Raw genomic sequence first — 102,150 nt, forward strand, 5'->3', positions numbered from 1 at the left:
GAGCCTCCGAATATCAAGGCAACCAACTTGTGCCATTGGCGAGAAGACTCATGAATATCGAGACCGATTCAATGAGAAAACTTGAAGCCAAATATTTATTGCTCAGTGCTTACGAATATTCTAATAAAGTGGATTCAGCATTGATGCTGACAGATGAACTCATCGGATATGCCAAATCCCATAAGTGGGGTGACAAGCATTTCCAATTCATGCTGGAACAGTCCCAACTTCTTACAGAATTGGGACGCGAGGGTGAGAGTCAACAGACGATTGATTATATTTTCAGCCACGCGGGACCAGATAATGGCGCCGCCGACTATCTGCACCTACAGACGGCGATAAATGCTCTTAACAGAGGTAATCTTGCCACAGCATCTCGCGAACTTGCCGTTGCCGACAGTCTTGCCGTCAAGATGCGCAGTGCAGACGACGTATACTATCACAGCTACAGCAACCTGCTTCATGCAATGATTGATTTCAAGCTGTCGGGACGCGTGAAACTGTCGCACGTCAATGGCTTGAACAATCGCCAGCAGGAGCGGTTCAACCGTATGAAGGCATCGCAATGGGAATCGGAGCGTGGTGCGTTGCAGCAACAGACTCGTGCTTTGTCGCTGAAAGCTGAAAGTGAGCATAAGACAGTTGTGATTCTGGTCATCATCTTATTTGCAGTAGTTGCAATTGGTGTGGCATTATGGATAATCAGGCATCGCCGACAACGCGAACGGGAGAATGAGGAACGGGCTGAGGCGTTGCAGAAGATGGTCGATGAATTGAAATCCGCCAGGCTTGCTCCGGTGCCCGTCGATGTTAAGACTCCGGCGGCATTGCGCCGCGCCATGCTGCAACAGCTCGGCATCATAAAGATGGTGGCTGAGACTCCCACGGAGCAGAACCGTGAGATGTTGCGTAAGATTTCTTCAATTGAGAGCGACACTAATGGTGAACTCGTGAATTGGCATAATGTGTATGAATTGATAGATAATCTCTATTCCGGATTTTATTCAAAACTTAAATCGGAGTTTGCCGACTCTCTTTCCGACAAGGAAACGCAGATTATCGTGCTCATGATTGCCGGATTCTCCACAAAGGAGATCAGCGTGATCACGTCGCAGACAGCTTCAACGATATATGTGCGTAAATCGTCGGTCAGGAAGAAGATCGGCGTGCCGGAGAAGGAGGATATTGTAGCCTTCCTTCGGGAAAAATTTGCCGAATAGGTATCCTGTTAGGATCTGTTTAGGTCCGTATACATTCCATTAAGACTTTTAAGAAATGCAATCTTTGATTATCAGATGATTGCATTTCTTGTATTAAGACTTTTAGATTTGCCGTTAAGATACGTTTAGACATAATTTTGCAGTACGAAAACAATAAAAACGTACTGGATATGAAAAGACAATTTTCAACATTCGCCATCGCAATTATGATGGCAGCGACAGCGCCTGCCGTGGCTTTGGGGCGAGATATCAAGGGTGTGGTCCTTGGCGAGAACAATACTCCGCTTGACTTTGTGAACGTAGTTCTTTACTGCGACTCCACGTATGTGGCAGGTGGCATAACTGATGCGACAGGTTCATTCATTGTCAGCACTGATGCAACCTGCGACCTCTCCGCAAAAATCTCATTCGTAGGCTACCAAAATTATATGGTAGACGTACCCTCTGACGGTAATATGGGGGTGATTACCCTTTTGCCTTCTGCCGTGCAGCTTGGCGAGGTCGTGGTGAAGTCCTCCCGACCAGCCACCATTATGAAAGGGAACGCGCTTGTAACTAACGTCGATGGCAGTTCACTCGCTCTTGCCGGAACTGCGAATGACGTGCTTGTGCGCATACCGATGGTGGTTGACAATGGCGGCACGCTGGAGGTGTTCGGTAAAGGTGCCCCGGCAATATACGTCAACGGTCGTAAAGTAAACGACCTTCAGGAACTGTCGCAGCTAAATTCCCGCGACATAAAGAATGTGGAGGTGATCACTAATCCCGGTGCGGCGTATGCGGCAGATGTCAAGTCAGTGATACGCATACGTACAAAACCGCCGAAAGGGGATGGATGGAGCGGCACTTTGCGTACTGACAACGGTTTCCAGCACTATTTCCGCACCGGTAACTCCCTTGATCTAAAATATCGTACGCGTGGTCTTGAAATATTTGCCAACTATGGATGGTGGTATGGCGACAATCGCTTTGATCGTCTTAACGATATGACAACTACTGCGGCAACAGGTAGATATAACCAGTCGGTACGCACTATAGGTAATGAGTCATATAATGACATGACGGGCAAACTCGGTTTCTCATGGTTGATTAACGACCGTCATAGTGTAGGCGCATACTATCAGAATAGCCGGAACTGTCATACGACAGACGGATCCATACCGAGTGAGGTTTGGCATAATGAATCACTACTTGATAGCTACACTTCTGACGTTCATAATAAATCTACCGCGCTACCCCGGCATTATGCCAATTTCTATTACAACGGCTCTGTGGGAAAACTCGGCATTGACTTCAACGCTGACTATCTATGGTATAAAAGTAGGGAGTTAACTTTTAATGCCGAAACAGCTGTGCATGGCGACGATCGCGATGTGACAACTCAGACAGTAAATCGTAACCGTATGTTTGCCGAGAAATTGGTTTTCAGCTATCCGTTGTGGCATGGAGGGATTGAAGTGGGGGAGGAATATACTGACTCCCGCAACACGAACCTGTTCATAACTAATCTTTCGGGGATCGGTGATGCCGACAACCGTGTTGACGAGAGCAACATGGCGGCATTCGTGGAAATCGGTCAGCAAATAGGGCGTTTCAGTATCGGTGTCGGTCTTCGTTATGAGCATGTGAAATTTGATTATTATGAATCCGGTCAACATCGCGATGAACAAAGCAAGACTTACGACAATCTGTTCCCCTCATTAAATGTAGCCACACAGGTTGGGTCGGTACGGATGGGACTTAACTATTCCGGCAAGACCATTCGCCCCGGCTACGGACAGCTTGACGGCACAGTCAGCTACATCAACCGTCTTACATACGAGACGGGTAATCCTTATCTGAAACCGACAAAGATGCAGACTGTGGAATATATGGCGCAATGGAGGCGTTTCTTCGCCCAGCTCTCTTACTCTTACTTCAAGGATGGGGTGTATCATGAAACGGAACCTTACGGATCTGACGGTAATGCCACGCTTATTAAGACTGCAAACCTGCCGCATCGTCATTATTTCCAGGCATTCATAGGCGGTAATTTCCAATTGGGCGTATGGCAACCGAAAGTCAATGCCGGAATGATGAAGCAGTGGCTTACTCTTCCCGTTAATGGTGAGCCTACACGGATGAACACTCCCATATTCATGTTGCAATGGCAGAATGCAATCCATCTGCCGCTTGATATCTGGCTGAACGTGGACGCACAGTTTATGACGCGCGGATGGGACAATAATACTTGGATGTCAAACACCCCTTGGTATGTCAATGCAAAGTTATACAAAGGTTTTTTTAAGGACGCTTTCAGCGTCACGCTTGAAGCAAAAGATCTTTTTGACTCTGCAAAGAGGGATTTCAATCTGTATAGCGATGCAGTGCAGATCATGCAGAAGAATTATTCTCCCGGTCGCTCGGTTATGCTCACTTTGCAATACCGTTTCAACGCCACACGTGACCGCTATCGAGGCACTGGCGCCGGCAACACCGAAAAATCACGCTTCTAACAACTTCATCTACCCTTACCCCTGAATCAATTTTTACGATGCAAGGGTAAGGGGCAATCTTTTTATGGGATAAACAATATAAATGCAACGATAAAGTTGCATTTATAGATAAAAGATATTACCTTTGCAATATGATAACAAAAGAAGATGTTGAAAAATTCCTTGCAGATTTCAGTGTGAAGATTAAGATTTTTGGAATTCGCTTTCGTGATGATAGAGCCAAGAACCAAAATTCCCTATTCGAATTGGGAATTACTCCGAATGAAAGGCTTAATGTCATCATGCAACTGAATTGCTATGATTATTCAGAGGGACCGATTGTTGATATGCTGAATAATCAGGGGGAAATGTGGGTGTTTGGTAAAGATGTGAAAGGAAACGAAGTTTATATTAAAATCACAATGGGTAAGCCTAATGCCCATACGATTTGTATTTCATTCCATAAAGCGGAGCATCCGATGTCGTATCCTTTAAAAAATAGAGAAGATGGAAAATAATGGTTTGTCACAAGGTGAAAGATTCTTTCAAGAAATAAGAACAGCTACATTCCGCAAGGAGGAGTACCAATATATTCACACCGGAATTATAGATGAAACCGGTGATACATGGACTACGACCGAACTTGATGAGGCTAATGTATTTCAGGTATATAATCAGTACAGGACAAGACATGGCATTCCTTTTCCGGATGAGATTGCCGGCTTGAGAAAGCATTATGGATTATCATCGGCAAAAATGTCTCAGATTCTTGGATTTGGAATCAATCAATACAGAATGTATGAGGATGGGGAAGTGCCAAGTATCTCTAATGCCCGTACTATTATTGCTGCCAAAGAAAAAGTGATTTTTATGGCTTTTGTTGAGGCGTCAAAGGCAGATCTGACTGAATCTGAATATATTCGTATTAAGAATAAGGTTGAAAGTGCGGATGGTGATTTTGTGCTACACGGTCGTCCATCTGAACTTACCGGCTATAGATCTTTATCCTACGTCAAAATTGAGTCGATTGTGCAAAAGATTGTGCAGTCGATGGGTGCAACGTTCGTCACTAAAATGAACAAACTTATGTTCTATATCGATTTCATCAGTTATAAGAGACACGGTTATGGTATAACCGGATTGTCGTATCGTGCGTTGCAATTCGGTCCTGTTCCGGTGGATTGGGCAAAAATATACAGTTCTCTTCCATGCGTGGAGATGGAAGAATTTGTGTATACCAGCGGTCAGAGCGGTATTCAATTGAAGTCATCAGCAGATTGTAAAGAAAATGACCTTGATGACCGAGAGTCTTCCATTGTGGAGTATGTATGTGGTTTGTTCAAAGATATGAATGCCGGGGAAATTTCAAAAATAAGCCACAGCGAAAAGGCATGGTTGGATAATCAGGCATCACATGCTGAAATTTCTTATCAGAATGCTTTTTCTTTAAACTTTTAATAATAAGTAATTTAAAATATGATATGCGCTGAGACTGAACGTTTGATTTTGAGATCGTGGAAGCCGGAAGACCTGTCGGCATTTTTTGATATGAACCGGGATAAGGTTGTGATGAGGTATTTCCCGATGCTGTTGAACTATTCGCAGACGGACGCATTCTATAACCGTATTCAGAGTGAGTTTGATAGAAAAGGGTGGGGGCTTTATGCCGTCGAACTGAAATCGACCGGAGCTTTCATTGGTTATGTCGGACTGCATGAAATCGGTTTTGATGCAGATTTTGCGTTAGGCAGTGTTGAGATCGGTTGGCGGTTGGCTGCTGATTACCATAATCAGGGATATGCCACAGAGGCTGCTCTGAAGGTATTGGAATTGGCAAGAGAGCATGGACTGACCACAATATATTCATTCACTGCCGTGGTCAACAAACCGTCAGAACGGGTGATGCAGAAAATCGGGATGAGCAAGACAGGGGAGTTTGACCATCCAAATCTTGCAGAGGGCTCCCCGCTTCGTCGTCACGTCCTCTATCGGATGGAATTCAGACCGGAAAAAGTCTGATTCTAAACTCTATTGGCTATGAGAAAGTTTAACACATGGATATGGCATATCAAGCCGAAGTATTGGCGAAAACGGACTGGGGTAGTATCTTCACTGTTTGCGATAATATCATTATGTCTGTTTGTATCATGTGGAGATGGTTCCGATAATGTGAAAAGAGATCTATCGGAGGCAAAGACTATTGCTTACAGTGGTGATTATGACGGCGCACAAAAGGTTCTGATTGAATTAAGACAGAGGATAGATGATGCTACGCCTACAGAGGAAAAAGAGTCTTTTGAAAATCTACAGGGACAAATTTATTACAAGTTAAACGCTAAAGATAAGGCTAAGGAATCGTGGAGACGTGCTCTGGAATATGCCAAGGTCATGCGTGATACTTCACTGATTCTTCAAAACACCTTTAATCTCGGTCTGTGCGAAACTGACTACGCAAAGGGGGTGGAGATTTATAAATATGCAGTCAGGGTGTCGGAAAATAGAGAACCTCTCATGTATCCACAGGCACTTGAAAAATTGGCACAGGTATACATTCAAGGAGAAGAATATGAAAAAGCCGGGGATTGTCTTGACATGGCTTATAAAGTCTCGGTTGCATCCAATTATGATGTGGCGTTGCAGCAGATTGCATTTACAAAATGTGAGCTTTGGCAAGCGCAGGATAGTCTTGACTTGGCTCTTGCCGGATTCAAATCCATTCCGGCGGATTCCTGTTCTTTGGATGGCAAACTTATCCGTGCTAATTCTATATATTCCATTCTGTACCAACGTGGAGATTACATACAGGCGATAGAGTATCTTGATTCGGTCCATCAATTTTCTGACTCCATAAAAAGTATCGACGGGATAGGGCGGATTGAAAAAATCGAGAATGAATACAATCAGAAATATGTGGCACAGCAAAACAGATACAGGATTTTGCTCATATCAGTCATTGCCGTTGCAGTTGTGGTCATGACTGCATTCTTCTTTATATTAAAGAATATGCGATTGAAACGGAAACAGTTGGATCTCATGAATCAGATTGCAGAATTGAATGTGAAAATAGAGCAGATCAAATGTGGTGATGAGGAGGAATCCGAATCGGCAAGTAATGGCAATGCGACTGCCACGCACGAACAGATTATCCCTCTATTGATGGAGAAGTTCCGATTGTCAAAAGAGATATTCCTGACTTCGCAGGAATATGCAACTCTAAAGAAACTTAATTTGATACGTGACCTTGGAGCAGATGACAAGATTGAGATTAAGGCTGTCGGAGATGCGATTATAGGACGTTTCTCAGATTGCTGCTTGAATCTTCGGCAGTCATATCCGGCTATGACAAACGATGATTGCTTGCTTTGTGCAATAGTATATTGCGGCTGTGGAAAGGAGGTGCAATCCTCAATCATGGCAGCATCTGATGAGGCATTGCGCCGTAGAAAAAGCCGGATCAAGCAGAAACTTCCGGAGAATCTTTTCATGTTTTTCTTCAGATGAGATGTTGATTTTGTGACAAAATCGTGACAATTCCAGTGTGTCACGGTATTGTCACGCCTGATATTCGGTCAATTAGGAATGGCTGTGTAATTTTGCGGCATCAAAATTTCGTAATCAAAAAATCAATCGGATATGAAAAGATTTATCAAGCCATTCCTTATGATAATGCTCTTGGCAACGTTCACTGTCGAAGCTCAATCACGAATTGTGAAAGCACGGGTGCTTTCCTCGGTAGACTCTATTCCAATAGAGTTTGCAACTGTCAGATTATTGGATGCTGATTCCATATCGGTAGCATCTGCACTTACAGACAAAACCGGCACTTTCGTCATGGAATCCGGTGTGGATTCCGGACGCATGCTTGACATATCATCCGTCGGATGTAGAAGCCGGATCGTATCTCTTCCTTGCGACTCGGTATTGTATCTGGAAACCTCAAATGAACTTGCCGAGGTAGAGATAAGAAGTAGCAAAAGATATGTCAAAGTTACGCCGAGAGGTCTGATCATATCAATGCAAGGGAATCCCATAGCCAAACTCGGAGCTGCATCCGAGGCATTGAAGCAGCTCCCGATGATTGATGGCTCAACAGGCAATATCAATGTGCTTGGTCATGGCTCACCATTGATATACATCAACAATCGTCTTGTCCGCTCATCATCAGAACTTTCAATGTTGCCGGCTGAAAGCATATCAAATGTTGAGATCATCACGAATCCATCCTCTAAATACGGGACAGACATATCATCCGTCGTTATAATCCGCACGAAGAAAGTCAATGAAGGATTTCACTCCGTTGTCAATGGGAATGTATCTGTGGGGGAGGCTGTGTCTGCCTCGGGCAATATCAACGCAAATTATCATACAGAGAACGGTATCACCATCTTTGGGGATTTCTCTTACAATACATCCGGATTTAAACAGAGAAGGTATTATGGCGAGCATTTTTACCGACCTGAAAATCCGGCACAGATTTTATTCACAGAAACCAATGGGAATGCAAAGGGTAGAACTCGGTCGCTTACTACAGATGCCGGTATTAACTATGACTTCGGCAAAAATTCTATCGGCGGTAAGTATTCATTTCTTCGTACTCCTGCAAGTCGTTTTACGGATAATGCTTTGACTTCAACGGATGCGATTAAAGAGTTGATGAGCATTTCTTCTCAAAGTGGAGTATATTCCCAGAGTTCAATGCATCATGTCAACATATTCGGTGATTTCTATATTCCTGCCAATATCGGTCTGCGAGTGGATGCGGATTATCTTTATTCAGCAAAAAATTCCACATCAACCGTATACGAAACCGAGAGAGCCACCAATATTGAGAATGGGAATGATACTCATAGTTCGTTATGGACTACTAAAGTTGTTTTGTCGCGGAATGTAAAAAATACTGACCTTGAAATAGGTGCCGACCTTTCAAAGACGTCAAACGACCAGATCTTTACTTCCGAATCATCCGACAATTCTGATTTCCTTGTCCCCGGCAGAGATAAGGTTGTGCAAGATCTTTATGCCGGTTTTGCAAGTTTTGATTGGACACCAAATTCTATATGGAATGTCTATGGTGGCGTGAGGTGGGAATCTACTCAAACCGATTATCGTCAAAATGGGTTGAAACGGGTTGATTTATCCCGTAATTATGGCAACTTGTTACCGAATTTAGGGGTTAGCTTCAATTCAAAGGCAAGAATGACATTATACTACCGTGCATCAGTCTATCGTCCAAGTTATCAATCTCTTGATAATAATTACATATACGTGACGCCCACTTTATGGGAAACCGGAAATCCTGAATTGAAGTCAGCACGGGTTCACAAAATTGGATTGAATCTCAATTTTAGGAAATTTATGCTTCAGTGTTCATTCTATGTTAATAAAGATAATGTCGGAGTGGTATATTATTGGGATGTAGAGAAAAGAATAAACGTGACCAGACCTGTTAATCTGCCTGATTATAATTCATTCCAAATGGTGGCGGTGCAGCAACTTGACTTCGGATTTTGGCATCCTACATTGCAAGGGGTATTTTATTTGCAGAATCTTGAATATGGCACTCCTGTCAGGAAATACGATAGACCGATGTACACACTCTCCCTCAACAACAGATTTGATATCCCCGGTGGTGTATATGCCTATCTTAACATATTCGGGCTGGGCACAGGAAATCAAGGAGTGATATATTCGCATGGCACATGGCAGGCGTCGGTGACACTTAATAAAACTTGGAAAAACTGGACGTTTACGCTTTCTTCCAACGATATTTTAGGCACATGGCGTCAACCTTTTGATACGAACACCAATTCGATTGATTACTCGTCGATGAGAAAGGGTGGTTCGCAATATGTCTCGTTAAGCGTCAGATACACTTTAAATTCAGCTAAGGGACGCTACAAAGGAAAGACATCAAGACAAGATGAAATTGACAGACTCTAATATTACAGACAATATGATTGAAGATTACTGAATGAAGTCATAAGTTTAAATGACTTCATTCAGCTAAATTGACAGACATGCAACTGATACCAAGTTTATTCTCTATTTCATATACGCTCTTGAAAGAGAAGTTGACTTTGCCTGAAAGTATTTTACTGACATATTGCGGTGTCACGCCAAGTTCTTCTGCGAGACCTGTGCGCGAAAGATTATGTGACTGCATGTAGTCAATTAGCGAGAGGGCTATATTTCTTGACCAACGTAACCAACCATCATTTTCCTTTCGCCATGTGGCCATTTCTACAAAACGAGAAGGGCTTTGGCTTTCATGCTCTTTTAAAAAATCCAATGTTTTGCTCATAATGCTATTCGTTAATGAGTTCAACAAAACTATCTATATCAAAAACACCGTGGCTTTTCAAATAGTTTTTACAACTGTTGAGTTTATCAAGTTCACGGTTAGTGTGTTCTCGCTCCTGCATAGTTCGAATGAGTTTAATAGCACCGCCTGTCACGATATAAATATTTGGTTCAATCCGAATTGCATATACTCTCAACCAACTTGTATGCCGATTGCGATTCCAATTCCTAGCTTTATTTCGAGATAGACTAGCTTCATTAGCATCAGTTATATCCAAAGGATGAAAAATATTATCCAGATTTTCAGTATAAGGAAATTCGAGAATTAATTGTTCCAAAGCATCTGCATCTTCAAAGGTTTCTGCAATCGCTTCAGAGATTCTCTCAATATGAAAATATGATTTCAAATCATTGAAATTTTTCATAAAGAAATTAAGTAGATACTCGGCATTATTCCATCGATTAAATATATCGGTAAGCTCATCATCCTCCTTATCTGGTTGTTTGACAGCCCACAGATGGTCATAATCTTTGAGTATTCTTACAAATTCCATAATCTGAAAATTTAATTTATGCAAAGATAAGCCTAAATTTTTTATTGTGCAACTTATAAGTTTATATTGTTGGGATATTGGTGGTTTTATTACTAAAGTGTAATCCTTACATATTGGTAATATTGAGACCGGGCATTTCATTCTAATTTTATGACTAAATAAAAAATATCGTATATCTCAATAATTCAGTAATTTATAATTGGATATTAATTTTATTACTAAAATATTTTGATTATCACTACATCTTTAGTGGTATAACTTAAAAATTAGTATTATCTTTGCGGTGTAATTAAATTTGACACCATTATGAAGAAACTATCTGAACGTGAAGAAGAGATAATGAGTATCCTTTGGAACAAGGGTCCTCTTTTCGTGCGCGAAATTGTGGAATCGATGCCTGAGCCTCGTCCTCATTTCAATACTGTAGCAACCTTCTTGAAAGGATTGGAAACCAAGGGGTGGGTAAAAAAAGAGTTTCTCGGAAACGCCAACCGCTATCATCCCATTAAGGAGCTTGAGCCTTACCGACAGCAATCCCTGAAAAGCATTATCAGTCGATTTTTCGGTGGCTCGTCGTTCAATCTCGTTTCCACCTTGACACGTGATGATTCAATCACAGCTGATGAACTGCGCGAAATTATTGAGATTATAGAAAAGAAAAAATAAAGTCTATGGGAGCAATCACCCAATATGCACTACAAGTGGCTTTGTTGCTATGCGTGGTGTATCTACTATATAAATGGACTCTGGCGAGTTGTACTTTCAGTCGATTTAACCGAGTCGTCTTGCTTTGTATGTATGTAATAGTACTAATTGCAATACCTGCTTACACTTTGTATTCATCTGCATATACAGAACCTGATGCGGAGTCACCGGAGCTGCAAATCAAAGAGGAAGTTACTGCTCTTTCCGATAGACCTGCTCCAATGTGGCCCAAGATAGTGAGTATAATCTATATGGCAGGAGCGATTGTGGCTATCGTCGTGACATCCCATTCTATACTGCATATAATGCAAATCATCAGGCATGGAGTAAAAGAGAAACGAGATAAATTCACTCTTGTTTTTTCAGACAACAAAAAAATATCTCCATTTAGCTGGGGAAAATACATCGTAGTCCCGTATGAGGAGACACCAAATGATGATCTTGATATGATCATTGCTCACGAACGTGTTCACATTAATCTGTGCCATTGGATTGACCTTGCCATTGGTCAGGCTATTATTATTATCAATTGGTTTAATCCGGCTGCATATCTTATGATGAGAGAGTTGCAGAATGTACACGAATTTGAAGTTGACAATTTCATGATTAAGTCCGGTATAGACCGACGGCAATATCAGATGTTGCTTATCAGAAATGCCTCTGGCTCATTATTTCCATCTATAGCCGACAGCCTATGTCATGGTCAACTGAAAACGCGCATCAAATTGATGATGTCACCACGTAGCAACCCTCTGCGCAAGGTCTTGGCATCACTTTTCGTGCCGATAGTCGCCATGACTATATTTGGAATTAATACTCCGGTTCTTGCTTCGCAGCTATCTGAGATTGCCGGAACTTACATATTCACATCTGATTACAATCAGCTAATATATGAAGTATATGGCGTCAACCATTTAGTCTATTATACCCGGGATGGTCAGCTTGTAAGTATCAGTATGGATTTGCCGGAGGGAGAGACTCCAAAGTTTTATATAAACAAGCATCTTGCTTCGCAGAGTGAGTTATCCCATATAAAATCAGATGATGTATTGTTTATAATGGGAGACAGTAACAATCACAGGTTTATCATAAAGACTAAATAATATAATAAATTAATAATCAATAAACTGACTTCTTGATTTCTCAAGAAGCAGCCCGTTTTATACCTTAAAAACAAAGTTAACGAATATGAAACAGTCAACTTTAACCTTATTTTTTGCATGCATGCCAGCAATTGCATCCGCACAAACTACTACCGACTCAATTGCCGATGAATGGGAGCGGCAACTTGAACTCAACGAAGTAGTGGTGGTGGCTCGACGCCCCGTAGTGAAGCAACAGGAAGGCAAACTGATCTATCTTGTCAAGAACGATCCCTATGCAAAAGGACTTGATGGTATGACACTTCTTGACCGTATCCCCCGCGTTTCTGTCAATAATGGGTCAGTGAGCGTTGCGGGAAAAGGGAATATCCGTTATATAATTGATGGGGTTCTTATGGAACTCGATGCATCGGCAATGAAAATGCGGTTGCAAAATCTCCTTGCTGAAAACATTGAAAAAATAGAGTTGCTCACAACGCCTCCTTCGCGCTATACAGTTGAAGCCAATGCTGTCTATATCTCCATCACAACACGCAACGAGAGCTTAGGAACACGGGGCAGTGTTTACGGATCTCTTAATCAGGGGAACAAACTTCGTGAGTATTTCAGTGGAAGCATAAGCCACACTACGCGTCGGGTGGAAATAGCATTTGATGTAAACCTTCAGAACTACCATAATGAAAACGACAACGAGATGCAGTATATTTTTGCCGATTATACGCGAAAATCCTCCACTTCTAATAAGTCACATGACTTCTCCACAGGGCTTAACGCATTGTTACGATATAAATTCACCCCATCCATGAATATGGGAATAATCGCCAACTATAAATATGGCAACACATCGGTAAATGGTTCTAATTTCACTGATTATAGGAATTATACGTCATCCACACTCACCACATCCAAATCATGTCCGAATAATGCGTTGACATTAACAGGGTTCTATGATTGGTCTTTTGGGAATAAGGGGGAACGAATGGAATTGACATATAATTACTTTAATCGGCATAGCCCGGAGTCTGCCATTATCAGCACAACATATAACAATGATTTTGGCGAAAACGGAATTGATGAAACCGGAGACAATGACTATCGTTTTCATATTGGCAAGGCTGACTTTAAACTTCCATATTCTTGGGGTCAACTTGAGACAGGCATTTCATATACGGATATTCTCAACTCTTCAGATAATTACACTCAATATTTTGAAGCAGGCGGTGCCGCCGAACATTTGACTGTAAATCTGTTTGACTACAAAGAGCGAATAGCTGCCGCCTATTTCTCAGCGTCACGCTCATTTGGAAATGGCTTGTGGGGCAAAGTCGGTCTCAGATATGAATACACTTGGACTAAAGGGGTACAGCGTACAACCTCTGAAATCAATAGAAATAATTATGGTCAGTTGTTTCCTACTGCCAATCTTTCATGGAGTAAAAACAATATCGGGTCTTTTAATCTAGGCTATTCCATTGGGATGGGACGTCCAAATCTATGGGAACTAAACCCATTCAGGTATTATTCTACAACAGATGAATATTCCGGTGGAAATCCGGAGTTAAAACCTACAATCTATAACAATGCGGAAATAAACTACTACGGGTTGGGGGGACTTTACGCTGTGCTATATACATCTTTTGCATCTGATGCAATCACCCACATTCGCCGCTTTGATAAGGATGGGATTATGAGCACAATACCTTACAACTGCTTGGCAACTAATAAAACAGGCTTATATGCTTCATATAAGCGTAATATCTTTGATTGGTGGGAAATGCAAGTGGGAGGAGAAGCGTTCCATACTTATTCACGCTGCAACTTATCCGATTTTCAGGTAAATAACATAGAGGATTGGTCGGGAAAAATAGAAGTGTCGGCTAATTGGATGCTCAACAGGCAGAAGACATTGAAATTCAATGCTCGGTTTACTCATTTCTTCCCGTGGCAGCAAAATATGGTAAACTATGAATCATTCCAGATTCTCAACTTTACCATCAGATATGCATTGCTCAACAACCGACTGAACTTAAGTCTGACAGCTAATGATATATTCGGATGGAACAAAACGAAATCAAAGGAACATTATGCGGACTACACAATTCGACACACATTCAACCCTAATAGTGCTTATGTCATCTTTGGTATCAGCTACACATTCGGTCGCGAGAAGGTTGTCGGCGTGTTCCGCAATTCCAAGGAAGATCAATCCGGGCGAACTAAATAACGAAACTTCATACAGAGATTTCATGTTGTCCCATACCGGAATTATTCTTATTTTTGTAGTCTCGGTTATCACATTGGTTTGTTAACCTTTAGGAATAACTTCATTTTGAGATAAGTAAGAGTTAAAAGATTTGTATATTTCCATAAACCATAAACAACTGAAGTACAGCTTGCGACACTTCAGTAAAAAAGGTGTTAACAATTATTAACTATAAAATATAGTTGCAACTATAAATTATAGTTTATATTTGCACCATAAATTCTTTAGTATGGAAAAACTGACGGCAAAAGAAGAAGAAGTACTCGGTTTCTTTTGGAAACACGGAGCATTGCATGTTAAGGATATTGTTGACATGTATGATGACCCCAAACCACATTTCAACACTATATCAACTATTGTGCGTGCGTTGGAAGATAAAGGATATGTTGGACACACCCAACAAGGTAAGACTTACCTCTATCACGCAGCAATAGCCGAACAGGAAATGGGCAAGAAATCCATCGGAAATTTAGTGAGCAGGTATTTCAAAAATTCATATCTCAAGGTTGTTTCTTCATTTGTAGAAGACGGCAATCTGCCGATTGAAGATTTACGAAAGTTACTCAACGAGGTTGAGCAATCTCATAAAACCGAACAGTAATGAACACTATATTTTCACACTCTCTTTCGGCATCTCTTATGATGGTGATGCTATATCCGGTTTTCTGGATTATGGTAAAACGGTGTTGCTCGTTCCGGTTTAACCGAATGTTGATGCTATCAGGAATTGCCATTATGGTTTTAGTCCCAATCGCATTGACATATAAGCCAATTGCAGATGCAATGCCAACAGATCCTTCACTACAGACAAATATCATCCGACCTTTGGAAATCACTGCATTTAATGTGGTGCAACCAGAAGTTGTAACATCACACTTTGAACTTCTGCCGTTTATACTTGGTCTATATTGGATCGGCGTTTTTGTACTTGCCGTTCGGCTATTTATTTCATATTTCCAATTATGGAGGATTATCTCTAAGTCAGAGAAACAGCGGATTGACGGTTATGTGCTATGCCGTCATGAAAATAATGGGATTACTCCGTTCAGTTGGGGGCAATTTATAGTCCTTCCATATTCGGAAAATGAGCAATCGATACTGATACATGAAGAAGCTCATACATTTAAGAAACATTGGATTGATGTTGCCATTGCTGATTTTTTCTGCATATTCATGTGGTATAACCCATTTGCATGGATGCTCAAGAATCTCATCAAACTTAATCATGAATATGAGGCTGATGCTAAAGTGATTGATTCCAATATTGACGTGTTGAGTTACCAACGGCTACTTATAGCTAAAGCTGTAGGTCATCGTACATTGCATATCGCAAACAATTTTGCCATGAGCAAAAAGGATTTTCGTCGGCGAGTCCTAACTATGAATCAAAATGACTCGCCAAAAGGTATCAAATGGATTGCCTTAACTATACTTCCGATGCTTGCATTGGCAGTATACGCAGATACAGCGCCGTGGTCAGTGGTCATACACGATACAATCTTGAATAATAAATTTCCTTCAATAACTCAACCACCAACTGAAATAGTTGCAGAATATTCCGTTGAAAAAAATACACCTAAAGAATTACCTGCGACATTAGTCACTATGAGGCTTCCTTCTCCATTGACTGATCCGGAGCCGCTATTAAAGCAATTTGAAATGTCGATGGAGTTGGCGTATAAAGATTTAATTCCGGATAAGATACTTGTCAGAATACAGACTGATGAAGATGGCAATATCGTGAGTGCGACTACTGATCATGACGACAATCCCGAAGTGCGTGTGGTGGTTGAACGTGCTACCAATCAGATAGTATTCGAGGTTGTGAAAGATGGAGATCGGAAGATAAGCACGCGATTTGCTCTGCCTATACGAAAAGTATCCTTGCCAATGTAAATCAGATATTTATAATAATTTAGTTAGGTTGCCGCATAGCGGTGACGGGCTAATCTCATACCTATGCCAAAGAATAATATCATAAATATCATTACTGTAACAGCTATGTTAATGTCTGCTTTGCAAGGCATTGCACAGGTTGAAATTTGTGGGGTTGTAAAAACCGCACAGGGGAGAGGTGTGGATTTTATCAATGTAATTATCGCTCCTGCCAATTCTCCCAAACAAATCCTGTCATCGGCTTTTACAGATGAGAATGGCATATTCACCATACCTGTAAATAACGACTGCGATAGCTTGTTTCTAAAAGTATCAAGTCTTGAGATTGTACCGATGACTATCAAAATACCTAATCGTTCGGGAACATACGACATCGTCGTGGAGAATAAATCAATCGAACTGAAAGAGGTTGTGGTGAAATCCAAGAAGATATATTCGCAAGGCGACACTATAAACTACAATGTCGCGAATTTCCTTTCGCAGAATGATCAAGCCCTTGCCGATGTGCTGAAGAAAATGCCGGGTATCACAGTGTCGGATGCCGGGCAGGTATCATATCAGGGCAAGCCGATAAAGAATTTCTATATCGAGGGGTTGGATCTGATGAAGGGTCATTACGGCATAGCGACGAACAACATCGACCCCAACAACATCTCGACTGTGCAGGTGCTTGAAAACCATCAGGACATAAAGGCTCTCAAAGGTCTGCGCCCCGAAGAGCAGGCATCAATCAATATAAAGCTTAAAGAGGGAGTGAAAGGTGTGTTCAATCTCATAGCCACCCTCGGAGGTGGATATGGCGATGAGGTGCTTTGGGATAACTCTGCCATCGCCACATATTTCAAGCGCAACAGCCAGTTCCTTGCCACATACAAGGGGAACAATACTGGAGAATATTTGTCGCAGGAGCTGTATTCCTTTGACAACGACTATTCGCGAACATCAAACATCGCCGATATTTCCATGCCTTCAGCTCCGGGGATTGACAAACGGCTTTATTTCTTCAACCGTTCGCATAGTGCCACTTTCAACAACGTGTATCGCGTAGGCAAATCCGGCGAACTTGGCATAAATGCTGCATACCTTAACGATCGAGATTCCGGAGAGAACTATTCAAGTACGTCGAATACCCTTCCCGACGGCTCACAGAATATAGTCGATGAGTTGATGAATGGCAGGTCCCGCACCAATAAGGCTTACGGAGACCTGACATATATGCTCAATGGTGACGAAACCTATTTGAAAGAACAGTTGAAATTTGATTGGAGTGTCACTGATGCTGACAGCCGCATATTGGCAGGAGATGAAGATATATCCCAGACAGGCAAGACGGACACGTACCGGCTGCTCAACAAATTTCATCTCACTGACCGCAGTTCGGAATATCGTGGTTATGAGATATATTCGCTCGTCAATCTTGAGAGGCGTCCACATAGCTTGGCTGTCTCGCCCAATCTTTTCCCTGAAATGATTAACGGCGATAATCTCCGCCAGGATGTAGATTACCGGAATATCTCTATCGAAAACCGCGCGGGATTACTCTCGGCATGGAAAGCGGGCAATGTTACCTTTCATCCGTCGCTGTTTGTCAATTTTCATCACAACAGTCTGACAAGCGCACTTGTTAAGTCGCATAATGATATGTATCTAAACAATATGCAAACAGGTGTCGCCACTGAAATAGCGTGGAATACGCGCAAATTCAATGCTTCGCTCTATATCCCCATCGGTTACCGTTACTTTGGGTTGAAGAACAGAGCGGATGAAAACACTTCAGATAGAAATCTGCTACGTGTTGAGCCTCAGTTCGATTTCTCCTACAAGATAAACGGCAACCATAATCTGAAACTCAGATCGGCATTCAATTATTCTGTACCGGAGATACAAAACCTGTACTCCAATTATATTTTGACCTCATACCGCACATTGTCGGCATACGATGTCGCCGGATTATTCGAGGGTCGCAACCTTTATAACTCATTCTCCTACGATTTCAAGAATATTCTCTCGATGAGTTTTGCCGGAATTGACCTGTCGTGGAATCGTCGGAAGCCCGACGTGCTCTATGGATCATATTACGATGGATTGGTGTCAAGAGTAATAAGCCGGCGCACGAATGAAACCTCCGATATGCTATCAGCCCGCATAAGAGGCAGTCAGGGCTTCGACTGGCGAAGACTCAAAATAGGACTTTCGGCAGGATACAGCTATTTTGAAAGTCCGCTGCTGGTGCAGGACGAGGTGCTACGTTATTGCGGAAACTCCATAAGCGTTGAGGGGGATGTCAGTCTGTCTCCGTGGAGATGGCTCTCCGTATCTTACGAAGGTAAATACTATCAGTCGGCATCCCGTCAGCAAGGTTTTGAACGTATGCCGTGGCTGAAGACAATGACAAACAAAGGGACTCTTAACTTCAACATCCCGGGCGGTGTAAGTCTGCGCACTTCGGTATATCATTACTACAACAATTTCAATGACGGTGACAAGTCGTTTCTGTTGCTGAATGTCGAAGTCCGGTACACGATCAAGCGTTTTGCGTTCACCCTGTGCTGCGACAATCTGCTGAACCGCAAAAATTATATCTACTCCAGTCAATCAGCGCTGACCGAGGCGATGTCGATATACAATATCCGCCCTCGCAGCATATTACTCAAAATCAGATTCAGAATACTCTAAAATTTACGATATGAAACAGTTACTTTCCCTTTCGGCAATGATTGTAGCGTTGACAGCAAATGCCCAGATTGGCGTGTTTTCGCAGGTGCTTGACAAGGCTACCCCTGTCGATACCGCCCGCTATGCCGTGACCTATACACTTGATTACACATGCCATCCGAAAGCGGATGTTAGATTTAATGATGTGCGCACGCTTCTGATTGGACGGCATAATGTCAAGGATTACAGTGATATAATTCACCATTACGATTCTCTCGCAACAGAGCAATCTAAGCGGGGGGCGAATACTTTCTCGAATCCTCCAGGTTCCCCTTGGCAGTATGAAATAATGCTTTCCGACAGAGGTCGTCAGGCTGATATGAAATATAGGTTGCCGATTGGAATAGGGGTGTTGCATTATTCAGAACCGGTTCCGGTTATGCAGTGGGAATTTGCCGCTGACAGCACACGGACCATTCTCGGTTTTGAATGTCAAATGGCAACCGTTGAATTTGCCGGACGAAAATATTCCGCGTGGTTCACAACAGAACTGCCATTGCCATACGGACCATACAAATTCGGTGGACTTCCGGGGTTGATCTTGAAAATTGAAGATGCAGAAAAACAGTTTTTATGGGAAGCAACCGCATTCGAGAAGTCCGGATTGCCAATTGAAATCTATCAATACAACGATGAGAAAACTTGCTCACCGGAGGAAGCTGCCAAGACAATAGAACGATGCTACAAGACACCGAATGCATTTCTATTAGGTGTGATAGGCGGAAAAGGACGGATATACATCACAGGCAAAGACGGTAAAACCCGCGATGCGTCAGAGATTGAAGATACACCTATACCTTATAAATCTCTTGAAATAAAATGAAGACGCTTATATCCCTTACATTGCTTCTGATGTTGGTCGGCTGTTCGGCAAACGCACAGCCAACATCATCGGTTCAGACACTTGAATTTACAGGCGACAGCCTGCCGGCATTACGCCATATTACCGATATGAAAATATCCGGTGACACTCTATATTTCGTATATGAAACCGAAGATGGATTCGGACAGCGGTTCCTCCGTAGTGCCGTCATTGACTATGAAAATGCAAAATTGAGTATCAGACCGGAAATAGGTAAACGCGAAGACGGCTATTATGTATCATATATGCCATATCCTTTCTTTGATGCTTCTGGAAATGTACATATTGTTAGTCAGGACGATGGCGAGATCTATGATTTATCAGACGGTAATGCTTTGACGCGTACAAAGAAATATCTTGTAAGTGGCAACAGTACAGTTCCATTTCCTATGTCGCACTATTTACAGGATGTTTCAATGGTTTCACAGGATAACTATGTCTTTATTGGTCGGGAACCTAATGATGGCTTACAATATGCAATGGCTGCTAACACGGCAAGTGAGAATGTGGATACAATTCGCAAGATTGCAATATCACCTGAATTGCAATCTTGGATGCCTAATGCCGGGAAGCTGACATACTCCGGCAAGCATAATCGTCTTGCATTTGCTTATCGTCTACATCCTGTAATTGAAATATTCGGTATGGATGGAGAACTTGTGAAGCGAGTACAAATTGCAGCGGATACATTTGATCCCAAACTACTTGAAGAAGCTGATTTTGAAGATCTGACGCCATTGCATTTTGTAGATATTTCCGCCTCGTCTGATTATATCTATGCACTTTATTGGGGTTGCATGTACTCTGAAAGGGAAACAACCGTTCCTTGCATCTATAAAATAGATTGGACCGGTAATGTCATAGCTAAAAGAGATCTAACAACATCTCCCATATATAAAATAGCAGTCACAGACGAGGACGGAATAATCGTTTGGAACGGAAAATATTATATCAATGTAGAACTATAATACAGCTAATCATACCAAACCCTGCGGCTCCCGATGTGAAAATGTCGGGAGCTGTTGTAAATAAACTAAATCCTTGCAGCCCTTATAAATCAAACATGCAGATGATGTGGGATTCCCGATAGATTCCCTTAAGATTGAGTGGCGCAACAATACCGATTCGCGTGTTTTTTTCGGAGAATGGTTTGAGATCCAGCGTAAAGAAAACGGGCTATGGAAAGAACTTTCGATAGATACAAAATACATGAATGACGGTCGTTGTGAGATTGTGTTCAATATGATTGCATATATTCTCGAAGCATCCTCTACCTGCAATGATGTAGTTAAGCCGTGGTTTTATGGAAAGAATTTAGGACCAGGCATATATCGGTTGGCAAAGACATTCAGTTTTGATAATAAGGAGGAGCAAGACACCGCATATATCGAATTTGAAATAAGATAAAGCTCCATATATACGATAATTATGAAAATGGTGTGGAGTATGTTGTCGGTATGCAGTCTGACGGTGAGTTTATCGCTGATTTTCCGTGGTCGTTATATGGGCAAAAAGCGAGAGTGGCAATCGTGGCTGTGAAGCCATGTGATATTTACTGTTTGCCAATAAGTACCTTAAAGATGAAGATGGAGACCGAGCCGGAATGGAAAGAGCGTATAATGCGCACGACCGAGGCTATCTTCGGGTTTCTATATTTCCTTCAAAATCTTAGCCATTTTATTGTATAGTTTTAATATGGTTGGTTACTTGAGAAATAGTAATTTATTTCGATGACGAAGAATTTTTTGATACATCTGATGCAGCCTTTCAGGAATTTCGGCATCAAATATAATATGTCAGAATCAATGAATACAGCGCAGCTCGTGAAACGCTGCCAAGCAGGAGATAGAGATGCCTTTGGGCAACTCTACAGCCTCTATGCGCCTAATATGTTGAAGGTGATAGAGGCTATTGTTCATAATAACGACACGGCACAAGACGTTTTACAAGACGGATTCATTATAGCATACTCTTCCATTGCAAGTCTCAACAAATCGGAGCGGTTTGAATCATGGCTGACTACTATAATGAGAAACCTGTCATTGCAATTATTGAGAGATGAGGCAAATCATATCTCAGTGCCAATGTCCGACACATCCTTTAACGACCTTTCCGAGAACGATGCAGCCGATGGCTACATATCGTGGGATGTACTGAGCAAAATCATCTACAAACTGCCGGAGGGATATGGTGAGGTTTTTCGTCTTGCTGTGTTGGATGGCTTGTCACACAAGGAGATAGGTGAGATGCTTGGCATAGCCCCTCATTCATCTTCTTCTCAACTGCATCATGCGAAAGCTATGTTGAGAAAACTTATAACCGAATACCGCACGGGTATTGATATTTTCAGCTTGGTTATTGTAGTGCTAACGATACTGTATGTATGGTTAGGGATTGATAGACACCCTTCCGCAGATCCTAAAAATCTGATTACAAAAGAAACGGACAAGGATAATAACCATATACCCTCCACTCAAGAAATTGTCGAAAAGTTATCTGAAGATACAATTCCGCAAACCTCGATACTCAAGCAAATTATCGAAGCAACTCAACCGGAAGCAAAAGACAATATAACTTCAGTGATACTCCCAGACGACTCAACAGCAATAGTTTTGCCGAAAGATAGTGTGGACACGTATACTGTTCTTAATCTCCGAAAACATATTTTTGATAATTCAGGGCTATTGGCTGATAATAATATTTCGAAACAATCACATCGGGATGGCTGGAGTATCTCGATGTCATATACCGGGGATATGGGACAAAACGAAAGCAACCGTTATATGATTCCTTCTGATATACATCCTGATTTGCCCAGCGAAGACCCCGACATGATAGAAGTAAGGGAGCAATCCCGCCACTATATGCCTGTTGTAATCGGCTTATCGCTTAACAAATCTTTGTCAAGCAGATGGAGTCTTGAAACCGGCATGAGGTATTCATTCCTACGGAGTGACTTCTTACTCGAAAGTGAAATTAAAACTTCCGAAACCATACAGCGTATTCATTATATCGGCATACCGTTGAAATTCAACTATCGTATATTCGGAAATCCCCACTTCTCCCTTTACGGTCAAGGAGGCGCAGCACTTGATATTCCAGTCAGAGCAACGCAGTCTGTCACGAAGTTTGAACAAGGTTGGAATAAACCGATGACGGAAAGCCTGAATGTCTCAGCACCGATGCAATGGTCGGTAGAGGGCGGTCTGGGGTTGCAATATCATTTCACACCTTCGTTCAGTATCTATGCCGAGCCATCGTTGAGATACTATTTCAACCCCGGTACTGAAATCCGCACAATAAGGCAAGACAAACCGTTTGAGTTCACCATACCGATTGGATTAAGGTTGACATGGTAAGTAGTAATAAGGAATGGTTGATGCAGTCAATGGAGGGTAGTTTCATCTATATGGTGAAATTATCCCTCTCAAAGATATGTACCAAATATCAGATTACATCCGAAATGGCATCCTCTTTGCCCGAAACATACTGTTTCCACAAGATAAAAAGCTGTCGCAGCTTATGATCTACGCAACCAACCGCTGTCAGTCGCGTTGTCTTCACTGCTCCATCTGGCAAAAGCCAAACGACACTCTTTCAAAAGATGAGATCGTGGCGATAATGCAGAGCCACTGCATAACAACCGATACAACTGTCGGTCTTGAGGGCGGCGAATTTGTGTTGCACCCGCAGGCAGCCGAGATATTGGAGTGGTTTCAGGCAAATCATCCCAACTACACCTTGCTGTCCAACTGCCTTGCTCCCGATAAAGTGATAGCGCTGACGCGACGTTACCGACCAAAGCACCTTTATGTATCGCTTGACGGCGATAAGGAGGCGTACAGGAAAATGCGCGGAGTTGATGGATACGACAAAGTGATGAAAGTCATAGAAGCCCTCAAGGATGATGTGCCAATATCGCTAATGTTCTGCCTTTCGCCGTTCAATAGCTTCAAGGATATGGAGTACACCATAGACATTGCGAACAAATACGGTATTGACATACGCATCGGCATCTATGGCACAATGGACTATTTCGACACCACTGCATCTATGTTGACGACAATAGACACGGATTACCTGTCCGACATACCCGCAAACATTCACAGCACACAGGAGAACTACGATTTTGTTGTGCTGTATGACCAGTGGCGTCGCGGCAATCTGCGCCTGCGGTGTCATTCAATAGGCAATTCGCTTGTGATTCATCCCGACGGCAATGTGCCCATCTGCCAGAATCTCGGAGTTACACTCGGAAATATCAAGGAAAAGACGCTTGATGAAATATTCAATTCCAAAGAAAGTGCAGCCCTGCAATGCCGCTACTCAAAGGAGTGTAACGGATGTTGGATAAATTTCCATAGGAAATATGACATCATTCTTTTGCGCAATCTGGAAAAAGTATTGCCAAAGAGAGTGATAGAACTGTTCTACGGCAAATATCAGTGGAGCACTGACCGTCGCCAGACCTATCGCGAATATCTAAAGAATATCAGAAAATGAACGAATTGACTAATAAACTGATACGGCGCTGGAAGTCATACCGCAATCAGAAAATGTTACAATCACCATATTCTGCCCGATATGCCTTTGTTGGGGTGGGAAACCATGCTTTGCAAAACTTGTACCCGGTATTGCAATATCTTGGCATACGGCTCAAATATATATGCTGTAAGACTCCGGGGAAATTGCAGCAGGTTGAGCAACGGTTTAATGTGGCTGCAACAACTTCGTTAGACGATGTGTTGAATGACGATGAAGTGAAAGGCGTGTTCGTGTGTGTATCTCCTGAATCACACTTTCATATCTGCAAGCGCATAATCGAGGCTGGAAAGTATCTCTTTGTTGAAAAACCACCCTGCCAAACGATAACTGAGCTTGAATCACTTATCGGGTTGGATGTGAAACAAAAGGTGGTCGTGGGTATGCAAAAAAGATACTCGCCGTATATCCAAACTCTGAAAGAAAAGTTGAAAAGTCATGACATGATAAGTTATAATATGGTTTACCGTACCGGAGCTTACTCGGAAGGCAATCCATATACCGACCTGTTTATCCATGCGGTCGATCTTTCCGTATTCCTCTTTGGGAAAGTGGAGATAAGGGATTTCCAGCTTAGAGAGCGAAATGGAGCCGCCACTATACAGATGTTGCTATCACACGGCAATGTCATGGGATTTATTGAACTGTCAACGGCCTTTTCGTGGTCCAATCCCGAAGAAAAACTGCGAATAAATACCACGGAGGGAGAATATCGGCTAATCGGGATGGAAAGGCTGTGCCATTATCCGCATCCTAAGAAATGTCTGGGTGTGCCGCTCGAAAAGATTGGTATTCACACTGTTTCAGAGCAAATTATCGCAGAAAGAAACAATTTTAATCCTTTATTGGTCAACAATCAGCTCTACTCACAAGGTTTTCTTTCGGAGATACAGGCTTTTGCCGAGTTTGTTGAATGTTCAGGCAAGAATTACTCACCTCTTTCAAATCTAAAGGAAACATATCGGATAATGGATGCTATTCAAAACGAATAAAAAAGAAAAACGCTCCATGCAGTCTTTTCAACATTTTTTCATCAATAATAGAAAAGCCCATAAGTAATATGAGAATAATACCAATTTTTATCGCATCGCTGATGCTGGTGTCATGTGCCGATGATATTGAGGCGGCGGTGCCACCTTCAGCATCGCCGTCGTCTGTTTCCATATCAGGAACTCTGCCCGTAATGCACATTGAAACTGAAAACCGTCAGCCTATAACATCCAAGACCGAATACCTTAATGCAACCTACTGGCTTGACCCCGTAGGGAATGATGCAATCGAGCCGCTGGGATCTGAATCCGGCCCATTGGACATGCAGATACGCGGACGGGGCCACTCGTCATGGAAAGGTGCGAAAAAACCTTACAAGATAAAGTTCGACAAGAAAACAGCGGTGATGGGTATGTCTAAGAACAAGCATTTCGCATTGCTGAAGCCAACTGAAAACACTGTTGCCGGACTCAATCTCGGCAAACTGATGGATATGGCATGGACTCCGGATTTCCGTCCTGTCGAAGTTGTGCTTAACGGTGATTATATCGGTCTGTATTTCCTGACCGAGACAATACGCATAGATGAAAACCGTGTGAATATCTATGAGCAACAGGACGGAGAAACAGATCAGACTCTGATAACCGGCGGTTGGCTCGTTGAGGTGGATAACTATCACGATGAATGTCAGATAACAATTCCGGAAAACAGCAGGTGGAATCTCACCTTGCGTTATCATTCACCGGAAAATCTGTCGGACTCCCAGTTGCAATGGCTTACCGGTGAGTTCAAGACCATCACATCTGCCATTTACTCCCAAGATAAGACATCAGCCGAATGGGAAAAGTATATTGATGTGGAAAGTATGGCACGTTTCTTTATCGTGCAGGAAGTCATGGATAATCCGGATGGATTTCACGGCAGTTTCTATCTCCATAAGGACTTGAAAGATGGAGCCAAATGGACTGCCGGTCCGATATGGGATCTTGTGTGTTACAACCGGGAGAAAACGGATTACACATTCAAGATGAAAGTCCATTACGGCATTACACCGCATTGGATTGGCGAGATTATCAAATACGACAGTTTCTGCCAATCTGTTGCAGCTGTTTGGAATGAAGTCTATCCCGATAGGCTCTCGGAGATTTATGAAAAGATTGATGAGATTGTGCTACCTTTGGCCTCCGCATGGCAACACGATTGTGAACGATGGAATGAAGACCCGTCACAAACAGCACAGTTACGGGCAGACCGTATTAAAAACGCCTTGCGTCGAAATATCGACTGGTTCAACAATCATCTGCCTGTAAGTCCGTATGCTTCTATCAGGGATGTGACTACATCTGCCAACAGCCCGATTATAGTATATAATCTTCAAGGTATTTACATTGGCAAGTATGCAAATGAGTCGGATGCTGTTTCAAACCTAAACAGTGGCATCTATATTATCAACAGGAAGAAAATCAAAATAGATTAGAGTATGAAAAATATTATTTTACTACCAGCCTGCACAATCATATTATTTGTATTGGCATCTTGTTCAACTATTGATGATATAGTGACAGCAACACCATATCTGCAAGAACTAAAAAACAGTGAATGTCTTTCATCATTCTATGATACCGATAGTAGAAACGGCGATCAAGATAATACTGAACACGGTCTGTTTCAAATGTGGTATGGGGCGGATTTATCAACCGTGAGTTGTAAATTTTCATCATTGGAGTATCCCTGTGATTTTGAAAAAGTCAACATTAAGATATTGTTTTCCGACAACGCTTTGACCATCATAGAATACCCATCGTCAGACAATGCGGATTGTCGTTGTCTGGTGGATGCGGAATTTACAATCAACAATCTTCCAAGTGGAGATTTTCTATTAAAAATCTATCGTGGAGATACATCAGGCAATTATAATCCTGATAAGCCTACACTTGTAGGAAACGGAAGGTCAATCACGTCTGGTGAAATAATGAAAGTTAAGTATCCTTTTTAGTTTAACGACATATATGCAATTCGCTCTTCCGGTATATCAGAACAAGACTAGAACCTGCCTACTTTTTAAGGCTGGTACAGTTTTTGAGAATAAAATTAGGGGTTTCTGACAAAATTGAGTAATTAAATTTAGGGAGAGCGGTCAAGGTTAATGTAAAATGGGGGATGAAGGTCATATTTTACAAAGAAAATTTGGGGTAAACTGACAAATAATACATGGTAAATTCTGGGGATATCGTCAAAGTTGTTATCTTTGCACTCGAAATCATATACTTAATCAAAATGATATTCAAGAGAAAACTTTACGATGAGATGCTGAAGTGGAAGCAAGATTCCAAAGGCAGCACAGCATTGTTGATCAAAGGGGCAAGACGAGTTGGCAAATCCACCCTCGCCCAGACGTTTGCGGAGCAAGAGTACAAATCATACGTCGCTATTGATTTTGCATCCTGTAGGATGGAAATTCGTGAATTGTTTGACGATGTTTCAGATCTTGATTATCTTTTTATGCGTATGCAGGTGCTCCTCGGCATTGAGCTACATGAAAGGGATTCTGTGATAGTTTTTGATGAAGTCCAATATTGCCCCAAGGCCCGGCAAGCCATTAAATATTTGGTGGCGGATGGCAGATATGATTATATTGAAACCGGTTCATTAATATCAATCCGCCAGAATGTAAAGGGTATTCTTATACCAAGCGAGGAAGAAGAGATGATTCTGAATCCACTGGATTATGAAGAGTTCCAGTGGGCGTTGGGCAATAAGGTTTCTATTCCGATTATGAGAAAATTGTTTGAAAGCAATAAAGGAATCGGAGATGCAGGTGCGCGTGGCGAGATGCGGAACCTTAGGCTATATATGCTTGTCGGCGGTATGCCACAGGCCGTCAGAACCTATCTTGAAACTAATAATATGGAGAAGGTTGACAAGATGAAGCGTTCTATAATCAACTTATATGAGAAGGATTTTATTAAGATAGACCCTTCTGGCAATACTTCAAAAATGTTCATGGCAATACCCTCGCAGTTGGCAAGCAATTGGAGCAGATATCAGATCTACTCGGCTACAGATGGTGGTCGCCCCGACCGATTGAGGGAGCAGGTGTTTGACATGCAGGATTCAATGGTGGTAAATCTTGCATATCATGCTAACGATCCTAATGTCGGTTTTGCATTGCATCGCGATGGGAATAGATTCAAGATGTTTATGGCTGATACCGGTCTATTCATCACTCTTGCTTTCTGGGATAAGAAGTTCACTGAAAACATAATCTATGAGAAACTGCTGTCCGATAAACTGAGTGCTGACCTCGGGTATGTATATGAAAATCTTGTTGCACAAATGCTGAAGGCAAACGGTCATGAGCTTTATTACTACACATGGCCGTCGGATACAAGCAACCATCTCTACGAGGTGGATTTTCTCCTTTCAAACGGGACTAAGATAGTACCGATTGAGGTAAAATCATCAGGCTACAAGACCCACAAATCACTTGACTTGTTCTGCGAGAAGTTTTCCTCGCGGGTGAGTAAGCGTTATCTCATATACACAAAGGATTTACGCAAGGAAGAAAGTATTACATATCTTCCGGTCTACATGACACAATTTTTATAAATCACAGTATTATCAAAGAGCAATAATATGGCTACATACGATTTACATATATTACAGCGAATTTGAAGAAATTACTCGCGACCTTTTACAGAAGGAGTGGAATTGCTTGATTGAATCGTTTACGTCCGGTAGAGATGGAGGAATTGACCTGAGATGTGCAACGGAAAAAGAAGGGAAAGCTATTATTCAAGCAAAGAGATATAAAGATTATAAGTCTCTCTTGGCGAACTTAATTTTATTGATTTGGTCAGCGTTTCAAAAAATGATAGCATTATTACGGATCACTTCATAGATAATCTTGAAGAGTCCATGATTGTAGATATGGACACTTCTATTACTAATGAAGCTGATTGTGCTCAACAAAAGGAGACATATGAAGAGATAGCAAAAAGATTGTGCATATCGAGCCGGAGTTTTGGTGGAATTTATGTGTAAACAAGCAGGAAAAGCTCTCAAAACACACTGTTTTGATTATTTTGAAATTATTTATAAAATAATTTGGTTTATAAAATAAATCATGTTATCTTTGCGGTGTTGTTCATGCGAGCGACTATTTTTTTACCAATATGGTTTATAATATAAACTTCTTAAATAAATAAAACTATGGAAGAGAAAAAGATTACTTCTTTGGAGGGTATGGCAATCATCAATGAGATGATTCAGCGCTCGAAGACTCGTCGCTTCATAGGCGATGGCAATATTTTGCTGATGTGGGGATATCTGGTGGTCGGTGTGGCAGCCTTGGTATGGATTCTTATTGATCTGACCCATAATCCGGCGATGAACTGGTTCTGGTATCTGATTTGGATTATCGGTGGAATCGCGACTCCGATAATGGCACGTAAACGCCGGGAAAAGGCAGGTGTTACTACGTATGCGGATAAAATTGGCAACGCAGTATGGACAACAGTGGGGCTGAGCGCATTTGCCCTTACATTAATATGCCTCGGCTTTTTTCTTTTTTCAGGCACGGATACATGGAGTTCGATGCTGATGCTCCCATTGCTCATCGTAGGATTTGCCGAGATAGTACAAGGTGTTGCGATTCGTGAGAAATCCTTAATATGGGGTGGTGGAATCGGAATCGTGTCAGGACTTGTCACGTTGTGTTGTATAGCCGGTGGAATAGCATTGTATGCCGGATGGTTTATGCCTATGTTTATCATGTCATTCGCTCTAATGATGATTCTCCCCGGTCATATTCTCAACTATAAAAGCCGCAAAGAAAGATGAAGGAACTCGACCCACTGCTTCATTCGCAATTAAGATTGGCAGTTATGTCAATCCTTATGAATGTGGAGGAGGCTGATTTTGTATATCTCAAAGAAAAGACCTCATCCACGGCTGGCAATCTCAGTGTTCAACTCGACAAACTCTCGTCAGCCGGATATATTGCGGTAGAGAAAGGATTTGTCGGCAAGAAACCGCGCACAGTATGTCGCGTCACCGATACCGGACGCAAAGCCTTTGAGGAATATGTCAAAGATCTGCGGAAGCTGTTGAATATCTGAATATAAGGAATATTTAAATTTAGCTGAACGTCAATAATAAGCTCCTTCAATTTACGTGGGAGCACTCTTATTACATCCTTTTCAGGTCATTATAATGATGATAGCAAGACAAACAAAGGCATTCCTACTTCTCTTAGTTTCATGTAGATGTATGGCGCAGTCCACCCTGAACGATAGTGTCCGAACGCGAGAATTGGATGAGGTTGTTGTACTCGCTCCAGATATTATTAAGAAAGGTGAATCCACAGTATTCTATCCGGATAAACACCTTAAAGAAACTACCAAAAATGCAAATCAGGTTATTGCCGGATTACAGATTCCTGAGTTGATTGTAGATTTATCTTCAGGTACAATAAGTGTTTTGGGTAAAGACAATCTGTTGATTCTGATTAATGGTCGTCCATCTTCTCAGAACGAACTTTCATCAATTCCGTCAAAGAATATTGCAAAAGTTGAGTATATATCAAATCCCGGAGTTCGTTACAAAAACTATGGAGCAGTCATTGACATAACCGTAAAAAAGCAGACCGAAGGTTATGGAGCAATGCTAAATCTGCTGCAATCAGTTAATCGTGGTTGGGGAAATTACGTCGCAACCCTAAAATATAATGTTGGCAAAAGCGAATGGAAGGTGGATTATAAGTTCAACCCGATGTGGAATATGGATTGTTACCGAAACAATCGTGAGCTTATAATATTTGAAAATGGAGCTGAAATTCTACGAAATGAAGATGGGGTTAAGGCCCCTAATGATATGGTTACCCATCAAGGTTCAGTCCAATATTCGTATCAGAACGGGAATAAGACGATGTTTAACGCCCAGGCACGTGTCATACGTAAAAATGATCGGTATATTTCCGAAGGGACTATAGCCACTATGACCGGAACAACGAGTTTCAATGAATTTCAGCGTGAGATAAATCCTGTCAAGGCGTGGCAGGGTGATCTTGACCTGTATTTTCATTGGAAAATCAATAAAGATAATAAGATTTATGTCAATGTCATCCCATCTCTAATTACATCTGAGAGTAGTCGTGATTATACTGTAGGAAGTACAAATATAACTTCAGGTACAGACAATAGGAGCTGGCGGCTATATTCAGAGTTTATATGGGAAAGGAAATTTTCTGGCGGATCACTGTCCTCTGGAATAAAAAGCGCTGTCGGTTGGTCTAAAATTCAATATTTACCTCAGCAAACCAATGTCAACGAAGACGAAAGCAATAATCATGCTTTCGTTGAATGGAAGCAGAATCTTGATAAAGTCCAATACAACATAGGTCTTGGTGCAACTTACTATAATATTTCAAGCCCTCACGAATACCGATCAGTCCATTTCAATCCTCGTGTGTTTGTGCGATATGTTCCTGTTCAATGGGGAAGTTTGTCAGTTACTCTGAATGAAACAACGGTGGCTCCGAATATGGCGTATCTATCTCCTGTAATGCAGCGGATTGATGCTTTTCAATCTGTTGTTGGAAACATTGACTTATCTCCATATCAAAGATATGATGGGAGGATAGATATGGATTTTTCGTTTAAGGGTGTCAGTGCCAAAATCATAATAGGCGATGAATACAGTCATAAACCAATACTCTCATCCAAAGGTTATCACGATGGCTCAATTTTGCAAACCTATTCAAATACCGGATATTGCAATCATTTCTATATAAAAGGTCAATTATCTACCAAATTGATTGTCAGGGAACTCACACTTTCTTTAGAGGGCGGATGGCATACAATGAAGAGTAAAGGATCGGGCTATATCCATAATTATCATCAGCCATTCGTAAACGCACAGTTGATGTTTATGAAGGGACATTGGTGGATTATGGCTAAATACAACAATGCTTATAATAGGCTATGGGGTGAATCCATTACGACTATCAATAATAATCTTCTGAATATTGGGGTTGGGTATTCTTATCGTAATGCCACATTCATGGCAGGTGTGGTCAATCCAATTGGAAGAATCGGCTTGAAAAGTTCTGACTTATCGGATATAGCCGGTTTTGAGAGGATTTATCATGTTTCAAGTTCAGAACGGTTGATTTGGATTGGAGTAAGCCTAAACATATTCAAAGGTTCAAAACGTTCCGGGACAATCAGAAAATTAAACAATAACCAGATTTACGAAACAATAAACGATGTAAGAAAATGAAAAAATTATTGTTCACATTCGTGGTTGCTATCTGTGCGATGGCAACCTTCGCCAAGACATCAAAGCAGCTGATTAAGTTTGTGGAGTTGCCCTATACAGAAGGAACTATCTATCTTTCTGTCAATGTTGGTGATAGTACGGTAGTACGTCAGGCAATTGAGGTTGAAGATACCGAGATGTCTATTCCGGTTGACTTCTCCAATCTGACAAATCTCAAAGTCTTTGTTCAGGCATTTCAAGATCTCAACGAGAACCGTAATCTCGATAAGGACAACTTCGGTCGTCCAACTGAGCCGTGTCTTCAGACCACTCTGATGCCTAATGACAGCACGGAAGTGTATGTCCTTAGAATGATGACGTTCTGATGGCTGCAAGGTTTCAAGGGTAATGACAAGAAAGTTATGCTGTGAGATATGATATCTCAACAATACTGTGTCAATTCCGGTATTTTGAAATAAAGTTAGAACTTTATAAGTATAAATTATATCTTAATTTTTTTTATTTTTGCATTTTTATATAGGACTTTTTAGGCAGATTAGCGTCTTAAGAATATGGCAACAAATAAATCAATAAGGATAAGAAATTTTGGTATATTACTCGTATCATTATGTCCTGTTTGTGTTAAGATTCAGTTTATTGATATTGTCTGTCCCGCCGGGACAGACAATATGCCATATTATAATGGAAGAATGTTTAGCTTATGACTGTAAGAGAGTTTGAATATCATTTCAGAAAACTGTATCTACAGTTAGGTATGTATGCCCTTCGCATTATCGATGATGAAGATAATGCGGAGGATATTGTAGAGGAGGCTTTCTTGAAGGCTTGGCAGACAATTTCTTCTGGGACTATTGTGGAGAATTTCAACTCTTACATCTACCGTAGTGTCAGGAACGAGTGTGTGAACTTTCTGCGTAGGAAGAACAATTTTGAAGATATCGATGCTATACCTGAAATCAGCGAGGAGGCAATCGACACGTCAATCCGGGATGCAAGAATATGGAAAGCGATTGACGGTCTTCCTGAAAAATGCAGAGAGATTTTTCTGATGAGTAAGCGCGACGGATTTTCCAATCAGGAAATAGCGGATGAGTTAGGCATATCAATAAAAACAGTCAAGAACCAGATGACAAAGGCATTAAGCCGTCTGCGCGAGGCATTGTCGCAAGGACACAGACCATTCTTTTTGCCATTTCTTTAAAAATTTTTGTCCACAGGATAGGACTTCTCTCAAAGAGGTGTGTCATATAAATGAAGTGACAATGACGTCGGCTTCATTATAATTGGCAACATCATTATAATTGATAACATCAATGGAAAAAGAAGTGTCCTACATAGCGAAACGATATCGTAAGGGCAGATTTTCTGCTGACAAAGGATGGAAACGACTTGGCATAGCATCGTCTTTCCGTGTGAGACGAATGCGTATTGCAGCCGCTATAGCATCATTTGTTGTATTGACTGGCACTGCGGCAGTCATATATCATCACGTCTCCATTTCCGAGACTAATGTCGGGATTCCACAGAATCAGCCCGTGAATCCAAGAGAAGTTGTCAGGATCATAGATTTTGAGGATACTCCGCTACCGGTGGTAGTGGATAGGATAAGGGAAGTGTATGGCGTGGAGGTGGTTAATCTGCCTGACAATGCGGATAACTACCGCCTGTCGCTCCATTATGAGGGGAATCCAATGGAGCTTGTGGAGACAATAAACGACATTCTCGACATTAACATGACTATAAAGGAATGAGACGGTATCTTCTGTTATTTGTGATTCTCTCCACGATGATATTGACCGTTGATGCGCAGAAAGTTTCAGTCAACTCAGTCAACCAACCTGCCGCCACTGTATTCAGGTCGCTTATTGAGCAGACCGGCAAGAATTTCGTGTATTCCTCAGAACTTTTGAAGGATATGAAAGTTTCTGTGAAGGCTAAAAACAAACCATTGAAGCAGGTGCTTTCCGACATTTTCGCCGGAACGGATATTGAATATAAGATAAAGGGAAATAATGTCATACTCAAACGTAAAGCCAAGAAGAAAGCTACGGTTAAAACGAAATCTCGGAATATGGACCCTTATAAGGTAGAACTTCCGCCACTATCAATAAAATCCACCATGCTTGATGAGGTGGTTGTGTTATCGCGTCTTGAAGACCCGGCGGTTGAAACTTCATATATAGGAGCGAAAAAAAGTCACAGCAAGTGAGGTGCGCAACACTCCCGTACTGTTTGGAGAGGCAGATGTCGTCAAGACCTTGCAGACCCAACCCGGAGTGGCGGAGGGTATAGAAGGTATGGCAGGGATGTATGTGCATGGCGGCAACGCGGATGAAAATCTGTATATGCTTGAGAATGTGCCTTTATATCAAGTGAATCATTTTGCCGGATTATTTTCGGCGTTCAATCCCGACATAATCAGGTATATTGATTTCTTCAAATCGTCAATCCCTGCGAAATATGACGGTCGTCTGTCTTCATTCATGGATGTAAGGCTCCAGAACGGCAACCGTGACGGACACCACGGCAGTGCGAGACTCGGTATCACATCGGGTGCTTTCAATATTTCCGGACCGATAGGGAAGAAGACAACGTATCTCGTCGGACTGCGCCGATCATGGTTTGATGTCCTGAGCATTCCTCTTGTGGCGATAGCAAACTCCCAGAACGAGGATGAGAAGATGCGGTTTAACTATTATTTCATGGATTTCAACGCCAGAGTCAATCATCTCTTTTCTCCAAATGCCAATGCTTTTGTCAGCGTCTACTTCGGAGACGACAAATTGAAAACCGGTACGAAGGAAAAAGGCATTGACAATAAAGATGCGTGCGGAGATTTCTGGGATGAGAAGTATGATATGCACTGGGGAAATCTTCTGGTGCAGACCGGTTTGAATTACCGTCTCAACTCCGGTATGTCGGCTGAATTTACAGCCGCTTATACCAGATTCTTCTCAAGTATGAAGCACGTTTCCAACTATATCGACAGAGCACAGAATCATATTCAGGAGAGCAACAGTGTGCTCAGCACCGACAACAATATAAACGACTGGATTCTCAGAGGTGATTTTGATTGGAGCCCGAATGACAACAACAGGGTGCGCTTCGGAGCCAATTATGTCAGACATTCCTTTCTTCCTGCCCGGACGTTGAGGTTTTACGAAGTGGAAGATACAAGATTGGAATCGCTTGATTCCACATGGGCGTATGGTGCGAATGAGTTGAATGTCTATATTGAGGATGACTGGAGAATAAGTGATAAGGTCAGAATGAACGCAGGGATTCATGCCTCTTTATTTAACATTGATGCCAAGACCAGTCACGGCATATCGCCCCGAATCTCCGTCAGTTATCGACCTTCTGAGAATTGGGCTGTGAAAGGTGCGTATACCCGGACAACACAATACGTGCATCAGTTGAACCAGAGCTATCTCTCACTCCCGACTGACCAATGGATTCCAGTAACAGGGAAGTTTAAGCCGCAGACAGCTGATAAAATATCTGTCGGAGGTTACTGGCAATCGCCAGAAGGAACCTTTGCCGCTTCCGTAGAGGGATACTGGAAATGGATGTGTGATCTTATTGATTATCGTGATGAGTATTACCTTCGTCCGCCTCTCGATATGTGGAACGCACAGCTTTGCAGCGGTAAAGGCACAGCAAAAGGTGTGGATTTCAAAGTGGAAAAGGTGTTTGGAAAAGTCACCGGACAGATATCCTATTCGCTTGCCTGGGCTGACCGCACATTCGCCAATAAAAACGGAGGTCGCACTTTTCCTGCAAAATTCGACAATAGGCATACCATAAACGTGATGCTCAACTGGAATATTAACCGCAAGGTGCAGCTTAATGCCTCATGGATCGGTCATTCCGGCAATCGCTTCACGCTTCTCAATCAAGTGTGGGACGGACCGCTGTTTGACGATTCTGAATGGATGGGTGGCGAATCGCCACTGCGAGCCGAGATAAATAGTTACAAATTGCCTTTTTATCACAGACTCGATTTAAGTTGCGTGGTGAATAATAGGCATGGCTACTGGACTTTCGGACTATACAACGCATATTGTCACATGAACACCGTGGCAGTCAAGCGTGGCGAGCAGAAAGTGGAACATATCACTCCGGATAGTTATTCTATTAGTTATCAACCGGTGTTCAAGAAAGTTAAATTATTACCTGTAATACCTTCAATTTCCTACACATGGCTTTTCTGAAAAAGATATTTCTCTTTCTTTTACTTTCTATACTGACGGCATGTGAAGAGACATTCACGCCCGGTATGCCGCATGCGGCTGTGCTTTGTGTAAATTCCCTTGTCACTGCCGGAGAGCCGATAGAAGTTTCAGTATCCAAATCGCGTCTCTATACAGATACATCCGATGATTCAGGAGTAAAGGACGCTACGGTCAATATCTATGCAAATGGACAGCTACAGCTCGCCTCCTATATTCCCAAAGAAGGGGATGAGATAAGAATTGTAGCCCAAAGCAAATCTATAGGGTCAGTCCATGCAGAGGTCACTGTGCCCAATGAAGTGCCTATCGAGAAGGTAAAATGGGAAGCTTCTGATGTCAGCAGCTGGAGTAATGAACATGGATATAACGACATTAGGTTCCGTCTGAGAGTAAAACTTACTATTGCCGATCCGGTAGGAGAGAACTACTATAAGTTCTCGTCAAGGATAGAAATGTCGGATTTGGAACAAGATGATGAATTGGATTCCGGTCAGTCATTAAGCATTGGAGTAAGTGACCTGCAATATGATATGGAACCGATATTCAGTGAGCATATAGGAATATTCGAATCCATAATGGGTGGGGATGCCTATGGTTTTACATTCTTCACCGACCGTCAGTTTTCAGAAAAGGCATATACGCTCAATCTCCAGTTCAACAACTGCTGGTTCAGAGGTAGCCTTGATGATTTGCTGGATTGCGACTTTATCCTTGTGATTCATTCCATCTCTCCCTCTTACTATAACTGGGTGAACTATGTGTGGCAGCGCGACAACGGCACTCTGACCGAATTTAGCGACTATGGCTTTGGGGAGCCTATCTGGGGTTACAGCAACTGCACATCTGGAGCTGGAGTTGTCGCGGCGCAGTCAAAAAATGAGTATCATATAGACTTAACAGATTTCATAAAAGAAACAATAATAACCCACAATGACGATAACCAATGATTACAAGAATTAAATTTTTGATGGTGGCTATTATCTCCATCCTGTCGCTTGCATCTATCAGATTCAAATCATCGCAGATGGTAATGGCGGAGAGTATATTTGACTATAAGATATTAGTGCTTATCATAATTATGATGATAAGCACTAACCCTATTTTTTCTCAATCGATATTGACTGATGATGGTCATAAGCATTGGGAAGGCAGCTTTGTAGCCGGACTCAATAACGATGGCTATCAATTTGATTTTGGTATTGCATATTTCCAAATGCAATTCATTGGAGTCAAGATGCAGTTGGGAGTTGCCTCGGAAATTGAGGAGTTTGGAGATTGGGGAAAAGATGAGTTGGAAACACATCATCACTATGCAGCGAGATTCAAATTCACATCTTCAGTCGTGTTGAGATCACCGCAACTGATACATTGGAAGAGTCAAGATGCAGGATTTTACCTGTTTGCAGAACCAGGCATAGTCCTTTCTCCAGGAGCAAGTGGAAGCAAACGTGCCGAATACTTCAACTGGGATTTCAAAGGGGGTATAAACATGCAGATTGACAGGCTTATTTTCACTATCGGATATGGAATCTCAAACTTTAGTCTCTATTCGGGCTATCCATTAAACCATTTGGGTAATCCTGTTACTGACAAATATATCACCCACTCCGGTTTCATTGGCGGGGCATATAAATTCTAATCTATCAACGATTAGGAAGCCATATATATTTTTTTTGACGATATTCCACGTTGAAAATTTGGAAGGATAAAGAATTCTTTTTAACTTTGCCAACGGTAAATTTCGTTGATGCAGAAAAGAACTTGAAGACTAACGCGCTCCCTTCTTGAAATGATCATCGCCCATTGTTATTTGCCATGACGTGAGGAATTTATTTATAAACTATAATCTCTACCAATAAGCAAATGAAAACAAAACTTATAATATCCATCTGTCTGTTGACGTCTCCCTTCACCGCATTGGCGAAGAAGAAGGAATATCCTCGTGCTGAAATAAAAGTGGGTTATACTTATAACGAAACTTTTGTGCGTGGCTCTGACGGCATAATAAAAAGAGAGATACCGTTTGTGCTTCTCGCAAATAAAGAGCAGTCAAAGTTTTATAGTCCGAAAACAGAGTTCAAGGATTCATTACAGTCAACTCCACAGGGACGTGTTGTTGAGAAAGAACTTTTTAACGATGCTATAAAACGATATATGGAGACAAAGGATAGGAGTGCGATGAGTTCGGTGGTGTATCAAACTTTTCTATATGTTTTCCGTTCAAAACCGGACAATGAAATGACTGTATATGACAAAGCCGGATCACTTGAACAGGGCTATTACACAGAGCCTATTGGCGAAATACAGTGGGAAATCGGAGATTCCACTAAAAACGTGCTCGGATATGAGTGTACCATAGCGACGGCGGATTACCACGGCAGGCATTGGACAGCATGGTTCACACCGGAAATACCATTGCAGGAGGGTCCGTGGAAACTCACCGGATTGCCAGGCTTGATTTTGGAAGCGGAAGAGTCAACAGGACAACACAGTTTTGTAGCAACGGGCTTGGAGGCTTCAAATCAAGAGATATATCCGATCTATCCTTATCGGCAATATGACAAGATGTCGCGAATGGAGATGCTTCGGCAGTATCGCAATTATTTGGATCACAGCAGCTCCATAAATTCTGCGGCAATAGGTATCAACCTCGGTAAAGATCACATCAAAAACGAGGAGGAGTCAAAAATAGATTTTCTTGAATCCGATTATCACTAATGAATATGAAACGACTTATTTACACAACGATGGTAATATCAATTGCCTTGACAGCATTTGCCAACGACTATGTGAAAGATGCGGAGCCTGCAATACTGGAGGTTCATTATGACAGGACAGAATATCATGATTCCACCGACCATGACAAAGGACATTTCAAGGATCCGGTGATGCTTCGCATAGGTAAGGACAAGTCTGTTTTCTGCGGAGTCAAGAGATTATGGCAAGACTCTATAATGAGGTGCGATCCGGCTACTTTCTGGGCAATGGACCGAGCGAGAATTATGAGTGAAAAAGGAGTTACTAAGCAGTTGCCGTGCGGACATTATTGGTCTTACATTTATAAGAATATCCCGGAAGAGAAAGTTACCGAACGGTGCTATTTCGATATGGAACAGTGGCAGTATTCCGAGGATTGGGAAAAGCCCGTATGGGAAATAGGCGACAGCACAAAGGTAGTGCTTGGATATGAATGTGTCAAGGCAACGACTAATTACCGCGGCAGGACGTGGACTGCATGGTTCGCCCCTGAGATTCCTGTTCAGGAAGGCCCGTGGAAACTCTGCGGACTGCCGGGCTTGATTCTTGAAGCACATGATGCAAACAGTGATTATATATTTGAAGCCACGGGTTTGATGCAGAATCCAAATGCCGAGGTCGGTATCTTCACATACGATGATAAGCGTGGTTATTCCACCGTTACTCGTGACAAATTCTTTAATAACTGGTGGAAGTATAAGCACTCGAATTTCGCTGCCAAGATACAGGCGGCTTATGGTGTGGGACCGGCACAGACAAATGAAAAGCGGAAACCTGTGATGTACGATAAAGAAGAACGAAATTATCCTCACGACCTATGAAAAAATTCACGCTGATATTGATACTCATTTTCGTTATGCTGAATTGTGCGGCGCAGGTCAATGTGACGGGAAGAGTAGTGGAGGAAGCCACAAATGAACCGCTGACCGGAGCATCCGTTATTCTCCGTAATGCCGAAGGGAAGATCAAGAAATATGGTACTACCAAGGCAAATGGCGAGTTTGAAATATCCACACCGACCATCAAGGGTTTCACTCTTGATGTGTCGATGATGGGTTTCGCAAAACAGACGGTGAAACTCGATAGTGTGCAGCTACCGATGACAATAGTCATGGAACATTCCTCCACCATGCTGAAGGAGGTGGCGGTGAAAGCCGACCGTATACGGGAGCAAGGGGATACGATTACTTACAATGTCGGGAGCTTCGCACAGGCGCAGGATCGGAGCATCGGCGATGTCCTGAAACGTATGCCCGGCATCGACGTCAGCAAGAGCGGGAAGATACAGTATCAGGGGGAGGATATCAACAAGTTCTATATCGAGGGCTCCGATCTGCTTGGCGGAAAGTACGGCATCGCCACCAACGGAATAAATCATGATGATGTGGGTGCGGTGGAGGTGATGGAGAACCATCAGCCGATGCAGGTGCTTTCGGGAATCAGTTTCTCCGACAAGGCGGCGATCAACCTCAAGCTGAAGAACAAGGCAAAGGCGACGTGGAGCGTCCACGGCGATGCCGGAGCCGGCTACGCATGGCAGCCGGAGGGTGCAGTATGGGACGGCGAACTCTTCGCGATGGCGGTGATGGCGGGTTTTCAGAACATAACCACGTTAAAGACTAACAATATCGGCGAGGACCTGTCGTCAAACTCTACCGATTTCTTTGCCTCGCGCAGGGAGACGGGATTGAGCCGCTATGTGGGCGTGTCGCTCCCCGGTGTGCCATCTTTGAGTAGCAAACGCACACTCTTTAACCGCTCCGTATTGGTGTCGACCAATAACCTTTGGAAACTGAAAAACGGTGAGTTTAAGGCACAGATAGACTATTCCTTCAATCGCATGACTGCACAGGCGGCAAACGTCACTACCTATTTTCTTGAAAGCGGGGATCGCGTAGTGACGGAGAACCGCGACGGGCGCGACCGCTCGCACGCTGTTTCCGGCAAGTTCATCTATGAGGTGAATAAGAGGACGAACTTCATCAATAATACCCTCACCACCAATATCGACTGGGATGATGTGCGCCTCGGGGTTGCAGGCTCGTTGCCCAACGACCAGTCGGCATCGCTGCCCGATTATTACGTTGCCAACGAATTCAAGATGATAAAACGCTTCAAAGGGAAACATCTGGTTACATTCAAGGCTGACAACGAATGGGAGTCGCTGCCGCAGACTCTCAACGTGTCTATGACCGGAAACCGGTTGCGCCAGCATATAGCGGACCATGCCTTCTATACCAACGAGAGCGCAGCATACGCGTTCTCGGTCAAGGGGATAACGGTCAGTCTTGAGGGGGGAGTGAAGGGCTATCTACGCTCACTAAACACCGAACTCCCCGACATGCCGGAGGAGATACCGGGGATGACTGAAAACGTAATGAATACAAATTATCTCACCGTATATGCCACACCTAAATTCGAGTATTGGGTGAAGCGCGTGAATTTCTCCCTGGATGCTCCTGTTAGTTTTGCACACTATGCGTTCGACAAGGCTCTCGCCAACCGCTCGGAAGTATATTTTTCGCCATCGCTCTATATGAACTGGAAGCCGAACAACCGCTTTTCATTCTCCTTGCGTGGCGGCACCGGTCGTTCGCCGATGAATCTCAACCTTATCCAGCCGGGATATATCATGACCAACTACCGCTCGTTCCGGCAAGGGGTTGACAATTTCTATAACTCGTCATCGCAGAGAATATCGGCAAACTTATCCTATAAGCATACCCGTAATGGTGTGTTTGCCAATGCAATGGTATTGCAGTCATGGTCGCATCTGCCATATACGATGGCTCAGCAGCTATACGGTGACTACGTGGTATATTCCTACACCGATGCCAAGAATGACGGCAGGATGCTCATGGCAAACGGCAGTATCGGAAAGACTCTCGACTTTATGCGTGGCAGCATGAACGTCAACGGTTCCTTCAGCCGCAATGAGTCGCATCTCATATCCGAGAACCGCACCATCAACAATGTAGGCACATCGTGGTCGGTCGGAGGTAAAATCAACGGTATGCCCGTGCGTTGGTTCTCATTTGACTATGCTATAGACTTCTCATCAAGCCGCATGGCGATGAACGGCTTGAAGAACTCCTGGCTTGGAAGCATGGAGAATTCACTTCTCATAAACATCCTGCCGCACAGCAAATGGGAGTGGCGCATAAGCGGTGAGCATTACCGTAACGAACTGACAGCCGGAACATACAAAAATGTGCTCATGCTCGACACGAAGATTGTGTTCAAGATGTCAAAGCGCATCGAACTGTCGGCGATGCTCAACAATATCCTCAACGAAAGGACATACAACTACACCACATACAACCAGCTCACCTCTTTTGAGTCACAACGTTGGCTGCGTGGTCGCGAGCTGCTCATCTCAATATCCCTTAGAAAATGAAAAGCAACATACAGATGAAAACTGGACTTATAGTATCCATATTTCTACTTGCCACTCTCTTTCCTGCATCGGCTAAGAAGAAGGATTATCCACGTGCTGAGATACGTGTGACTTATACATATCCGCACAAGCGGTTGAAAATCGATGCCAAAGCCTATGATGATAAATATCAGATGGTGCTTCTTGCCAACAACGATTATTCAAAATTTTTCAGTCCGTGCACCGAATATATAGACTCGCTTAAATCCACCCCGTCTGGGGAACGGATTTACAACAAACTTATGGATGAGGGAGTTAAAAAGGCAATTGCGACCGGAGACCATAATGCTTATCCGACAAGTAACGGGAGTTTATATGTGATTAAATCTTCCGCTACATCCGATGTCACAGTCTATGACGTGGCAGGGATGCTTGAATATGGATATTATTCCGCACCGTTTGCTGAAATGGAATGGGAAATTGGCTATTCCACCAAGACAATCCTAAACTACGAATGTGTCATGGCTGAAACCGATTATCATGGAAGGCATTGGACAGTGTGGTTTACTCCGGATATTCCAATCCAGGATGGACCGTGGAAACTTTGCGGACTTCCCGGGTTAATTCTTGAAGCAAGCGAAAACAGTGGACAACACCAATTCATTGCCGAGGGTATTGAAATCTGTGATCAACCGATTCCTCCGGTTTATAGTCGGAAAAAATATGACAAGATGAAGCGTAAGGATATGTTGCGAGGTATGCGTAATTATCTCACAAACGGCACTCCTATGGTTAACGCTTTAATAAGCAACACTCCAAGCGGTGAAAAAATAGAGATAAAACAAGACTATACGGATGACGACAAAGACTATGAAGTGGATTTTTTAGAAACCGATTATCATGAATGAAAAATACATTACGCACTCCGGTTTCATAGGAGCTGCATATAAATTCTAATCAGTCAATAAATCCGTTATTGTGCGAAATATTTAAGATCGGCTACTTCAAAGTGGTCGGTCTTTCTTTATTCATAATATCTGACACAATCCATTCTGATAAGGAAATTCTTGAATAGTAGTGATGTCTACGTAAATATTGTATTTTATTGATTGTTCTCTTATGATTGAAATAAAATCCCGATTAATCAAGATAAATTTGATGTTGCATAATTTATTGATGTATAATAATTTATATATAAATAGAATATCGTGGATGAAATTATTTCAATAAATTATTTTCAAAATTAGAGGAAATATATATAACTTTGTAGTATGAATATTAATTGGAGCGTTCTATAGAAATAACGAAATCCAATTGATTAGTCATAGTGAAGTTGTCTAAATTTATAAGAAATAAATATGGAAAACTCAATAGGAAACAGAAGCCATAAGGAATTACTTGGTGAACACGTTGAGAATATATTCAAAACGTATATTGCATCAGGTGTGCATATTTGCGATATTGCAACCGGTGGTGGGAAATCCTACACGATAGGAAAACTCACTTGTGAGTACTATCCGGATTATTTTGACCGTATTGTCATTCTTTGTGTCCAAAATAAACTTGTGGAGGGCATGAACCGAGAAATTGACCGATTTATAAATTCGGTTAATAGTCTTATTAAGCCGACGGATAAACTTGTCATTGAGAATAATCCCGAAGTGATAGCTAAAGCTGTAAGGAGTGGAAGTTTCAAAGAGTTGCTTGATCAGATGTCATGTAGAATAAGAGAATTGAAGAAAGGCAACTATAATGTCAATCAACTCAAGTATAATTACAATTTAGTTAAAAAGATTTTTAATGGACTTTCCGGACTTTTGACTACAATTGAGCCAAATGGTAGGAATGAATATCTTCAAGGACAGATAAATGAGAGTGAATCGAATTTGCGTAGAGCTGTCAGAACGTTTTTCGATACCTATAAGAAATATCTGGAGAATACTCGATCTGGTAGAAAAGTGTCGGTGGAAGTTATATTAAAAAAATTCCCTGCCCTGAAGGATGTGTTTCCACAGGTGGATTACAAGAGTAAGAGGGTGCTTGTCATGACTGTGCACAAAGCAATGTATGGAATTGATCCGATTTTGACGGAAAAGGTTCAGTTGGCAAATTTTGTTGAAAAGAAAAAGACATTGATTTTATTTGATGAATCTGATCAGGCTGCCGTATGTATGCGGAATGCTATTATTGATCAAGCTATCCAAAGTACCGGTGATTACAAACGGTTTGCAAAAGGCTATAATGGTTATCTGCAATATAAGAATCTTATCGATATTCCTGAGCATATTTCTAATGAATATTATGGCGCATTGTTGGAGAAATGTATTGATAGAGCGCAGGTAATCACGCAGACAAATTGGAAACAAATTTTTAAAGATATAAAGCCTTATAAGAATATATTCCTTGAAGATGTTTCAAGCCTTGATAATTATAGAAGAGGTGTGTTTTTCTCCGGACCGATCTTTAGACTGAATGTTTCACAAAAAGGAGATAAAGGTGATAAGATACGTTCATTCATTTGCTATAAGAGAGGAGACAGGCATTTCCGTCTTGTGCATACTGATGATGATGAAAAGCTAAAATCAAAATATGTAGTTGTTGTGACAATGGATAGATTCCTTTCGTTGGTATCGGGAAATACTACAGCAATAAAATCTCAGTTTCGCAATGTGATAACAAAGGCATTAGGAAACAGCCGTAAAACTTTTGAAGAAGAGATAAAGGCTGTGGCAAATAATACGGCTACGCAAAATCAGTATCTCAGTTATCCTACCCTTGAACGGGAGATACATACACTGTTCTCCAGATTTGAAACTACGTCTGAGTACCAATTCGAACAGCAGATGTATGAGTTCATGACGAATAGAAAAAATATTAGCATAAAGGGTAGTAAGGGTGATATCAAACTGCCTGACTTCTCGGTATATTCACAAGGTGTTCAATTTTTTCAGGAAGAGGTTGACGAACGTGATAATCTGCATAGGGTCAGACTTTCATGCAGAGAGATAACCACAACTCCAGAGAAAATCATTGTCAATCTTGCAAATTCATCGGGGGCGTCAGTTGTGTTATGTTCTGCGACTGCATCAGGAAGATCGGTTGTAAGCAACTATGATATAAAGTATTTGAAACAGATACTTGGAAACAAGGTGCATAATTTGTTGATTGATGAAAAACATACTTTCGACAAATTGGTGTCACAGACCTATCCTTCCGGACATAAAGTGGAAATTGTTCCTTTGGAAAAATTTCAATATCCAAAAAATGATCCCAATAGATATGAGATTCCTGAGAAATATAAGAAAATGTTTTCAAAAGAGGCACAGGAAGAGGGTCTGATTGAGAAATGGTTCCGCATCACCATTCGGGATCTTAGTAGGAATTTACAGCCGGATCAGTCTGCAAAAGATGTATCCTTTCAGATTTATCGTCTGTTTCAGTTTATAGAGGCATATCATTGGTTTTATACTCATGACGATATACATAGTATGCTTTATTTTCAGAACAGGACAGGAGATAAAGACCGCAATCAGATTAACGTTATATGCTGTATGATAGATGGTTCATACAAGGATTATCCCGAATTGGATATTGAGATTCCATCGGATTGGGAAAACAAGCATATCCGTATCTCAAAGGATTGGGAAGAGGTCGAGACATCTATCCTGAAAGAATTGGGTGAAGACAATGAGGCAAAGATAATGCTTGTTTCAGCTTATGGAAGTTTCAAGGCAGGTGCCAATTTGCAATATAGCATCCCCTACGGATTGGATTATATTGCCGGAGATAATTGGGATTCGTCAGATGAAAAACTTAAAAAGGATTGGGATGCGGTTTATCTGCAAGCCCCTGCCGGATATATGATGATAAACGAGGATGGCAATGAACAGACTTATGAAAGAAGTCTGTATAATGCTATGCTGGTATTAATGATGTTGTACGAACGTGGTTGCCTTTCAAAAGAGGATGTCGCAAGTTGGATGGGAAACGCTTTGTCAAATAAATTTTATTTTGGCGAAAAGAATAATCCTGGAATAACCAGGGATAAGTCCGCTTGGGTGCAGACTGTTGTAGAACAAGCGATAGGGCGGTTGTGCAGGACGAGAAATAAGCCACATACTACATATATATTGTATGATAGGTCAATGACTCCATTCTTTGACAAGTCAGTTTTAGACAAATCCCTTACAAAGGAATTTAAGGAGCTGGTGCAATATGTGCTGACTCATTCTTATGAGAGGGAAAAATCAGATAATCCGGATGAAGTGATTCGCTGTAATAATGCAAATTATGTGCAAGGTCAATTGGATAGGATTCGGGAAATTGCATTAAAATATACTCCCCATCCGTACAATGATAATGACTCTGATGATGAGGAGGAGGAAGATATTTCTTATAATGTAATGGCAAGTCAAATGATGATTCAAAGTTATAAGAAGTTGATAATAAGCAAACCGGTAATATCATCGTTGGATGACCTCACAGAGGAGGAGAAGAGACTGACGTTCAGAACCAAATGTTATGGCGATTGGATACAAAACGGATCCAATGAATTTATATATGGGATGGATGGCAAGAGAATATGTCCCATAAATAAAGGCAATGTATATCCGATGTCTCCATCAACAGTCAGATTAGACGTGCTAATGAAAAACAATGTGATCCGGGAATATTTTATTTCAAACGGATATGCCACCGAATGGAAAAGTGAGGGATTGATTCTCCATCCTAATATTTTGGCGTATGATTATGCTGGAGAGATAGGAGAGGAAGCGTTTAAGGCCCTTGTCTTGCATTATACCGATTGTACGGAGAAAGACTTGGTTCACCTCAAGGGTAAAGTTTATGAAGTGGGAGATTTTGTCATCAAGAATGCTGACGGAACTAATAAAATTGCCTTTGATGTTAAAAACTGGAATCCTGATATCCCACATTATGATCGTCCCGGAGATATGCCGACTGCCCAAAAACGTGCGGAGAAAAGAAAGAGTCTGGATTGTGAGATTATTTTTGTAAATCTGTTGGATATGCGGATGGAAACGATGGATGGTATACGTGAGATTGGAGGTCTGATTACAGAAGATGGCGTAGTCATACAAAGTGCAATTGAGAGAATAAGACAATTAATTAATGGTTAAGATATGGTAGAAGTAAATAGTATAAATGATTATCCTCTTACAACTAATAGGATAAGAGTGGAGGTAAATATGGAGAGATTTTTCTCCAGCTACTCTATAATCTCATATTACAGTCTTAATAAGGAATTTAAGAATTTGGCGTATGAGCAATTGGCAGATGTAGTTTGCTTGTCTGTTACGGGAATAAGGGCAAGATGGGATGATCTTCGCTATCCTGCCGTCAGATTCTTTATTCTTGTAGAGAAGGGGAGAGTGATGGAGGTTAAGAATAGCTTGAGAATCTATGATAAAATCCGTTTCAAAGAAGATGACCTTTCTGATTATGACGATAGCCTAAGGAAGAGAATCATTGCATCCCTTGCGATCAATTCATTGGGAAAGGTTAGGAATGGCAAGATGATGTATAATGATGGAAGCCTTCTGCTATGTGATGACAGGAATTTTCTGGTATCAAAATCAAGGAAAGAATTAGTATGCCTAAAGATTGAAGTAAACGAGTATATGAATCTTACTGCAAAGACGGCAACATTTTCCAACCCCAAAAACATTGGTCAATTGCGTAAATATGGAAACTGTGTGTTTCAGGTCAGTAAAGATATTTATGGACAATGGTGGTCGGGATTATCGGTAAAACCGATTGTTATAAGGAATCTAAAGGATAGCGACTTAAATATAGAAGATCTATATATTAAGAAAAAGATACTACCCGACAAGCGTAATATCGTTCCGTATTGGCCATACAAACCGGAAGACTATATACATGGGAAACTATTTGCGCTATCGCAGGTGGTGGAATCTGTAAATGATAAGTATAGGGGCGTTTTGGAGATTGATTTTGAGAATTTTGATTTAATGCACTTTGATCAATATAAACCGGAGAAAGATATGTTGGCTTCGCTTAAAGAGTATTTTGATGGTAAAAATATATCCTTTGAAGATCCTTTTGGCACTAAGGAATCCGGCGAACTTATTGTTGAGATGCAAAATGAGTTTATTCAGGTTGTCGGAGATATACTTCGATTCCCGAAGAAACGCGTAAATGATGATATGCTGATAAAACTTGTTGAACCGATAGGCGAACAGATAGATATGACTCATTATACGCAGTCACACTACCGTAAGGCTCACAATGCAACAGCCTTGCAGCATAAGGTATTCGATAAGGGAATGGCAAATAAGATTAGCAAGGCAGAAGCCAGAAGAATCTTGATTGAATTGATGGTTAAGGATTGCTTGATTAATCGGAGTCTGCCACCTAAGTTGGGTGATTTACTAAAGGAATGGGAATTTATCAGATATAAGATAAACCGAGGAAACGTGATTGGGGCATCTTTATCAATAGCCAAAGATAATGTCATTAATATCAAAGACTTTGGATTCCCTGAATCCTCAGAATCGGATATCCTATGTGACTTCGAAAGTTTTGTCAATGAGAAGTTGCATTATGCAAACTTTGAAAAGATAAGGGGAGCCCGTGATTATATGGCAATGAAGAAAAATGGAAACGTTTTTCTAATTATTGACACAGATGAAATCCCCATGCTTGACGTATCGCTTATTGACGATGGATATGTTGAGATTGCAAAAGGGGAGAATCCATTAGCTTTTTTTAAAAGAAAGAGAGTCGCCCGTAAATATTTGAGAGGTTATGTAGGTTTCCATTTGTGGCATACGGAAGGATTGGATGGCGAGCCGAATGCTTCATATTCCTACATTGCGGGAATAAATAATGACAGTATCCAATTGGATAAGAGTCATAAGATGGATAAAATGCCGAGGGCGAGACGTATATTTGTTTTGCACAAGGAGCATCCGGAGCAGATAGAGAATCAGATAATGGAGATAGCCGACATGCTGAAGTTTGGTTTTGGCAGATGGAATGAACTTATGACGTATCCATTCCCATTCAAATTCCTACTCGAATACCTTGATGATGCAGCAGAGATAGCCTTCAGCAAGCATTGGAGTGAGATTACGTATAAGTGAGATTATTTCCGGAACATTTTTTGATATGAGGATAACATATTAAAAAAGAGGCGGAGACCAATTGTTGATTTCCGCCTCTTTTTACTTTCGCATAATTTTTTCGATATCTTTCCAATCAAAGCTCCAGTAAGTTTTGCCATCACCAGCAAAGCAATATACGTCACTTACCTCTCGTAGCCTATGTGGAGGTTCATGGCCAGTATTGATAGCTTGTTTGGATTTGTGACGAAAGATGCGATTGACCATTCGCTTGTCGTCTTTTTGAGAAGTGGCGAATGTGCTCATGGGAGTTTTTCTTTTGCTTCTGCTCATAAAATGTAAGAGTTGATGTCTGTCGGTTAGACAGACTGATTAAACACCTACATTTTGTCGAGATAAAAAAGATTCTTGTACATAAAAAATGTTTTTCAAATAGTTGTGCTACTAATTTCATTCGCTTTAATCAGCCATACAGTTTATCGAGTTCTCGTTTGGTAGGTTCTTGCTCCTGCATGGTACGATGCAGTGTTGGCAACTATGCGTTTATTAAGGAGTTGCAGTTTAAATGGTTCATGCCTGATTTTGGTAAGTCATTGACTTGGCGGAACCGTCTTTTCTTGTTGTTCGAGGCTGTCACAGCCTCCATTTCCAAGCCACACCGGGCTTGCTGCTTTCGTCTGCAAAATTAGCGATAATCTTGCGAGCTGACAAGAGTCATCCGACCGAAAAATCGGTCGGATGCCTTAAAAACGGTCGGATTAGGCGCCTTTTCGGTCGGATGCCTTAAAAAACGGTCGGATTAGGAGTCCTTTCGGTCGGATGCCTCATCAATCTGCCATTTCAAACCGTTTCTTTCAATTGTTCCTTCGTCATTCATTTCAACAAGAAGTCGGCCCAAATAGCGAAGCTGCTGTTCTTGAGTCTTACTTGAGGGCAATACTTCCTTGAGGTATTCAAATATTGTTTCACGTCGTGCGCCATCTTCTCCAGCATTTTGCAGTAACTGAAGAATCATTTGTTTAAGTCTTGATTTGTCCAAGCCCTTGGCTTTGGTGTAGCTGGGGAGCTGCTTGGAGGCTTTCGCCACTCCGAGGGAGATAGTATAGTTGGGGGCCTCACCTTCGATTAGTCCGCGTTTCATGAGGTCTTGCGCTATCTCCTCATCTATACGGTGTCCTTTCTGAATGGCATCGAGGGAAATGCAGTCGTGGAGTGTCAGGGTATTGTTATCTTTGAGAAGCTTGGTATATCGTTCATTGATGGCATTGCCATAGATGCGCACGGCCACTTCTTTCTTCTCGTTGTCAATCTCATAATCGGGCATCGGGAAACGGCGTTCCATCTGCTCTGTAAACATCTTCTTGATTCCTCGGCTCACGGTGTCAATCATATTGAAATGAACCATAGCCTTGCACAGACAGGCATTGCGGAAGAATCGCTGCGGGCCGTTTGTAGCAAGTGCATTCTCCAATGTGCCTGGGATGAACGAACCTCCATTGGCATAGTACAGGAAGCCCGGATTTTCAACGAAGTTAATTCTTTGACGCAGAGTATAATCCTGGTGTGCTATGCAGTTATGTAATGCCTCGCGAATGGTATAGTCGTCGTACTGTTTCATTGTGTCAGGGAACAGCGTTCCGCCGGGCATTTCACGCAACGTCAGGTTATGTATCTTGGCAAGAATCTCATCGACCGTCAGGATAAATGGAACGGAGAAATGCTCATAATCAACCACATCCTGCTTCTCGTCACGGAGAGTCCAAGTCACTTCGGCGACAGCAGGACGCAGTTTACTGTCAGAGAATATCTTGCCGAGTAGAATGATTGCGGCGCGTGTGAGCTTGCCGTCAACCATCAGCTCACACTTGCTAAGGAACTCTTCTGTAGACCAGCGGTTGACCTCCTCAGCAGGTATGCGGCTGTGTACTTTCTTGAACATCTTGCGAGCTTTGGCAATAGCCACTTCATCGAGGTCGTCGATTGTTGCATTTGGTACAAGTTCTGCCGACCAATCCGGTTCCGGTGTCTGATGCCGAATTTCATCCATCTTTGATTGGTTGAGCGGCTTCAGACTCTCGCCGTCGCGACCGAATGCGATTCCTTTCCACTTCATCACGATATTTCGCGGAGAAGCCGGAATCTTGAACATCAGGATACGCTTGCCGTCAACTTCAAGCGGAACAATCTCGCGGAACGTCTGGCCGTCAGTTGTATGCTGTGCGAAATCATGCTTGAGATTATTGAGTGCACTCTCTCCGTTTTTATACGATGTGCCGACAATCTCATGCCTCTTCTCGTCATAGCCAAAAATCAACCATGCGAAATCAAGCCCACGAAGATTCGCCTCGTTGCTTAACGCCGAGAAATACTTGCCCAAGTCATCGAAGTCAAAGCTGTTCTCCGCCTTCTTGAACTCCACGACCTCACTTTCTTTATGCGAAATCAACGATTGAAATATGTCGATGAAATTATTCTCATTCATAATCAATATGAAACTTCATTTGAGATTCACTTTCCAATAGCCCGATTTGTTACTTCCGACGCGCTCCACAAGCCCTTTCCCTTTCAAGGCACTTATAATCTTTCTTACTGCACGGTCGGTAATCCCTATTTCTGAGGCAATTTCAGCTGCCGTTATATGCGGCGATTTCAGCAATAATTCAAGGATATGGGTCTCCGATTTATTAGGAACTTTGTCAGGAACTTTATTAGGAACTTTCTCTGTTGTTTTATGCTTTTCCAGTGTGTCACGGATTTCTGTCAGCATAAAATCAATGAACGGCCCCGATTGTCCGGCAGCAGTAGATGCGGCAATAGCATCGTAGTATCGTTGCTGATTGGAGAAAACCATATTCTCTACCGGCAGATGCTCAAAAACGGGATTCAGCCTGCCCAATATGAGCGATTGCCAAAGTCTCCCGGTGCGTCCGTTGCCATCGCTAAACGGATGTATGAACTCAAATTCGTAATGGAATACGCACGACCGAATCAGCAGATGGTCTTGGGAACTTTTTAGCCATTCAAACAGGTTTCCCATAAGCTGAGGCACCATCGACGCACTCGGAGCCATGTGTACCAAACCCTTTTCGCCGAAAACGCCAACGCCTGCGTTGCGGTACCGTCCGGCATCATCGGTCAACGCCTCCATCATAACTGAGTGTGCTTTCTTCAAGTCTGACTCTTTGAACGGATTTAGAGAGCCATAAAGTTCATACGCCTTTATTGCATTCCTCACCTCTTGAATCTGCCGAATCGGGGCGACGACATTCTTGCCGTTGATAATATCCGCTACTTCATCTTCTGACAGCGTATTGCCTTCAATAGCAAGAGAACTGTGTATGGTCTTGATACGGTTCGCTTTGCGCAGCCGCAATCCGTCCTCGTTTTCAAGCGCGATGGCATACCGCTCCAACAAAGCCGAAATTTCCGCAATGAGATTTATTGCCAATGGCGACACTATAAAAGGAGGCGTTTGCATATCTTTCTCTATTTAATTAATCGGGTGATTGAATTTATGCTAAATAATCAACGGTGAAACACACACAGATTCATTGGCAAGCCGAACCTCAATCTTCGTCTCGCCTCCTTGCGTCTGAAATAATATTATCTGCCCGTTATCCATGATACATCAGTCATTCTAAAAATCATCATCTATCATGTCGTAGTTATCCTGCTCTTCGTGGAAATCATCGTATGACTGGGAATAGCCATAGTCGCTGTAATGGCCGTAAGTTTTGGTGGAGCCATCGGACTGGTAATCATCACTGTCTGTCGGGTCATAATCATCAAGCGCATCGTCTTCTTCATCGTAAATGTCGGCTCCGCGATATGAGGGACCGACGGTATGGAGATAATCAACCGGGCTAAAGTTATCCCCCTCTGCATAGCTCCAATCCGAGTAGCGACTTGCATCGACACTATGAGCGTTGCCTATGTTGTTATTCCTGTTACGCTTGTCAAATAGCCATCGAAACAACAAAAACTCTCCTATATAATTCCAGAATTTCATAACTGTCACTATTTTAATTTGACAAAATTATTTAGGGCACTCTCTTTTGGAATCATATTCTTGTTATCAATATACCTCGAGCACAAACTTTCTACTAAAATTTTATTGCCATCAGACATATTTGGGCAAAGGGTGATTTCCATAGAATTTATGGCATTTGCATCTAGTTCTAGATCATAATATTCTATAGTATTGGGTACTCCATTTTGTATTGCCGAACGAAGCCATAATGCGAATAATTCGTCTCCAGTAGAAATCTCAGCAGGTTTTGGATAGATAGTTAGGACAAATCTACTTTCATTTTGAAACTTCCATCTTGAATTTTTAAATGCCCCCCACTTAGACAACTGGAAATTTATGGAACCATCAGTATTGATTTTTACAGCATCTTTCATAGCTTCTTTAACATTTTGAACATACTGCACCTTTCGGTAGAATACGCCCTCATTAAAACATGGTAAGATGAATATATTTTTCATTCCAAACATCTTTGGTGACATTAGAGTACGTACATTTCCTTCCATTGTAACCCCACTGATAATATCGCCATCATTATAAGCATATGTCTTAAACATTTCCTTAGGCAAACTAATTCTCACACCAGTTCCTTTTTCTGTATACATACGCCATAATGGTATACTTTCTTCCCAATCCTCGGTCCAACATGAAACAAAAATATACTGACCAAGTTTGATCCCTGAACATTCAACTCGACCTTCTTCTAAGTCATCAACATGGTCTAATCGATTGAATCTAATGGTTCTATTCTTTAAAATAAGAGCCAATGTTTCTATATTTGTATAATGATATATTCTCATGTGCAAGATAGATATATTATTTGTTGAAGTTGCGGGTTATATTCTATCGGCTTGCCAGATATGATTGCGGTTACAGCTTCCTCTATCACTTTGAACGGCACGATAAACCATTCTTTGGGTCGGTGGCCGTCGACAGTTACCTGTAATTGGACGAGCGCAAAGAGTTTGTGGATGAGAGCCTCGAACGTCGAAGATTTTACATTGTAGACTTTCCATGTAGCCACAACCTCGACATCAGCACAAAGATATGTCGGCTCGTTCTTGGCGTTGGCAATACGACTCTCAACAGAGGTAACGGTAAAACCGATTTTATAGAGGTCTTTGATTGCTGCAATTTCGGGGCGAGAAGATTTAGAGCGAAGTACATAGATTGTTCCACTCTCAACGTCTTTATCGGTGAGTGTGAAGCATTCCTCAAAATCTTCGGGCGACATTTCCGAACAATCCATAATGCTATAACCGTCGACAGAAAGGTTTTTAGTGATTGTACGGAATTTGATGTCGGCCTCAGAGCCGTTTTCATAGATGACGCGAGTACGGCCATCAACTCGATTGAGATTATTCTTCGCCTCTTGCTCGAAAGCGGCAAGATAGCCAATGATACCCTGTTCGACGAAGTAGCGACCGACTTTCAGATTCGGCTCGCTAAACTTCACGAGCTTATATTTGCCGGATTTCAGCCCTTGCTGAATCTCCTTGAAGCCATCAGTGTACTTGTCGAAGTCTTCGCAAGGGCGACGTTTGCCAATATACTCGGCTTCTTTCCGCGCTTCAAGGCGTTGGCGCATGTATTCCGGCACGTCAAACAAACCGAGGTCAGCACCATCCTCAATATCAGCGAGCAATGGGTCATTAAGGATAGCTTCAAGCTGTTCTTCCTCAGTCTGCTCGCGGTGATATTCGGCTTGCGGTTCTTCCACAGTCTGAACCGACTGTGGAAGAATACCGAGGTCATCAAAGGGGCGACAACGCTCAATCTTTTTCTCGCTTTTCAGTAGCCCGGTCCATTTATGGAATAGCGAGGCTTCTTCGGGCGTATCTTCGGGAAGTCGACCATTGGCTTCGTGGAAGGCAAGTATCTCTTGGAATCCGGCAATCAGGCGGTCGCTCGATGTAGCCCGCTTTCGTGGAGCGGTAACATCGGCCAAGAGAGGGTCGTTAAATATCGCTTCGAGTTCCTTTTCCCAGTTGATCATTGCTGCTGTGCGAGTTTATTGCGTTTGAGTTTACGAAGATGTTCGATAGCCATAGCTATACGGCGCGCCAGCGGGTCGCCGTCGGTAATCTCCGGCTTTGTTTTGCCCGGATTTCCCTCGCGCCACTTGGGGAGATATTTTGTGAAAAGCAAAATTGCCTCTTCATCACTCAGCTTCTCCGAACGCTTATCTTCGATAACATATTGAATGGTGCGTAGCACTTCCGGGGTGAGCGATTTGCTGACAACCTCGTATGCGCGCTGAAAAGGATTTATTTCGGCAATAAGGTTGATATCAAGGTCGTTCAGGTTGACAAACTTATTGGCAATCCTGATGAACCTATTGCCGGAATCATCGGGGACTACAACCTGTTCGCCCTGTGTGGCGATGGTCAGGATTGTGTGCTTTGCAACCGCATCGACTTCTTCCTCGTTAAGGTCGGGATATGTGTCGCGGATAATCTTGGGAATGTAAACCTCGGTAATCATTTCGGCCATACCCTCGCCGATGATAGCCTCTCGGATATTTTTATCAGAGAGCGTAGTTGCAACGAGAGTGTCAAGATCGTTTTCGACGATGGCTTTGGTTTTCTCGTTGAGCTTCGGCAGGTCTTTGACCTCGATAACATGGTCATCTTCGCCCGGCTTTTTCGGCTTTTCGGGATTGTCTTCATCATCGACCTTGGTCTTGAAGTTCCATTTGGGGGCCATAACCTGCTCCATAAGCAATGAAGCGGATATGGCTTTCAGGAAGTCGTTGACCGCCATAGAAATATCGTCTTGCGCTGCATCAGGGCATGGAATAAGGTTTGTAAACTGCGCATGGGTCTTACCCTCGCAGTCACGCGTGCATCGGCCGATGATCTGAACGACTTCGGTCAGCGAAGCGCGTATGCCGATGGTGACACAGTGTTCACACCACTCCCAGTCAAAGCCCTCCTTGGCTGTGCCGAGGGCTATGAGGATGTCGAGCGAGTCACGGCTGTTCATGCGTTGTAGATATGACTGTAACGCATCGCGCTGCTCTTTGCTATCCTCGACGAGGTCGCCGACGGTAAGAATACGACCATCGGCAGTCTTGACTTTGTAGAGATAATTGTTATAATCCCGGTCGACAATCTCTCCGATATATTTGATAATCTCTGCCACCTGGTCGTGCTTGTTCATGAACGCCCCTGTCTTGCTGTTGGGGTGCGGAATATGGATAAGCGTTTTCTTGTGGGTGTCGAGTACATCGGGAATGGCTGTAAGGTAGTTGCCTTGGAAGAAGCTGTAGCCGATGCCAAGGCTTTTGAGCCATTTATAGCCGTTCAGCTGCTGATAGTAGTTGTAGTTGATTGTCGGCTGAAACATTGCCTCATCCTCAGGGCGCATAACCGGAACGGCGTCGCCACGGAAGTATGAGCCGGTCATGGCGAGTATGTGAGCCGATGTTTCGTTGAGAAGTCGGCGAATGAGAGTGCCGAGACGGTTGTCCTCGTCAGCCGAGCCGTGGTGAAATTCGTCGATGCCGAAGAAAACATTGTCGAGTTTTCGCGCATCAATGCCGTTGAGCGAGTTAAGGAGCGTGGCATGGGTGCAGACGAGTTTTGTAGCAGTGGGATGGTCAAGAAACTCTTGGACAATCGACTTCTTGGAGTTCTCGCTTCCGGCATTAAGGCAAAGATTCCAATAAGGGGCAACGTTCCAGTCTGCAAAAAATCCGAACTTCTTCAAGGGGGTGTCCTTGAAACTTCGACCGATATTTTGCTGAGGAACGGCCACGATTACTTTCTTCACGCCCTGATTGGCGAGTTTATCAAGAGCCACAAACATCATGGCACGGCTTTTTCCCGATGCCGGTGGCGCCTTGACGAGCAAGTGCTGACGATGGCGCTGGGCGTAAACCATAGCTTGCATTTCACGCATACCGAGCGCATCGGTATTGCTTGATTTGCCCGTCCGGGCATATTCTACTTCGACGAGATTATGCATTGTTGATAGTTGAAATCATTTGAGATACCAAACGTTTGTCTGCTTCAGGAATAGACTCAAGATCTATCTCATCATATATAGTTTGCCCGAATAAACTTAATCGTAAAGGTGCAGATGATCCTCCAAGAGTAACCCCTCTATTTGAGTCTTCCAATATTCTCATTTGCTCTAAATGTTGAATTTCGCTGTATAAATCCGCATAGTTTTTCAATATTGGATTTCCTGAATCTTTAAATTTGAACAGCCACCCTCCTGCTTGCAATGGAGCGTCATGACTAATGGCTATAAGAACAAGTTGACGATAACTTAATTGCTTCAATACTCGTGTCAGATAAAGCGCTTGTTCAAAAACAATACGCTCATCAAAGCATAGATTTGTAAAGAAACTTGCATGTGCCTCGATTTTCTTTTTTTCGTACTCGTCGGCGATATTTTGTAATATGCCCTCTAAAACTTGTTGAGCTTGTTCTCCATCAATAGCAGACATAGCCCCATCCTCTCTTAACGATTTGCCACAGTGGATATTCACACCTATTTTTTGAGCGATAAGTCGGCATCCATTCATAAATCGATTAGATTGCCATTTACTAAGCGTTCTTGATGCAAAATCGACAGCCACAGATGAAGCTGCAGGAGCTGCAATAGATGCTGCTACCGTTAGGATTGGGTCTCCAGTAATACTTGCGGCAGCAGTAATTCCTCCGGATAATGTGCTTTTTACCAGTTCATTCATTTCTTTGTCATTTTGGCGTAGAGTTTGAAAAGATGTTCGAGGCGTTCTTCGTCAGAAGTGAACGGCTCGGGGCGGTATATGCGCTCCACGGCAAGGTCGAGCTGATGGTGAGCATCGCGCAGTTCCTCAGGCATTGATTCCGGGTTATACATTTCTCCAAGTGTCATGTCGAAGTTCTCGTCGCGGATATTGAGGATGTTCTGCGCAAGATGCTCCAGTACCTCTTTTTCAGCTGTTGTCAGTTTTGGAAATGGGAATGTATTATAACAGAGGGTTGCTGAATATCTATAATCGGTTTTTAGTCTACCACCAACTGTACGAACCCAAAGATTGTGCATCCTTGAAGTCAACAATGCAAACAGCCACTTCTCGGCATCGTAGATAGCGAAGGCAGAGTCTGATATAACCACATTTTTGTCAAGATAGCCAATAGGGATGTATAGTCTGCGTTCAGAAGAAACACGTGGAATAATAACTTTATCCTTACTGTTATCTGTTATAACATAGTGTTCACGAAACTGATGAGGACGTTCGGCTAATGACGCACCATCTTTACTTTCGTTGAGTCGAAAGTATTCAGTCGCTTCAATTCTCTCTTTGATGGGTTGAATGGATTCTGCTTCATCTCGTTTATCATCGTCAATCCAAAGGCAATATCTATGAATGTCGTTCAGAAATTCCTGTGAACCTATAATTTGCTTGATAAAAATATTCACTTCGGGATAATTTTCAAGCATAGAATCTTTTTCGGGTTCACTCAACAACAAATGTCCATTATCATAAGGCATGCAACCAAATTCAGCTTTAGGTAGCCCTTGGGGTATATTATATGTTTTAGCGACAATTACATTGTCAGAGGCAGACAAATAAGGGTTGATGTTTTTAACTTTATATGCTTTATTCTCTTGCTCATTAAACAAGAGTTTCTGAGTATTGTTTTTATTTCCAACGCCAATGATAGCAACAGTTACTGCCGCATTGTATTTAGCATTGTTACTCCACTTAAAAGAGGTTCTTGCATAGAATATTTCAAGTCCAAGGTCAAAGATAGGCTTCCATAGCATTGCAACTTGCTCGCCTTGACTGATTGAATTCGTTGTAACAAAAGCATACTTTGCTTTTGACTCTTTAATGTATTTTGCGCCCTTCCAAAACCAAGCAGCTATATAATCTACGCCTTTTTTATCTTTCACATCAGAAAGAGCTACTTTCATATCATCTTTCTGTATCGCATCTTGAAGTTTACTTCCAAGATACGGTGGATTGCCCATGATGTAGACTTCATCTTCGGGAGCGTGGGGGCATACGGTGTTCCAGTCGAGGCGACAGGCGTTGCCGCATACGATGTGGCCGGATGGCTTTAACGGCAAGGTTTCGGGAAGGACAAAGAGTTCTTCCTTAAACTTGACGTTCATCTGATGTTCTGCAAGCCACATGGAGAGCGTGGCGGTCTCGGCGGCGTATTCGTCGAGCTCGATGCCATAGAACTGCGTAAGAGTGATGTTTGGAAATGGTAGTAAGGCCATGCCGGTAATTTCGCGCATCGCTTTCCAAATGCGGATTTCAAGCTCGCGCAGTCGCTTATATGTGATGATAAGGAAGTTGCCGCTACCGCAGGCAGGATCAAAGAATTTGATGTTTGACAGGCGGTTTAGCAGATTGCGCAACCGCTGAGATGCGCGGTCGTGGTTTGCTTTCTTTGCCATCTTTTCGCGGGCCTCGGCGCAAGCAGCTTCAAATTCTTCTTCGAGCGTGTCGAGGAAAAGCGGGCGTATCACTTTCTCGATATTCGGCACCGAGGTATAGTGCATACCGAGGCCTGCACGATGTTCCGGGGTAACGACCGCCTGAATCATCGAGCCGAATATGTCTGGGTTAATTTCGCGCCAGTTGTATTCACCGCAGTTGAGAATCAGGGTGCGGGCACGGCGAGAAAGCACGGGGATGGGATAACGGTCGCGGAACAGGCCGCCGTTGACGTATGGAAATACTTCGTAGAGCTTCGGCAAAGTAGAAAGCACTGCGGGGTCGTTTGTCGACATAGCAAGGAAAGCACGGTCGATAAACTCGGCGAGGTCAGAGCCGTCCTCTTTGGTGTGAGTACGGAGCGTGTTGGTGAAGAGATTGTCTTCGGGGAAAAGGCCGGTATCCTCAGCAAAGAAACAGAAAAGCAGACGCGACATAAACACGTTGAGCGCATGAACGGTCTGAGGGTCGCGGATATCATTGTAGCGGCGAATATCATCAAAGAGCTTCGCCATCAACTCGGCTGACTTAACGTCGGCCTCGGCTTCCGCTGTGAACTGAATTTTTTCAATACCGGCAAGCGGTGTGAAAAATTCAAAGTCTTTCCACAGAAGGTCAATGCGGTTCTCGTACCAGTCATTTTCTTTGGGATCGTATGCCACAACAAAAACGCCGTTGCTCACGATGTAGAGACGTGGGGAGTGCTTGGCTATCTTCGCATCATCGCGCATGGCGTTGATAACATAGTACATCTTAGAGCAATCGCCGTCGAGAATATTGACAACGGCTTCGCGATAAGCGACAAGATTCTTGATAAGGACTGTCTCGCCATCTTTAGCAAGATTGCCGGGGCCGTCCTTGGTACGGCGTATCTGTCCGTCGCCATATCCGGCGAAGATGCGCAGGAGGTCATAAATGAACTCCGACGCCGAAGTGCCGCGCTGACCAAGCTGCTCCAGTTTGTCGGTAGCCTGTACCTGAGAATATGATTTGGTTTTCTTTGCCATGCAATACTGTTACTTTTTCTTTTTGGGGAGGATTTTCTTCTCGTCGGCTTTTAGTCGGCGTTCCACTTTTTTCACATCTTCGCCAGCCGGGAGCGATTCGGGGCGTATGCCTCGGTCGAGGAGCATATTGCGGACTGCGCTGTTGTTGTCGATATGCTCTCGTTCTATACCTATCTGCCCGCGAAGATCTTTCTGCTGAACATTTACCGAGGTCATTTCAGCGGCAAGGTCTTTGGCCTTTATCGCGATTGTAGAGAGAAAATCGGCAAGTGGTCGTTTTTCAGGCGCACCTACACGGCGTTTCATCATGGCGGTATCAAGACCGAATAATGCACGGTCGCCTTTAGCTCTGATTATGGCAAAACCTTTGGAGTCAACGCCTCTCTCATACAGCACGCCGGAGAGTGTATGCTCTGTTTCTGCGAGTTTCGCACGAGCCTGTACGCGCTCGTAGTCAAGAAGACGCTGATGAACAAGCTCTGCACGGCGTGTCTGGACTGCGAAGTAATTCTGTGCGAAAGCAATCTCAGGCTTTCGAGGGTCGCCATTTTGCGCCACAAGGTAGCAGGCATAGCGGGTCAGCATTACGTCATCTATCTGACGTTTAGCACCTTTAGGCATATCTATCGTTTTGCTGACGTCGGCAAAATGATCCGAGACCAATTCTCCGGCATTTTCAGCCGATTCTTTTGCCTTTTCTATGATAGACTGAAAGTTGCGCCACTGGACATATCCCATTACAGGAGCGAGTTCGCGGGCGCTCCAACACTCCACGCCTTCATATTCGATAGCTATGGCCTCAAAACTGTTGAACAGTTCCTGTATTTCGATTGCTTTCATGCGTTAAACAAAAAAACTCCGGGGGCAGTTATCTGAGGGCTGACCGAGCCTGCAACGACTGCGTGGGAGTTTAGAACGATTCTTTGCAAAGCAAAGCGCCACGCGTTGAGGTTGTGTGGCGTGTTTTGCCAATATTTTAATTTGTTTCGGCCATTTTCAGATGTTTGTCGTTGCTATAAATGCAAAGTTAGCTATTTTTTCTGATACTGGAGCTACTATTTGCAGAAAAAGCAGATGGAAAAAACTCTACATCAGGCGAATTAATTGCTTGGTGTAGAGTTTTGGTGGTGTCAGTCGTCGGATTGGTAGAGGCGGCGGAGGCGGTCGAGGGAGTGGGCGCGGCGGAGGGAGTCGCGGTAGGCGATGTCCTGCTGCCACTGGCCGGTGTGCCATTGGCTGTATTGTTTGGGGTAGTTCTCACGGTAGAATTGCCCGAAGGCTATGGCGTCGGCGTTGTCTTCGTACCACTTATCGAGCTGACCGATGCGCTGTTCGTATTCTCGCTTGGTATTTGATGCAGAATTTGAGAGCATTATACTTCCGGTCAGGACTATACCGACTATCGCCCCAACGATGCCGAAGGAAGGGAGGTAGAGCCGGAACACGTCTTTCCAGCTCCTGAAATTGGAATCGAGCAGCTTCCGGTCTTCCTCACCAAGTTCTGCCCTGACGCTTGTGGGTATGGATCTGATTATCTCGCCAAGGTTGGCTATGCCTCGCTCCTGTTGCTTCCAGGCTTCGTCAATCAGACCCCGTATCTCAGCTGCATGACCGAAGTCCTTGACTGAACCGTCATCATCGAGGAGCAGATCGAATATCACTCCTGCAAGCTCTTCCTCGTTTTTGACAATCGTCTCGTTTCTTGAGGCAGCTTTCTCGAAGCGGTCGGCAATGCCTGACAATGCAGAGACCGTTTTCTTGTCGATGGTGCCGGGCACATCTGCCGAAGCTGGCACGTTTTCAAATGGATTACTCATGGCTGCTGTCGGTCAAGGTGTTTTTTGCTTTGTCTATTTCTGAGGCTATGAAGCGTATAGCCTCAATAGTCCATTGGTCAGGCTCTTTTGTAGTGTTGAGGTGGTGTGCAATCTGGTTGAGATTGTTCTTCATGCCCACAAGGTCGCGGAACCATTGGAGCGTCTGCGGTGAGCGGTCAGGGATTCTGCGCCGCATGACTATAAGGCGGCAGAGCAAGCTCAGCTTGATGCCACGCTCTTTAGCTTTCATGGTGAGCTGATTCTTTTCAGTGGAGGTGAGACGGAACGTGATGCGCTCCGTCAGGTTGTCTTCCGGATTGTCCGGTTTTCGCCTGCTGTTTCGCAGGGCAGATGGTTTCTTCTTCATAGTTTTCAGTTTTTACAGTTTATATCCGTTTCGGCGTTTCCATTCCTCGTCAGGGTCATCGGAATTGTGACCGTCGTTTATCTCATGTTCGGCGTTGCGGGAGCTGCCGCCCCCATCGACATTGAGCCGTGGCTGATGTATGGGCTTCAAGGGAGAAGAATGCTGCGTTTTGACAACCGGCTTATCCTGAATTGAAAGATTCGGAATAAGAGTCATGTCGACACCCAAGTCTTTGGCAAGAGAATATTTTCTGATCTTCCCATCGGGGTCTGTCATCACAGCACAGATACCTTTCTTCTCATCGCGGGTCAGTGTTATGCCTTCTTCCGCAAGTGCGGCAATAAAGGCTTCAGTCGAATCTGTCTTTTTAGCAGCTTTCTCGATGACATATTTGAGCATAGACTTTCGCTTTGCGGCCTCCTCGACAGCACGCTTTCGGCGCATCTTCTCATCAATTTCCAACTGCGATGCTGTCGGCTTATGCTGACGCTTGGCTTTCTCCTTCCGTCGTTGACCTTCAGCCTCCTGATGAGCAGTCTCGCGCTCGACAGCTTTCGGCGGTGCCTCCAGTCCGTACTTCATGGCGATACAAGCGGCAGCGCGGTTGGCGTTCTTGTTGATGAATTTATCGCAAAAACGTTTGCCGTTCATATCTGTAGTGTGGATAACAATATGGAAATGCTCGTTGTCGGTATTGTCATGGCGCGCCACGATGTAGGGGCACTCTGTCAGGTCATTGCCTCGTTCCGACAATTCATCAAGAAAGTCCCGGATAATGGTTCGGATTTTATCCCTACCATTATCCGGCATCGAGCGTAGCATAACAGTCTCGGTCGGAGTGAAGGAAATGATTATCGTATAGCACCGGGTCTTGTAATCGTTGGCGGTTGCCATCCAGTCGCGGGCCTGTTCCTCCGGCGACGCTGTAATATCGGTGAAGTTGGCAAGCAGAATCCCACCGTCCTTGTCTCGGTTCTGCGCATAGCCCAGGCTGTGGGAAATGTCAGACGATTGTCCAACTCTCGCGTTCATTTCAGTGCAAAGTTTGCGCGGACTGAAGCCGCAGGTTTCACATATCGTCTGTCGGACAAATCGGGTCGAGGGGTTTCCCCTTGCAAGGGTGTTTTTTCGAGCCGGAGCGACAGCGGGGTGTCTGACAAAAACACATCTTGCAGAGCCACTCGAATTCCGGGAGCATTTTCACACCTCATAGCTTGAGCCCTCCCGTCTCCCGGTCGATTATCGCCTTCTTTTCACCGCCCAAAAGTGGTGTGATGTCGAGCCTCGGTTTCGGCGGCTCCTGTCTGACATTGCGAGTCGCCTTCTCTTCAACTTCGATTCGCATGGACTTCCATTTTCGGTATGTTTCCGGAACCTTCGGAAGATGTTTTGCGAAGAGAGAACCGAACCCACGATACATGTCCGTGCGGTCAATTGCCGTACCTTTCACGGCATCGTTGATGGCTGCAAAAGCCTTTATGCCAAATTCGTTTTCCGGCATGAAGCAGCGCACTTCAAGGAAGTCGGGATTGGCCTTAAGATATTTGCAAGCTTCGGCGAGCCCTCGCTTGCCGTTGATAATGATATGATAGCGTCGCGCCATAAGGGGATAGGCCCCATTGCGCGTGGCGGATTCCATAAGTGTCAGTAAATCGAGCGGATTTTCATACACCATGCAGATTTGGTCCTTTCGGCGTTGCCCCACAGTGCTAATGCCGCCTTCACCAATCTGCCGGAACATCTTGCCGTTGAAAGCCATGAAACAGTCCGCTTCTTCGCCTACAGGCATCGCCAGGACACGTTCCCGCTTGCCTCCTTTGACCAGAGGCAGAGAACCCTCAAGAGTATAGAGCTTCACAGTATCCATTGACAGTCCGTAACGGGTCATCATCCTGCCGAGTTCACGGTCTTTCGGATGACAGGTATCTGTGAAATCCCAAACCGGACGACTGATTGCAGTATAACTGAAAATCGCCGGTATCTTCTCACGCTCGGCATAAAGCTGTTCAACCAAGGCAAATGCTTTGGAGAAGTCACCATTATTGGCAAGTCCAAGCCTTTCGGCGAGTTGTGATGCACTGCCGTAGCAATCTGGATTTTTCATAGCCCACTCGTTGCGGGCGGTGTTGACTGTAAGCTCCCGACCGTCACCGAAATCGTAGTGTCGGAGCGCCTTTTTCTGCGAGGAGCAGACAAGCCCAACCGTCATGCAGAGGTCGTCAACTGGAACAATAGAGTCAAATTCCATCGATGTTATTTTCTTTAAATCATTCATTGTTATTGTATTTTTTTAGATTGGTGGATTTGATTTTGTCCCCAATGTCCCGATGTCCCCGTTAAAATGCCGGACATTACAGACAATTTTTGCATATAGAGATTCTTTTCTCATTTCCCTTTAAGCCAAAATATTTTTGGATTGTAAGGGAAGGTATTTGGGACATTCGGGTCAGAATGGCGAGTCTTTGCAATCGAAGTCAAGAGTAGGAGAGAGGTATGTCTTTGGTATTTCAGTACGAATCCAGGGGCGTTTAACCCGTCCGTCGGCGCCACAATAATCCGGGTGCATACCAGGTACTTTCTCTCTTTCAGAGCGTTCCCAGCCAGGTATATGTTCCATGAGAGAGTTGATATATTGGGCAGAATAGCGGAATGATGCCCGGATAGCATCGTTAGGCAGCTCGCACTTTATCATCTTCGGAGACACTATTGTCAGCGGTTCAGTGCCTATCTGACGGTATTCGTCATCGATAAATGATGACGGATCAATAGCCCACTTCTGCCACTGCGCCCTCTTGCCGAGCGGCCATGAGAAGTATGCTTTCGGAACCGGTCTGTTCAGGAACGCCTCTATTTCATCAAGCAATTCATCTCCGGCGGCAGTGGTATATTCAGCTTGTCGCCGATTGGCCTCCGATTCCAATTCAGGAGGGAGAAACAGCGTCTCTCCGGCAGTGTAATAGTGATAAGCCTCAGCCCACAACTGGGGAACCTCGGATTTCAGTGCGTCAATCCATTCCTGAACTTCTCCTGTGCCCCTTATAGGGATTACCCACCAGCGGCGGTTGCCGTTACAGCTCTGTAGAAACTCTGTCTCGTTGGTAGTTGCGGCAAACACGTTGCTTCGGGGAATCGACTCACTCTTCCGGGCGTATGCCGGGCGCACATCATCGCGGACACGACTCAGGAACGCCTTGGCAGCCTCGGCGTCATGGGCACGTTTCATGCCGTTGAGTTCTGATATTTCCACAATCCACGCGCCAGTGATATCCTCAATCTTCGACTTATCGTCGTGAGCGAATGAGAACGAATCTGAAAACCAGTTCCCGGCGATGATATTCAGAAATGTGCTTTTGCCAACACCCTGCGGCCCTGTAAACGTGAGTATATGGTCGAATTTGCATCCGGGACTGAAAGCGCGGGCCACCGCGCCGACCATCCACTTGCGTGTCTGCATCCGTGTAAGAGGAGTGTCATCGGCACCAAGGTATCGGATTACAACTGTATCGATGCGCTCCACATTATCCCATGTCGCACTCTGTATAAATTCATGTACGGGATTGAAGCCACGCTCCTTTGATGTGGTTTTGAGCATGTCGATAATACGCGGCTGAGAGAGCTGAAGCCCGTATACATTCTCGATATAAATGGCAATCTTGCCTATCGATTCATCGTCAATACGGTTGTCTCGCTCATTGCAGAAGTCTGGACAGTCGGTAATGTCCTGCTTGGTAAAGCGGTCGAAACGCACTTTTTTGAGCTGTGGGTCGTTGAGTAGAATCAGTTTGATATTCTGACCTGTTTTTTCAATCTGATTCCTGTCGTTGAGCGATAGTGCCGCCTCCCATTCGTCTGAATTTACGTTGACAGATTTATTCTTGTCTTTTATCACTGTGAGCTTTACCGCTGTGTCCTCGGCGCAAAGTTGCAGCATTGCTTTATATGAGGGGCGACGTTTCGTTGCTGTTTCTTCCTTTACAGATTTGTCAAGGTCTCCGAACCTGAATATTCTTACAATTTCAAATGCATTGCAGGGCGCGTTGACTCCACTGATCCAGACAATCTGCTGAACATCATCTGTTTCAAGTGTGAGTTTCGGATTGTATGACGCGACATACAATCCGGTGGCTGCATCAAAGAGGAACAGGTCAGCCAGGAATTTCTCAATAGCGGCACGGCAGGAATATGCACGGCAGAATGTACCTTCCATATCCTTCCTTTCGGACGAAAGTTTATAATCTGCGCTCATATGAACCTCCTGTCTTTGGCACTGTTGCGCATGCCTTTGGTCATCTGCTCCATCTGTTCTTCGATGGAAGGCTGGCCTTTCCGAAGCCCCTCGGCCATCCACTTCCTTAACTCGGAGGGGAGAAAAAGCAGGTTGCGCCCTGGCTTATAGCATGGTATACGACCCTCCTGAACGAGTGCATAGACCCTTGACACAGACAGTCTAAGAATACTGGCGGCATCTTTGACTGTTACCATCTCTTCCGGAGCGGTAACGACCATTGGAGCCATAGCGCCTTGCAGTAGTTTACCGACAGTTTCGGTCAGGGCATCGACTTTTTCTTCAAGCCGTGCCATAATCTGAGGCATTGCCTCGAATGTTGGTTTTTCAATCATAATGCGGTACGATGGGGGATTTGAACATCGTGCCGCAAAGTTCATCGGTTATATTCCTCCAATCCAGTTATCATCCGGATAACCAATGGATAACCGATAACCTGAATATTATCCGGCTTCCTCTGGCACAGGAAATATATATGGCACCAGCGGTCGGTTGACTTCGATTATCTGAAGTCGGAACTTTGTAGTAGCGTCGGAATCCTTGAGTCGGCTTTTGATAGTACTGACCGCATAGTTCTGAAGCGTCAGCGGGAATGAGGCTTTAATCATTTCGGCTGTGGCAAAACCAAAAATTTTCGGACAAGTATCAGGATTATGGATACGACGACACACGTTCCATGCGAAATGGATCAGGTCAAATTCAAAGACTCCCTGCAATTTTCGCTTCTCTACAACCTCGAAAGGTCCGCAGGTATTCAGTTTCCTGAAATTGTCGAGCAGTTTTTCAATCTGTTCGTCCGACAGTAGATTGCCGAAAGTTCCGGAGATATAGCCGATGATTTCTTCCGATAGCTCCGCAGTTTTATCATTCTCAACGACTGATACTTCGCCTTCTTCGCCCTGTCTATCACAAGTGACGGCAATATCGTCTGCTTTAAGTGATTCTGGGGCGTTGCCGGAGTCAACTGTTTTACTTAGGTTTTGTTTTAATGCCGCAGCGCACTTTCTTCCGGTTGCAAAAATTGCGGGCATTGCATCATTTACCATCGGTCCCGCCACAAAGACAGCCAAAAGAAACGGTGCTTCATAGAGAGTGAATATCCAAGTGGCATCAAGCCAGAACAATGCTGTGCCCGGATTTGAGGATGACCCGTTAGTTCCCGCATAAGCTGTCTTCATTGCCATAATCAGGAAGACAATGGTGATTAATACGGTCATGGTTTTCAATGTGTTGTCGCTTTTCATATAATTGTGAGATTTTGAAATTGTCCGACAAAATTACAGAGGATTGATTGCTAAAAACGAAATGTTGGACACTTTTCTTAGCCATATCGGTTCACTTTTAGCAACTTCCTGTATTTTTAGCACAAAATAGTCCGTTACCGGGCGGTAACGGACCATTATCTGCCTATTTGTGAAACGTGAGAACGTCCCACTGTCATTTCAGGGGGAAATCAGGTGCATTCTATTTGGGCTTGATTTTAATCTTGCCGAGAGTCTCAAGCAGTGCGGTCGGAACCTCATGCGTGTAGCGTAGAGTTGTCTCAAGATTCTTATGCGTCAGAGCCTGGCTTACTACATAAGGATTGCTGCTCATGGCCATCTGAAGGGTGGCGTAGGTATGGCGGAAGCAGTGGAACGTGATCCGGCGGTTGATTCCAGCCTCCTTTATCCACGCCCGGAGAGGGTAGTTTATCATTGAGCGTTTGAGAGTCTTGAACACAAGTCCCTCTTCTCGTTCACCGCAAAAGGCGAGGGCTTCCTCGCTGATTGGGAGAGTGGCTTCCTCATCGGTCTTTTCCGTGCGGATTCGCATAACATACCCGTCTTCGGTCTTGACGATATGTTCCCACCGGAGTTGCTGAATGTCGCTGATGCGGAGTCCGGTCATGCAAGAGAACAGCGACGCACGACGCAGCACCTCATGTTTGCATGGAGTCGCGGCGAGTTTCTTAACCTCGTCGAGCGAGAGAAACTCAATTTTAGTATCCTTCCACTCAATCTTTTCGAGGAAGTCATTTATGTTCTCTCGGAGGAGTTTCTCCTGATACGCCTCTTTGAGCAGAGTGCGGAATGTTGACCAGTAACCGGCGATTGAGTTATGGGCGAGCTTACTCTTGCGACCATCACGACGGCCACCTTTAAGAAGGTACGCCTGAAACTTCTTGCAGAAGTCCTCATTGATTTCTCCGACGGTACATTTACCCTCGCAAAAATCATAGAAGTGCTGATAGACAATCTTCCACTTCTGGTATTTCTTGAAACACTTCTTGCGGAAGTATTCCAGAAAGTCGATGCGGAGTTTCTCTTTGTCGAGGAAGCCGAACTGCTCGTTGAGCAACTGCTCGAAGCGACGGCAACGGATAGCCTCCGCCTTTTCCATCATGGAGGCGTTGAACTCTCGTTCACGGGCATTTGCCGGATGCCCGTAGAGATATATTCCCAGACCCTCACGGCGGCTGAGCCTGTTGGTGTGAGGATTTCGGATTGGGGGATAGAAGTCGAGGTAGAGCGATATGCGGTCGCCCGATATTTCCTTTTTACGAAGGAAAACTTTAGTGCAGGTATTCATTGTATCTTGAAAGAGTTAAAAGTTTGACGCAAAGTTCGGTAGTGTTTGCATGGTGGAATCAGCCACCATCGCGCCACTATAGCCGGATTCGGCTAAATCGTAGGTGGCGCAAGCAAATCATCCAGTTCTTTGCGGGAGAGATAGGTAAACTTGCCTCTCTTGGTACGGGTTATCTTATAGGTCTTGACATAGTGATAGAGCTGGTCTCTGGTCATGCCAAACTTTACCATAGCCTCTGCTATCGTGTATTCAGCCGGAGGTTCAGGCTCCGCAATGCCCTTGGCAATATCGAAATGCTTTTTCGAGTACCTTGCTTCGATTCCAACCTTTATCTTGGGGATTCCTTCTTTGGATACGAGGGTGTAAATGGCAGATAAGGACATGCCAAATTTCTCTTGAATTTCAGCAACCGTGTACCATTCGGTTATTTCCTGTGATGGATTACGTTTCTCAAAATATCGGTCGATATGAGACTTACTCCATAGAGTTTTACCTCGACTTGTTGTCTTCGGGAAATTCTGTGTCTGGGCAATTTTGTAAAGTCCCGAATTTGAGATGCTGTATTTCTCCAGAATCTCTTTCGTGGTATAAAACTCGGTGATGGCTTTCCGTTCATTCCTGATTGGTTCAAACTTGTCAGGATTGTTGAATAGGTTTTCAATGTCTTCCCTTGCTATGAGATATTTTGATCCCAGTCGTTTAGCAGATATTTCACCATTACGGAGATAGAGATAAATCGTAGGACGACTCACTCCAATGAATAATGCTGCTTCTGTGATTGAGATATAGGGCTTGTCCTTGATTTTCTCAATCGGTTTCTCGGCAATGACCTTTTCTGTCACTGCGTCATGCTCTCTCACTTTGGCTTCTCGCTTCTTTTGTTTGTATAGTAAGCTTGAGCATCTGTGAGAGCAACATGTTGTTGTGGTTTTGTGGGCTATGAACTCCTGCCCGCAGAAAGCACAAATTTTCTTCAAATCAATGTTGCTGCTCATGGCTGTTTTTACTTTATTTCGCCCGATAATCTGTAAAATCCCGTAAAGTGGCGTAAAATGGCGTAAAGATTGTCCACCACCTTGCTGACGGATTTTTCCCGGCTGCGAGCGAGATACAACCGGGATACAAAAATGGGCGAAAAAGGGGTCAGAATCCATTAGAATCCATCAGTAAGGGCATGAAAAAAGCGTGCCGTAAAGCACGCTGTACTAATGGATTGTGACGGATTGTGACGGATTGTGACAATTACGTCATTTGCCGATGCAGAAGTGGGAGAAGATGTTGTGGAGGAGGGTGTCGGGGGTGATGGCGCCGGTGATGGTGCCGAGGTGGTGGAGGGTCTCGCGGATGTCTTGGGCGATGAAGTCGGCGGTGACGCCGTTTTGGATGGCGTCGATGGCGCGGCGGAGGGAGTCGGAGCCGTGGGTGAGGGCTTCGTAGTGGCGGCTGTTGGTCACGATTAGTTCGTTCTGGGGGTCGATGTCGCCGTAGGTGAGACGGGTGAGGCGTTGTCGGAGTTCGTCAAGGCCTTGACCGGTCTTTGTGCTGAATGGTAGTATGTCGGGGGTGTTGTTTGATTCGGGTGGATTGACTGTATTGACTGTATTGACAGGGTTGACGGTATTGACTGTATTGACTGTATCGGGTGTATCGGTTGTATCGGTTGTATCGGGTGAAACAGGCGAAACAGGCGATACAGGCGAAACAGGCGAAACGGATGAAACAGGTGAAACAGGTGAAACAGATGTATCGGTGGGGGTGAGGTCGGATTTGTTGAGGAGGGTGATTATGGGTTTGTCGGGGTTGGCGGCGCGGAATGCGTTGAGTTCGGCTGTCTGGGACGGGAGGGGGGAGGTGGGGTCTATGATCCAGATTACGATTACGGCGTCGCGCATCTTTGCGCGTGCACGGTCGATGCCGAGGTTCTCGATGGTGTCTGATGTGGCGCGTAGTCCGGCGGTGTCGATAAACCGGTAGAGTATGCCGTCGATCTCTAAGGTGTCTTCGATGGAGTCGCGTGTGGTGCCGGGTATGTCGCTTACGATAGCCTTGTCGTCGCCGACGAGGAGGTTGAGCAGCGATGATTTTCCGGCATTGGGTATTCCGGCTATCACTACGGGCACTCCGTCCTTTATGGCAGCTCCGGAGGAGTAGGAGGCGGCGAGTCGGTCAATCTTCCGTAGGATCTGATTGGCGAGGGAGAGCAGGTTGGTGCGGTCAGCAAATTCCACGTCCTCTTCCGAGAAGTCAAGTTCAAGCTCCAGTAGAGAGGCAAATTCCACAAGACGGTCGCGAAGTGTGTTGAGTTCACGGGAGAAGTTGCCGCGTGTCTGTGAGATTGCGAGGTTATGTGCGGCACGCGAAGATGATGCTATGAGGTCAGCTACGCCCTCAGCCTGCGCAAGGTCGAGCTTTCCGTTGAGGAAGGCACGTTGGGTAAATTCGCCGGGCATGGCTGTCCTTGCGCCACGGCGTATGAGGTCGGCAAGCACTTCGCGCTGTATCCATCGTGAACCGTGGAGGGATATCTCCACGATGTTCTCGCCGGTAAATGATGCCGGTGCACGGAAAATGGTCGCCACAGCCTGATCGAGTGTTGATCCGTCGGTGGCTATGTAGTTGCCTAAATGAGCGGAATGGGAAACCGCCTCTGTCAGCGGTTTCCCTTTCCAAGCTTTATTTACTATTTCAATCGCGTCGTTTCCCGAAACGCGTATCACGGCTATGCCGCCCGTTCCGGCAGGTGTGGAAATGGCGGCGATAGTGTCGGAAGTGTTTGTCATTTCGAATTGTTCCATTCTTTAAAAGAGTAGGTTGACTCCACCTGTTTCTCGATATTGTCAGGAAGTGTGGGGAAGAAATCGTATCCGAGAATCTCCTCCAGTTCGTCGATGCTCATGGCATAATCCTGCATATTGCCGGGGGATGTCATGTTGGGATAGACGAATGCTATGCCTCTCGGCTGGTCGAGGTAAGGAGCCATCAGCACCTTGAAGAATGCTCCGGGCACTCTCACTCCGGCATCGCCGATACGTTTTGTGTCATTCTTGTCGTAGAGCGGACCGGCGATTATCATTATCGCGGAGTCACGCTGCGCCCACTGACGCTCTTTGTTTTCGAGAGTCGCCCATGCGCCTGCGTTCAGTGCATGTTCCTGCGGGCACATGTTTGCCATCACGAAGCAGTCATACATTGCCTGAGCACTCCATTTCTGGTCGGCGGCGGGGCACATGTGACCGCGGTCGTAGCCTGAGCGTGTGTAATCCTTTGTAGATGGGCATCCGTCGATATCCGGATCGGTCCAGAAATTATCATCACGCTGAACATCGTTGGCAACTTCCTTGCCGAGAAGCTCCCAAGCCACGTAGTTAGGAGTGCCATTGTCTTTATTGAACGACACGGTGAATCCCGTGTATTCCTTTATCTGCGAGGTCAGTCCCTTTGGGATAGAAACAGTCTCAAGATCAGGATAATGATTTGCCCCCGGTTTACCTGTATTCTCTGTATTGCCTGTGTGGTCAGGGTTGTCAGTCTCAGAGCAACCGTTCCATCCTGTCATCCCACCTGCCCCCAATAGGAACAGCAATAATAAGAAATTGACAGCATCGTTCCCCTTTTTCTTAGATCTCTTGCGTCTTGCCATAAAATTCGGAATAATTATTTTGTTGAATGATTCATGTGTAAGAAATGGTCAGCGACCATTCCAAAGTTTCATTAATTGATTACAAAATTAAGAATCATTTTGGTATGTTGCAAATATCTTGTAATTTTGTATCAGAAAAAGCGGAATAATGAAGTATAGACAACTTCAACAGGTTATCGCCTTTTCATTAACTAATCAACGAAAATCAGGGTGCATGTCGTATGCACCGGATGGAAAAATTATGACAGACGAAAAAGATCTTCTTCTTCTGAAAGAAAAAGGATTGCGTGGCGAAGGAGTCACCAGAGAGGAGGCTGACCGGCTTGCCGTATACCCCGACCTTGATAAAGTGTGTGATGCCGCCGGCGAGATATGCCGACGCTGGCAGGGTAGGGAGGTGGATTCCTGCTCTATCGTGAGTGCGCGTAGCGGACGATGTGGGGAGGACTGCAAATGGTGTGCTCAGGCATCGCGTCATCACACGGGGTGCGTCACGTATAATTTCCTTGATACGGACGACGTGCTTAAGGCAGCGGAGGCTAATTCCTCGGCGGGTATACGCCGGTTTTCGCTCGTCACAAGCGGACGCACGGTCACGAAGAAGGACCTGGAAAAGTTCTGTGAGGTCTTTCGCGAGCTGAGTGAAAAAACGGATCTGTATCTCTGTGCCTCCATGGGACTTCTTGAAGAGGAGGAGATGCAGATGCTGAGGGATGCCGGGGTGAAGCGTTACCATTGCAATATGGAGACGTCGTCGAAAGTGTTCCCTACTTTATGCACCACCCATACTCCGGAGGATAAGATACGCACGATCGGGTATGCCCGGAAGTGTGGCATGGAGGTATGTTCGGGGGGTATAATCGGGATGGGGGAGAGTCTTGCCGACCGTCTGGACTTCGCGTTTGAGCTTGCGGCGCTTGACGTTGACTCCGTGCCGATCAATATACTGAATCCTATCCCCGGCACACCGCTCGAGAATACCCCGCTCATATCGGAGGAGGATATAATACGCACTGTGGCACTCTTCCGCTTCATCATGCCTAAGAAGTCGCTCCGCTTTGCAGGGGGACGTATGCGTCTGAGTCATGAGTCTATGCTCAGGATCATGACGGGGGGTATGAACGGGGTGCTTATGGGCGATATGCTCACTACCGTCAGCAACACCATAGCCGACGACCGCCGACTTTTCAAGGAGGCGGGATTGGAGTTCTGATTCAGATGGTGACGTATAGAAAGAGATTGGCGCAATGAGTAAATCAGTATATAAATATGCATCGGAGGCAGGATTGCCGGTGGGTCTGTATCTCACCGCCATGTCGGCGTGCCTGCTCATGAGCGTGCGTTTCCCATGGCTTCCCACGTTTATCTTCCCGTTGGCATTAGGTTTTCCGGTGCTGCTGTGGTATCTGATGAAACGCATATCCGATAAGGAACCCGCCTATCTGAAAGTGTCCGCCCTTTGGCTCGGAGGGATGTATGCCGTGATATTCGGCACTCTGATATGCACGCTTCTCTCCGGACTTTACCTTACGTTTGTGGAGCCGGGGTTCATGACGTCATACGTCAGCAATGCCATATCCACGCTTGAATCCTCCCCCATGTCGTCGGAATATGCCCCGACAATAGATCTTATGCGTGAGGCGATAGAGGCGCGGGTGCTTCCGAGCAGCATGGAGTTTATCAGCGGCATGGGATGGTTCACGTGCTTTGCCGGATCATTACTTTCGTTGATCCTTGCCGTCGTGATCACGTCGGTCGGGAGGCGGCGCAAGAAGAGGTTAGGGGATGAATTTTTCAGATAAGTCTGAATTTAGCTCCTTCAATGGATATTTTTTTGTAATTTCGCATCAGGAAGAGGTATGGGTCAGTGCTCCAGCCCGCTTCTGACAATACATCAAACCGCAAAGAGGTCATAAAGATGGATATATCAGTAGTCATACCATTGTATAACGAAGAGGAGTCGCTGCCTGAACTTTCAGCGTGGATAGAGCGCGTCATGAACGCCAACGGCTTCACATACGAGATTCTGTTTATCGACGACGGATCAACCGACAGGTCGCTTTCCGTCATACACGAACTGGCGAAGGGGAATCCCGCCATACATGCCGTGTCATTTTCCCGCAACTACGGTAAGTCTCCCGCCCTCAACACCGGCTTCCGCCGTGCGAAGGGGGATGTGGTGATCACTATGGATGCCGATCTTCAGGACAGTCCCGACGAGATACCGGAGCTATACCGCATGATCAAGGAGGATGGCTATGATCTCGTGTCGGGTTGGAAGAAGAAACGCTATGACCCTCTCTCGAAGACGATTCCTACGAAGCTCTTCAATGCCACGGCACGCAAGGTAAGCGGCATAAAGAATCTCCATGATTTCAACTGCGGACTGAAGGCGTACCGCAACGTGGTGGTGAAGCATATCGAGGTGTATGGCGACATGCACCGCTATATACCGTATCTGGCGAAGAATGCCGGCTACCGCAATATCGGGGAGAAGGTGGTGCATCATCAGGCACGCAAGTATGGGCACACCAAATTCGGGCTCGACCGCTTTATCAACGGCTATCTGGATCTGGGCACGCTCTGGTTTCAGTCAAAATTCGGGGTCAAGCCTATGCACATCTTCGGATTGCTGGGATCGCTGATGTTTCTCATCGGACTGCTGGCGGTGCTTGTGGTGCTCATCCTCAAGATTGTCAGCATGAACAGCGACACGTATCATTTCTACGTCACAAAATCGGTGTATTTCTACCTCTCACTGGCGTCGATGATAATGGGGCTTCAGTTCTTCCTTTCCGGATTTATCGGGGAGCTGATCACCCGCAATTCGCCGGAGCGTAACAATTATCTGATAGCCGAGGAGTTCTGATGAAACTGGAGAATATAAAGAGAAAAATATGCAGCATGTCGGCGTCAGCGGTCATGCTCGCTGTGGTGGCATTGTCGGGATGTAGCAATGATGAATGTCTTGACAACAAGAATTCATTGCCGCTTGCCGGCTTCTACAGCTCCACAACCACTCCGGCATCGATATCGCTGGATTCTATTTCCATCTACGGTATAGGTGCGCCCGGCGACAGCGTGCTCCATGACTCGGTGCGCGGATTGTCGCAGAGCTATCTCCCGTTTCGTATTGATGAAGGCACCACCCGCTACGTAATCCGCTATCTTTCCGGACTCTTGGGGAGATATGGCATAGCCGATACGATTACCTTTGAGTATGATCCGGTGCCGTTTTTCGTGTCGTCGGCATGTGGGGTGAGCTACGACTATAAGATAAAGGGTATTGAGTCTACCCATTACGTCATAGACTCGGTGACGTGTCCGGAGGGAGAGATCACGAATGCCAATAAAGAGAATCTGAAAATCTATTTCAGAGTCGCTACAGAGGAGGAATAGAATATGAAACGTATGATAAAAGCCATATTCCTGACCGTTGTCGCGGTAGGCCTCGGCATCTTCCCCGCCATGGGACAGAAGAAGATCACGCCTGTCGACAAGGATCCTACAAAACCGCGTCAGCCTGTGCTCCATTACTACGACAAGCATGGAGAGCCGCTTGATGAGCCGGTGCTGTTCCTTGCCGACCTCGACACGGTGGCGAAGGTGAAGTCCGGTCCGGTCTATCCGTTGCTTCAGTCGGTCAGCATAGGTGCGAATTTCTTTGACGGCATAATGCAGCTTGCCGGGCAGAAGCATGCCAGCTATGATCTCTGGGCATCGCTGTCGCTACACAACTGGTTTGAGCCTGTCGTGGAGCTTGGAATAGGCATAGCCGATAACCGTCCGGAGGAGGGTAATTTCCGATATAAGGGTAAACCGTCGTTCTATGGAAAGGTCGGTATCAACTATAATTTCCTATATAAGAGCAATCCCGATTATCAGGTGTATCTCGGTCTGCGCGGCGGCTTCTCCTCATTCCGCTACGACATCACCGACATAACAATCAATTCATCATATTGGGACCAGACAAATCGTTTCTCCCTTACCAATCAGAAGGGGCATGCATTGTATGGAGAGGTGCTTGCCGGAATAAAGGTGAAGATATGGAACCGGTTGTCGATGGGGTGGAACGTCCGCTTCAAGATAAAGGGTAAGGTGAAGGGTGGCACTAATTCCAATCCGTGGTTCATACCCGGCTACGGCACCAACTCGTCGCTTGGAGCTACGTTCTCGCTCATCTATACGCTGCCTCTATCGAAGGGGAAGACCATCAAGGAACTGAAGGATGAGCTGAAGGATGAAATTAAAGAGCAGCTTCCGACTGACAGTATCGGTAGAAGAGGTAATATGGTGGTGGAAGGTAGGTCAGAGTTATGAGTCATGATGAGTCATGCAGTGATTTTGAATTTGATACATGAAATAATAAATATATATGAAATAATAAAGGGGATGCAGCCTTATCGTTATGGGCAGCATCCCCTTGGATTTTTATATGACTATTGATGGAATTATCATGCGTAGAGTGTGATTAACTGTTAAGCCACCGTGCTTATGCAATTCCGGAATGGAGGAAGAGGTCGGTGATCCAGATCCAGAGCGGACAGAAACCGATGAAGAGGATTACCGACAGGGTGAGTGAAGAGGTGCCGGTAGCCACGTATGTGTCGTATTCGTCGGCAATGATTATGCCGGAGAATGCCGGAGGCAACGCGCCTGCCACTACGAGCATCTTCAGATTCAGCGGATCCATGTGGAATATGAGACCAAGGGCAAGCAGCACAGCCGGCATGACCACCATCTTCAGTATTGATCCAAGCACCGCCTGCCAGTTGATGCTGACCTTAATGGATGAGAGCGTTATGCCTGCCGAGAATACTGCAAGAGAGGCGTTGGCTCCCTTGATGAGGTCGAAAGAGGGACTTGCCCATTTAGGCCAGGGGATACCCGCCACTACCCATATCACGGCAAGAATTGGAGCCCATGCCACGGGTTGCTTCAGTGCGTTCAGCACCGGTATCCATGCGCTCGGACGCTTCTTCACCACAGCTGCGGTGCCGGATGTGGTGGCTGCGGCGAGTTGCTGCTTCTCGAGCGAGGCGTTCATGAGCGACAGACCCACCGGAATGCCGACGGCATTCACCACGATGCTGACTATCGCCACCACAAGTGCCACACTCGGCGTGGTGCCGAAGATCGGCTCAAGCACGGCGAAGCCGAGGAAGCCGATTGTGGGGCTTCCGCTGATCAATGCCGAGATTGCCGCGTCGGCTCCGGTGTTTTTCTTGAACATCTTGAACACGTAGTAGACCAACATGAAGCAGAACATGATGCCCACCAGGGAGATGATCGACAGCTTCAGGTCGCGGGCAAGCATCTCGCGTGTGGACTGCACGATCGAAACGAAAAGGGCTGCCGGTAATGCATAGTCAAGCACCACCTTGTTGAATTTCTTGGAGTCATCCCCGTTGAAAATCCCCTTCTTGCCGGATATATATCCCGCCAGCATCACCACTATGATAGGGACGATGGCATAAAGTATGATGTGTTCCATAATAATATGTTTGAGGTGTAAAAAAGGGGCCGTCATCCGTTGCCGGACGACGGCAAAACTTGAATAAAAACAGATTATTATACAGTGATGGACTGGAGTGGGGCAGGGTTAAGATATCCGATGTGACCGGATTCTTTACCTGAGTCAGCGGCAAGCTGCACGTCGATAAGGGTAGGCTTCTTGCTCGCAATGCCGGTCTTCAGCGCCTCGGAAAGCTGTTCGGGGGTGGTGACGTAGAACGTCTGTGCGCCGAAAGCATCGCCGAGCTTGTCGTAGCGTGCACGCACGTCGAGAGTGGTGGGCGCGGGATCGGTGGTTTTGTCCATCGGCACCCCGATACCGTTGTAGATGCCGCCGTTGTTGAATATCACTACGGTCACGGGAAGATTAAACCTGCATATAGTGGAGAAATCCATTCCGGAGAATCCGAATGCGGAGTCACCCTCGATTGCCACTACGGATTTGCCTGTGGCTACGGCGGCACCGATTGCGGAGCCCATCCCCATTCCCATGATTGCCCATGTGGCGCAGTCAACGCGATGGCGGGGCAACGACATGTTGACGGCGTCGCGGGTGTCGTCGAGCGTGTTGGCTCCTTCGTTGATGAGGATTACGTCAGGATTTGCCTCCAGTATCGGCTTTATTGCGGAGAGGGCGGTCATGTGGTGCATCGGCATCATGCTTTTTGCCTCCTCAAAGCGTTTGGCAAACTTGGCGTTCTTTATCTTAGCCTCAGCTTGCAACCCGCTCACCCAGTCAGAGTCCGTAGCCATGCTCTTGCCATCGAGAGCATCAAGAATGGCATCCATCGAGAGTCCCATGTCGCCCACCACCGGAGCGGCTATCGGCACGTTGACGTCGATCTCCTCGGGTGCAACGTCAAGCTGTATGAACTTCATGTCGGGGTTCCATTTCCCCTTGCCGAAAGAGAGCATCCAGTTTAGGCGTGCGCCTATGACCATCACCACGTCAGACTTCTCCATGATCGTGGATCGGCAGGAGAGCGCGCTGAGCGGACCGTCGTCGGGCATGATGCCCTTTGCCATTGACATCGGCAGATACGGTATTTGGTATTTCTCTACAAGAGTCTTTATCTTATCCTCAAGTCGGGCATACGCCGCCCCTTTGCCAAGCAATATTGCGGGGCGTTTTGCCGAGGTGAGAATCTCCACGGCGCGTTCCACCGACCGGCTGTTGGGAGCCACCGGTGAATATATGTCAACAGGAGTGTAGAATAGTTTGTCGGCATCCACCTTATTCATTATCTCGCCGAGGGCGGGGGTGGTCATGTCGATGTATACACCGCCGGGACGTCCGGAGACAGCGGCTCGGTATGCCCTGTAGACGGCAGCCGGGATATCCTTCGCGTAGGTGCATCTGAATGCTGCCTTCACGAGAGGCTTGGCAGTGTTGAACTGGTCAAGCTGTTCGTAGGTGCCCATATTCATGTCTACCATGGCGGGATCGCTTGCGCCGGAGATCTGTATCATAGGATAGCAGTTGACTGTGGCATTGGCTGTTGCTGTCAGACCGTTCATGAAACCGAGAGAGGATACGGTCATGAGCACGCCGGGTTTGCCCGTCAGATACCCTTCTGTAGCGGCTGCCATGCCCGCCTGTTGCTCATGGCGGAAGCCTACGAAACGTATCCCTTGCCCCTGAATCAGGTAGGCTGCCTCCGTGATTGGGATGCCGACGAGTCCATATACGTTGTCAATGCCGATATTCTTTAGGGCACGGGCGAGCACGTACATCCCTGTGACCTGTTCCGGGAATTTCGGAGCCGGTTTTGGGGCACATCCGCAGGCAGGATTATTTTGAGTGTTATTTTCCATAATTGATTTAAGAATAATGTCAAGAGAGTTGTATGTGTGCAACTCTCTTGATGGTGTTATGATTTAATGTGGGTTATTTCTTCAGCGGACTTGTCGTGCCGTTCTGTGCGAAAGATGCTATCTGCTCATCGGTATATCCGAGGTCTTTCAGAATCTCATCGGTATTGCCGCCGAGATCCGGACACGGTCCGTAGTTAGGCTGGTAGTTGCTCATCGTGAAGGGACACCCTACGGTTACGAACTCACCGATCTCTCCACCCTGGTTGATATTGACGAGCGTATTGCCATCGTATAGCGATTCGTCGGTCATCACCTCCTTTGTGGAGAGCACCGGACCGACAGGCACACCATATTTGCTGAGGATCTCCACCACCTCAAATTTTGTCTTGTCGGCAGTCCATGCCCCGATACGCTTGTAAATCTCATCCTTATGCTTATCGCGGGCATCAGCCGTGTTGAAGTCGGGATTGGTGAGCCAGTCCTCAAAGCCGAGACCCTTGCAGGCAAGTTCAAAGTTTTTCGGTTCACGCTGAAGGATGATGTAGACGTAGTTGTTGGCATCTATCTCGGAGTCATATCCGCCGGCAGGTTTGCACTTATATGTCCAACCAAGAACTCCGCCACCCTCTATATTCCCGCTTCTGGGCACACAGTCACCGAATTTTCCGTCGGGATATTGTGGGAACTGGGTCAGATATCCGATTTTGTCAAGGGTGAGCTGATCACGTGTCTTGATACGGCAAAGGTTGAGGCATGCATTGTGCATGGATTGATAGACGAAGCATCCTTCTCCGGTCTTGTTGCGCTGCTGTAGAGCAGCGAGCAGACCGATCAGGAGGTGCATGCCGGTGTTGGAATCGCCGAGTGCGGCACCGCTCTGGGTGGGCACGTTGTATTCACCCTCATACCATCCGGTGGTTGAAGCGGCAGCTGCTGTCACCTGAGCGATAGGCTCGTAGGCTTTCAGATCCTTATATTTCGATGAGAGGGGAAACCCTTTGATAGTACCATAAATACATTTTGGATTCAACTGGTGAACCACTTCCCAACTGAACCCGAGTTTATCCATTGCGCCCGGATGAAGATTCTCCACGAAGATATCCGCCTCTTTGATGAGCTTTGTCAGAATCTGCTTGCCGTCGGGAGTCTTGGCATCGAGTGCGATAGATTTCTTATCGGAATTGAGCTGAAGGAAATAGTAGCTTGGGAGATCTGGATTAAACTGAAGTTCCTTTCTTGTGGCGTCACCCACGCCGGGACGTTCGATTTTGATTACTTCCGCGCCGAGCCATGCGAGCATCTGGGTGCATGATGGTCCCGACTGTACTTCTGTGAAGTCAATTACCTTGATACCTTGAAGAGGTGCTGTGTTCATAGTTTTAAATAATTAAGAATTTTGTATTTAGGGTCTATTGTAAAAATTTACACTTGACCTGTAATTTAAGAGTGTTTACTAAAGAAAAACGCACGTCATACTGATAATGTTTGCAGGTTCGAAAAAAAAAAGCTCATTATTTGTGAGATAGTAAAAAAAGTATTAATTTTGCATCCGGTAATTCCGCCAAGGCTTATAAAAGAGAAGGAACTGTATCCTTCCGCCCAACGGATCTAATTGACTATCAATTTTTTTATTGGCATGTACGCTATTGTAGAAATCAAAGGACAGCAGTTTAAAGCTGAAGAGGGAAAATTCCTTTATGTCCATCATCTCGGCGAAGACGTTAAGGCAGGCGACGCAGTTGCCTTTGACAAGGTTCTTCTTCTTGATGCCGACGGCGACGTTAAAGTCGGAGCTCCTGCCGTTGAAGGGGTAAAAGTGAATTGTGAAGTGCTTGAGCCACTCGTGAAGGGTGAGAAGGTTATCGTTTTCAAGAAAAAACGCCGCAAAGGCTATCGTCGTAAAAACGGTCACCGTCAGCAGTTCTCCAAAATTTTGGTAAAGACAATCGAAAAGTAAAAAAACAACTCATCAGATATGGCACATAAAAAAGGTGTCGGCAGTTCGAAGAACGGCCGCGAATCAGAAAGCAAACGACTTGGTGTGAAAATCTCCGGTGGGTCAAACTGCAAAGCCGGCAACATTATCAAACGTCAGCGTGGCACTCAGCATCACCCCGGTCTTAACGTAGGTATGGGTAAGGATCACACTCTCTTTGCTCTCATCGATGGAGTAGTAGTGTTCTCCACCGGTAAAGAGGGTCGCAGATTCATCAATGTAGAGCCTCATCAGAATTAATCAAAGTATCCTTTGAAAGAATCAAAAAAAATCCCACACAATGAAGTGTGGGATTTTTTTTGATTCAGTCAGATTGACAACTTGACAACTTGACGATAATGACGGAAAAGACATTAATGACGATTTTTCGGATTAGGAATGATGGGCATATCTGAATGCCTGATACGACATCCTCTTCTTCACGAGTTTATTTCTCTTTCCCTCAGAATGGGATATGATAGCCTTGCGTATGAGAAAATCGCAGGAATATTTTCCCGGTCCGAATATCAGAAATATGACGCACGCCATGAGGCAGGAAAGAGCTTCCATATTGAACGATGCATTCATGGCAGACGCTACTGCAAAGGCTCCGAAGCCTAATGTCGGCACGAGCATCGCCATCCTCGTCAGCATCCCCAAAGCCAGCATTGTCCCTGTCACTATCTCCATGATGGCAAAGGCGTGGGGCATGAAAAGGGATCCGGGAGGCATCGACTGTCCTGAGATTATAAGGCATCCGGAAGTGATGAGTATGGCGGCTATGCCCCATCTGACAAGGAGAAGAGCCAGACCTTTCCGGTTTGACTTCATAGAGGCGGTTGCAAAAAAGAGGTCGGCGGCAGTTTGGTTCCCTTCTCCCGATTTCTTGTCAGCATATTGTGATATGTATGTGTTTTGATTGTCTTTGACCGGAGCTTTTAATTCGGGATGCAATTCTCCGAGTGTGATGCGTCCCGGGTCAACAGAAAGAGTATCCGAATTATTCATAGTGGGGTCTGATTTGATAATTAATTATGATAGGTTTCGACAACTGTATTGAAAAAATCCTTATCTGGATTTTCTTGATATTCCCATGATAGTCCCGTTCGGTATTATGATTCCGGCAAGACTTTCAGAAGGAATTATGGCGTCGATATGTAACTATAACAAATATGATTAGGATATTGTTAGATGTGCATTCATAAAAGTTTAAACCGGCATATTTGGATAATAATGTAAAAGGTGTTACCTTTACATCAAAGTTAATCAAACTCGGTTAATCAAACTCGTCAAATGAAACAGATCGGTAAATTATATTTCCGTTACGGCACCATGGGTTCTGCCAAGACGGCGATGCTTCTCACCAACGCCTACAACTTTGAAGAGAGGGGGATTGCCTATCTCTGCTTCAAGCCTGCCACCGATACGCGTGAGACGCGCAACGTTATCAGGAGCCGTATCGGCATAGAGCGTGAGTGCAAATGGGTGTACGCGGATAGCAACCTTTATGAGACAATCCGCAGGATGCATGAGGAGGGGGGGATGCTCCCCGGATGGATTCTCGTGGATGAGGCGCAGTTCCTGACTACCGCACAGGTGGATCAGCTCGCACGTATCGTTGACGATTTTGACTGCAACGTTATATGCTACGGACTGCGCACAGACTTCCGCACGCAATTGTTTGAGGGGTCGCGTCGTCTGTTTGAGATTGCCGATTCGATAGAGGAGGTCAAGTCGACATGCACGTGTGGCAGACGCACTATCGTCAATGCCAGAATTGACGGGAATGGCGATATAATCACGGAGGGTGAGCAGGTGGAGATAGGCGGCAACGAGAGATATGTGGCTGTATGCCGCAGCTGCTGGACCAACCGTAGGATTGCAAGCATGAACCGTAGTCACCCGCTGTTTGACGGCAACGGGCAGCGGGAATAGCTATATGAAATAAGGTCTTTTATAACTTCAATAATACCTGAAAAAATCACAACTTATTCTGATTGGAATACTATGCTTGAGAAGAAAAAATGCGATGAAATAATCGCGCTTGTTAAGAGGGAGGTAGTGCCGGCGATTGGTTGCACCGAACCGGTGGCTGTGGCTTTGTGTGTGGCAAAGGCGACGGAACTGCTCGGTTGCCTTCCTGCGAGAATCTCTTTGCGACTGAGTGGCAATATCTTGAAAAATGCCATGGGTGTAGGCATACCGGGCACGGGCATGATCGGGCTTCCGATAGCTGTGGCTCTCGGTGCGCTTGTAGGGCGTTCGGAATATGCGCTCGAGGTGCTCCGCGACGTTACGCCAGAATCGGTGGAGCGTGGCAAGGGATATATTTCTGAAGGGCGTATATCGATAAAACTGCATGAGGATGCACCCTCCAATCTCCACATCGAGGCTACGGTGGAGGATGAGGCGGGTCATGAGGCTGTGGCGGTGATATCCGAGGCGCATACAAATTTCGTATATCTTTCGCGCGACGGGGAGGTACTGCTGGAGAAACAGCCCACTGCCTCTGACGACTCTGCGGAGCCGGGCGATGATCCGGAACTTGACCTTCACACCGTCTATGAGTTTGCCACTACGATGCCTCTCGCGGAGATTGCATTCATTGATGAGGCGCGTCGTCTCAATAGCGCGGCAGCCGATCTTGCTCTTTCCGGCGAATATGGGCATTCCCTCGGATTGACGGTCAGGGATAAGGGTAAGGTGCTTTTCGGAGACTCCCCGCTGGCTCATATTGTAAGCAGCACATCGGCGGCATGTGATGCCCGTATGGGTGGTGCGCAGGTGGCTGTGATGTCGAATTCGGGTAGTGGAAACCAGGGTATATGTGCCACAATGCCGGTTGTGGCTTATGCTAAGGATGTCAATGCAGATGAGGAGAAGACGATTCGTGCGCTTATGATGAGTAATCTGACGAGCATCTACATCAAGCAGAGTCTCGGACGTTTGTCTGCGCTATGTGGGTGCGTGGTGGCATCGACGGGAGCTTCTGCCGGACTTACATATCTGATGGGTGGCGGATATGATGAGATATGTGCCTCGGTCAAGAATATGATAGCCAATCTGACGGGTATGATCTGCGACGGGGCGAAACCATCCTGTTCGTTGAAGATCTCATCGGGAGTATCGACTGCCCTTATGTCGGCAATGCTCGCCATGAACGGCAAATGCGTCACGGAAGCGGAAGGAATCATAAGTGATGATGTTGACCGTTCGATCCACAATCTCACCTCCATCGGACGCGAGGCGATGCGCCAGACAGACCGTCTTGTCCTTGACATAATGACCGACAAATAATCCCCTCTCCCTACATGCTGAACACAACAAAGAGACCGGGCAATTCTGCTCGGTCTCAATTTCAATATAACTTCTGTAGGAAGGATTACATGGATATTATGGATGGGAGGTGATGGTCAGGCGCAGGGGGAGTATGGTCACTTTGTAGGGAGAGGCGACGCGTCGGGGTGCGTTGCCAAGGTAATAGTAGAAGGTGTGTTGCGTGTCCCACGTGGGGATGTCGAGCTTGCGCGTCTCGCCGGCAGGGATGTCGCACGAGATGGTGACGTCGCGTGAATGCAGCATACGCGATTGCATGTCGTAGTAGTTTATTCTGATGGCTATGCCATTTATATTGAATGGGCATCTGTTGATTAGAAAGAATGATTCCCTTGATGAGGAGATTCCTTTGTCGTAGCCGGCAAACTGTAGGTCTCTTTTGTGAAACAGTAGGTCTTTGCCGTCAAGAGTGAATTGTATGGAGTCTGAGTAATTGAGAGAGATTTCTATTGAAGGATAGTTATCGTTCCCTTTTACCGTGTCGTTATCCTTTTTCGTCCCGCTCTTCCCCTTTGCTTCCTTCATGGTAGTCACTTTCAGAGACTGACGTATCTTCCTTGCCTCCACATCGTGCGAGGCGAGGAGAAGAAGAGGCAATGTAATTATGAATATCAGGAGTTTCATTCTACAGGTATCGTGGTTGAAGACGAGATGAGCCGTTGCCGTCATACGACGGGTAGATCTTTATCATGCCGCTCGTGCTGTTGTCATTGCCGTCGCGTGTGGAGCCGCTGATTCGCAGCATACTCTTCCAAAGACGTGGCAGCAGTGTGGTGGGATTGAGGTTCAGACGAAGACGGAATCGCGGTGCATCATGACGTAAGGTCAGCATATCGCCTTCCGATGACAGGGTACCACTACAGTTTTTCGGTTTCATGAAAGAGAGTCCCTTGCGCTCGGTGTATAATTCCACATCAAATCGGCGCACATCGTGAGTTGCGGAAATACGACCGATACGCTCACCCGGCGAGAGAGAACAGTCGGGGGAGTGTACCACGGTAATGTCATATTCCGGCAATGAATATTGTTGCCTGGAATCATTGCGGAATACGGTGACGGTCACGTTGTCGTCAGGATATATCCAGATTCCTTCCAGATTATCGAGTGCGGAGGAATCGCAAATCCCGATTGCCCGGTCTACGTCGAAAGCTATGGGTGATGACGCGCGGGCATTTGATAAATAAAGTCCGACGCATAACGAGAGCAATGCCATGCATGCCGTTGTGCGTCGGGTATCAGTGATGGATCTAATCATGATATGGAGAGAGGTTTACTTGTGAATAGAATCATGGTTTTGAAGAGAATGTATAGGTCAGACCGAAGCTGAGCACCTCCCTCATCATGAAATGCTTCCACGAGGTTGACATATCTGACGATGTGTCGTGGCGCAGATGCAGATATATTTGGGTTGACAGGAATTTGTTGATGGAGAAATTGACGGTATTCTCCCAATCGGCGAGGAAGTAGTCATAATCGGTGAAGAGGAACACGCGGGTGCGGTAGTTGATGTTGTGTGTCACCTGCCATGTCATGTTGAACTCGCCGTTGCTACCGATATCGCTTCTTGTCTTGCGGTCAGGCTCGATGTTGAATTGCCCGTGGTCAATCTTATCGGAGATACAGGTCTTGAGGTTGTAAGAGAGTGGAGAGATGGTTGCGGTCAGCTGTAGCGTTTTCTTCTTGTTCTGGTGGGAGTATGCCATACCGAGACCGAGGTTGAAGTCGCCCGGAGAGAGGAACGAAGACTTGCGCTTCATTGAGTTGTTTTCGTAGTTGCGGAGAATCTGTGTCTTAAACTGAAGGTTGAGCGAATAGAACCATTTTTGGAAAGCTTTCAGACCGGAGTTGAGGTTGTATTGCAGAATGTCTTCCGAAATAGAGTATGCATGCACCTCATCTTGCGGCGTGGAGTTCAGACCTATCTTGTAGGATAGGGCACTCTGAAGAAGCAGATTCGGATGATATACCTGGTTCAACTGTACGTTCCAATAGATATTGAAAAGGAGAGAGAGATGGTTATTGCCACCCTGATACCAGTTTTTTGATATGAACGCCTGTGAGAAATGCAGGGAGGATCCGAAATTATGTAGCCAATGTTTTCTTCGTAACACCTCTTCTGGAAGGATAGCCTTTTCAGTGTCTACTTCCGGCAGTTCAAGTCGCTTTATATATCCTGCGAAAGTCACGTCGTCCTCACGCAGGCGTGGTGGGACGGGGAGTCCCCAGTAGGAGTATTCTATATGTTCCGGCTCTGTCACCATGAGGTCATACATGAAATCCTCCTGTATGCGATATAGGTTCAGCGTGTTGCGCATCCATTTCGGGGTGGGATCGCCTGTAAGCAGTGAATAGTCGGGTGTAGGTTCTCCGATATTTGCAATATCAATAGAGTCCGATTCACTTACCTCATCCTCCGGCATATCCAGTATGGAGGATATTATATAGGAGTCGTCATAGCGGATGTCAGACGTTTCGTTGTCAATAGAGTCGTTGGTGAGCACCTTTGTCCCGGGCACCCATACCGGAAGTTTTGTATCCATCTCCTTTTTTTTCAGATGCCGATATCCGATAAATACCCATGGTGCCATAGCCTTATTGATAGGGGTTGTCGCCAATTCCGGCATATCAAGAGAAGCTATGATTTCATCCACGTCTCTCACCACCGTCAAGGCGGAATCAAGAGGGGGGATTATTTCTGCCGCTTTCTGCGCTTTTATAAGAGAATCATGCATTGCCACGATACGACGGAACTCAAGATTCTTCTGTGGCTTCGCTTGGGCCACAGCTGCGTTCGTCGCAATAAGGGAGAGAGCGGATGTCACTAAAATAGGGAGTTTCATATCAGTCCGGTTAGATTCGTTATGAAATAGAAAAGATGAAAATAGCGGAATAAAAAAGGAAACCGTATGCCGATGCGTCATCAAGACATGACCGGCATACGAGGGACATTATTACTTCCGTGCAGCTTCCGTGGAGAGCAGACGGTCGTATTCGGACGAGTTTATAAGCTCCAGAGCCTCGCGGAATATCGGATCATGAAGATTATAAACCTTGAAATATGTGGCGTTATCGTAGATATCTCTACCGATAAGAGCTTTTATTATCATGGAGAAGAGGGGAGCACTGGTGGCGGCTTCCTCCGCGTTATATTCAATGCCCTCTTTCTTTGCCGACTCGTCAAGCTCTGCGAGCATTGCCGGGGTGACGGCAAATCCTTTCACGAAGGCATCGTCGTTCTTGAATTTACGTTTTATATCCGCACGGTTCTTATCAACGTAGTTTATCACGTATCTGTTGATAAGACCCTTTGCCACAACGTTGCGGTAGTATTTTGTGAATTCCGTAGTATCGAGCGGCACGAATTTATCGGGATATATGCCTCCTCCGCCGTAGATGGGGCGATGGAGCTTGAGAGTCTCCACTTTCAGCGAGTCGATATATTTTATTGAGTCGGCATGCATCAGCTCTCCGTGGTTGAAGCGTTCGAGCATATCCTCATGATAGGCTTTCTGATCCCCCTTGGTATATGGCTTCTGTATGTCGCGTCCGGTAGGGGTATAGTAGTGAGCCACGGTAAGGCGTATCATCGAGCCGTCGGGGAAGGGGATTGGTCGTTGCACGAGTCCCTTGCCAAAAGTGCGCCGTCCCACCACCAGTCCGCGGTCCCAGTCTTGGATAGCTCCCGAGGTAATCTCGGAAGCGGAAGCAGAATATTGGTTGGTCATCACTACGAGACGCCCGTCGGAAAACAGAGGTTTCTTGCCTGAAGGGCGTGTGGTATGGTTCTGACGGGAAGAGTTGGTACCTTCCGTATATACCACGAGCTTGTCCGGTTCAATAAGTTCGCCGAGCATATCCACGGCAGCATTAAGATAGCCGCCGCCGTTGTCAACGAGGTCAAGGATAAGGCGATCCATGCCCTGCTTCTTGAGATCGGAAATGGCATTCGCAACCTCCTTGGCAGTCTCGGCTGCAAAACGGTTTATACGGATATAGCCGGTCTTGGGGTCAACCATGTAGGCAGCGTCTACGCTATAGATCGGTATGTCGGCTCGAGTGATGGTGAAGTTTATCTCCTCTGGCTTGCCACCCTGCTGGCGCAGCACCTTCACGTCTACGTCTGTTCCCTTGGGACCGCGCAGTCGCTTCATGATCTGATTGTTTTTCATCCCCACGCCAGCTATGACCGTGTCGTTGACCTCAATGATACGGTCGCCGGCAAGGATCCCCACCCTCTCTGACGGACCTCCGCTTACGGTCTGTATGACGTAGAGTGTGTCCTGATTCATATTGAAGGATATGCCTATGCCGCTGAAGTTGCCTGTCAGTGGCTCGTTGAGTTCGCGGGTCTCTTCCGGATTGGAATATTGTGAATGAGGGTCAAGCCCTTCGAGCATTGCCTTTATCGCATCCTCTACAAGCTTATTCTCATTGACGGTGTCGACATAGAATTGCGAAATGGCTGCCTCAGCCATTCTCAGTTTCTGATTCTGGTTGATATAAGACTGGGCGTTTGCCAGGCCTGCAGCGCAAAGGAGCGCACCGGCTCCAAGTAGTATTAATGGTTTTCTCATAATTTTTATAATTCAGATAAGGCACGGTCTGTCGATGCCGCCTTATTTTGGGTTGCCGCCGACAATCACGGAAGAGGAAAGTCGCCGGCTATATATTTTCTTACGTCATGTCCGTTGTGCATAAGTTCCCTGACGATGGAACTTGACACGAACGAGAACTCGGGTTTTGCAATGAGAATCACCGTCTCCATACCCGCTATCGCACGGTTGGTGTCGGCGATATTTCTCTCATATTCGAAATCTGCCATACTTCTGACTCCCCGAAGCAGCACATCCGCACCGCAGTGGCGTGCGAAATCAACGGTAAGCCCCGTATAGGTTGCCACGTCTATCCTGGGGTCGCCTTGATAGAGTGCGGATATTGCCTTCTCTCGTTGTCCGGCAGTCCATTCTCCGGGCTTGTGTTCGTTATAGCCGACTGCGATTATCAATTTGTCGAATATTTTCAATCCGCGCTCCACGATAGACTGATGACCTATCGTGAACGGATCGAAACTACCTGCAAAAAGTGCTTTCATTATAATGACATTCTAAAGGGGAAAAAGATTAATTGAGAGTGCTAAACTTATTTAAATTTCTGAATCATCCTCCACCACGAGATTATCGATGATGAAATTCTGACGTTCCATAGTGTTTTTACCCATATAGAATTCGAGGAGCTTGTCTACGGTGTCATCCTTTTTCAGGGTCACCGGGTCAAGACGCATGTCGGGACCGATGAACTCGGCAAACTCCACATCGTTGATCTCGCCAAGACCTTTGAATCGTGTGATCTCGGCATTGTTGCCGAATTTGGCTATGGCGGCTTCCCGTTCCTCGTCGGTGTAGCAATAGTATGTGTCGCGGTCGCCACTGTCGTCACCCTTGGATTTGGACCGTTTTCTTGATTTGTTGCGGCGTGTGGCATTCTTGTCCCTGACGCGGAAGAGGGGGGTCTGGAGAATGAAGACATGCCCCTTTTTCACGAGATCGGGGAAGAACATCAGGAAGAAGGTTATGACGAGCAGACGGATATGCATCCCGTCAACATCGGCATCAGTGGCAATTATCACCTTGTTGTAGCGCAGTCCCTCGATACCCTCCTCTATGTTGAGGGCTGCCTGAAGAAGATTGAACTCATCGTTCTTATACACGATCTCCTGCGTCATGCCGTAGGAATTGAGTGGCTTACCACGGAGAGAGAATACCGCCTGGGTCTCGGCGTTTCTCACTTTCGTGATGGTGCCGGATGCGGAGTCGCCCTCGGTGATGAAAATTGACGAGAGTTCACGACGGTCTTCTGTCTTGGCGTTCTGTTTCACCGTGTCGTTGTAGTGAATGCGGCAATCGCGCAGCTTCCTGTTGTGGAGGCTCACTTTCTTGGCCTTCTCACGGGCAAGCTTCGCCACACCAGCCATTGCCTTACGCTCCTTCTCGCTGGATGCTATCTTCTTTAGCATGGCGTCTGCTACGTCCTGATGCTTGTGGAGATAGTCGTCAAGCTCTTTTTTAAGGAAGTCGCCTATGAATTTGTTGACGGTTATACTGCTGTCGGGCGCAATCTCCTTGCTGCCGAGTTTTGTCTTTGTCTGGCTTTCAAACACCGGCTCCTGAATGCGGACGCTGACTGCCGCTACCATGCCGTTGCGGATGTCGGAAAATTCATATCCCTTGCCTGAGAATTCCTTTATGGTGCGGCTCACGTGCTCACGGAATGCCGAGAGGTGGGTGCCGCCTTGGGTGGTATGCTGTCCGTTGACGAATGAATAATATTCCTCGCCGTATTGGTCGGTGTGGGTCAGCACCACTTCGATATCCTCTCCCTGAAGATGTATGATGGGATAGAGTGGGGCGGAGGTCATGTTCTCTTTCAGGAGATCGAGAAGACCATGGCGCGAGAGATATCGTTTCCCGTTGAAGAAAATCTGTAGCCCGGCGTTGAGATAGGTGTAGTTGTTGACCATTGTCTCCACAAATTCCATGCGGAACTTATAGTCGCGGAAAAGGGTGTTGTCCGGACGGAAATGCACCATTGTGCCGTTAGGCTGTCGGGTGTTTTCCGGTTGGGTCTGACTCACCACGTTGCCTTTCTCAAAATTAACGGTCACTTTCTTTCCGTCGCGCACGCTTGCCACGTCGCAGAATGTGGAGAGGGCGTTGACGGCTTTAAGTCCGACGCCATTCAGTCCGACTGATTTCTTGAAGTTCTTGTCGTCGAATTTGCCGCCGGTATTGATCTCGGATGCCACTTCCCTCACCTTGCCGAGTGGTATGCCACGTCCGTAGTCGCGTATTGTCACCTCTCCCTCGTCGGTAAGGGTGATGTCTATACGTTTTCCGGCACCCATGTTGAACTCGTCAATAGAGTTGTCAACCACCTCCTTTATGAGCACGTATATGCCGTCTTCGGCATGACTGCCGTCGCCAAGTTTACCGATATACATGCCCGGACGCCGGCGGATATGCTCGTTCCAGTCGAGATGTTGGATAGCGTCGTCATTATATGACCCCGCATCTGTGTTGTGGGGTTCTTCGTTATCAACGGCGTCATTCTCTGAGATAGATGCCGTGATCTCTTCTGTCTGTATGTCTGCTTCTGGAGTCCGGTCTTCTACGCCGGAGAAATTGTCGAATTGGAAAAGGTCGTTGTTCTCTGCCATGTGGTCAAATGAATGTTTTTACCTGTCGGGCGTGGCTATGCATGCCCTCTTGCAAAGTTACAAAAAAAATCCCGTTATCCGAAATTTTGACCTGTCGATTTTAAATGAAATTATCTGAATTTATCTGAAAATGTCAGTTGAATTTACCGGTCGGAATTATCAGTTGGAATTACCGTTCCCATCCAGCGGTTGCATTATTATCTCGAGATATTCGGAATAGGGGATGTAGCGTCCGCCCATGCTCTTGAGATGCGGTGTCTCAAACTGGCAGTCGATCAGCCTCCCTCCATTGTCTGCCATTACGGTCGCCAGGTGGATGAGGGCGAGTTTGCTTGCACTCGGCACGAGCGAGAACATGCTCTCCCCGAAGAAGGAGTTGCCGATGCTGACTCCGTAAAGTCCGCCCACAAGCCTATCGCCGTCCCATGCCTCCACGCTTGCTGCAAAACCTTGATGGTGGAGCTCTGTATATGCCTCTATGATGTGCTCCCCAAGCCATGCCCCCTCATGCTCTATGCGGAGCTTGCTGCATTGGGAGATGACGCCATCAAAATCCTCGTTTATGCTGAGGCGGTATCGTCGTTTGTTGATGAGCGTACGCATGGAGTGGGAGATATGTATCTCCTCCGGGAAGATTACGAAACGATCCATGGGGCAGTACCACATCGGCTCGTCGCTGTCGCGGAAGGAATACCAGGGGAAGATGCCGTAGCTGTAGGCAAGCAGCAGGCGGTCGGTGGAGAGATCGCCGCCTACTGCGAAAAGACCGTCGGGTTCGCCGAGACGTGGGTCTGGAAACGCTATCTCCTCGTCAAGTGCAAATATCATAGCTATGTGTGGAATGGTTTTATGGAGTGTGGTTTATGGTTGAGGGGAGGGGATACGGAGATTCTTGAGGTCAGTGCCAGCCGGAGTCTGGAATATGTTGAGTCCAAACGCGTTGATTGTGGCATACACATGGTCGAAGATATCTGCCATGACATGCTCGTGTTTCACCCATTCCGTCGTGCCGGTGAAGAAATACAACTGTATGGGGAGTCCTGAATTTGTTGGGGGTAGCTGACGCACCATGAGGGTCATTTCCTGGTTTACATCATCACGGCTACGCAGATACGATTCGATATAGTCACGCAGTAGGCGCAGGTTGACCACCTTCCCATGTGTATGGCTTCCCTTCTCTACAAAACCCTCCTCTTTCAGCCTGTCGATCTCTTCGGCAGAGAGGAAACGCACGGTATTCATGTCAACGTAAATGGCTCTATCCACCCGTCGGCCGCCCGACACCTGCATCGGATGATAGTTGCGAAACGATTCCGTGACGAGGGAATATGGCGGCACTGTAGTTACGGTGTTGTCCCAATTGCGCACCTTGACGGTGGTGAGTGTCACATCGAGCACTTCTCCGTTGAGGTCGCGGTTTGGCATGGAGATCCAGTCTCCACGTTTGAGCATATTGTTGGCGGTCAGCTGGATGCTGGCTACAAGCCCCATGATGGTGTCTTTGAATAACAACATCAGGACTGCGGCAGACGCACCCAACGCAGTGATTATGGCTATTGGGGTCTTGTTCACCAGTATGCTTATGGCTATTATCACGCCTACTCCGATTACTATAAGCTTGAACATCTGGAATATGCCCTTTACTGCGTATGGCCTCAGCTTTTCACGCTTTAGGAAAGCGAGGTAAAGGTTGTTGAAGAGTATGACAATGATTCTCACGAGAGCCCAAAGGATATAGAATGACGTGAGAGTGTCTACCCATCTGACTGAATCCGGCGTGTCGGAGAAGAATTCCGGAAGAAGCCACGACACCACTATTGCGGGTGCCAATTGCGATACCGCCTTCATGAACGACGGATTAAACATGTCGTCGTCCCATTCTGTCGGGCTCCGAAGTATTACTTTCTCCAGTACGTTCAATATCATCTTCGCGATATAATAGGCTGCAACTGCGAGCAAGCCTAACGAGAAGAGGAGAATAAGCGTGATTATTTGGGAACTGAAGGGTCCGTTAATCACGCCTTCAAGTGATTCTTTTATAGAATTTATCAAGGTCATAAATTGAAAGTTTATTTAACTGAAGTTTCGCAAGCTGCACTTCAGTGGTTTAACGTTTATAGTTTAAGGTTTAAGATTCACGAAAATCCACGAATTTTTTCATTATACAAAATTTAATGATCATAAACCATAAACATTAAACCTTAAATTATTTAATATTCTGTTTCATCATGAGACCATTGTCGGAGAGTATGATTTCCGCTTTGCCGCCCTCTCTCAATTCCCCGAACAATATCTCCCTCATAAGGATAGGTTTCAGACGGTTAGTGATTACCCTGTCTATTTCCCTGGCTCCATATTCGGGCGTGAATCCTTCCGAGAGGAGATATTGGTGGGCTTCGTCGGAGAGGATAAGCTCCACATTCTTATTGCTGAGCTGACGGCGCAGCATGTCAAGTTTCTTGTCAAGGATGCGCGACGCCATATCGCGTGTCATGTCGTTGAATACTATGGTGGCGGATAGGCGGTTGATGAATTCGGGCTTGAAAGATCTCTTCACCTGGCGCATCATTGCTTCGCCGGATGACGTGGTGTTGCCGAATCCCACTTTTGCTTGTGAGGCATACTGTGCGCCGGCATTGGAGGTCATTATCAATATCACGTTTCTGAAATCCGCATGATTCCCCTTATTGTCGGTGAGACGTGCGTAGTCCATCACTTGCAGGAGGATGTTGTAGATGTCGGGATGCGCCTTCTCTATCTCGTCGAGGAGAAGGACGCAGTTGGGGGATTTGCGTATGGCATCAGTGAGTTGTCCTCCATCCTCATATCCCACATAACCTGCCGGCGAACCGATGAGCTTTGCCACGGCGTGTTTCTCTGCAAATTCGCTCATGTCAAAACGTATCAGCTCTATGCCTAATTCCTGGGCAAGCACGCGTGCCACCTCCGTCTTTCCCACGCCGGTAGGTCCGACAAACAGCAGGGAGGCAAGGGGCTTCGAATCCTCTGTCAGCCCTGCCTTCGACATCTGTACTGCCTCCGTGACGCTCTTCACCGCCTTGTCCTGCCCGAATATCTTGGAAAGGATCCGAGGCTCAAGCGATTCAAGACGGCTCGTGTCGTCCTCCTTGATGGATATGGAGTCTACCTTGCATATCTTGGAAAGCACCTCGGCAATGAGATCGACATCCACGGTCTGTTCTCCGGAAGGCAGGGGATGTATGCGGCGATATGCCCCCGCCTCATCGATAAGGTCGATTGCCTTGTCGGGCAGGAAGCGGTCAGAGAGATGACGGGCTGCGGAGGTTACGGCAAACTCTATTGTCTTGTCGGGGAGAATGACACCATGGAAATTCTCATAGTTCCCCTTCAGTTTGCTGATTATAGAGATGGTCTCCTGTATGGATGGTTCCGGTATGTCGATTTGCCGGAATCTTCTGACGAGTCCCTTGCTCTTTGCGAAATGACGTTTGTATTCATCGTATGTGGTTGATCCGATGAAACGTATCTTGCCTGTCTCGAGATACGGCTTCAGCATATTGGATGCGTCCATCGCGCCTTCTCCGGTTGCGCCCGCGCCTACAAGACCATGTATCTCATCGATGTATATGATTGGATTCTCCTCGCGGCTTATCCCGTCCATTATCAATTTGAGACGTTTCTCAAAATCCCCTCTGAACTGTGTGCCGGCGAGAAGGGTGCCTATCTCAAGCTGATATATCTTTGAGTCCTTGAGCGAGTCGGGCACGTCTCCCTTGTTTATCAGGGCGGCAAGACCATACACGAGGGCGGTTTTGCCCACGCCCGGCTCCCCGATATGCAGCACGTTGTTCTTATCCTTACGGCAAAGCACGCGTATCGTATTCTCCAGTTCCGTCTCCCTGCCGACAAGCGGGTTGCGTTGCTCGGTGTTGTCGTTCATGCAGACCACGAATCTCTTCCATTGCATACCGTCGTTGTCGGGCAACTCTTCCGATTCAAGCCAATCGTCGTCCATGAAATCATCTTGCATGAGATAGGAATCGGCGGTATTATAATTATCGACGATGTTGCACATCAGGGTTGCCTCATCGCCGTCAACCTCGTTCAGCAGCAGATAGCGGGCATGTGATTCCGGAAGCTCAAGCAATGCCTTGATTACGTGGGGCACCTCGATTATATTTTTTGCGGCATTGATGGCGGATGTTGATGCCATTTCAAGCATCTGTTTCAGTTGTGCTGAGATTGCATTAGTCGTATCTTCTCCTTCCGGTATCTTGTCAAGGATATTGAGATATGCCTGAATGTTGTTCATGAGCCGTATCATTTTGCCGCCGCAGTCTTTGATTGCTTTTCTGAATTGCATCTGATGGCAGAGCGACATAAGAAAATGTTCGGGTGTGGCATATTCATTCCTCTTCTCCTCCACAATGTCAAACATCATGTCTAAGCTTGTCTCAAGCTTCTGAGAGTAATATATTTGATTTTCCATACGAGATTTAGAAGTGGTCTTAAATGAGTTCCTTATAGCTTGCTATGGTTATTCCGCCACTATCGTTAGTCGCAGCGGGAAACCTTGCTCTCGAGCGAGGTTTGTGGCTTGTCCGGCTTTCGTGAGTGCGATGTCGTAGCTGTAGCACCCTACAGGTGCCTTGTCAGAATGATGCACTTGGAGCATGAGGCTTTCTGCTTCTGCTTGGCTTTTATGGAAGATTGTGGTGAGGATCATCACTACAAATTCCATGGTGGTGAAATCATCGTTGTGGATATAGACGATATATCTGCGAGGCACACGCAAATCCGTGCGTTGTCTCTCCTTTGTGTTTGAATTTTCCTGTGACATACTGCAAAGTTAATCAAAAAATAATTAACTTTGTCAATTATTTTTTGGAGATTACTAATCATTCTTGATTCTTTGAATTCTTGATTCTTTGAAATGTAAAGATGAAGATAATTTATAACAAAATCATACCTTTCGGACGCGGCATGTATGTGATCAATCTTTTCGGGGTTTTGTTTGCAAAGGGACCATGTAATAAGTTTATAATCAATCATGAATTGATTCATACAGCCCAGATAAAGGAGCTCGGCTACATTCCGTTCTATATTCTGTATGTTATTGAATGGGTATTCCGTCTTTTCCAATATGGATCTTCGCTGAAAGCATATTTCAACATCTCGTTTGAGCGTGAGGCATACGCATGTCAGGATGATTTGGATTACCTTAAAACACGGAGGCATTATAGCTTTATCCGCTATGTGAAACGGGGAGGTCAGAGGTAAGGAAAGGTTTACGGCAGTCGCCATGATTGTTTTTATTTATCAAAAAAATGTTAACTTTGCAGACTAAAGGGTAAATTAAATATTGAAATTAAATTTGTCGGTGGCAATAGGTAGAAATGTGCCGTATTTTAATTTCATTATTAACATATTTAATACAAAATAATTGCAAAAATCATGATTTCGTTATGAAATGATGGAAGCTGTAGAAAAAGTCGTGGCATGCAATTTTACGGGGACGTGTATCCGTGTCGATTGGCACGGAGAGGTTATTGTGTGCATTTTTTACAAAGATTAAACTAACCTAAATTATTAATAAGTATTAAAAATTGTTAATCACCAATGAAGAAAACAATTAGAAATCCGTTTGTGATGCTGATTGTGCTTGTAGTGGCGGTCTGCTCGTTGAAGGGAGCTTTCGCTTCCGCGTGGACTGTCAATCCTGCCGATTATCGTTACGACATGAGTCTCTATTTTGAACTCTCGTTTGGAAATCCCGCTGCGTGGGATGCTGCCTCTGATTATGAGGTGGCTGCATTTGTGGGCGATGAATGCAGAGGTGTCTCTGAGATTCTGCCCAATGCCAATGATTGTCTCTACATGCGTATCCGCAGCAATGAGGCAAATGGGGAAACAGTTACTTTTAAGCTGAGGAAGAAGGGCAGCACGGATGATGCTGTCATTGAAGGCGTGTCGATGGCTTTTGAAGCTGATAAGGCTATCGGTCTTCCCTCTGATCCCTACAAATTGGTTGTGAACAGATATTTTAATGTTGAGGTCAGTGCGGCTGATGGCGGTTCTGTAAGTTTTGAGAACGGCAGATATGCTGAAGGCACCGAGCTCACTGCTGTTGCCAATCCGGATCTGAAGTTCCGTTTCGTGAAGTGGAGCGACGGCGACACTAATCAGGAACGTAATATTGTAGTCGATGGCGACCTGAATATCACAGCCGAGTTTGAGCAGAATATATTTATGCTTAAATATATGGTGGAAGGCAAAGAGTACAATTCGTTTGACCTGGAGGTAGGTGCCGAAATCCCTGCGGTTGAGGATCCTGTGAAAGAGGGCTTTAAGTTCAACGGCTGGGATGGTCTTCCTGAGACAATGCCTGCGAATGACGTGACGGTAAATGCGTTGTTCCTCCAATATTTTAAAGTGAATATCTCTGCCGGAGAGGGTGGTACCGTAAACTTTGAAGCTAAGGAAGAGGGTTATCTTGATGGTGATGAAATCACGGTTACTGCTACTGCCGCTGACGATAAGTTCCGTTTCGTGAAGTGGAGCGACGGCGTTACAGAAGCTACCCGTACAATCTCAGTCAACAGCAATATTGACTTGGTAGCCGAGTTTGAGCAGTATCTCTATACTATCACTTATAAGGTAGAAGGTAAGGATTACAAGACTGCGAAAGTTGAGAAGGGTACAGCAATCCCTGCAGTTGAGGATCCTGTGAAAGAGGGCTTCAAGTTTAATGGCTGGGAAGGTCTTCCCGAGACAATGCCTGCTGAGGATATTACAGTAAACGCTCTCTTCCTACAATACTTTGCAGTTGCAATCACAGCCGGAGAGGGTGGTTCTGTTGACTTTGAGGCTAAGGAAGGGGGTTATCTTGAAGGTGATGAAATCACGGTTACTGCAACCGCTGGCGAGAAGTTCCGTTTCGTGGAATGGAGTGATGGCGTTAAGGATAATCCTCGAAAGATTACTGTTGCCGGAAACATCGACCTTTCTGCTAAGTTTGAGCAGAATGTCTTTACAATTACCTACATGGTGGACGGTGAGGTCTACGATACAGAGGATGTTGAGGCAGGAGCCAAGATTGAGGCAAAGGCAGGACCCGTGAAAGAGGGGTATGAGTTCGCAGGTTGGGAGGGTCTCCCCGAGACAATGCCTGCCAAGGACGTTACCGTAAACGCAACCTACACCAAATATTATACTGTAGATATTACAGCCGGAAACGGTGGTAAGGTGGACTTCAAGAACGGTCAGTACCTTGACGGCACTGAGATCGAGTTCACCGCGACCGCAGAAGGGAAGTACCGCTTCGTTAAGTGGAGCGATGGCGACACGAATGCAACCCGTAAGATGACTGTTGCAGGTGACATCAAGCTGTCCGCCGAGTTCGAGCAGTACATCTTCACCCTCACCTACATGTTGGACGGTGAGGTTTACAAGACAGTTGATGTTGAGGCTGGAGCCAAGATTGTAGCCGAGGATGGACCTGAGAAGGATGGCTACGAGTTCGCAAGCTGGGAGGGTCTCCCCGAGACAATGCCTGCCAAGGACGTTACCGTAAACGCAACCTACACCAAATATTATACTGTAGATATTACAGCCGGAAACGGTGGTAATGTGGACTTCAAGAACGGTCAGTACCTTGACGGCACTGAGATCGAGTTCACCGCAACCGCTGATCCGAAGTACCGCTTCGTTAAGTGGAGCGACGGCGACACGAATGCAACCCGTAAGATTACAGTTGCAGGTGACATCAAACTGTCCG

At 45.2% G+C, this 102,150-nt stretch carries 88 protein-coding genes (1 of these 88 cut by a window edge); 51 read left to right on the forward strand and 37 right to left on the reverse strand.

All coding sequences use genetic code 11. The features are described from left to right. The 7 genes from E5331_RS03280 to E5331_RS03310 all read left to right on the forward strand — a co-directional run. Window positions 1–1,220 carry the 3' portion of a LuxR C-terminal-related transcriptional regulator gene (locus tag E5331_RS03280; RefSeq protein ID WP_135984650.1) on the forward strand. The gene continues 448 nt to the left of window position 1, outside the view, so the window shows 1,220 of its 1,668 coding nt (coding positions 449–1,668); its start codon lies beyond the left edge, outside the window; its stop codon occupies window positions 1,218–1,220. A 170-nt stretch (window positions 1,221–1,390) separates the two neighbouring features. Continuing rightward, window positions 1,391–3,715 (forward strand): TonB-dependent receptor, encoded by a 2,325-nt coding sequence (locus E5331_RS03285; protein WP_135984651.1) that lies wholly within the window; start codon window positions 1,391–1,393, stop codon window positions 3,713–3,715. A 131-nt stretch (window positions 3,716–3,846) separates the two neighbouring features. Then, complete coding sequence (locus E5331_RS03290) at window positions 3,847–4,212, forward strand: type II toxin-antitoxin system MqsR family toxin (RefSeq protein ID WP_123484616.1); 366 nt, start codon at window positions 3,847–3,849, stop codon at window positions 4,210–4,212. Continuing rightward, a complete protein-coding gene (locus E5331_RS03295) occupies window positions 4,202–5,152 on the forward strand; it encodes a type II toxin-antitoxin system antitoxin SocA domain-containing protein (protein WP_135984652.1) in 951 nt (316 codons plus the stop codon). The genes E5331_RS03290 and E5331_RS03295 overlap by 11 nt, the downstream gene beginning before the upstream one ends. An 18-nt stretch (window positions 5,153–5,170) precedes the next feature. Continuing rightward, window positions 5,171–5,713, forward strand: coding sequence for a GNAT family N-acetyltransferase (locus E5331_RS03300; protein WP_135984654.1), 543 nt, complete (start codon window positions 5,171–5,173; stop codon window positions 5,711–5,713). A gap of 18 nt (window positions 5,714–5,731) precedes the next feature. Next, on the forward strand, window positions 5,732–7,195 hold the full coding sequence (locus E5331_RS03305; RefSeq protein ID WP_135984656.1) for a tetratricopeptide repeat protein: 1,464 nt from the start codon (window positions 5,732–5,734) through the stop codon (window positions 7,193–7,195). A gap of 132 nt (window positions 7,196–7,327) precedes the next feature. Beyond that, the gene (locus E5331_RS03310) at window positions 7,328–9,634 is read left to right on the forward strand and encodes an outer membrane beta-barrel protein (RefSeq protein ID WP_135984658.1); all 2,307 of its coding nucleotides are present in this window, start codon (window positions 7,328–7,330) and stop codon (window positions 9,632–9,634) included. A gap of 55 nt (window positions 9,635–9,689) precedes the next feature. Here E5331_RS03310 and E5331_RS03315 read toward each other — a convergent pair whose 3' ends face one another. Beyond that, window positions 9,690–9,995 carry a helix-turn-helix domain-containing protein gene (locus E5331_RS03315; RefSeq protein ID WP_123484560.1) on the reverse strand — a complete coding sequence of 102 codons (306 nt, stop codon included), beginning with the start codon at window positions 9,993–9,995 and terminating at the stop codon, window positions 9,690–9,692. Window positions 9,996–9,999: 4 nt separating this feature from the next. After that, window positions 10,000–10,548 carry a hypothetical protein gene (locus tag E5331_RS03320; protein ID WP_123484559.1) on the reverse strand — a complete coding sequence of 183 codons (549 nt, stop codon included), beginning with the start codon at window positions 10,546–10,548 and terminating at the stop codon, window positions 10,000–10,002. A gap of 306 nt (window positions 10,549–10,854) precedes the next feature. Here E5331_RS03320 and E5331_RS03325 point away from each other — a divergent pair, with 306 nt between their 5' ends. From E5331_RS03325 to E5331_RS03485, 33 genes are all read left to right on the forward strand, one after another. Next, window positions 10,855–11,214 (forward strand): BlaI/MecI/CopY family transcriptional regulator, encoded by a 360-nt coding sequence (locus E5331_RS03325; RefSeq protein WP_123484558.1) that lies wholly within the window; start codon window positions 10,855–10,857, stop codon window positions 11,212–11,214. A 167-nt stretch (window positions 11,215–11,381) separates the two neighbouring features. Beyond that, window positions 11,382–12,356, forward strand: a complete 975-nt coding sequence (locus E5331_RS03330; RefSeq protein WP_168355123.1) for a M56 family metallopeptidase — start codon at window positions 11,382–11,384, stop codon at window positions 12,354–12,356. A 121-nt stretch (window positions 12,357–12,477) separates the two neighbouring features. Beyond that, on the forward strand, window positions 12,478–14,580 hold the full coding sequence (locus tag E5331_RS03335) for an outer membrane beta-barrel family protein (RefSeq protein WP_168355124.1): 2,103 nt from the start codon (window positions 12,478–12,480) through the stop codon (window positions 14,578–14,580). Window positions 14,581–14,848: 268 nt separating this feature from the next. After that, window positions 14,849–15,220, forward strand: a complete 372-nt coding sequence (locus E5331_RS03340; RefSeq protein WP_123484555.1) for a BlaI/MecI/CopY family transcriptional regulator — start codon at window positions 14,849–14,851, stop codon at window positions 15,218–15,220. Continuing rightward, complete coding sequence (locus E5331_RS03345; RefSeq protein WP_123484554.1) at window positions 15,220–16,515, forward strand: M56 family metallopeptidase; 1,296 nt, start codon at window positions 15,220–15,222, stop codon at window positions 16,513–16,515. The genes E5331_RS03340 and E5331_RS03345 overlap by 1 nt, the downstream gene beginning before the upstream one ends. Before the next feature lie 111 nt (window positions 16,516–16,626). Further along, window positions 16,627–19,191, forward strand: a complete 2,565-nt coding sequence (locus tag E5331_RS03350) for a hypothetical protein (RefSeq protein WP_123484553.1) — start codon at window positions 16,627–16,629, stop codon at window positions 19,189–19,191. Between the two features lie 10 nt (window positions 19,192–19,201). After that, on the forward strand, window positions 19,202–20,053 hold the full coding sequence (locus tag E5331_RS03355) for a GLPGLI family protein (protein ID WP_123484552.1): 852 nt from the start codon (window positions 19,202–19,204) through the stop codon (window positions 20,051–20,053). Further along, complete coding sequence (locus E5331_RS03360) at window positions 20,050–21,060, forward strand: TolB-like 6-bladed beta-propeller domain-containing protein (protein WP_135984664.1); 1,011 nt, start codon at window positions 20,050–20,052, stop codon at window positions 21,058–21,060. The genes E5331_RS03355 and E5331_RS03360 overlap by 4 nt, the downstream gene beginning before the upstream one ends. A gap of 106 nt (window positions 21,061–21,166) precedes the next feature. Then, window positions 21,167–21,499 (forward strand): immunoglobulin-like domain-containing protein, encoded by a 333-nt coding sequence (locus E5331_RS03365; protein WP_123484550.1) that lies wholly within the window; start codon window positions 21,167–21,169, stop codon window positions 21,497–21,499. Between the two features lie 32 nt (window positions 21,500–21,531). Further along, window positions 21,532–21,780 carry a cyclic nucleotide-binding domain-containing protein gene (locus tag E5331_RS03370; RefSeq protein ID WP_135984666.1) on the forward strand — a complete coding sequence of 83 codons (249 nt, stop codon included), beginning with the start codon at window positions 21,532–21,534 and terminating at the stop codon, window positions 21,778–21,780. Window positions 21,781–21,822: 42 nt separating this feature from the next. Continuing rightward, window positions 21,823–23,451: a sigma-70 family RNA polymerase sigma factor gene (locus E5331_RS03375; protein ID WP_123484548.1), complete on the forward strand. Its 1,629-nt coding sequence runs from the start codon at window positions 21,823–21,825 to the stop codon at window positions 23,449–23,451. 76 nt (window positions 23,452–23,527) lie between these two features. Next, window positions 23,528–24,595, forward strand: coding sequence for a radical SAM protein (locus E5331_RS03380; RefSeq protein WP_123484547.1), 1,068 nt, complete (start codon window positions 23,528–23,530; stop codon window positions 24,593–24,595). Further along, the gene (locus E5331_RS03385) at window positions 24,592–25,626 is read left to right on the forward strand and encodes a Gfo/Idh/MocA family protein (RefSeq protein ID WP_123484546.1); all 1,035 of its coding nucleotides are present in this window, start codon (window positions 24,592–24,594) and stop codon (window positions 25,624–25,626) included. Before E5331_RS03380 ends, E5331_RS03385 begins: the two co-directional genes overlap by 4 nt. 68 nt (window positions 25,627–25,694) lie before the next feature. Continuing rightward, entirely contained in the window at window positions 25,695–27,101 is a 1,407-nt protein-coding gene (locus E5331_RS03390) for a CotH kinase family protein (protein ID WP_275441045.1), read from the forward strand. A gap of 3 nt (window positions 27,102–27,104) precedes the next feature. Next, window positions 27,105–27,620 carry a hypothetical protein gene (locus tag E5331_RS03395; RefSeq protein ID WP_135984668.1) on the forward strand — a complete coding sequence of 172 codons (516 nt, stop codon included), beginning with the start codon at window positions 27,105–27,107 and terminating at the stop codon, window positions 27,618–27,620. Between the two features lie 281 nt (window positions 27,621–27,901). Next, window positions 27,902–29,233 (forward strand): ATP-binding protein, encoded by a 1,332-nt coding sequence (locus E5331_RS03400; protein ID WP_123484543.1) that lies wholly within the window; start codon window positions 27,902–27,904, stop codon window positions 29,231–29,233. A gap of 46 nt (window positions 29,234–29,279) precedes the next feature. Further along, window positions 29,280–29,525, forward strand: coding sequence for a restriction endonuclease (locus E5331_RS20945; RefSeq protein WP_420813749.1), 246 nt, complete (start codon window positions 29,280–29,282; stop codon window positions 29,523–29,525). Window positions 29,526–29,836: 311 nt separating this feature from the next. Further along, on the forward strand, window positions 29,837–30,466 hold the full coding sequence (locus E5331_RS03410; protein WP_123484541.1) for a hypothetical protein: 630 nt from the start codon (window positions 29,837–29,839) through the stop codon (window positions 30,464–30,466). After that, entirely contained in the window at window positions 30,463–30,744 is a 282-nt protein-coding gene (locus tag E5331_RS03415; RefSeq protein ID WP_123484540.1) for a winged helix-turn-helix domain-containing protein, read from the forward strand. Before E5331_RS03410 ends, E5331_RS03415 begins: the two co-directional genes overlap by 4 nt. A gap of 151 nt (window positions 30,745–30,895) precedes the next feature. Then, window positions 30,896–32,905 (forward strand): TonB-dependent receptor, encoded by a 2,010-nt coding sequence (locus E5331_RS03420; RefSeq protein ID WP_135984670.1) that lies wholly within the window; start codon window positions 30,896–30,898, stop codon window positions 32,903–32,905. Next, window positions 32,902–33,270 carry a DUF2141 domain-containing protein gene (locus E5331_RS03425; protein WP_123484538.1) on the forward strand — a complete coding sequence of 123 codons (369 nt, stop codon included), beginning with the start codon at window positions 32,902–32,904 and terminating at the stop codon, window positions 33,268–33,270. Before E5331_RS03420 ends, E5331_RS03425 begins: the two co-directional genes overlap by 4 nt. A gap of 335 nt (window positions 33,271–33,605) precedes the next feature. Beyond that, entirely contained in the window at window positions 33,606–34,106 is a 501-nt protein-coding gene (locus tag E5331_RS03430) for an RNA polymerase sigma-70 factor (RefSeq protein ID WP_123484537.1), read from the forward strand. A 112-nt stretch (window positions 34,107–34,218) separates the two neighbouring features. Next, window positions 34,219–34,656, forward strand: a complete 438-nt coding sequence (locus E5331_RS03435; RefSeq protein WP_123484536.1) for a FecR family protein — start codon at window positions 34,219–34,221, stop codon at window positions 34,654–34,656. Next, window positions 34,653–35,114 (forward strand): STN domain-containing protein, encoded by a 462-nt coding sequence (locus tag E5331_RS03440; RefSeq protein ID WP_123484535.1) that lies wholly within the window; start codon window positions 34,653–34,655, stop codon window positions 35,112–35,114. The genes E5331_RS03435 and E5331_RS03440 overlap by 4 nt, the downstream gene beginning before the upstream one ends. A gap of 1 nt (window position 35,115) precedes the next feature. Beyond that, entirely contained in the window at window positions 35,116–37,119 is a 2,004-nt protein-coding gene (locus tag E5331_RS03445) for a TonB-dependent receptor plug domain-containing protein (RefSeq protein WP_135984672.1), read from the forward strand. Then, complete coding sequence (locus tag E5331_RS03450) at window positions 37,107–38,087, forward strand: DUF4249 domain-containing protein (protein WP_123484533.1); 981 nt, start codon at window positions 37,107–37,109, stop codon at window positions 38,085–38,087. Before E5331_RS03445 ends, E5331_RS03450 begins: the two co-directional genes overlap by 13 nt. Next, window positions 38,084–38,779 (forward strand): hypothetical protein, encoded by a 696-nt coding sequence (locus E5331_RS03455; RefSeq protein ID WP_123484532.1) that lies wholly within the window; start codon window positions 38,084–38,086, stop codon window positions 38,777–38,779. The genes E5331_RS03450 and E5331_RS03455 overlap by 4 nt, the downstream gene beginning before the upstream one ends. Before the next feature lie 224 nt (window positions 38,780–39,003). After that, window positions 39,004–39,858, forward strand: coding sequence for a GLPGLI family protein (locus E5331_RS03460; protein WP_123484531.1), 855 nt, complete (start codon window positions 39,004–39,006; stop codon window positions 39,856–39,858). Window positions 39,859–39,863: 5 nt separating this feature from the next. Further along, on the forward strand, window positions 39,864–40,718 hold the full coding sequence (locus tag E5331_RS03465) for a GLPGLI family protein (RefSeq protein WP_168355125.1): 855 nt from the start codon (window positions 39,864–39,866) through the stop codon (window positions 40,716–40,718). Then, window positions 40,715–43,294, forward strand: coding sequence for a carboxypeptidase-like regulatory domain-containing protein (locus tag E5331_RS03470; protein WP_123484529.1), 2,580 nt, complete (start codon window positions 40,715–40,717; stop codon window positions 43,292–43,294). The genes E5331_RS03465 and E5331_RS03470 overlap by 4 nt, the downstream gene beginning before the upstream one ends. A gap of 14 nt (window positions 43,295–43,308) precedes the next feature. Then, window positions 43,309–44,181: a GLPGLI family protein gene (locus E5331_RS03475; RefSeq protein WP_168355126.1), complete on the forward strand. Its 873-nt coding sequence runs from the start codon at window positions 43,309–43,311 to the stop codon at window positions 44,179–44,181. A gap of 450 nt (window positions 44,182–44,631) precedes the next feature. Beyond that, complete coding sequence (locus E5331_RS03480) at window positions 44,632–48,411, forward strand: hypothetical protein (RefSeq protein ID WP_169477660.1); 3,780 nt, start codon at window positions 44,632–44,634, stop codon at window positions 48,409–48,411. Window positions 48,412–48,414: 3 nt separating this feature from the next. Further along, on the forward strand, window positions 48,415–50,397 hold the full coding sequence (locus E5331_RS03485) for a hypothetical protein (RefSeq protein ID WP_123484527.1): 1,983 nt from the start codon (window positions 48,415–48,417) through the stop codon (window positions 50,395–50,397). A gap of 81 nt (window positions 50,398–50,478) precedes the next feature. On the opposite strand, the gene E5331_RS03490 is transcribed toward E5331_RS03485, so the two are convergent. The 21 genes from E5331_RS03490 to E5331_RS03590 form a co-directional block, all read right to left on the reverse strand. After that, complete coding sequence (locus tag E5331_RS03490) at window positions 50,479–50,709, reverse strand: hypothetical protein (protein WP_123484526.1); 231 nt, start codon at window positions 50,707–50,709, stop codon at window positions 50,479–50,481. A 466-nt stretch (window positions 50,710–51,175) separates the two neighbouring features. After that, a complete protein-coding gene (locus tag E5331_RS03495; protein ID WP_135984674.1) occupies window positions 51,176–52,858 on the reverse strand; it encodes an RNA-binding domain-containing protein in 1,683 nt (560 codons plus the stop codon). 15 nt (window positions 52,859–52,873) lie between these two features. Continuing rightward, window positions 52,874–53,854: a Fic family protein gene (locus E5331_RS03500; protein ID WP_123482732.1), complete on the reverse strand. Its 981-nt coding sequence runs from the start codon at window positions 53,852–53,854 to the stop codon at window positions 52,874–52,876. Window positions 53,855–54,013: 159 nt separating this feature from the next. Further along, window positions 54,014–54,385: a hypothetical protein gene (locus tag E5331_RS03505; RefSeq protein ID WP_123482731.1), complete on the reverse strand. Its 372-nt coding sequence runs from the start codon at window positions 54,383–54,385 to the stop codon at window positions 54,014–54,016. An 8-nt stretch (window positions 54,386–54,393) separates the two neighbouring features. Then, complete coding sequence (locus E5331_RS03510; protein ID WP_123482730.1) at window positions 54,394–55,203, reverse strand: DUF2971 domain-containing protein; 810 nt, start codon at window positions 55,201–55,203, stop codon at window positions 54,394–54,396. Beyond that, window positions 55,200–56,399, reverse strand: coding sequence for a GIY-YIG nuclease family protein (locus tag E5331_RS03515; RefSeq protein ID WP_123482729.1), 1,200 nt, complete (start codon window positions 56,397–56,399; stop codon window positions 55,200–55,202). The genes E5331_RS03510 and E5331_RS03515 overlap by 4 nt, the downstream gene beginning before the upstream one ends. Next, on the reverse strand, window positions 56,396–58,372 hold the full coding sequence (locus E5331_RS03520) for a DEAD/DEAH box helicase (protein ID WP_135984676.1): 1,977 nt from the start codon (window positions 58,370–58,372) through the stop codon (window positions 56,396–56,398). The genes E5331_RS03515 and E5331_RS03520 overlap by 4 nt, the downstream gene beginning before the upstream one ends. After that, a complete protein-coding gene (locus E5331_RS03525) occupies window positions 58,365–59,105 on the reverse strand; it encodes a hypothetical protein (RefSeq protein ID WP_123482727.1) in 741 nt (246 codons plus the stop codon). The genes E5331_RS03520 and E5331_RS03525 overlap by 8 nt, the downstream gene beginning before the upstream one ends. Continuing rightward, entirely contained in the window at window positions 59,102–61,858 is a 2,757-nt protein-coding gene (locus E5331_RS03530; RefSeq protein ID WP_123482726.1) for a class I SAM-dependent DNA methyltransferase, read from the reverse strand. Before E5331_RS03530 ends, E5331_RS03525 begins: the two co-directional genes overlap by 4 nt. Window positions 61,859–61,867: 9 nt before the next feature. Beyond that, a complete protein-coding gene (dinD, locus tag E5331_RS03535) occupies window positions 61,868–62,698 on the reverse strand; it encodes a DNA damage-inducible protein D (protein ID WP_123482725.1) in 831 nt (276 codons plus the stop codon). 290 nt (window positions 62,699–62,988) lie between these two features. Next, window positions 62,989–63,675 carry a hypothetical protein gene (locus tag E5331_RS03540; protein WP_135984678.1) on the reverse strand — a complete coding sequence of 229 codons (687 nt, stop codon included), beginning with the start codon at window positions 63,673–63,675 and terminating at the stop codon, window positions 62,989–62,991. Then, a complete protein-coding gene (locus tag E5331_RS03545) occupies window positions 63,668–64,042 on the reverse strand; it encodes a plasmid mobilization protein (RefSeq protein WP_135984680.1) in 375 nt (124 codons plus the stop codon). The genes E5331_RS03540 and E5331_RS03545 overlap by 8 nt, the downstream gene beginning before the upstream one ends. A 12-nt stretch (window positions 64,043–64,054) precedes the next feature. Continuing rightward, a complete protein-coding gene (locus E5331_RS03550; RefSeq protein ID WP_135984682.1) occupies window positions 64,055–65,074 on the reverse strand; it encodes a relaxase/mobilization nuclease domain-containing protein in 1,020 nt (339 codons plus the stop codon). A gap of 175 nt (window positions 65,075–65,249) precedes the next feature. Next, window positions 65,250–66,317: a hypothetical protein gene (locus E5331_RS03555; RefSeq protein ID WP_123484841.1), complete on the reverse strand. Its 1,068-nt coding sequence runs from the start codon at window positions 66,315–66,317 to the stop codon at window positions 65,250–65,252. Between the two features lie 171 nt (window positions 66,318–66,488). Next, window positions 66,489–68,249, reverse strand: coding sequence for a virulence-associated E family protein (locus E5331_RS03560; protein ID WP_275441046.1), 1,761 nt, complete (start codon window positions 68,247–68,249; stop codon window positions 66,489–66,491). A 35-nt stretch (window positions 68,250–68,284) separates the two neighbouring features. Continuing rightward, entirely contained in the window at window positions 68,285–68,662 is a 378-nt protein-coding gene (locus tag E5331_RS03565) for a helix-turn-helix domain-containing protein (RefSeq protein WP_168355127.1), read from the reverse strand. 108 nt (window positions 68,663–68,770) lie between these two features. Then, on the reverse strand, window positions 68,771–69,571 hold the full coding sequence (locus E5331_RS03570; RefSeq protein WP_135984684.1) for a hypothetical protein: 801 nt from the start codon (window positions 69,569–69,571) through the stop codon (window positions 68,771–68,773). A 220-nt stretch (window positions 69,572–69,791) separates the two neighbouring features. Further along, on the reverse strand, window positions 69,792–70,898 hold the full coding sequence (locus E5331_RS03575) for a tyrosine-type recombinase/integrase (protein WP_135984686.1): 1,107 nt from the start codon (window positions 70,896–70,898) through the stop codon (window positions 69,792–69,794). A gap of 92 nt (window positions 70,899–70,990) precedes the next feature. Beyond that, a complete protein-coding gene (locus E5331_RS03580; protein ID WP_123482735.1) occupies window positions 70,991–71,893 on the reverse strand; it encodes a helix-turn-helix domain-containing protein in 903 nt (300 codons plus the stop codon). 252 nt (window positions 71,894–72,145) lie between these two features. Then, window positions 72,146–73,693, reverse strand: a complete 1,548-nt coding sequence (gene mnmE, locus E5331_RS03585; protein WP_135984687.1) for a tRNA uridine-5-carboxymethylaminomethyl(34) synthesis GTPase MnmE — start codon at window positions 73,691–73,693, stop codon at window positions 72,146–72,148. After that, entirely contained in the window at window positions 73,675–74,538 is an 864-nt protein-coding gene (locus tag E5331_RS03590; protein ID WP_135984689.1) for a DNA/RNA non-specific endonuclease, read from the reverse strand. Before E5331_RS03590 ends, mnmE begins: the two co-directional genes overlap by 19 nt. A 241-nt stretch (window positions 74,539–74,779) precedes the next feature. Here E5331_RS03590 and bioB point away from each other — a divergent pair, with 241 nt between their 5' ends. The 5 genes from bioB to E5331_RS03615 all read left to right on the forward strand — a co-directional run bounded on the left by bioB (window position 74,780) and on the right by E5331_RS03615 (window position 78,858). After that, window positions 74,780–75,751 (forward strand): biotin synthase BioB, encoded by a 972-nt coding sequence (gene bioB / locus E5331_RS03595; protein WP_123482059.1) that lies wholly within the window; start codon window positions 74,780–74,782, stop codon window positions 75,749–75,751. Between the two features lie 34 nt (window positions 75,752–75,785). Beyond that, window positions 75,786–76,340: a DUF4199 domain-containing protein gene (locus tag E5331_RS03600; RefSeq protein ID WP_123481983.1), complete on the forward strand. Its 555-nt coding sequence runs from the start codon at window positions 75,786–75,788 to the stop codon at window positions 76,338–76,340. 116 nt (window positions 76,341–76,456) lie between these two features. After that, window positions 76,457–77,407 carry a glycosyltransferase family 2 protein gene (locus E5331_RS03605; RefSeq protein WP_123482060.1) on the forward strand — a complete coding sequence of 317 codons (951 nt, stop codon included), beginning with the start codon at window positions 76,457–76,459 and terminating at the stop codon, window positions 77,405–77,407. Then, window positions 77,407–77,937, forward strand: coding sequence for a DUF6452 family protein (locus E5331_RS03610; protein WP_123481984.1), 531 nt, complete (start codon window positions 77,407–77,409; stop codon window positions 77,935–77,937). The genes E5331_RS03605 and E5331_RS03610 overlap by 1 nt, the downstream gene beginning before the upstream one ends. A 3-nt stretch (window positions 77,938–77,940) precedes the next feature. Further along, entirely contained in the window at window positions 77,941–78,858 is a 918-nt protein-coding gene (locus tag E5331_RS03615; RefSeq protein ID WP_123481985.1) for a DUF6048 family protein, read from the forward strand. Window positions 78,859–79,030: 172 nt separating this feature from the next. Here E5331_RS03615 and E5331_RS03620 read toward each other — a convergent pair whose 3' ends face one another. From E5331_RS03620 to frc, 3 genes are all read right to left on the reverse strand, one after another. Continuing rightward, the gene (locus tag E5331_RS03620) at window positions 79,031–80,032 is read right to left on the reverse strand and encodes an AEC family transporter (protein WP_123481986.1); all 1,002 of its coding nucleotides are present in this window, start codon (window positions 80,030–80,032) and stop codon (window positions 79,031–79,033) included. 77 nt (window positions 80,033–80,109) lie between these two features. After that, the gene (oxc, locus tag E5331_RS03625; RefSeq protein ID WP_275441048.1) at window positions 80,110–81,867 is read right to left on the reverse strand and encodes an oxalyl-CoA decarboxylase; all 1,758 of its coding nucleotides are present in this window, start codon (window positions 81,865–81,867) and stop codon (window positions 80,110–80,112) included. A gap of 73 nt (window positions 81,868–81,940) precedes the next feature. Further along, a complete protein-coding gene (gene frc / locus E5331_RS03630; protein WP_123481987.1) occupies window positions 81,941–83,242 on the reverse strand; it encodes a formyl-CoA transferase in 1,302 nt (433 codons plus the stop codon). Window positions 83,243–83,503: 261 nt separating this feature from the next. Between frc and rplU the strand changes: the two genes are divergently transcribed. Further along, a complete protein-coding gene (rplU, locus tag E5331_RS03635) occupies window positions 83,504–83,824 on the forward strand; it encodes a 50S ribosomal protein L21 (RefSeq protein ID WP_123481988.1) in 321 nt (106 codons plus the stop codon). Window positions 83,825–83,842: 18 nt separating this feature from the next. Next, window positions 83,843–84,103: a 50S ribosomal protein L27 gene (gene rpmA / locus E5331_RS03640; protein WP_123481989.1), complete on the forward strand. Its 261-nt coding sequence runs from the start codon at window positions 83,843–83,845 to the stop codon at window positions 84,101–84,103. Between the two features lie 132 nt (window positions 84,104–84,235). On the opposite strand, the gene E5331_RS03645 is transcribed toward rpmA, so the two are convergent. Then, entirely contained in the window at window positions 84,236–84,850 is a 615-nt protein-coding gene (locus tag E5331_RS03645; protein WP_123481990.1) for a DoxX family protein, read from the reverse strand. 285 nt (window positions 84,851–85,135) lie between these two features. Here E5331_RS03645 and E5331_RS03650 point away from each other — a divergent pair, with 285 nt between their 5' ends. Then, window positions 85,136–85,777, forward strand: coding sequence for a thymidine kinase (locus tag E5331_RS03650; RefSeq protein WP_275441050.1), 642 nt, complete (start codon window positions 85,136–85,138; stop codon window positions 85,775–85,777). Window positions 85,778–85,849: 72 nt separating this feature from the next. Further along, window positions 85,850–87,139, forward strand: coding sequence for an L-cysteine desulfidase family protein (locus E5331_RS03655; protein ID WP_123481991.1), 1,290 nt, complete (start codon window positions 85,850–85,852; stop codon window positions 87,137–87,139). Between the two features lie 96 nt (window positions 87,140–87,235). Here the strand turns inward: E5331_RS03655 and E5331_RS03660 are convergent, their stop codons facing one another. From E5331_RS03660 to E5331_RS03705, 10 genes are all read right to left on the reverse strand, one after another. Then, entirely contained in the window at window positions 87,236–87,847 is a 612-nt protein-coding gene (locus E5331_RS03660; protein WP_135984691.1) for a hypothetical protein, read from the reverse strand. Next, entirely contained in the window at window positions 87,804–88,433 is a 630-nt protein-coding gene (locus E5331_RS03665) for a hypothetical protein (RefSeq protein WP_135984693.1), read from the reverse strand. Before E5331_RS03665 ends, E5331_RS03660 begins: the two co-directional genes overlap by 44 nt. A gap of 31 nt (window positions 88,434–88,464) precedes the next feature. Further along, window positions 88,465–90,018, reverse strand: a complete 1,554-nt coding sequence (locus tag E5331_RS03670) for a DUF3078 domain-containing protein (protein WP_168355128.1) — start codon at window positions 90,016–90,018, stop codon at window positions 88,465–88,467. Window positions 90,019–90,129: 111 nt separating this feature from the next. After that, the gene (locus tag E5331_RS03675; protein WP_123481995.1) at window positions 90,130–91,752 is read right to left on the reverse strand and encodes a S41 family peptidase; all 1,623 of its coding nucleotides are present in this window, start codon (window positions 91,750–91,752) and stop codon (window positions 90,130–90,132) included. Window positions 91,753–91,817: 65 nt separating this feature from the next. After that, window positions 91,818–92,270, reverse strand: a complete 453-nt coding sequence (gene coaD / locus E5331_RS03680; RefSeq protein WP_123481996.1) for a pantetheine-phosphate adenylyltransferase — start codon at window positions 92,268–92,270, stop codon at window positions 91,818–91,820. 51 nt (window positions 92,271–92,321) lie between these two features. After that, window positions 92,322–94,391 (reverse strand): DNA topoisomerase IV subunit B, encoded by a 2,070-nt coding sequence (locus E5331_RS03685; RefSeq protein WP_123481997.1) that lies wholly within the window; start codon window positions 94,389–94,391, stop codon window positions 92,322–92,324. A 159-nt stretch (window positions 94,392–94,550) separates the two neighbouring features. Next, the gene (aat, locus tag E5331_RS03690; protein WP_123481998.1) at window positions 94,551–95,219 is read right to left on the reverse strand and encodes a leucyl/phenylalanyl-tRNA--protein transferase; all 669 of its coding nucleotides are present in this window, start codon (window positions 95,217–95,219) and stop codon (window positions 94,551–94,553) included. A 33-nt stretch (window positions 95,220–95,252) separates the two neighbouring features. Next, the gene (locus E5331_RS03695) at window positions 95,253–96,449 is read right to left on the reverse strand and encodes a mechanosensitive ion channel family protein (RefSeq protein WP_123481999.1); all 1,197 of its coding nucleotides are present in this window, start codon (window positions 96,447–96,449) and stop codon (window positions 95,253–95,255) included. A 148-nt stretch (window positions 96,450–96,597) separates the two neighbouring features. Then, window positions 96,598–98,862: an AAA family ATPase gene (locus tag E5331_RS03700; RefSeq protein ID WP_476703346.1), complete on the reverse strand. Its 2,265-nt coding sequence runs from the start codon at window positions 98,860–98,862 to the stop codon at window positions 96,598–96,600. A gap of 48 nt (window positions 98,863–98,910) precedes the next feature. After that, a complete protein-coding gene (locus E5331_RS03705) occupies window positions 98,911–99,213 on the reverse strand; it encodes an ATP-dependent Clp protease adaptor ClpS (RefSeq protein ID WP_123482001.1) in 303 nt (100 codons plus the stop codon). Window positions 99,214–99,314: 101 nt separating this feature from the next. On the opposite strand from E5331_RS03705, the gene E5331_RS03710 reads away from it, so the two are divergent. Next, window positions 99,315–99,653 (forward strand): hypothetical protein, encoded by a 339-nt coding sequence (locus E5331_RS03710; RefSeq protein ID WP_123482002.1) that lies wholly within the window; start codon window positions 99,315–99,317, stop codon window positions 99,651–99,653. 339 nt (window positions 99,654–99,992) lie between these two features. Continuing rightward, the coding region (locus E5331_RS03715) for an InlB B-repeat-containing protein (RefSeq protein WP_168355129.1) at window positions 99,993–102,150 on the forward strand (2,158 nt) is incomplete at its 3' end.

Origin of the sequence: Lepagella muris (assembly GCF_004793975.1) — a bacterium.
Classification (GTDB): domain Bacteria; phylum Bacteroidota; class Bacteroidia; order Bacteroidales; family Muribaculaceae; genus Lepagella; species Lepagella muris.

Bases quoted from the DNA above. Each gene is read 5' to 3' on its own strand.
- E5331_RS03580 (WP_123482735.1), bottom strand. From the start codon at position 71,893: ATGAGCAGCAACATTGATTTGAAGAAAATTTGTGCTTTCTGCGGGCAG.
- mnmE (WP_135984687.1), bottom strand. From the start codon at position 73,693: ATGGAACAATTCGAAATGACAAACACTTCCGACACTATCGCCGCCATT.
- E5331_RS03460 (WP_123484531.1), top strand. From the start codon at position 39,004: ATGAAAACAAAACTTATAATATCCATCTGTCTGTTGACGTCTCCCTTC.
- E5331_RS03515 (WP_123482729.1), bottom strand. From the start codon at position 56,399: ATGATCAACTGGGAAAAGGAACTCGAAGCGATATTTAACGACCCTCTC.
- E5331_RS03425 (WP_123484538.1), top strand. From the start codon at position 32,902: ATGAAAAAATTATTGTTCACATTCGTGGTTGCTATCTGTGCGATGGCA.
- E5331_RS03355 (WP_123484552.1), top strand. From the start codon at position 19,202: ATGAAACAGTTACTTTCCCTTTCGGCAATGATTGTAGCGTTGACAGCA.
- E5331_RS03480 (WP_169477660.1), top strand. From the start codon at position 44,632: ATGGAAAACTCAATAGGAAACAGAAGCCATAAGGAATTACTTGGTGAA.
- E5331_RS03305 (WP_135984656.1), top strand. From the start codon at position 5,732: ATGAGAAAGTTTAACACATGGATATGGCATATCAAGCCGAAGTATTGG.
- coaD (WP_123481996.1), bottom strand. From the start codon at position 92,270: ATGAAAGCACTTTTTGCAGGTAGTTTCGATCCGTTCACGATAGGTCAT.
- frc (WP_123481987.1), bottom strand. From the start codon at position 83,242: ATGAACACAGCACCTCTTCAAGGTATCAAGGTAATTGACTTCACAGAA.
- E5331_RS03455 (WP_123484532.1), top strand. From the start codon at position 38,084: ATGATTACAAGAATTAAATTTTTGATGGTGGCTATTATCTCCATCCTG.
- E5331_RS03375 (WP_123484548.1), top strand. From the start codon at position 21,823: ATGACGAAGAATTTTTTGATACATCTGATGCAGCCTTTCAGGAATTTC.
- dinD (WP_123482725.1), bottom strand. From the start codon at position 62,698: ATGAAAGCAATCGAAATACAGGAACTGTTCAACAGTTTTGAGGCCATA.
- E5331_RS03335 (WP_168355124.1), top strand. From the start codon at position 12,478: ATGCCAGCAATTGCATCCGCACAAACTACTACCGACTCAATTGCCGAT.
- E5331_RS03325 (WP_123484558.1), top strand. From the start codon at position 10,855: ATGAAGAAACTATCTGAACGTGAAGAAGAGATAATGAGTATCCTTTGG.
- E5331_RS03705 (WP_123482001.1), bottom strand. From the start codon at position 99,213: ATGTCACAGGAAAATTCAAACACAAAGGAGAGACAACGCACGGATTTG.
- E5331_RS03490 (WP_123484526.1), bottom strand. From the start codon at position 50,709: ATGAGCAGAAGCAAAAGAAAAACTCCCATGAGCACATTCGCCACTTCT.
- E5331_RS03420 (WP_135984670.1), top strand. From the start codon at position 30,896: ATGGCGCAGTCCACCCTGAACGATAGTGTCCGAACGCGAGAATTGGAT.
- E5331_RS03440 (WP_123484535.1), top strand. From the start codon at position 34,653: ATGAGACGGTATCTTCTGTTATTTGTGATTCTCTCCACGATGATATTG.
- E5331_RS03570 (WP_135984684.1), bottom strand. From the start codon at position 69,571: ATGAAAAGCGACAACACATTGAAAACCATGACCGTATTAATCACCATT.
- E5331_RS03400 (WP_123484543.1), top strand. From the start codon at position 27,902: ATGATATTCAAGAGAAAACTTTACGATGAGATGCTGAAGTGGAAGCAA.
- rpmA (WP_123481989.1), top strand. From the start codon at position 83,843: ATGGCACATAAAAAAGGTGTCGGCAGTTCGAAGAACGGCCGCGAATCA.
- E5331_RS03310 (WP_135984658.1), top strand. From the start codon at position 7,328: ATGAAAAGATTTATCAAGCCATTCCTTATGATAATGCTCTTGGCAACG.
- E5331_RS03350 (WP_123484553.1), top strand. From the start codon at position 16,627: ATGTCTGCTTTGCAAGGCATTGCACAGGTTGAAATTTGTGGGGTTGTA.
- E5331_RS03670 (WP_168355128.1), bottom strand. From the start codon at position 90,018: ATGAAACTCCCTATTTTAGTGACATCCGCTCTCTCCCTTATTGCGACG.
- oxc (WP_275441048.1), bottom strand. From the start codon at position 81,867: ATGGAAAATAACACTCAAAATAATCCTGCCTGCGGATGTGCCCCAAAA.
- E5331_RS03360 (WP_135984664.1), top strand. From the start codon at position 20,050: ATGAAGACGCTTATATCCCTTACATTGCTTCTGATGTTGGTCGGCTGT.
- E5331_RS03520 (WP_135984676.1), bottom strand. From the start codon at position 58,372: ATGCATAATCTCGTCGAAGTAGAATATGCCCGGACGGGCAAATCAAGC.
- E5331_RS03540 (WP_135984678.1), bottom strand. From the start codon at position 63,675: ATGAGTAATCCATTTGAAAACGTGCCAGCTTCGGCAGATGTGCCCGGC.
- E5331_RS03560 (WP_275441046.1), bottom strand. From the start codon at position 68,249: ATGGAAGGTACATTCTGCCGTGCATATTCCTGCCGTGCCGCTATTGAG.
- E5331_RS03685 (WP_123481997.1), bottom strand. From the start codon at position 94,391: ATGGCAGAGAACAACGACCTTTTCCAATTCGACAATTTCTCCGGCGTA.
- E5331_RS03655 (WP_123481991.1), top strand. From the start codon at position 85,850: ATGCTTGAGAAGAAAAAATGCGATGAAATAATCGCGCTTGTTAAGAGG.
- aat (WP_123481998.1), bottom strand. From the start codon at position 95,219: ATGATATTTGCACTTGACGAGGAGATAGCGTTTCCAGACCCACGTCTC.
- E5331_RS03500 (WP_123482732.1), bottom strand. From the start codon at position 53,854: ATGCAAACGCCTCCTTTTATAGTGTCGCCATTGGCAATAAATCTCATT.
- E5331_RS03620 (WP_123481986.1), bottom strand. From the start codon at position 80,032: ATGGAACACATCATACTTTATGCCATCGTCCCTATCATAGTGGTGATG.
- E5331_RS03600 (WP_123481983.1), top strand. From the start codon at position 75,786: ATGAGTAAATCAGTATATAAATATGCATCGGAGGCAGGATTGCCGGTG.
- E5331_RS03410 (WP_123484541.1), top strand. From the start codon at position 29,837: ATGGAAGAGAAAAAGATTACTTCTTTGGAGGGTATGGCAATCATCAAT.
- E5331_RS03465 (WP_168355125.1), top strand. From the start codon at position 39,864: ATGAAACGACTTATTTACACAACGATGGTAATATCAATTGCCTTGACA.
- E5331_RS03610 (WP_123481984.1), top strand. From the start codon at position 77,407: ATGAAACTGGAGAATATAAAGAGAAAAATATGCAGCATGTCGGCGTCA.
- E5331_RS03555 (WP_123484841.1), bottom strand. From the start codon at position 66,317: ATGAATGATTTAAAGAAAATAACATCGATGGAATTTGACTCTATTGTT.
- E5331_RS03510 (WP_123482730.1), bottom strand. From the start codon at position 55,203: ATGAGAATATATCATTATACAAATATAGAAACATTGGCTCTTATTTTA.
- E5331_RS03710 (WP_123482002.1), top strand. From the start codon at position 99,315: ATGAAGATAATTTATAACAAAATCATACCTTTCGGACGCGGCATGTAT.
- E5331_RS03485 (WP_123484527.1), top strand. From the start codon at position 48,415: ATGGTAGAAGTAAATAGTATAAATGATTATCCTCTTACAACTAATAGG.
- E5331_RS03660 (WP_135984691.1), bottom strand. From the start codon at position 87,847: ATGACGGCAACGGCTCATCTCGTCTTCAACCACGATACCTGTAGAATG.
- rplU (WP_123481988.1), top strand. From the start codon at position 83,504: ATGTACGCTATTGTAGAAATCAAAGGACAGCAGTTTAAAGCTGAAGAG.
- E5331_RS03450 (WP_123484533.1), top strand. From the start codon at position 37,107: ATGGCTTTTCTGAAAAAGATATTTCTCTTTCTTTTACTTTCTATACTG.
- E5331_RS03435 (WP_123484536.1), top strand. From the start codon at position 34,219: ATGGAAAAAGAAGTGTCCTACATAGCGAAACGATATCGTAAGGGCAGA.
- E5331_RS03575 (WP_135984686.1), bottom strand. From the start codon at position 70,898: ATGAATACCTGCACTAAAGTTTTCCTTCGTAAAAAGGAAATATCGGGC.
- E5331_RS03565 (WP_168355127.1), bottom strand. From the start codon at position 68,662: ATGATTGAAAAACCAACATTCGAGGCAATGCCTCAGATTATGGCACGG.
- E5331_RS03290 (WP_123484616.1), top strand. From the start codon at position 3,847: ATGATAACAAAAGAAGATGTTGAAAAATTCCTTGCAGATTTCAGTGTG.
- E5331_RS03430 (WP_123484537.1), top strand. From the start codon at position 33,606: ATGACTGTAAGAGAGTTTGAATATCATTTCAGAAAACTGTATCTACAG.
- bioB (WP_123482059.1), top strand. From the start codon at position 74,780: ATGACAGACGAAAAAGATCTTCTTCTTCTGAAAGAAAAAGGATTGCGT.
- E5331_RS03285 (WP_135984651.1), top strand. From the start codon at position 1,391: ATGAAAAGACAATTTTCAACATTCGCCATCGCAATTATGATGGCAGCG.
- E5331_RS03530 (WP_123482726.1), bottom strand. From the start codon at position 61,858: ATGGCAAAGAAAACCAAATCATATTCTCAGGTACAGGCTACCGACAAA.
- E5331_RS03545 (WP_135984680.1), bottom strand. From the start codon at position 64,042: ATGAAGAAGAAACCATCTGCCCTGCGAAACAGCAGGCGAAAACCGGAC.
- E5331_RS03470 (WP_123484529.1), top strand. From the start codon at position 40,715: ATGAAAAAATTCACGCTGATATTGATACTCATTTTCGTTATGCTGAAT.
- E5331_RS03665 (WP_135984693.1), bottom strand. From the start codon at position 88,433: ATGATTAGATCCATCACTGATACCCGACGCACAACGGCATGCATGGCA.
- E5331_RS03340 (WP_123484555.1), top strand. From the start codon at position 14,849: ATGGAAAAACTGACGGCAAAAGAAGAAGAAGTACTCGGTTTCTTTTGG.
- E5331_RS03315 (WP_123484560.1), bottom strand. From the start codon at position 9,995: ATGAGCAAAACATTGGATTTTTTAAAAGAGCATGAAAGCCAAAGCCCT.
- E5331_RS03495 (WP_135984674.1), bottom strand. From the start codon at position 52,858: ATGAATGAGAATAATTTCATCGACATATTTCAATCGTTGATTTCGCAT.
- E5331_RS03700 (WP_476703346.1), bottom strand. From the start codon at position 98,862: ATGGAAAATCAAATATATTACTCTCAGAAGCTTGAGACAAGCTTAGAC.
- E5331_RS03505 (WP_123482731.1), bottom strand. From the start codon at position 54,385: ATGAAATTCTGGAATTATATAGGAGAGTTTTTGTTGTTTCGATGGCTA.
- E5331_RS03320 (WP_123484559.1), bottom strand. From the start codon at position 10,548: ATGGAATTTGTAAGAATACTCAAAGATTATGACCATCTGTGGGCTGTC.
- E5331_RS03615 (WP_123481985.1), top strand. From the start codon at position 77,941: ATGAAACGTATGATAAAAGCCATATTCCTGACCGTTGTCGCGGTAGGC.
- E5331_RS03415 (WP_123484540.1), top strand. From the start codon at position 30,463: ATGAAGGAACTCGACCCACTGCTTCATTCGCAATTAAGATTGGCAGTT.
- E5331_RS03345 (WP_123484554.1), top strand. From the start codon at position 15,220: ATGAACACTATATTTTCACACTCTCTTTCGGCATCTCTTATGATGGTG.
- E5331_RS03590 (WP_135984689.1), bottom strand. From the start codon at position 74,538: ATGGCAAGACGCAAGAGATCTAAGAAAAAGGGGAACGATGCTGTCAAT.
- E5331_RS03525 (WP_123482727.1), bottom strand. From the start codon at position 59,105: ATGAATGAACTGGTAAAAAGCACATTATCCGGAGGAATTACTGCTGCC.
- E5331_RS03675 (WP_123481995.1), bottom strand. From the start codon at position 91,752: ATGAGAAAACCATTAATACTACTTGGAGCCGGTGCGCTCCTTTGCGCT.
- E5331_RS03300 (WP_135984654.1), top strand. From the start codon at position 5,171: ATGATATGCGCTGAGACTGAACGTTTGATTTTGAGATCGTGGAAGCCG.
- E5331_RS03295 (WP_135984652.1), top strand. From the start codon at position 4,202: ATGGAAAATAATGGTTTGTCACAAGGTGAAAGATTCTTTCAAGAAATA.
- E5331_RS03550 (WP_135984682.1), bottom strand. From the start codon at position 65,074: ATGAACGCGAGAGTTGGACAATCGTCTGACATTTCCCACAGCCTGGGC.
- E5331_RS03380 (WP_123484547.1), top strand. From the start codon at position 23,528: ATGTACCAAATATCAGATTACATCCGAAATGGCATCCTCTTTGCCCGA.
- E5331_RS03650 (WP_275441050.1), top strand. From the start codon at position 85,136: ATGAAACAGATCGGTAAATTATATTTCCGTTACGGCACCATGGGTTCT.
- E5331_RS03390 (WP_275441045.1), top strand. From the start codon at position 25,695: ATGAGAATAATACCAATTTTTATCGCATCGCTGATGCTGGTGTCATGT.
- E5331_RS03395 (WP_135984668.1), top strand. From the start codon at position 27,105: ATGAAAAATATTATTTTACTACCAGCCTGCACAATCATATTATTTGTA.
- E5331_RS03695 (WP_123481999.1), bottom strand. From the start codon at position 96,449: ATGACCTTGATAAATTCTATAAAAGAATCACTTGAAGGCGTGATTAAC.
- E5331_RS03645 (WP_123481990.1), bottom strand. From the start codon at position 84,850: ATGAATAATTCGGATACTCTTTCTGTTGACCCGGGACGCATCACACTC.
- E5331_RS03385 (WP_123484546.1), top strand. From the start codon at position 24,592: ATGAACGAATTGACTAATAAACTGATACGGCGCTGGAAGTCATACCGC.
- E5331_RS03475 (WP_168355126.1), top strand. From the start codon at position 43,309: ATGAAAACTGGACTTATAGTATCCATATTTCTACTTGCCACTCTCTTT.
- E5331_RS03605 (WP_123482060.1), top strand. From the start codon at position 76,457: ATGGATATATCAGTAGTCATACCATTGTATAACGAAGAGGAGTCGCTG.